Source organism: Pseudanabaena sp. FACHB-2040, assembly GCF_014696715.1.
Taxonomy (GTDB): domain Bacteria; phylum Cyanobacteriota; class Cyanobacteriia; order Phormidesmidales; family Phormidesmidaceae; genus JACVSF01.
In genome coordinates this window covers 1-110,834 of record NZ_JACJQO010000019.1, presented here as the reverse complement: position 1 = coordinate 110,834, position 110,834 = coordinate 1, and the positions used below count along the sequence as shown (strand labels likewise).

General features: G+C 54.3%; 118 protein-coding genes, 2 tRNA genes and 1 pseudogene (1 of these 121 running past the window's edge). 59 read left to right on the top strand and 62 right to left on the bottom strand.

Annotated elements, in window-relative coordinates; genetic code table 11:
- The 4 genes from H6G13_RS20675 to yidD form a co-directional block, all read left to right on the top strand.
- Positions 1-344 carry the 3' portion of a hypothetical protein gene (locus H6G13_RS20675; RefSeq protein WP_190486358.1) on the top strand. Its footprint begins 82 nt before the window's first position, so 344 of the gene's 426 nt are visible here — the last part of the coding sequence; the start codon falls outside the window, past its left edge; it ends in the stop codon at positions 342-344.
- Positions 345-438: 94 nt separating this feature from the next.
- Positions 439-1,746: a cytosine permease gene (gene codB, locus H6G13_RS20670; RefSeq protein WP_190486357.1), complete on the top strand. Its 1,308-nt coding sequence runs from the start codon at positions 439-441 to the stop codon at positions 1,744-1,746.
- 53 nt (positions 1,747-1,799) lie between these two features.
- Positions 1,800-3,008 (top strand): FAD-dependent oxidoreductase, encoded by a 1,209-nt coding sequence (locus H6G13_RS20665; RefSeq protein WP_190486356.1) that lies wholly within the window; start codon positions 1,800-1,802, stop codon positions 3,006-3,008.
- Between the two features lie 77 nt (positions 3,009-3,085).
- Positions 3,086-3,331: a membrane protein insertion efficiency factor YidD gene (gene yidD, locus H6G13_RS20660; RefSeq protein WP_190486355.1), complete on the top strand. Its 246-nt coding sequence runs from the start codon at positions 3,086-3,088 to the stop codon at positions 3,329-3,331.
- Here yidD and H6G13_RS20655 read toward each other — a convergent pair.
- Positions 3,328-4,263, bottom strand: coding sequence for a glycosyltransferase family 2 protein (locus H6G13_RS20655; protein ID WP_190486354.1), 936 nt, complete (start codon positions 4,261-4,263; stop codon positions 3,328-3,330). The two genes, yidD and H6G13_RS20655, sit on opposite strands and share 4 nt — an antisense overlap.
- A 168-nt stretch (positions 4,264-4,431) precedes the next feature.
- On the opposite strand from H6G13_RS20655, the gene H6G13_RS20650 reads away from it, so the two are divergent.
- Positions 4,432-4,833, top strand: coding sequence for a tetratricopeptide repeat protein (locus tag H6G13_RS20650; protein ID WP_190486352.1), 402 nt, complete (start codon positions 4,432-4,434; stop codon positions 4,831-4,833).
- Between the two features lie 58 nt (positions 4,834-4,891).
- On the opposite strand, the gene H6G13_RS20645 is transcribed toward H6G13_RS20650, so the two are convergent.
- The 7 genes from H6G13_RS20645 to H6G13_RS20615 form a co-directional block, all read right to left on the bottom strand.
- A complete protein-coding gene (locus H6G13_RS20645) occupies positions 4,892-8,086 on the bottom strand; it encodes a valine--tRNA ligase (RefSeq protein WP_190486350.1) in 3,195 nt (1,064 codons plus the stop codon).
- 121 nt (positions 8,087-8,207) lie between these two features.
- Positions 8,208-10,157 carry an ATP-binding protein gene (locus H6G13_RS29535; RefSeq protein WP_190486348.1) on the bottom strand — a complete coding sequence of 650 codons (1,950 nt, stop codon included), beginning with the start codon at positions 10,155-10,157 and terminating at the stop codon, positions 8,208-8,210.
- 103 nt (positions 10,158-10,260) lie between these two features.
- Positions 10,261-10,617, bottom strand: a complete 357-nt coding sequence (locus H6G13_RS20635; RefSeq protein ID WP_190486345.1) for a hypothetical protein — start codon at positions 10,615-10,617, stop codon at positions 10,261-10,263.
- Between the two features lie 157 nt (positions 10,618-10,774).
- Entirely contained in the window at positions 10,775-11,689 is a 915-nt protein-coding gene (locus H6G13_RS20630) for an ABC transporter permease (RefSeq protein WP_190486344.1), read from the bottom strand.
- 107 nt (positions 11,690-11,796) lie between these two features.
- Positions 11,797-12,822, bottom strand: a complete 1,026-nt coding sequence (locus tag H6G13_RS20625; protein WP_190486342.1) for an ABC transporter ATP-binding protein — start codon at positions 12,820-12,822, stop codon at positions 11,797-11,799.
- Between the two features lie 249 nt (positions 12,823-13,071).
- The gene (locus tag H6G13_RS20620) at positions 13,072-14,058 is read right to left on the bottom strand and encodes a heme o synthase (protein WP_190486340.1); all 987 of its coding nucleotides are present in this window, start codon (positions 14,056-14,058) and stop codon (positions 13,072-13,074) included.
- A 64-nt stretch (positions 14,059-14,122) separates the two neighbouring features.
- Complete coding sequence (locus H6G13_RS20615; RefSeq protein WP_190486338.1) at positions 14,123-15,097, bottom strand: heme A synthase; 975 nt, start codon at positions 15,095-15,097, stop codon at positions 14,123-14,125.
- Between the two features lie 440 nt (positions 15,098-15,537).
- Here H6G13_RS20615 and H6G13_RS20610 point away from each other — a divergent pair, with 440 nt between their 5' ends.
- Entirely contained in the window at positions 15,538-15,885 is a 348-nt protein-coding gene (locus tag H6G13_RS20610) for a hypothetical protein (RefSeq protein ID WP_190486336.1), read from the top strand.
- Between the two features lie 125 nt (positions 15,886-16,010).
- Positions 16,011-16,403 carry a hypothetical protein gene (locus H6G13_RS20605; RefSeq protein ID WP_190486334.1) on the top strand — a complete coding sequence of 131 codons (393 nt, stop codon included), beginning with the start codon at positions 16,011-16,013 and terminating at the stop codon, positions 16,401-16,403.
- A gap of 40 nt (positions 16,404-16,443) precedes the next feature.
- On the opposite strand, the gene hisA is transcribed toward H6G13_RS20605, so the two are convergent.
- Positions 16,444-17,217, bottom strand: a complete 774-nt coding sequence (gene hisA / locus H6G13_RS20600; protein WP_190486332.1) for a 1-(5-phosphoribosyl)-5-[(5-phosphoribosylamino)methylideneamino]imidazole-4-carboxamide isomerase — start codon at positions 17,215-17,217, stop codon at positions 16,444-16,446.
- Positions 17,218-17,396: 179 nt separating this feature from the next.
- Between hisA and fabI the strand changes: the two genes are divergently transcribed.
- Entirely contained in the window at positions 17,397-18,173 is a 777-nt protein-coding gene (gene fabI, locus H6G13_RS20595) for an enoyl-ACP reductase FabI (protein ID WP_190486330.1), read from the top strand.
- 380 nt (positions 18,174-18,553) lie between these two features.
- A complete protein-coding gene (locus H6G13_RS20590; RefSeq protein WP_190486329.1) occupies positions 18,554-18,751 on the top strand; it encodes a hypothetical protein in 198 nt (65 codons plus the stop codon).
- 14 nt (positions 18,752-18,765) lie between these two features.
- Here H6G13_RS20590 and H6G13_RS20585 read toward each other — a convergent pair whose 3' ends face one another.
- On the bottom strand, positions 18,766-20,853 hold the full coding sequence (locus H6G13_RS20585) for an ATP-binding protein (protein WP_190486327.1): 2,088 nt from the start codon (positions 20,851-20,853) through the stop codon (positions 18,766-18,768).
- A gap of 344 nt (positions 20,854-21,197) precedes the next feature.
- On the opposite strand from H6G13_RS20585, the gene H6G13_RS20580 reads away from it, so the two are divergent.
- From H6G13_RS20580 to H6G13_RS20570, 3 genes are all read left to right on the top strand, one after another.
- On the top strand, positions 21,198-21,860 hold the full coding sequence (locus H6G13_RS20580; RefSeq protein ID WP_242028446.1) for a RibD family protein: 663 nt from the start codon (positions 21,198-21,200) through the stop codon (positions 21,858-21,860).
- Between the two features lie 107 nt (positions 21,861-21,967).
- A complete protein-coding gene (locus H6G13_RS20575; protein ID WP_190486322.1) occupies positions 21,968-23,164 on the top strand; it encodes a GNAT family N-acetyltransferase in 1,197 nt (398 codons plus the stop codon).
- Between the two features lie 112 nt (positions 23,165-23,276).
- Positions 23,277-23,699, top strand: coding sequence for a DUF4346 domain-containing protein (locus tag H6G13_RS20570; RefSeq protein WP_190486320.1), 423 nt, complete (start codon positions 23,277-23,279; stop codon positions 23,697-23,699).
- Positions 23,700-23,805: 106 nt separating this feature from the next.
- On the opposite strand, the gene H6G13_RS20565 is transcribed toward H6G13_RS20570, so the two are convergent.
- Complete coding sequence (locus H6G13_RS20565; protein ID WP_190486318.1) at positions 23,806-24,528, bottom strand: TPM domain-containing protein; 723 nt, start codon at positions 24,526-24,528, stop codon at positions 23,806-23,808.
- 81 nt (positions 24,529-24,609) lie between these two features.
- Positions 24,610-25,572, bottom strand: a complete 963-nt coding sequence (locus H6G13_RS20560) for an NADPH:quinone reductase (RefSeq protein ID WP_190486316.1) — start codon at positions 25,570-25,572, stop codon at positions 24,610-24,612.
- 506 nt (positions 25,573-26,078) lie between these two features.
- On the opposite strand from H6G13_RS20560, the gene H6G13_RS20555 reads away from it, so the two are divergent.
- The 4 genes from H6G13_RS20555 to dprA all read left to right on the top strand — a co-directional run bounded on the left by H6G13_RS20555 (position 26,079) and on the right by dprA (position 31,463).
- On the top strand, positions 26,079-26,957 hold the full coding sequence (locus H6G13_RS20555; RefSeq protein ID WP_190486314.1) for a sugar ABC transporter permease: 879 nt from the start codon (positions 26,079-26,081) through the stop codon (positions 26,955-26,957).
- A 178-nt stretch (positions 26,958-27,135) separates the two neighbouring features.
- Positions 27,136-29,541 carry a GAF domain-containing protein gene (locus H6G13_RS20550; protein WP_242028445.1) on the top strand — a complete coding sequence of 802 codons (2,406 nt, stop codon included), beginning with the start codon at positions 27,136-27,138 and terminating at the stop codon, positions 29,539-29,541.
- 56 nt (positions 29,542-29,597) lie between these two features.
- On the top strand, positions 29,598-30,263 hold the full coding sequence (locus H6G13_RS20545; protein WP_190486312.1) for a DUF2301 domain-containing membrane protein: 666 nt from the start codon (positions 29,598-29,600) through the stop codon (positions 30,261-30,263).
- A 78-nt stretch (positions 30,264-30,341) separates the two neighbouring features.
- A complete protein-coding gene (gene dprA / locus H6G13_RS20540) occupies positions 30,342-31,463 on the top strand; it encodes a DNA-processing protein DprA (RefSeq protein WP_190486310.1) in 1,122 nt (373 codons plus the stop codon).
- A gap of 5 nt (positions 31,464-31,468) precedes the next feature.
- Here dprA and H6G13_RS20535 read toward each other — a convergent pair whose 3' ends face one another.
- Complete coding sequence (locus H6G13_RS20535; protein WP_190486308.1) at positions 31,469-32,032, bottom strand: FHA domain-containing protein; 564 nt, start codon at positions 32,030-32,032, stop codon at positions 31,469-31,471.
- Between the two features lie 408 nt (positions 32,033-32,440).
- Here H6G13_RS20535 and H6G13_RS20530 point away from each other — a divergent pair, with 408 nt between their 5' ends.
- Positions 32,441-33,868 carry a 1-acyl-sn-glycerol-3-phosphate acyltransferase gene (locus H6G13_RS20530; protein WP_190486307.1) on the top strand — a complete coding sequence of 476 codons (1,428 nt, stop codon included), beginning with the start codon at positions 32,441-32,443 and terminating at the stop codon, positions 33,866-33,868.
- Between the two features lie 18 nt (positions 33,869-33,886).
- Here the strand turns inward: H6G13_RS20530 and H6G13_RS20525 are convergent, their stop codons facing one another.
- The 7 genes from H6G13_RS20525 to psbB form a co-directional block, all read right to left on the bottom strand.
- The gene (locus tag H6G13_RS20525; protein WP_190486305.1) at positions 33,887-34,450 is read right to left on the bottom strand and encodes a DUF1802 family protein; all 564 of its coding nucleotides are present in this window, start codon (positions 34,448-34,450) and stop codon (positions 33,887-33,889) included.
- A gap of 18 nt (positions 34,451-34,468) precedes the next feature.
- Positions 34,469-35,734: a methionine adenosyltransferase gene (gene metK / locus H6G13_RS20520; protein ID WP_190486303.1), complete on the bottom strand. Its 1,266-nt coding sequence runs from the start codon at positions 35,732-35,734 to the stop codon at positions 34,469-34,471.
- Between the two features lie 189 nt (positions 35,735-35,923).
- A complete protein-coding gene (locus H6G13_RS20515) occupies positions 35,924-36,664 on the bottom strand; it encodes an HAD family hydrolase (RefSeq protein ID WP_190486301.1) in 741 nt (246 codons plus the stop codon).
- 98 nt (positions 36,665-36,762) lie between these two features.
- On the bottom strand, positions 36,763-37,740 hold the full coding sequence (locus tag H6G13_RS20510; protein ID WP_190486299.1) for a 30S ribosomal protein S1: 978 nt from the start codon (positions 37,738-37,740) through the stop codon (positions 36,763-36,765).
- Between the two features lie 244 nt (positions 37,741-37,984).
- Positions 37,985-38,500, bottom strand: coding sequence for a transcriptional regulator NrdR (gene nrdR / locus H6G13_RS20505; RefSeq protein ID WP_190486297.1), 516 nt, complete (start codon positions 38,498-38,500; stop codon positions 37,985-37,987).
- Between the two features lie 235 nt (positions 38,501-38,735).
- On the bottom strand, positions 38,736-38,834 hold the full coding sequence (locus H6G13_RS20500) for a photosystem II reaction center protein T (RefSeq protein WP_190486295.1): 99 nt from the start codon (positions 38,832-38,834) through the stop codon (positions 38,736-38,738).
- A gap of 124 nt (positions 38,835-38,958) precedes the next feature.
- A complete protein-coding gene (psbB, locus tag H6G13_RS20495) occupies positions 38,959-40,488 on the bottom strand; it encodes a photosystem II chlorophyll-binding protein CP47 (RefSeq protein ID WP_190486294.1) in 1,530 nt (509 codons plus the stop codon).
- A 365-nt stretch (positions 40,489-40,853) separates the two neighbouring features.
- On the opposite strand from psbB, the gene H6G13_RS20490 reads away from it, so the two are divergent.
- From H6G13_RS20490 to H6G13_RS20480, 3 genes are all read left to right on the top strand, one after another.
- Positions 40,854-41,192, top strand: a complete 339-nt coding sequence (locus H6G13_RS20490) for a 2Fe-2S iron-sulfur cluster-binding protein (protein WP_190486292.1) — start codon at positions 40,854-40,856, stop codon at positions 41,190-41,192.
- Positions 41,193-41,292: 100 nt separating this feature from the next.
- Positions 41,293-41,403, top strand: coding sequence for a photosystem II reaction center protein PsbM (gene psbM / locus H6G13_RS20485; protein WP_190486290.1), 111 nt, complete (start codon positions 41,293-41,295; stop codon positions 41,401-41,403).
- 103 nt (positions 41,404-41,506) lie between these two features.
- Entirely contained in the window at positions 41,507-42,283 is a 777-nt protein-coding gene (locus tag H6G13_RS20480; RefSeq protein WP_190486288.1) for a proteasome-type protease, read from the top strand.
- Between the two features lie 56 nt (positions 42,284-42,339).
- Here the strand turns inward: H6G13_RS20480 and H6G13_RS20475 are convergent, their stop codons facing one another.
- Positions 42,340-43,218 (bottom strand): transglutaminase family protein, encoded by an 879-nt coding sequence (locus H6G13_RS20475; protein ID WP_190486287.1) that lies wholly within the window; start codon positions 43,216-43,218, stop codon positions 42,340-42,342.
- 589 nt (positions 43,219-43,807) lie between these two features.
- Between H6G13_RS20475 and H6G13_RS28805 the strand changes: the two genes are divergently transcribed.
- The gene (locus H6G13_RS28805) at positions 43,808-43,987 is read left to right on the top strand and encodes a replication restart DNA helicase PriA (protein ID WP_242028444.1); all 180 of its coding nucleotides are present in this window, start codon (positions 43,808-43,810) and stop codon (positions 43,985-43,987) included.
- A gap of 188 nt (positions 43,988-44,175) precedes the next feature.
- Here H6G13_RS28805 and H6G13_RS20470 read toward each other — a convergent pair whose 3' ends face one another.
- On the bottom strand, positions 44,176-45,339 hold the full coding sequence (locus H6G13_RS20470) for a pentapeptide repeat-containing protein (RefSeq protein WP_190486285.1): 1,164 nt from the start codon (positions 45,337-45,339) through the stop codon (positions 44,176-44,178).
- 238 nt (positions 45,340-45,577) lie between these two features.
- Here H6G13_RS20470 and H6G13_RS20465 point away from each other — a divergent pair, with 238 nt between their 5' ends.
- From H6G13_RS20465 to lgt, 3 genes are all read left to right on the top strand, one after another.
- Complete coding sequence (locus tag H6G13_RS20465) at positions 45,578-46,519, top strand: NAD-dependent epimerase/dehydratase family protein (RefSeq protein WP_190486283.1); 942 nt, start codon at positions 45,578-45,580, stop codon at positions 46,517-46,519.
- Between the two features lie 153 nt (positions 46,520-46,672).
- A complete protein-coding gene (locus H6G13_RS20460) occupies positions 46,673-48,220 on the top strand; it encodes a sulfatase (RefSeq protein ID WP_190486281.1) in 1,548 nt (515 codons plus the stop codon).
- A 2-nt stretch (positions 48,221-48,222) separates the two neighbouring features.
- On the top strand, positions 48,223-49,059 hold the full coding sequence (lgt, locus tag H6G13_RS20455) for a prolipoprotein diacylglyceryl transferase (RefSeq protein WP_190486279.1): 837 nt from the start codon (positions 48,223-48,225) through the stop codon (positions 49,057-49,059).
- A 12-nt stretch (positions 49,060-49,071) separates the two neighbouring features.
- Here lgt and H6G13_RS20450 read toward each other — a convergent pair whose 3' ends face one another.
- Positions 49,072-50,814, bottom strand: a complete 1,743-nt coding sequence (locus tag H6G13_RS20450) for a SpoIID/LytB domain-containing protein (protein WP_190486277.1) — start codon at positions 50,812-50,814, stop codon at positions 49,072-49,074.
- A gap of 171 nt (positions 50,815-50,985) precedes the next feature.
- Here H6G13_RS20450 and H6G13_RS20445 point away from each other — a divergent pair, with 171 nt between their 5' ends.
- Entirely contained in the window at positions 50,986-51,246 is a 261-nt protein-coding gene (locus H6G13_RS20445; RefSeq protein ID WP_190486275.1) for a ParB N-terminal domain-containing protein, read from the top strand.
- Between the two features lie 62 nt (positions 51,247-51,308).
- Positions 51,309-51,983, top strand: coding sequence for a helix-turn-helix transcriptional regulator (locus H6G13_RS20440; protein WP_242028443.1), 675 nt, complete (start codon positions 51,309-51,311; stop codon positions 51,981-51,983).
- Here the strand turns inward: H6G13_RS20440 and H6G13_RS20435 are convergent.
- On the bottom strand, positions 51,949-52,794 hold the full coding sequence (locus H6G13_RS20435; protein WP_190486273.1) for a metallophosphoesterase: 846 nt from the start codon (positions 52,792-52,794) through the stop codon (positions 51,949-51,951). The genes H6G13_RS20440 and H6G13_RS20435 overlap by 35 nt on opposite strands.
- A 331-nt stretch (positions 52,795-53,125) precedes the next feature.
- On the opposite strand from H6G13_RS20435, the gene lepB reads away from it, so the two are divergent.
- A complete protein-coding gene (lepB, locus tag H6G13_RS20430; RefSeq protein ID WP_347277516.1) occupies positions 53,126-53,635 on the top strand; it encodes a signal peptidase I in 510 nt (169 codons plus the stop codon).
- 10 nt (positions 53,636-53,645) lie between these two features.
- Here the strand turns inward: lepB and H6G13_RS20425 are convergent, their stop codons facing one another.
- On the bottom strand, positions 53,646-54,911 hold the full coding sequence (locus H6G13_RS20425; RefSeq protein WP_190486271.1) for a dihydroorotase: 1,266 nt from the start codon (positions 54,909-54,911) through the stop codon (positions 53,646-53,648).
- Positions 54,912-56,270, bottom strand: a complete 1,359-nt coding sequence (locus H6G13_RS20420) for a histidine phosphatase family protein (RefSeq protein ID WP_190486974.1) — start codon at positions 56,268-56,270, stop codon at positions 54,912-54,914.
- A gap of 135 nt (positions 56,271-56,405) precedes the next feature.
- Here H6G13_RS20420 and H6G13_RS20415 point away from each other — a divergent pair, with 135 nt between their 5' ends.
- Together H6G13_RS20415 and H6G13_RS20410 are read left to right on the top strand one after the other, a co-directional pair.
- Entirely contained in the window at positions 56,406-57,959 is a 1,554-nt protein-coding gene (locus H6G13_RS20415; protein ID WP_190486269.1) for a CPBP family glutamic-type intramembrane protease, read from the top strand.
- A gap of 68 nt (positions 57,960-58,027) precedes the next feature.
- Positions 58,028-58,342, top strand: a complete 315-nt coding sequence (locus H6G13_RS20410) for a hypothetical protein (protein ID WP_190486267.1) — start codon at positions 58,028-58,030, stop codon at positions 58,340-58,342.
- Positions 58,343-58,658: 316 nt separating this feature from the next.
- On the opposite strand, the gene rpmF is transcribed toward H6G13_RS20410, so the two are convergent.
- On the bottom strand, positions 58,659-58,835 hold the full coding sequence (gene rpmF, locus H6G13_RS20405) for a 50S ribosomal protein L32 (RefSeq protein ID WP_190486266.1): 177 nt from the start codon (positions 58,833-58,835) through the stop codon (positions 58,659-58,661).
- 237 nt (positions 58,836-59,072) lie between these two features.
- The gene (locus tag H6G13_RS20400; RefSeq protein ID WP_190486264.1) at positions 59,073-59,519 is read right to left on the bottom strand and encodes a hypothetical protein; all 447 of its coding nucleotides are present in this window, start codon (positions 59,517-59,519) and stop codon (positions 59,073-59,075) included.
- A gap of 303 nt (positions 59,520-59,822) precedes the next feature.
- Between H6G13_RS20400 and H6G13_RS20395 the strand changes: the two genes are divergently transcribed.
- Together H6G13_RS20395 and H6G13_RS20390 are read left to right on the top strand one after the other, a co-directional pair.
- Entirely contained in the window at positions 59,823-61,739 is a 1,917-nt protein-coding gene (locus H6G13_RS20395) for a caspase family protein (protein WP_190486262.1), read from the top strand.
- A gap of 44 nt (positions 61,740-61,783) precedes the next feature.
- A complete protein-coding gene (locus H6G13_RS20390) occupies positions 61,784-62,278 on the top strand; it encodes a DUF427 domain-containing protein (protein WP_190486260.1) in 495 nt (164 codons plus the stop codon).
- A gap of 8 nt (positions 62,279-62,286) precedes the next feature.
- Here the strand turns inward: H6G13_RS20390 and H6G13_RS20385 are convergent, their stop codons facing one another.
- The gene (locus tag H6G13_RS20385; protein WP_190486258.1) at positions 62,287-63,057 is read right to left on the bottom strand and encodes a hypothetical protein; all 771 of its coding nucleotides are present in this window, start codon (positions 63,055-63,057) and stop codon (positions 62,287-62,289) included.
- A 242-nt stretch (positions 63,058-63,299) separates the two neighbouring features.
- On the opposite strand from H6G13_RS20385, the gene H6G13_RS20380 reads away from it, so the two are divergent.
- A complete protein-coding gene (locus H6G13_RS20380) occupies positions 63,300-64,397 on the top strand; it encodes a hypothetical protein (RefSeq protein ID WP_190486256.1) in 1,098 nt (365 codons plus the stop codon).
- 46 nt (positions 64,398-64,443) lie between these two features.
- Here H6G13_RS20380 and H6G13_RS20375 read toward each other — a convergent pair whose 3' ends face one another.
- On the bottom strand, positions 64,444-65,871 hold the full coding sequence (locus H6G13_RS20375) for an NADP-dependent isocitrate dehydrogenase (protein ID WP_190486254.1): 1,428 nt from the start codon (positions 65,869-65,871) through the stop codon (positions 64,444-64,446).
- 202 nt (positions 65,872-66,073) lie between these two features.
- Here H6G13_RS20375 and H6G13_RS20370 point away from each other — a divergent pair, with 202 nt between their 5' ends.
- The 5 genes from H6G13_RS20370 (at position 66,074) to H6G13_RS29235 (ending at position 68,992) form a co-directional block, all read left to right on the top strand.
- Positions 66,074-66,745: a response regulator transcription factor gene (locus tag H6G13_RS20370; protein WP_190486251.1), complete on the top strand. Its 672-nt coding sequence runs from the start codon at positions 66,074-66,076 to the stop codon at positions 66,743-66,745.
- A gap of 147 nt (positions 66,746-66,892) precedes the next feature.
- Positions 66,893-67,630 (top strand): GUN4 domain-containing protein, encoded by a 738-nt coding sequence (locus tag H6G13_RS20365; protein WP_190486250.1) that lies wholly within the window; start codon positions 66,893-66,895, stop codon positions 67,628-67,630.
- Between the two features lie 5 nt (positions 67,631-67,635).
- Positions 67,636-67,794, top strand: a complete 159-nt coding sequence (locus tag H6G13_RS20360; protein WP_190486248.1) for a DUF2256 domain-containing protein — start codon at positions 67,636-67,638, stop codon at positions 67,792-67,794.
- Between the two features lie 105 nt (positions 67,795-67,899).
- Positions 67,900-68,850 (top strand): isoaspartyl peptidase/L-asparaginase, encoded by a 951-nt coding sequence (locus H6G13_RS20355; protein ID WP_190486972.1) that lies wholly within the window; start codon positions 67,900-67,902, stop codon positions 68,848-68,850.
- Positions 68,851-68,863: 13 nt separating this feature from the next.
- Positions 68,864-68,992: a hypothetical protein gene (locus H6G13_RS29235; RefSeq protein WP_277882539.1), complete on the top strand. Its 129-nt coding sequence runs from the start codon at positions 68,864-68,866 to the stop codon at positions 68,990-68,992.
- Here the strand turns inward: H6G13_RS29235 and H6G13_RS20350 are convergent.
- The gene (locus tag H6G13_RS20350) at positions 68,984-69,634 is read right to left on the bottom strand and encodes an HAD-IA family hydrolase (RefSeq protein ID WP_190486246.1); all 651 of its coding nucleotides are present in this window, start codon (positions 69,632-69,634) and stop codon (positions 68,984-68,986) included. The genes H6G13_RS29235 and H6G13_RS20350 overlap by 9 nt on opposite strands.
- A gap of 117 nt (positions 69,635-69,751) precedes the next feature.
- On the opposite strand from H6G13_RS20350, the gene H6G13_RS20345 reads away from it, so the two are divergent.
- Both H6G13_RS20345 and H6G13_RS20340 read left to right on the top strand, forming a co-directional pair.
- Positions 69,752-70,435, top strand: a complete 684-nt coding sequence (locus H6G13_RS20345; RefSeq protein ID WP_190486244.1) for a class I SAM-dependent methyltransferase — start codon at positions 69,752-69,754, stop codon at positions 70,433-70,435.
- Positions 70,436-70,813: 378 nt separating this feature from the next.
- On the top strand, positions 70,814-72,121 hold the full coding sequence (locus tag H6G13_RS20340) for a DEAD/DEAH box helicase (RefSeq protein ID WP_190486242.1): 1,308 nt from the start codon (positions 70,814-70,816) through the stop codon (positions 72,119-72,121).
- 66 nt (positions 72,122-72,187) lie between these two features.
- Here the strand turns inward: H6G13_RS20340 and H6G13_RS20335 are convergent, their stop codons facing one another.
- Positions 72,188-72,367, bottom strand: coding sequence for a hypothetical protein (locus H6G13_RS20335; protein WP_190486240.1), 180 nt, complete (start codon positions 72,365-72,367; stop codon positions 72,188-72,190).
- Between the two features lie 428 nt (positions 72,368-72,795).
- On the opposite strand from H6G13_RS20335, the gene H6G13_RS20330 reads away from it, so the two are divergent.
- Complete coding sequence (locus H6G13_RS20330; protein ID WP_190486238.1) at positions 72,796-73,287, top strand: hypothetical protein; 492 nt, start codon at positions 72,796-72,798, stop codon at positions 73,285-73,287.
- Between the two features lie 527 nt (positions 73,288-73,814).
- Here H6G13_RS20330 and H6G13_RS20325 read toward each other — a convergent pair.
- The 10 genes from H6G13_RS20325 to H6G13_RS20280 all read right to left on the bottom strand — a co-directional run bounded on the left by H6G13_RS20325 (position 73,815) and on the right by H6G13_RS20280 (position 80,128).
- Positions 73,815-73,883 (bottom strand) — tRNA-Leu (locus H6G13_RS20325).
- Positions 73,862-74,071 carry a hypothetical protein gene (locus tag H6G13_RS20320; protein WP_190486235.1) on the bottom strand — a complete coding sequence of 70 codons (210 nt, stop codon included), beginning with the start codon at positions 74,069-74,071 and terminating at the stop codon, positions 73,862-73,864. Before H6G13_RS20320 ends, H6G13_RS20325 begins: the two co-directional genes overlap by 22 nt.
- A gap of 4 nt (positions 74,072-74,075) precedes the next feature.
- Complete coding sequence (locus H6G13_RS20315; RefSeq protein ID WP_190486233.1) at positions 74,076-74,426, bottom strand: hypothetical protein; 351 nt, start codon at positions 74,424-74,426, stop codon at positions 74,076-74,078.
- On the bottom strand, positions 74,416-74,766 hold the full coding sequence (locus H6G13_RS20310) for a hypothetical protein (protein WP_190486231.1): 351 nt from the start codon (positions 74,764-74,766) through the stop codon (positions 74,416-74,418). Before H6G13_RS20310 ends, H6G13_RS20315 begins: the two co-directional genes overlap by 11 nt.
- A 213-nt stretch (positions 74,767-74,979) precedes the next feature.
- Positions 74,980-75,261 (bottom strand): hypothetical protein, encoded by a 282-nt coding sequence (locus tag H6G13_RS20305; RefSeq protein WP_190486229.1) that lies wholly within the window; start codon positions 75,259-75,261, stop codon positions 74,980-74,982.
- Positions 75,262-75,273: 12 nt separating this feature from the next.
- On the bottom strand, positions 75,274-75,567 hold the full coding sequence (locus tag H6G13_RS20300) for a hypothetical protein (RefSeq protein ID WP_190486227.1): 294 nt from the start codon (positions 75,565-75,567) through the stop codon (positions 75,274-75,276).
- 15 nt (positions 75,568-75,582) lie between these two features.
- Positions 75,583-76,137, bottom strand: a complete 555-nt coding sequence (locus H6G13_RS20295; protein ID WP_190486225.1) for a hypothetical protein — start codon at positions 76,135-76,137, stop codon at positions 75,583-75,585.
- A gap of 105 nt (positions 76,138-76,242) precedes the next feature.
- On the bottom strand, positions 76,243-77,067 hold the full coding sequence (locus tag H6G13_RS20290) for a hypothetical protein (protein ID WP_190486223.1): 825 nt from the start codon (positions 77,065-77,067) through the stop codon (positions 76,243-76,245).
- Between the two features lie 2 nt (positions 77,068-77,069).
- Positions 77,070-79,778 (bottom strand): hypothetical protein, encoded by a 2,709-nt coding sequence (locus H6G13_RS20285; protein WP_190486221.1) that lies wholly within the window; start codon positions 79,776-79,778, stop codon positions 77,070-77,072.
- Positions 79,779-79,822: 44 nt separating this feature from the next.
- Entirely contained in the window at positions 79,823-80,128 is a 306-nt protein-coding gene (locus tag H6G13_RS20280; protein WP_190486219.1) for a hypothetical protein, read from the bottom strand.
- 124 nt (positions 80,129-80,252) lie between these two features.
- On the opposite strand from H6G13_RS20280, the gene H6G13_RS20275 reads away from it, so the two are divergent.
- Complete coding sequence (locus tag H6G13_RS20275; RefSeq protein ID WP_190486217.1) at positions 80,253-80,582, top strand: hypothetical protein; 330 nt, start codon at positions 80,253-80,255, stop codon at positions 80,580-80,582.
- Between the two features lie 73 nt (positions 80,583-80,655).
- Here the strand turns inward: H6G13_RS20275 and H6G13_RS20270 are convergent, their stop codons facing one another.
- The 7 genes from H6G13_RS20270 to H6G13_RS20240 form a co-directional block, all read right to left on the bottom strand.
- The gene (locus tag H6G13_RS20270) at positions 80,656-81,042 is read right to left on the bottom strand and encodes a hypothetical protein (protein ID WP_190486215.1); all 387 of its coding nucleotides are present in this window, start codon (positions 81,040-81,042) and stop codon (positions 80,656-80,658) included.
- A gap of 25 nt (positions 81,043-81,067) precedes the next feature.
- A complete protein-coding gene (locus tag H6G13_RS20265; protein WP_190486213.1) occupies positions 81,068-81,460 on the bottom strand; it encodes a hypothetical protein in 393 nt (130 codons plus the stop codon).
- Positions 81,460-81,840, bottom strand: coding sequence for a hypothetical protein (locus tag H6G13_RS20260; protein WP_190486211.1), 381 nt, complete (start codon positions 81,838-81,840; stop codon positions 81,460-81,462). Before H6G13_RS20260 ends, H6G13_RS20265 begins: the two co-directional genes overlap by 1 nt.
- Positions 81,837-82,058 carry a hypothetical protein gene (locus tag H6G13_RS20255; protein ID WP_190486210.1) on the bottom strand — a complete coding sequence of 74 codons (222 nt, stop codon included), beginning with the start codon at positions 82,056-82,058 and terminating at the stop codon, positions 81,837-81,839. Before H6G13_RS20255 ends, H6G13_RS20260 begins: the two co-directional genes overlap by 4 nt.
- Positions 82,051-82,617 carry a hypothetical protein gene (locus tag H6G13_RS20250; protein ID WP_190486209.1) on the bottom strand — a complete coding sequence of 189 codons (567 nt, stop codon included), beginning with the start codon at positions 82,615-82,617 and terminating at the stop codon, positions 82,051-82,053. Before H6G13_RS20250 ends, H6G13_RS20255 begins: the two co-directional genes overlap by 8 nt.
- Positions 82,618-82,712: 95 nt before the next feature.
- Positions 82,713-82,982 carry a hypothetical protein gene (locus tag H6G13_RS20245; RefSeq protein ID WP_190486207.1) on the bottom strand — a complete coding sequence of 90 codons (270 nt, stop codon included), beginning with the start codon at positions 82,980-82,982 and terminating at the stop codon, positions 82,713-82,715.
- Between the two features lie 74 nt (positions 82,983-83,056).
- Positions 83,057-83,287, bottom strand: coding sequence for a helix-turn-helix transcriptional regulator (locus H6G13_RS20240; RefSeq protein ID WP_190486205.1), 231 nt, complete (start codon positions 83,285-83,287; stop codon positions 83,057-83,059).
- A gap of 249 nt (positions 83,288-83,536) precedes the next feature.
- Here H6G13_RS20240 and H6G13_RS20235 point away from each other — a divergent pair, with 249 nt between their 5' ends.
- The 7 genes from H6G13_RS20235 (at position 83,537) to H6G13_RS20205 (ending at position 88,572) form a co-directional block, all read left to right on the top strand.
- Positions 83,537-83,848, top strand: a complete 312-nt coding sequence (locus tag H6G13_RS20235) for a hypothetical protein (RefSeq protein WP_190486202.1) — start codon at positions 83,537-83,539, stop codon at positions 83,846-83,848.
- A 68-nt stretch (positions 83,849-83,916) separates the two neighbouring features.
- Positions 83,917-85,338 (top strand): hypothetical protein, encoded by a 1,422-nt coding sequence (locus tag H6G13_RS20230; RefSeq protein ID WP_190486200.1) that lies wholly within the window; start codon positions 83,917-83,919, stop codon positions 85,336-85,338.
- Positions 85,335-85,655 carry a hypothetical protein gene (locus tag H6G13_RS20225; protein ID WP_190486198.1) on the top strand — a complete coding sequence of 107 codons (321 nt, stop codon included), beginning with the start codon at positions 85,335-85,337 and terminating at the stop codon, positions 85,653-85,655. Before H6G13_RS20230 ends, H6G13_RS20225 begins: the two co-directional genes overlap by 4 nt.
- The gene (locus tag H6G13_RS20220) at positions 85,648-86,058 is read left to right on the top strand and encodes a hypothetical protein (protein WP_190486196.1); all 411 of its coding nucleotides are present in this window, start codon (positions 85,648-85,650) and stop codon (positions 86,056-86,058) included. The genes H6G13_RS20225 and H6G13_RS20220 overlap by 8 nt, the downstream gene beginning before the upstream one ends.
- Complete coding sequence (locus H6G13_RS20215) at positions 86,051-86,374, top strand: hypothetical protein (RefSeq protein ID WP_190486194.1); 324 nt, start codon at positions 86,051-86,053, stop codon at positions 86,372-86,374. The genes H6G13_RS20220 and H6G13_RS20215 overlap by 8 nt, the downstream gene beginning before the upstream one ends.
- A gap of 3 nt (positions 86,375-86,377) precedes the next feature.
- The gene (locus tag H6G13_RS20210; protein ID WP_190486192.1) at positions 86,378-87,268 is read left to right on the top strand and encodes a site-specific integrase; all 891 of its coding nucleotides are present in this window, start codon (positions 86,378-86,380) and stop codon (positions 87,266-87,268) included.
- Between the two features lie 200 nt (positions 87,269-87,468).
- Positions 87,469-88,572 carry a hypothetical protein gene (locus tag H6G13_RS20205; RefSeq protein WP_190486191.1) on the top strand — a complete coding sequence of 368 codons (1,104 nt, stop codon included), beginning with the start codon at positions 87,469-87,471 and terminating at the stop codon, positions 88,570-88,572.
- 243 nt (positions 88,573-88,815) lie between these two features.
- Here H6G13_RS20205 and H6G13_RS20200 read toward each other — a convergent pair.
- The 3 genes from H6G13_RS20200 to H6G13_RS20190 all read right to left on the bottom strand — a co-directional run bounded on the left by H6G13_RS20200 (position 88,816) and on the right by H6G13_RS20190 (position 89,811).
- A tRNA-Phe gene (locus H6G13_RS20200) sits at positions 88,816-88,888 on the bottom strand.
- Positions 88,889-89,025: 137 nt separating this feature from the next.
- Positions 89,026-89,469, bottom strand: coding sequence for a PPC domain-containing protein (locus H6G13_RS20195; RefSeq protein WP_190486189.1), 444 nt, complete (start codon positions 89,467-89,469; stop codon positions 89,026-89,028).
- A 120-nt stretch (positions 89,470-89,589) separates the two neighbouring features.
- Entirely contained in the window at positions 89,590-89,811 is a 222-nt protein-coding gene (locus tag H6G13_RS20190) for a hypothetical protein (RefSeq protein ID WP_190486187.1), read from the bottom strand.
- Positions 89,812-89,952: 141 nt separating this feature from the next.
- Between H6G13_RS20190 and H6G13_RS20185 the strand changes: the two genes are divergently transcribed.
- Entirely contained in the window at positions 89,953-90,726 is a 774-nt protein-coding gene (locus tag H6G13_RS20185; protein WP_190486185.1) for a hypothetical protein, read from the top strand.
- Here the strand turns inward: H6G13_RS20185 and H6G13_RS20180 are convergent.
- The 4 genes from H6G13_RS20180 to H6G13_RS20165 all read right to left on the bottom strand — a co-directional run bounded on the left by H6G13_RS20180 (position 90,719) and on the right by H6G13_RS20165 (position 95,027).
- Positions 90,719-91,117 (bottom strand): hypothetical protein, encoded by a 399-nt coding sequence (locus H6G13_RS20180; RefSeq protein ID WP_190486183.1) that lies wholly within the window; start codon positions 91,115-91,117, stop codon positions 90,719-90,721. The genes H6G13_RS20185 and H6G13_RS20180 overlap by 8 nt on opposite strands.
- Positions 91,118-91,481: 364 nt before the next feature.
- Positions 91,482-92,114, bottom strand: a complete 633-nt coding sequence (locus H6G13_RS20175; RefSeq protein ID WP_190486180.1) for an HAD family phosphatase — start codon at positions 92,112-92,114, stop codon at positions 91,482-91,484.
- 163 nt (positions 92,115-92,277) lie between these two features.
- Positions 92,278-93,447 carry an alanine--glyoxylate aminotransferase family protein gene (locus H6G13_RS20170; protein WP_190486178.1) on the bottom strand — a complete coding sequence of 390 codons (1,170 nt, stop codon included), beginning with the start codon at positions 93,445-93,447 and terminating at the stop codon, positions 92,278-92,280.
- A gap of 128 nt (positions 93,448-93,575) precedes the next feature.
- Positions 93,576-95,027, bottom strand: a complete 1,452-nt coding sequence (locus H6G13_RS20165) for an ATP-binding protein (protein ID WP_206756533.1) — start codon at positions 95,025-95,027, stop codon at positions 93,576-93,578.
- A gap of 306 nt (positions 95,028-95,333) precedes the next feature.
- Here H6G13_RS20165 and H6G13_RS20160 point away from each other — a divergent pair, with 306 nt between their 5' ends.
- Complete coding sequence (locus H6G13_RS20160) at positions 95,334-95,654, top strand: DUF3155 domain-containing protein (RefSeq protein ID WP_190486174.1); 321 nt, start codon at positions 95,334-95,336, stop codon at positions 95,652-95,654.
- A 117-nt stretch (positions 95,655-95,771) separates the two neighbouring features.
- Here the strand turns inward: H6G13_RS20160 and H6G13_RS20155 are convergent, their stop codons facing one another.
- From H6G13_RS20155 to ntcA, 4 genes are all read right to left on the bottom strand, one after another.
- On the bottom strand, positions 95,772-96,290 hold the full coding sequence (locus H6G13_RS20155; RefSeq protein ID WP_190486172.1) for a cofactor assembly of complex C subunit B: 519 nt from the start codon (positions 96,288-96,290) through the stop codon (positions 95,772-95,774).
- Positions 96,291-96,445: 155 nt separating this feature from the next.
- A complete protein-coding gene (locus H6G13_RS20150; RefSeq protein WP_190486169.1) occupies positions 96,446-96,832 on the bottom strand; it encodes a PadR family transcriptional regulator in 387 nt (128 codons plus the stop codon).
- 370 nt (positions 96,833-97,202) lie between these two features.
- A complete protein-coding gene (locus tag H6G13_RS20145; RefSeq protein WP_190486168.1) occupies positions 97,203-98,618 on the bottom strand; it encodes a DUF3084 domain-containing protein in 1,416 nt (471 codons plus the stop codon).
- A 48-nt stretch (positions 98,619-98,666) separates the two neighbouring features.
- Entirely contained in the window at positions 98,667-99,338 is a 672-nt protein-coding gene (gene ntcA, locus H6G13_RS20140; RefSeq protein ID WP_190486165.1) for a global nitrogen regulator NtcA, read from the bottom strand.
- 597 nt (positions 99,339-99,935) lie between these two features.
- Here ntcA and thrC point away from each other — a divergent pair.
- Both thrC and H6G13_RS20130 read left to right on the top strand, forming a co-directional pair.
- On the top strand, positions 99,936-101,240 hold the full coding sequence (gene thrC, locus H6G13_RS20135; protein ID WP_190486163.1) for a threonine synthase: 1,305 nt from the start codon (positions 99,936-99,938) through the stop codon (positions 101,238-101,240).
- Positions 101,241-101,318: 78 nt separating this feature from the next.
- Positions 101,319-101,594, top strand: a complete 276-nt coding sequence (locus H6G13_RS20130; protein ID WP_190486160.1) for a MoaD/ThiS family protein — start codon at positions 101,319-101,321, stop codon at positions 101,592-101,594.
- Positions 101,595-101,731: 137 nt separating this feature from the next.
- On the opposite strand, the gene H6G13_RS20125 is transcribed toward H6G13_RS20130, so the two are convergent.
- Together H6G13_RS20125 and psaM are read right to left on the bottom strand one after the other, a co-directional pair.
- A complete protein-coding gene (locus H6G13_RS20125) occupies positions 101,732-102,130 on the bottom strand; it encodes a hypothetical protein (protein WP_190486158.1) in 399 nt (132 codons plus the stop codon).
- A 264-nt stretch (positions 102,131-102,394) separates the two neighbouring features.
- On the bottom strand, positions 102,395-102,490 hold the full coding sequence (gene psaM / locus H6G13_RS20120) for a photosystem I reaction center subunit XII (protein WP_190486155.1): 96 nt from the start codon (positions 102,488-102,490) through the stop codon (positions 102,395-102,397).
- Positions 102,491-102,732: 242 nt separating this feature from the next.
- Here psaM and phoU point away from each other — a divergent pair, with 242 nt between their 5' ends.
- The 7 genes and pseudogenes from phoU to H6G13_RS20085 all read left to right on the top strand — a co-directional run.
- Positions 102,733-103,395, top strand: coding sequence for a phosphate signaling complex protein PhoU (gene phoU, locus H6G13_RS20115; protein WP_190486153.1), 663 nt, complete (start codon positions 102,733-102,735; stop codon positions 103,393-103,395).
- 517 nt (positions 103,396-103,912) lie between these two features.
- On the top strand, positions 103,913-106,312 hold the full coding sequence (locus tag H6G13_RS20110) for a ribonuclease R family protein (RefSeq protein ID WP_190486151.1): 2,400 nt from the start codon (positions 103,913-103,915) through the stop codon (positions 106,310-106,312).
- Between the two features lie 24 nt (positions 106,313-106,336).
- On the top strand, positions 106,337-106,978 hold the full coding sequence (locus H6G13_RS20105; protein WP_190486149.1) for a flavin prenyltransferase UbiX: 642 nt from the start codon (positions 106,337-106,339) through the stop codon (positions 106,976-106,978).
- Between the two features lie 132 nt (positions 106,979-107,110).
- Positions 107,111-108,151 carry a hypothetical protein gene (locus H6G13_RS20100; protein ID WP_190486147.1) on the top strand — a complete coding sequence of 347 codons (1,041 nt, stop codon included), beginning with the start codon at positions 107,111-107,113 and terminating at the stop codon, positions 108,149-108,151.
- Positions 108,152-108,405: 254 nt separating this feature from the next.
- A complete protein-coding gene (locus H6G13_RS20095) occupies positions 108,406-108,972 on the top strand; it encodes a shikimate kinase (protein WP_190486145.1) in 567 nt (188 codons plus the stop codon).
- Between the two features lie 74 nt (positions 108,973-109,046).
- Complete coding sequence (gene argB, locus H6G13_RS20090; protein WP_190486144.1) at positions 109,047-109,955, top strand: acetylglutamate kinase; 909 nt, start codon at positions 109,047-109,049, stop codon at positions 109,953-109,955.
- A gap of 307 nt (positions 109,956-110,262) precedes the next feature.
- Positions 110,263-110,834 (top strand): annotated as a pseudogene (locus H6G13_RS20085) (photosystem II q(b) protein); the annotation flags it as partial.

The window sequence follows — 110,834 nt, the reverse complement described above, 5'->3', positions numbered from 1 at the left end:
TCACCCCCATTGATATCTCGGATCTCTCCTACAAAGTCTGCCCCGCCGAGTATGGAGGAATGGTGACCGCAGGCTCTGTTCAGGAAGCACGCTGCTACCTCATTGTGGGCAAAGCCATTAACCGCTCTGGCAAGCCAGTGACCAATGTTGATATTTTTGGCCGTATTTACGATGCCAACGACAACCCCGTAATGCAAAATCGGACAAGGCTTGGCTCCATAGGTGATCTATCGCCTGGCGAGAGCGACTTTGAGTTGCGCGTTTCGGTCGCTGCCAACCAACCTGAGCCGCTCAAGCTCAAACAGTTTAAAGCTTCAGGCTTCTCTGGACAGGTGCGCCGTTAGAGAGAAGACAGCAACCGTCGTTTGTGATACTGATCACAGACGATTCTCCCCCTTAATCTATGAAGCAATCACGCTTCGTAGAGGAATCTAGGGTATGAGTCTTACCTCCGAGCCACAACCTGCAAATTTAGCCCAGGCTAGCGAAGATTATCCGCTAAGTGCTGTGCCGTTGACTGCCCGTAAGTCCTTTTGGTCGCTGGCTCCACTGCTGATGGGGTTTGCCCTGACCTCCACAACCCTGTTTGCTGGGGGAGCCATTGGGCCCTCCTTCACCTTCCCAGCGCTGCTCACGGTCATCTTGATCGGCAATATTATTTTGGGGGCCTACTGTGCCAGCCTTGGCTTTATTGCTGCCAAGAGTGGGCTAACGACAGTGTTAATGGCTCGGTTTAGCTTTGGTAATATCGGCTCCCGCTGGGTGGACTTTGTCATGGGAGCCACCCAAATTGGCTGGTATGCCTTTACCACTGCTGTGATTGTCCAAGTCCTCATGTCTCTGTTTGGGCTAGAACCGGGCAGCTCTGGCTATGGCGCTTTGTACTTTGTTCTAGTCTTTTTCTTTAACTACATCTTTTGCGCTACAGCCTACATTGGCTACGCCGCGATGGACTGGCTGAGCCGTTTGGCTGTGCCAGCCATGTTGGTTCTAATTGCGATCAGCTTCACTATTGCCTTTGGTGATTTAGGGGCGGCTCAAATTGCTCCGCCCACGGGCGAACTAAGCCTGGGAGCCGCGCTAGCGATTGTAATTGGCACGTTCATTTCGGGCGGTACCCAGGCTACTAACTGGAGCCGATTTGCCAACTCCGGTAAAAACGCCATTCTCAGCACTCTGCTGGCCTTTACCCTGATTAACGGTCTGCTAGTCTTTGCTGGGGCCTTCTGCACAATGGTGTATGGCACCCAGGATTTGATTCAGGCAATGGCGATGCAGGGCATTTTGGCCGGGGCGGTGCTCCTGCTGATTCTCAATGTTTGGACTACCCAAGACAACACAATCTATTCCTTTGCGGTTGCTGGTTCCAACATGTTCCGCACCAACAAGCGCCATGCCTTTGTCTTGGGTGGAGCAACCTTTGCACTGGTGCTGACCCTCTCTGGTATCTACGAGATGCTGCCCAGCTACCTGATTTTTCTGGGCACCGTTATTCCTCCCATCGGCGGCATCATCATGGTGGACTTTTGGGTGAAGCACCGAGGCAGCTTCCCTGACCTCGATGCTCCTCTACCAGCGTTTAACTGGGCTGGCATTATTGCTTATGTCGTGGCCTCTGCAGTGGGCTATTTTACCGGCCAGATGGATTTAGGTATTGGCCCAGTAAACGGCATCGTGACGGCTGCAGTGCTCTATGGCATCTTGTGTCAGGTAATGTCTCAACCTGTCAGCCGGGCTGCTGAATGAGCTAGTCGGGAACCGGAAGACGCGGAGATACGGGGACAGGGGGAGGCAGGGAGATGGATTATGACTACATCGTGGTGGGGCGAGGGCTAACCGGCTCGGCGGCGGCTCGACATCTGGCAACGGCGGGTCTGCAGGTAGCGCTGATTGGGCCGGAGGAGCCGCGCGGTGGGCGAGGACTGGCCCAGGGGCATCGCACTCACCATAGTGGAGTCTTTGCCAGCCACTATGATGAAGGCCGCATTACCCGCATTCTGGACCCAAACCCTTACTGGGCTCGCTTTGCCCAACGCTCAATTGCTCGATATCGACCCCTAGAGGATATCACTGGTATCTCCTTTTACGGGGAGGTGGGTCACCTGGCGGTGGGGCAAGACGAGGGAGCCTCTCGGGACTACCTCAGTGCTCTGCAGCAAGTGGCGGCAGATTTAGCTGTGGAGGTTGAGATACTCGATCAGAGGGCGCTGCAGGCTCGGTTTCCCTACTTCCAGTTCTATGAGAACGCGGTGGGTCTGTGGCAGCGGCAGCAGGCGGGCTACCTCAGTCCCCGACAACATGTGAAGGCCCAGGCCCGTGCTGTAGAGCTGCTAGGTGGCTGCCTAATTAATCAGGAGGCGCTGTCGGTTGGGCCAGTGGCTGACGGGGTGCAGGTGGAGACAGCGGCAGATAGCTATACCGCTCGGGGCGCAATCGTGGCAACGGGCGGCTTTACCCACGCCAGTAACCTGTTGCCCCAGCGGCTGCAGCTAACGGTAAGAGCCCATACGGTGCTGCTCGCTGAGGTCGATGGGGCTGATTTGGAGCGGCTGTGGTCAATGCCGTCTCTAATTAGCAAGCCCTATGATGCTGAGGCCCACTTTTACCTGCTGCCCCCCATTCGCTATCCCGACGGCCATTGGTATATCAAGATTGGCTGCTCGGAAATGCCGCCGATCGCAGACGACCTGGAGTCTTTGCAGAAGTGGTTTAAGGGGCCGGGGGAGAGTGCGATCGCAGATCGGCTCAAAGCCCGCCTGAGCCAGATTTTGCCAGATGTCCAGTTTCCGGCTTACTGGGTGGATACCTGCGTGACCACCCACACGCCCACGGGTTATCCCTACATTGATCGCTTGGGGGAATCTCCCATCGTGACGCTGCTTGGCGGCAACGGTTACGCTGGTAAATCGGCGGACGAGTTGGGTTGGATCGCCGCTAACCTGCTGCAGCAAGGGCAGTGGACTTATGACCTGGAGGCAGCGCATTTCAAGCTACGCTATGCCACCTAGTTAATAGCCCTCTTCTCCTAGGCCTAAAATGAGGTTGAGGCCCTGTTTGATGCGTGGCCAAACGGTATGAAAATGTTATGAAAGCTCTAATCCTGCTGCTAATTCGGGGGTATCGGGCGCTGATCTCACCGCTGCTTCCACCCACCTGCCGCTTTCAGCCCACCTGCTCTCAATACGCCCTGACGGCAGTGGAGCGGTTTGGGCCAATTAAGGGCAGCTGGTTAGCCGCGCGGCGGATTACGCGCTGCCATCCCTTCCATCCGGGTGGTTATGACCCTGTGCCGCCCCAGCCAGAGGACCAGGCACAGCACCAAACGCACTAAAACAGGGCAATTTTGGGAACGGCAGAGGGCGAGCCCTGGTAATTTCTCTGTTTTCGGGCCTGGTAAAGTTGCTTCCAAGCTGGAAAAGAGATCATGGCCGGTAGGGCAACGGCAATGGCTTGACTGAACTGCCGCTGTTTGACGGCAACTAGTCCCCAGTGCAGCTGCAGGTATTTTTGAATGGCGCTCAAGGATGGAATTTGGCTGCGGTAAGTGGGGTGAATACGTTCGTAAATACGGGTTTTGATCAAAAGGTTAGTGTTGAGCCGCTGCTGCAGGTCAATCTTCTGGTCATAGCCGCCCGGCCAGACAGTGCGGTAGCCCAAGCACTCGTTGACAAACAGGGCATCGCCTAGCTCAGCGACCCGAGTCCAGGAGTCGATGTCGTCGCAGCTGGTCATGGTCAAATCCCAACCGCCTGATTGGATTAGGGCTTCTCGCTGCACCGCCACCTGAATTGGGGTGCCAAAGGGTACCTGCTCCAGCAACATCCCGTAATGAATGGCGGCTTGGGGAATGTAAAAAGCCTTACCGGGCCCGGTAATCGGGGTGCGGCTTAGTTCTTGTCCGGCGGTATCGACTTGGGCAGCCTGGCAAGAGCAGATCACGGCTTGGGGGTGCTGTGCGATCGCACCCATCAAAGTCTCAATGCAGTGAGGGGCCAGATAATCGTCGTCGTCTACCAATTTTATCCAGTCTCCTGAGGCTGCTTCTACGCCTGCGTTAACGGCTCCAGCGTGGTTTAGGTTGCTGGGGTTGCGCCGATACTCTACGCGGTCGCCTAGGCTGTGAACATAAGCCTCAGTGCCGTCGGTGGAGGCGTTGTCTGCAATTACAACTTCGCAGGGCACCGTCTGGTTTAAGGCCGACTCGACAGCCCGCTGCAGCAGGCTGAGGCGATTATAGGTCGTGATGACAATACTGAACTTCATGGTGCCCTCCAGGTAGATTGCACAGCTAAATTGCAGGGGCTCTGTCCTTCGTTGGGGTTAGCTGGGCGGGCTAATACCCACACTCTAAGGGGCGGCCCTCCCGGCTGTCTGCCCTCGGCAGAGCGTTCACAATTAAAGCTGTTCCCCTATGAGCGTGAGTTTACCCCGATGCCCCTATTTGATCATGAGCATACTGCAGAAACCTGGAATAGCCACGGTTGCACCCTCTGCGAGAGCGGTCAGTTTACGGCTGCCGTGGAGGCGTTTGATCGTGCGATCGCACTGACCCCTAGCTACTGCACCGCCTGGAATAACCGGGCCAATGCCTTGGGCGGCCTCAATCGCCATGCCGAAGCTCTAGCCGCCTACGACAAAGCAGTGGCTCTCAACCCAACCTATCACCAAGCCTGGTTTAACCGGGGTAAGCTCCTGGCAGAGATGGGGGCCCATGGCAATGCGTTGGCTTCCTATGAGCGTGCGATCGCGCTGCACGCCGATCCGCTCTACCTCCATGCCCGAGAAGACGTCTGGGTAACCGGCAAACTGTTCGCCGACAGCCGAACAGTTTAGATTTACAGCAGCGCCGGTTGGATGGGCAAAGCAAAGTGTGCCCATCCAATTCTCACCCTTACAGCAACGCCAGCCGCTCCTGCAGAATCTCTGCCTGCTTCTGAGCTTCAGCCAGCGCATCGCGAGCGCCCTGGACCACCTCTGCCGGAGCTTTATCGACAAAGCCAGCATTGCTCAGGCGGCCTGAGAGTGCCTTAATTTCCACCTCGACCTTGCCGAGGTCTTTTTCGAGCTTGGCTCGCAGGGCCTCAACGTCAACATAGCCCGTCAGCGGAATCAGCACTTGAACTGTCCCAACTACCCCGGCAAACAGCTGTTGTTGGGGCACTTGTGGTGGCTTCTGCCTACCGTTGCTGGCCTCATTTGCGCCTGCGGGGGGTAGCAAGAGGGTAGGTTCAGCGGCCTTAATCAGCTTAGGCTCAGCAGCTGCGGGTAGCGCTCGGGGCTCGCCCAAAACTTCCCGCCGCCAATGGTCAACGCTGCCCCAAACCCGCTGACGCTTTTCAGCCTTGAGCAGATAGCGGCTAGTAAACCAGAGCGTATAGCCCACGCCCACCAGTCGGAGCAGACTTGCTAGCCCTGGAATAAGCTCAATGCTGCTAAACAGAGAGCTGAGCATAAGGAACACCATCAGCAGACCAAACAGCAGCAGCAAGGTCAGAGCCGGCCGCCGAATACTGCTAAAGAACTTACTTAGATAAGCTAGGGGCTGTAGGGTGGTCCAGAAGTCGCTGACTTCTGCGGCAACTGCTTTGATATCGCTTTCAGGAACCTCTTCTGAGGCTGGCAGTGCGGGTGGAGCCTCCCCCTCAATGGTTAGCTTTTCTACTTTAGCGGTGTCGCGGATGTAGGTTTCGGTGGCCAGCAAGATTCTGCGCTCTTCTGGGTTTTCCGTCTTGAGAATGGTCTCAATGCGCGCACCAGGCTTGATTCCAGCCTCTGCCCGAAGATTGCGGATCGTCCGAATGGTACCGATTAACAGCTCAAACTGCTCTTCTAGCGACGGGTCAATTTGGTCAGCCATAACAGCCGGGTAGAGCTGCACTGCGAGAAATTCATTGTCCCCAGTTTGGGTCAGAGTATGCCAAAGCTCTTCAGTGATGTGGGGCATGAAGGGGTGCAGCAGCTTTAAGATGCCCTCTAGCACAAAGGCCAGGGTTTGCTGGGCGGTCAGTTTGGAGGAACCCTTTGCCTGCAGCCGGGGCTTGACCAGCTCGATATACCAATCACAGAAATCGCCCCAAATAAAGTCATACAGTTCCTTGGCGGCTTCTCCCATACCGTAGTTACCCAGGTAGCCGCGCACCTTTTGCACGACCTGGTTAAAGCGAGAGAGAATCCAGCGGTCGGCTAGCTCCAGGCTACCTGGGTCGGGCTGACCTAGCTGGGCTGGGGTCTTGCCCTCCAGGTTCATCATTACAAAACGAGAGGCGTTCCAGAGCTTATTGGTGAAGTTGCGGGAGGCTTCGACAGCGATCGACTCGTCGGTTTTGCGATCGTACTCCAAACGAATGTCTTGACCCGCGCCGGCCACTTCTCGCACTAGGGTATAGCGCAGGGCATCGGTGCCGTACTTATTGATCAGCAGCAGCGGGTCGATGCCGTTGTTGGCTGACTTCGACATTTTCTTGTTGTTTTCATCCCGCACCAGTCCGTGAATGTAGACCGTCTCAAAGGGCATGGTGTTGGTAAAGTGCCCGGCCATCATAGTCATGCGGGCGACCCAGAAGAAGATGATGTCGAACCCGGTGACCAGGGTAGTGGTGGGGTAATAGGTCTGGAAGTCTTTGCTGGTTTCATCAGGCCAGCCCATCGTCGAAAAGGGCCATAGACCGGAGGAAAACCAAGTGTCGAGCACGTCGGGGTCTTGCTGCAGCACCACCTCTGGCCCAAACTGCTCAACGGCTTTGGCGCGGGCCTCGGACTCACTCTGGGCTACAAAGAAAGGCGTGTTGTCGGTAATGGTGCCCTCGGTTTCGCTGACGGCATACCAGGCCGGGATCTGGTGGCCCCACCAGAGCTGCCGGGAGATGCACCAGTCCTTCAGGCTCACCAGCCAGTCACGATAAACCTTAGTCCAGCGTTCGGGCACAAAGCGGGGTGAGCGCTGGTTATCAAGAAAATCTAAGGCATTTTCAGCCAGCGGGCGAATTTTGACAAACCACTGGGTTGAGAGCAGAGGCTCGATCGCAACTTTGCCGCGATCGCTAAAGGGTACCGTGTGGCGGTAATCTTCTACCCGCACCAGCACGCCGTCTTCCTCCAGCCGCTGCACCACGGCTTTGCGAGCATCGAAGCGATCTAGACCCTGAAAGGGACCAGCGTTTTCATTCATCGACCCATCTTTGTTCATGATGTTGATGAAGGGCAGGTTGTGGCGCTTGCCCATCTCAAAATCGTTGGGGTCGTGGGCTGGGGTTACCTTCACACAGCCCGTTCCAAAGGCGGCATCGACATACTCATCTGCAATGATCGGGATCTCCCGGTCCATGATCGGCAGTCTCAGCGTCTTGCCCACCAGATGGCGGTAGCGCTCATCGTCGGGGTTCACGGCCACCGCTGTATCGCCCAACATGGTCTCAGGGCGAGTGGTAGCAACTTCGACAGAGCCAGAGCCGTCGGTGAGTGGGTAGCGGAAGTGCCAGAGGTTGCCGTCAACCTCTTTGTTTTCTACCTCTAGGTCTGATACAGCAGACTGGCTGGCAGGGCACCAGTTCACCAGGTAGTTGCCCCGGTAGATCAATTCCTCTTCATAAAGCTGATTAAAAGCTTTGGAAACGGCAGCCGATAGGCCCTCGTCCAGCGTGAAGCGCTCGCGGCTCCAGTCTGCAGACACGCCCAGCTTGCGCAGCTGGTTGACAATGGTGCCGCCCGACTCTTCCTTCCAAGCCCAGGCCCGCTCTAGAAACTGCTCGCGGCCCACGTCGTCGCGGGACTTGCCTTGCGATCGCAACTCTCGCTCCAAAATTGTCTGTACGGCAATGCTGGCATGGTCAGTCCCCGGCAGCCAGAGCGTGTTGCGGCCCAGCATGCGGTGGTAGCGCACTAGGGTGTCAATCAGAGCATTTTCAAAGGCGTGGCCCATGTGCAGGCTGCCCGTGACGTTGGGCGGGGGGATAACGACGCAGTAAGGATCGCCGCCCTGGTCAGGGTTAGCCTTGAAAACCTGCTGTTCTTCCCACTTTTGCTGCCACTTGGCTTCTGCAACAGAGGGGTCGTACTGAGTAGAGAGGGTGGGAATAGCTGCCGTCATCGCAAAACCGAATGGGCTAAAACGTCACGTTACTGACAGTGTACCTATCGATTCTGCCATGAGACATTTCGTAAAGGTTGATGAAAGTCCCAAGATTACTCTAGTTCTTCAAAATTGGCGGTTAAAGGCCAGATTGGCTCAATTCTCTGGCGGGGCTAGTTTTCGTTTCTGGGGTGCGGCGAATTGGCAGCTCAAGCGTAAATTCGGTTCCCTGACCTGGAGCAGATTTGCAAGAGAGGTGGCCCCCGTGTTTTTCTTCAATGATTTGGCGGGTAATAGCAAGGCCAAGGCCGGTACCTACCCCGGCAGGCTTGGTGGTGAAAAATGTCTCAAAAATATGAGATAGGTGGACTGGGGAAATCCCGGGCCCATTGTCTAGCACCTGCACCCGCACGGTGCCATCTTCAGTGCAGTCGGTTTTGATGATGATTTCTGGCTTCTGGGGCGGGTGCTCCTCCAACGCATCGAGGGCATTGACAAGCAGGTTCATAAAGACCTGATACAGGCTCCCCGCATAGCCTTCTACCGCCGGAATATCTCCGTAGCTGCGAACGATCGAAACCCCTTTTTTCGTGCGGTTATTGAGGATTAGCAGCGTACTGTCGAGACATTCGTGCAGATCGACTGGGTAGGCCTTGCCCTCATCTAGGTGGGAGAAGTTTTTTAAGCTGAGGACAATTTGACGGGTGCGCTCGGCTCCAACCCTCATAGACTGCAGCAGCTTGGGCAGATCGGTTTCGAGAAAAGGCAGGTCGATGTCCTCGGCTTTTTCCTCCACCGAAAGCGGCAGCGGCGACACCGACGTTTCAAAGGTGTGGATCAGCGCCAGCAGGTCGGTGCTGTAGGTTTCGATGTGGCGCAGATTGCCGTAGATAAAGTTGACCGGATTATTGATTTCGTGGGCAACGCCTGCGACCATCTGACCCAGGCTAGACATCTTCTCGTTCTGCATCAGCCGCTGCTGGGTGGCAACTTCCTGCGCGTCAAGCAGCTGCTTGACGCGCTCAATCAGGTGATTCAGCGCGGTAGCTAGCACAGCGGTTTCATCCTGGGTAGAAACGGCTGCCCGCAGGTTAAAGTCGCCCTCTTCCGTGACTCGACGAGCGACGCTGCTGACTTCATTGATGGGTTGGGCGATCGCACGGCTGATGGCGCGGGCTAGTAGAGATGCGATCGCAGCCGACAGCCCAAGGCTCGCTAGCAGCACCAGCAATAGAGTGACCTGGGCCTGTTTCAGGTCGGCAGTCGCGACGGCCTGTTCTGCCATTGCGACTGCCTGCAGCGCTTCTAGATCTTCCGTGAGTGCTTCTAGCTGCTGGTCGAGCTGGCGGTCTTCAGGGCTGAGTAGAGCCGCCTGCAGTTGTGCCGGGGTGGATGGGTTGGGTAGCGCTGCTTCAATGAGATCGAGTTCCTCCCCAGTTTGCTGGACGTACTGATTTAAGGTGGTGTCGTAGTGCTCTATCAGCTGCTTGAGCAGCCGAGTTTCCTCCTCCGATTCCAGCACGTGCTGATCTAGATAGCTCTCTTTCAGATTGGCCCACACCGCCTTGGCCTCGAATGAGTGCTCCCTCAGTAGCGCCACCGTGTTAGGAAGGTCTTGGGGGCTTAAGCTGGCTCCAGTGAGCTTTTGCCGATGCAGGCGTAGGTGAGAGAGCTGGACCTGAAACTGGCCGATGAGTGAGACTTCTTGCAGCACATCTTCGCGGCGCTGCTCAACTAGCCCATAGGCTTGTCGCCCCAGCAAGAGCCCACCCGTAATTCCTGTTACTGCAATGGCCAGAGCGCATCCATACCCCAGGTAAATTTTTTGGCCGATGCTGCATCGCTGAAACCAGTCCCGGCAGAGTTTCAGAGAGTTCGGCAAGACAGCCTGAGCTGAACGAGCCTTCTGGAAAGGCCAGAGTTTAGACGCTTTAACGATCATGCAGCGGATCTCCGGGCTGGGTAAACCGCAGCCTAGGCTGCGGGAGCAGGAAATAAGCTTGGCTAACCCATAGTGCCCAGTGGGCTCCAGGATTGAGACAGTTGCCCACGACTCTGAGTGCATAAAAAAAGCGAGGTCTTCTTTCACGGTGACCTCGCTTTCTGGTGAGTAATTAAACTGGGAAGATCAGCGGCTAGAAGCTAGATAGCAGCTGGGCCAAAGGGGCTTTAGCCGAGTTAATCTGCTTAGCTTAGTTAGCGGTCTCTTCGGCAGTTGCCGCAGGCTGTCGTCGTAGGGCTTCCTGCTGAAGTTGCCGGAAGCTGCTAGCTTCGTCTGAGATCCGCTGCTGCTGCTGCTGCCGGAATTCGGTCAGGCTCATGTTATTCATCAGAACAGCCCGATGGATTAGCTCCATTGGACCCATTGGATCGGTGAGCAGATCCGCTCCTGCATCGGAGGAAGGAAAGCCCTGGTTGGGGTTGAGCGTGTTGGCGGTGCCAACGTCACTATCTTGGGCGGTTTGGGCGATTGCAGGACTCAGGCTGACAAATCCTGAAACAGCAACTGCTGCCATCAAGGCGACTTTAAGCTTTGATAAGCAGGCCATGGAACACTCCTTGACACTACTGAACTACGGGTACAGGACGCACGCGCAGGCATCTTAGAAGCTTGACGCTTTAGATGCAGAGTACGTTCCCGACTATAACAAACAAATCTTGGAACAGCGATACCGGAGAATACCCGATAGCTCCCCGACTCGTTGTCTAAGCAATGCGGCGGCGCAGTAAAGGCTGGATAGCCAGCAGTGCGATCGCACTGAAGCCGATCAAAACTGCTAAACATACCCCTAAAGAAACGCTCCCCCAGGGTGACAGCAGCACAACACTACCCAAAGACCAGTCTGGGTGGAGATAGAGATACCGAATTGGCTCAATAGCGTAGGTCAAAGGGTTGAGACTAGCAACGACCTGCAGCCAGCCAGGCATAAAGTCTAGGGGAACCAGGGCTGTGCTAGCAAACAGCAGCGGCAGGTTGGTTACAAATATGACCGCAATCAGCTCAATGTGGCCTGGCAGGGCAAAGGTCAGCCCCAAGCTCAGTGCCGTGACTCCTAGAACCAGGGTCAGCACGATCAGCACCACTAGGGCCAGGCCCAGCGGATCAGGCCATCCGGCTCCTAGAAAGGCGCTTAGGGTGATTACCGCTGCCGTTTGGACGATGCTCAAGGCTGCAATAAAAACGGCTGAGGCGACCACAATCGAGTAGCGAGAGGCCAGCGGGGCCACCAAAAAGCGGTTGAGAAAGCCAAATTCCCGGTCAAACATAACCGGCAGACCTGCATTGAGCGCACCGCCAAAGGCCGTAAAGACGATGATGCCCGCCGCCAGAAACTGGCCATAATTGCGGCTTTCACCAAACAGGCCCTGGGGCACATTTTGAAACAGCGCCCCAAAGAGTACTAGCCAAATCAGCGGTTGAATAACGCCTGCGATCAAGGTTGAAGGCCGTCGCTGCAGCTGAATAAACAGCCGCCGCGTCATAGCCAGGGTTTCTTGCAGGAAGGCCCCAGAGATCAGGCCGGGAGGCTGGGAGGTGTCTCCCCCACCGGGCGCTGACTTCCAGGCGCGCAGGTCGGGGCTGTCGATAGGTGAGGATTTGGGGGTTAGGGTTGTACTCATGATCAATTTCCTGGGTAGGGCTTTGCCATAGGGGCGAGGGCTCAAGGGATGTGGTCAGAATTAAGAGCGGTAGTTTTCGAAGCTTAGGGCCAAGATCAAGCTGGGGATCAAGTGCCTTTCATGGCTTCTTTGCGTTCTTTTTTCAGGTTACGGGTGCCCACAGCAGCCAGTTCGGCATCCATCAGGGTGCGCCCGGTAGCCGCCAGGTACACATCGTCCAGGCTCGGTCGCGACTGAGAAATGCCAAAGGTGGGCAGCCCTGCCTCCTTCAAGGTCTGCTGCACTGAGAGCAGCGCGTCAGACTGAGGTTCCACTACCAAGTTGAGAGAGTTGCCCTGGGCGCTGTTGATAATCACTTCCTGCACAAAGGGGAGCTGGGTGAGCATTTCCCGGGCTGAGAGGGCTTCGTCGTCGGGGGTGAATTCGCGGATGCGGAGGGTAATGCGATCGCCGCCAATTCGGTCTTTCAGCTCGTTAGGGGTGCCTGCAGCAATCACAACTCCGTTGTCGATGATGGCAACTCGATCGGCCAGTGCATCGACTTCCTCTAGGTAATGGCTGGTAATGAGGACGGTGGTGCCAGCGGCTTTGAGCTGGCGCAGGAACTGCCAAACGGCGGAGCGGGTTTCAATATCGAGGCCGACGGTGGGTTCATCTAGCACCAGCACTTCGGGCTGATGCAGCAGGCCCAGGGCCAGATCTAGCCGCTTTTTTAGGCCGCCAGAGTAGGTGCCGGTCTTTTTGTCGGCCCAGTCTGTCAGCTCTAGTAGGTTGATCATTTGAGGGATGCGATCGCGCGATACCTTTCTTGGAATGTGATAGATATCAGCCTGGAGCTGCAGCAGTTCTCGGCCTGTCAGCACCTTGTCGAGCGCGACTTCTTGGGCGATGTAGCCGAGGCTCTGGCGGGCAACTTTGGGGTCATCTACAACTGAGATGCCGTTGATTTCGATTTTGCCGCCGTCGGGGCTGGCCAGGGTACACAGGCAGCGGATCGTTGTCGTTTTGCCCGCTCCGTTGGGGCCTAGCAGGCCAAAGATCTCGCCTGGCTGGATCGCTAGGGAGACATCCTTAACCGCTTCTATCGATCCATAGCTTTTCTTGAGCTTTTCAATCAAAACAGCCGGAGGCATACCACTTGACCTGCTAACAGCAAGTTCTGAACGTTACACAACTTTATTCTACAAAACCTGATCCCCAGGTCGGTGGTAGGGGAGAGATTTGTGAGTGGGGAGCAGGGGGTGGGGAAAAGGGAAGCGGCAAAAAGCCCTAGGTTTTGACCACAGGGCTGGGAGGTGAATGGGTGGGGGAGTGGATGAGTGGATGCGGGAAACTGTAAGGGCAGTATCCTGACTTGTCTTTCAATCGAAGGGCAGGTTGCTCTAGCCCAGTTGGGGTAGAGCGCTGGCGAGGGTTTCGAAGGTGCCGGTAAGGGCTGTCATCAGGTCGTGGGTGAGAGGCAGGCTGTCGATCACCATGCCTGCTGAGAGCAGCATCATGTAGAAAATTGAGTACTTGAACAGGTCTTTGGCGAGATCCCGATCAGAGGGGGACTGGAGTAGGGCCCAGGCTTTTTTCAAGAAGAACCAGCCAAGTGCGATCGCAATTCCAGCGTACAAAGCGCCGGTTGCACCCAAGGGGTAGGTCATCATCAGGGTCAGCGGGATCAGCACTAGGGTGTAGTACCAGATCTGCTTGGCAGTGGCCTCATCCCCGACGACGACCGGCATCATAGGCACATTCACTTTGGCGTAGTCATCCTGGATCAGCATGGCCAGACCCCAGAAGTGGGGCGGTGTCCAGATGAAGACAATGGCGAAGAAGAGCCAGGCGGCCCAGCTTAGCTCACCTGTTACCGCTGCCCAACCGACCAGCGGCGGAATGGCTCCGGCGGCTCCACCAATGACGATATTTTGAGGGGATGACCGCTTCAGCCAGTGGGTGTAGACCCCGACGTAAACGGCGATCCCGACCATCGATAGGCTGGCACTGAGCAGGTTGGCAAATACGGTTTGCAGGGTAAAAGAGAGCACTGCCAGAACAGCGGCAAACAGCAGGGCATCTCGAATTTGGATGCGGCCCGAGGGCAAGGGACGGTGCCGGGTGCGCTCCATGTCGAAGTCAATGTCCCGGTCGTAGATGCAGTTGATCGTCTGGGCTGAAGCAGCGGCCAGAGCGCCAGTGAGCAGCGTTACCAGCAGCACCCCAGGGTTGACTCTGCCGTGGGCAGCAACGAGCATGCTGGCCGCAGTTTCAATTAGAAGCAGCGGGATGATGCGGGGCTTGGTCAGCTGCCAGTAACTGCGGATCACCTGCCAGAGGCTGTCGTGGTGGCGAGTGGCTCCATTCCAGGTGGTGGATTGATTCATGCAGGGGTATTTCCTTAAAGCATTGGCTGTGCTGCGCGATCAGCACGGGAAAACGAAGCGAAGGTTATTCAGTGGCGAGGGAGATGGGCTGCTCAGGCAGGGCTCTAACTAGGGCAGCATCTCGTAGCGCCAAGACGGTAAAGCACACCAGCGTGCCCATGAGGGCTGCTCCCAGGGTATGGTGGGCCACGGTCAATGGCTCAACTTGCAGGTGCAGGCGGAACGTAGCGATCCCCAGCACAATCTGAAACACCAGGCAGGCACCAGCCACATTGGCTAACCGTCGCAGGTAAGGATGCAGGGCAGGGGTGCGCCAGCTAATCAGCACTACCGCCAGCGTTGCGATAGTGGGCGGCACGACGCCTACGATATGGCTGTTCATGACGCTGCACAGCTCAGCCGCACCGAAACACTGGTGGGCTGCCCAGCGGGAACCGACCAAGCCCCCCAGCAGACACTGGCCATAAACCAGCAGAGCGGCGACTAAGCCCAGCCAAGGCAGCTTGCCTACAGTGCCGGTGCCGCGGTAGGGCAGCAGGGTGGTGCCAATAATCAGCAGCGTGGTGAAAAACAGGAGCGCGGTACCTAGGTGGGCGGTGACGATATCAAACCGGAGCATTTCTGTAACGGTCAGCCCTCCCAGCACACCTTGAAACACAATCAGAGAAAATGCCCCTACAGCAGCCCAGGGCAACCAGGCTGGAATCTGTTTGCGATGCCACAGGCTAAGACTCACGAGCCAAAGGGTCGAGAGGCCAATGAGCGATGCATCAAGCCGGTGGAACCACTCTAGAAAAACCTGCAGGTTCATCTGCTGCTTGGGCACTAGCTGGCCGTAGCAGAGGGGCCAGTCGGGGCAGGCCAACCCTGCGTTCATGACTCGAGTGGCGCTGCCAACGGCCATGAGGGCTAGGGTTGCGATCGCAATTTTCCAAACGAGCCGACGAATACGATCTACCGGAGTGGACTCGGAAGAGGCTGGGGGCCAGGCAAGACGCCCTAACCAGGGCTTGAGTAGAGATGATGTTTGGGCAGACATGCGGCCTCACAAGGTAGACAAACAGCCCCGCCATTCACAGAACGTTTTACCAAGCGGTTTACAAAACGTTTCGATTTAGCCAGTTCTGCTTTAGCAGACCTCAACACTTCAACCATGACGGGTATCACTGTTGCCTACTACTTTAGAGACGGAGAACCGGCAACTGGCCGAGCTTTAGGATTTTCTTCGGAATCTCAAGCGAACTGAAGCGAGAATTGATGCGAAATTTACGAAATAGTTTGTAGCCGTAGTTAAATACTAGAAATATTTCGTGACTTTGTGGGATTTCTGCCCGATTGAGCCTGCTTGGTGAGCGGGGAGTACGGCTGAGGCGGAGAAGAGGAGACACGGAGACGCAGGGACACAGGGAGAAAGAATTTTGGTGCGGGGTAAAAACCCTGCAGTGGCAGAATGAAAGGCGGCGTTACATCAAGCAAAGCATGGCTTCACAGATCACCTTAAATCTGATTGAAGGGTCTGTTCGATTCAACTTTTCCCCAGAGGCTGCCCAAGCTTTGAAAGCTGAAATCAACACGCTCATGGCGAACCTTAAAGCCGTGGCGGCTCGCTCAGGCGGGGGAAGTGCTCGCAGCCCTGAGTCGGCTATGGAGTATCAACATACGGGCGAAGTGTTTCTAGAAATCTTTTGCAATCCCAATATTTGGCCTAGCCCCTTTGCTGCCAAAGTGCTTGTTACCCTACGCGATGACCGCATTCGTCTGACCACTGAAGCTGAACTCACGCGAGTCATCGAAGATCTCAATACCTATCTAGAACAGTTCGCCTAGCACGACAGAGACGATGCGCTCACGGTAGAATCGAGTCACGGGTTGGGAGTTTAGTGAGTAGCTGTTTCTAGTGTCTCCGTTGAACTGTCAACCCAGCCGTTCTTCAAAGGTGCTACAGCAGTTCTATGAACTCCGATCTCCTGACCGAAACCCTACAAAAAGGCTTTCGCCTGACCCTGGGCGCAACGGCTTCTCTAATCGAGGCCATTCAAGATCCCCAGGGCTCTACCCGCAAATTTTCTGAAATGGGTACAGACGTCAATCGCATCACGGAAGAATTAGAGGCTAAGGGGGCAGTGACCGAGCAGGAAGCCCGTCAATTTGTAGACGGTATGCTAACTCAGATGCCCAACCCGTTTAGCCAGAGCAGCACCTCAACCCAGTCTCGCACGGTCTATACCGTCGCCACGCCGATTAGCGATCCCTCAATTCAGCCCGATCTAGAGGATCTGACCCGTCAACTGGCCGACATCCGCCGGGAAATCGAGGCGCTGAAGCAGCAAAACGGCCAGGGTTAGGCGCTCCCCGACCTTGGCCTGCTTGGTCAACTCGGTCAGCTCAGGCGAAAGTAGAGAAGTCAGAGCTGGGCGGTACGTCTTGCCAGCGACCCGGCCCCACTGCTCGCAGCGCTTCTTTAAGGCTGACATCTCCGGTGTAGAGGGCGCGGCCGACAATCACCCCGGTCACGCCCAGTGGCTCTAGCGCCAGCAGGCTCAGCAAATCGGTAACGGCGCTCACTCCGCCAGAGGCGATCACCGGAATGTCGATAGCCTTGGCCATCTGCCGCAGAGCATCCAAATTGGGGCCTGTGAGCGTACCGTCGCGCTGAATATCAGTGTAAACAATAGCGGCAGCGCCCATCTGAGCCATGCGCTGGGCTAGCTCTATGGCTTCTACTTCTGAAGTTTCTAGCCAGCCTCGCGTCGCGACCTTGCCGTCTCGGGCATCAATGCCGACAATTACCTGGCCCGGAAATTCTCGGCTCAGTTCGTTCACCAAGTCTGGATTCTCGACGGCAGCAGTCCCGAGGATGGCATAGCGCACCCCTAGAGCAAATAGCTCTGCTACACGCTGCCGGTCTCGCAAACCGCCGCCAACTTCGATCGGCACCTCAACAGCCTCAACAATTGACTGAATAGCCTGCCAGTTCTCTGGTCGGCCTGCCTTAGCGCCATCTAGATCAACCAAGTGCAGCCGCGTCGCACCCTGAGCCACCCAATCTCGGGCGACTGCAACCGGGTCTTCGTTAAACACCTCAGACTGGTCATAGTCACCCTGGTACAGGCGCACACAGCGGCCCTCTAGCAGGTCAATCGCGGGGATCACTTCCATGATGAACGGGGAATGCGGGACAAAAGTTTCATTTTACAGCTAGGGTTTGCGATCGCACAGACACTGATCGCACAGACACTCACTTGTCAGTTCGCTCCCTAAGTTCTTCTCCTGCTCTACCCCTACCCACTGGAGCCGATTTCCCGTATGCTCCTAAATGCGCTTGATTAGGGATGGCTATGTTAGACCTGACGGGAAAAAATGCTCTGGTAACGGGAATCGCCAACAACCGCTCCATCGCCTGGGGCATTGCCCAACAGCTACACAAGGCAGGAGCCAATCTAGGCATTACCTACCTGCCGGATGAGAAGGGCAAGATGGAGAAAAAGGTCGAAGACCTGGTATCGCCTCTTAATCCCTCCCTATTCCTGCCCTGCAACGTGCAGAACGATGAGCAGGTCAGTCAGGTTTTTAGCACCATTCAAGACAAGTGGGGCAAGCTGGACATTTTGATCCACTGCCTAGCCTTTGCCAGCCGCGATGACCTCACTGGAGACTTCAGCAACACTTCCCGCGACGGCTTTCAGCTAGCCCTCGACATCAGCGCCTACTCTCTGCTGAGCCTGGCTAAAGGAGCCAAGCCGCTAATGAGCGAAGGCGGCAGCATTGTCACCCTGACCTACCTAGGTGGGGTTCGGGTTGTTCCCAACTACAACGTTATGGGTATTGCCAAGGCAGCCCTAGAGATGAACGTTAAGTACCTAGCTGCAGAGCTAGGGCCTAACAATATTCGAGTAAATGGCATCTCCGCTGGCCCCATTCGTACGCTGGCCTCCTCTGCTGTCGGCGGCATCCTCGATATGATCCACCACGTTGAAGAAGTAGCTCCGCTGCGCCGCACTGTCACCCAAACTGAGGTCGGCAACACGGCGGCCTTTCTCTGCAGCGACTTATCTAGCGGTGTGACCGGGCAGATTCTCTATGTCGATGCTGGCTACGAGATCATGGGTATGTGAGCTAACTCCAACCGTGAGGTGACTCCTGAGGGAGTGAACCACGGCGTTGCTGCAGGGCAGGGCAGGCATGGGTTAGGTCAGTTCCTTAATTTTCCATGGCTAGATGATGGGTTGAATAGTGAAGCTATAAATTCGGTCAGGCTCCTGCAGGTTGCTGTGGGGGTCTAGCGTCGTTCTCTAAAAAGTCCCTTTTGCTGACTAATCTGGTTCTCAAGTCAGGGGATAGCAGGCGTTCTGAAGGCACGGTAGATTTTTGAATCCACACTAAAAGTGGCTGGAGGATCCTAGGTGTCTCTTCATCGGCTTACCTTATGGGTGCCCATGCTTTCTCTCAGCCTGCTGCGAATTAAATCCCTGTCCCCTCATACAGGAGCAGCATTATGTTTTGCCCAGGACTGTCTGATATCAAATGGGAACGCCTTATTCTTGCGGTTACAGTGACCATTCTGTTGGCTGATAGCCTGCCCCACTCTAGCCAGGGTCTTGGCCTCTCGATCCGGGGAGTAGAGCATTTGCAGGAGATATGGACTCAAGTTCGAGATGAGTTTGCTGCTAGCTTGACTGTTGGCCATCGATAGACAAACAGCCTGTCTTAAAGGTCAGACATTTGCGTGTTGGTGCTGGCTGCTAAAGACTTAGGTGAGGTTGAGGCTGTCTTGGAAGGCCCAGCATCTTCATCTAAGCGTCTAGCGCCAACGGTTTCGGGCGCAGGAGCTAGGGGTAGCGCCAACACCACAGTAGTGCCTTTACCAATCCCTTCACTGTGGAGATGAATGCTGCCGCCCATCAAGTCCATGAAATTTTTGGAGATGGCCAGTCCTAGCCCGGTTCCCTCAAACTGACGGGTTGTTGAGCCATCTATCATGACGAAAGGCCGAAAGAGCCGATGCTGATGCTGGGGGTCTATGCCAATCCCCGTATCTGAAATGGTGATTAAGGCCCGAGGTGTAGGAATTTCAACCTTGATTGGACTGACCTTAGCTGCTGGCTCAGCAGTAGATTCTGTGTCTAGCTGCACCAGAATGTCGATGCTAATCTGGCCTTGTTCAGTGAATTTAATTGCGTTGTAGATGATATTTAGCAGCACCTGCTTTAGCTTGGCCCGATCTGCCAAAATCCAAACGGGTGAGCTTAATTCTGAATGCTTGAGGTTCAGATTTTTTTGCTGGAGATGAATGCTCTGCAGATCGACAACTTCTTGAAGGATCTGCCGCAGATCAGAAACTTCGGGTTTTAGGGCCAGGGTGCCAGATTCGATCTTGGCGATATCTAGAATGTCATTGATAATTCGCAGCAGATGCATGGCGGCGTGGTCTGCCCGATCTAGAAACTCTAGTTCCTCTTCCCGAGAGTCGCAGCAGTCGTCTTTGACTAGCCGGATACAGCCGATGATGGCGTTGAGCGGGGTTCTAAGTTCGTGAGAAGTATTGGCTAGAAACTCGCTTTTGAGCTGATTGGCGATTTGGGCATCTTGCCAGGCATGTCTGAGTTCCTGGGCTCGCTCCTCCAGCCGTTTCATCATGTTGGCAAAGATATTAGCCAGGTTTTGCAACTCTCTAACTCGAAAGTCTCGCGGCGCTTCTTTTAAGTGGGATAAATCTTGGACTTGCTGTGCGTAGCTGCTGAGTTTCTCGATTGGCAAAGAGAGGCTACGGGCTACGATCAGGGCCAGAAAAACATTGGCAGCTAGTAGTCCAAGCGTTAAAACAATGAGGCTATTGCGAACATCTTCTAAGCCGTGCAGGGCATAGTCTAGCGGTGTCACTGCTAGGACAGACCAGCGCTCTGTTTCTTGTAGGCTGATGGGAATATCTACGCCGGTATAGCCTGCTAACCACTCTTCGCCTGACGGTAACAGATTGAACAGATGTATAGTGCTGCTGCGGCCTGACTGCACATTTCTGACAATGCTATTGAGCCGGTCAGCGTCTTTGCTGTCGTTGATCGACTTGCCGATTTGTTGCTGGTCGGGGTGGCTCATGATTACCCCGTTGGGGGCAATGATCACCATGTCGCCTGCCAAGAACCCGGGGCCTGTGGTGTCGGTTTGAGAGAGCCTGGCCCGCAAGGTTAGGGTGTAGCGCAGGTTACCCTCAGGGGCATAGACAGGCGCGGCTAGAACTACGTCTAGCCGCGCTGAGCTGTTAGCTAAGGCAGTCCCGGTGACGGCCTGCTCAGCAGCTGATCTGGCGGTGGTGGTAGTTTCTTGACCGGATAGACCGGCGTATAGCAGCCTGAAGTCAGCTTCGTCGGCCTGAGGCGAAGCCGTGCTTTGAAAGATCCAGGCAGGGTTAATGTTGCTGGGAAATAGGGAGTTGCTACAGGTGCTAAATGCGATCGCACCGTTGACGCCATCAGTCAACTGCAGGCAGTCGATAAAGTAAGGAACCTGCTTCACCTGACTGCTTAGAAACTCGCTGACTTCGTCCTGGGGAGCGGTTTGCAGCACGCGAGTTTGAGAGAGCGCCTGCAGACCGGTTTGCAGGAAGCGGATGTCGCGACTGAGGTTGACTCCTTTTTGAACGGCACTACTGGCCAGATTTTGGCGGGCAGTTTCGAGCAGGCTGGTGCGAGCTTTGCGAATAGTAACGTACTGCCCGATCAGCAATATGGGGATGCTGAGCAGCAAAATGCGCAGTACCAGAATTCTACGAAAGGAGGGGGGGCGGGAGCGCGGCATTGGGTAGATTGGGGTGAGGCGGGAGCCAAGCACTGACAGAACCCAGCAATTGCAGAAGAACCTCAGGGGTTGCCGATAACAACCTGGGCAGTTAAGGCGCTTAAAGAAGGGGTTAGTAGCTTAGAATACTCCATCTCTCAAGCCTGAGTCAGCCTCCTTAGGGCCGTTGACCTAGAGCACTGATTCACGATTGTATTGATAGAAACGCTGAGCCCTCAACAATAGGTTTCAGTCAACTGTTAAGGGGCGCTAAAAATCAAGACATATTATCCCCTATCCTATCTCCGAGAATGTTCTCTGCCGACACATATCTTTCGTTACTTCACAGCACCGTAATTCTCGCAATGAGTGCAGACGGAAAAATCGCCGACTTTCGCCGCACTGCCGCCCGATTCTCCTCTAAAGCCGACCTAGCTCATCTAGAGGCCCATATTGCTGAGGCAGACGCGGTGCTAGTCGGTGGGGGTACTCTGCGGGCCTACGGAACGACTTTGCCGGTACGTCAGCCTGCTCTGATCGAACAGCGTCGCCAGCGGGGCCAGAGCGATCAGCCGATTCATATTGTCTGGTCACCCTCGGGCCACCTTGACCCAGACTGCCGATTTTTTCGCCAAGCGGTGCCTAGGGGCTTATTGACGACTGAGTCTGGAGGGGAGCGCTGGCAGCAACAAGCAGGGTTTGATTCGATTTGGGCGTTGCCGGGAACGGCTTCTGACTGGGACTGGTCTTTGGCTTTGGCCCAACTGGTGTCTAGCGGGATTCGTCGCTTGGCTGTGCTCGGGGGCGGGCGACTGGTCGCGGAGCTGATCGCTCAGGGTTTGATAAAAGATCTGGTGTTGACGGTGTGTCCGGTGGTGTTGGGCGGGGCGGCGGCCCCGACTCCGGTAGATGGCCTAGGCTTTGGGGCGGAGGTGGCACCGCGCCTAGAGCTGATCTCCTGCCGCAGCGAAGGGCAGGAGATCTTTTTGCATTACCGCTTTCGGCCCGAATCTCTGCAGCCACAGTAGAATTCATTTACGCTAGAGAATAATGGCCTGCCACTTGCTGGTAGGGCTTTCTGAGCGCATTTCTACTCGCATCATTTTTTGTCATTCAGTATCAGTAGCCCCATCCTATGGTTCAAGCCCCCAAGGCTCGGTATGAGGTTGCCTGGATCCGGCATGTTGAGGAAATTCCGCAGCCTGTCTGGGATGCGCTGGCGCTTCCCCTAAAAACCCCTTTTTTGGAGTGGGCCTGGCTGCACAACATGGAGCGGTCGGGCAGCACCGGAGCTAATGCTGGCTGGTTGCCAACTCATCTCACGGTTTGGCGCGATCGCACTCTCGTGGGAGCTGCCCCCCTGTATCTCAAGGGGCACAGCTACGGCGAATTTGTCTTTGATCACCAGTGGGCCGACTTAGCTGAGCGACTGGGAGTAAGCTACTATCCCAAGCTGCTAGGTATGTCGCCCTTTACTCCAGCTGAGGGCTATCGCTTTCTGATTGCGCCGACAGAAGACGAGGCCGCAATCACGGCGCTAATGGTGCGGGCAATTGATGAGTTTTGCGATCGCAACCGCATCTCTGGCTGCCACTTTCTCTACGTCGATCCCGACTGGCGGCTACAGATGGAGGCTCTAGGTTTTCGCAAGTGGTTACACCACAGCTATATTTGGCAAAGCCAGGGCTTTCAAACGTTTGATGACTACCTCAATGTCTTCAACGCCAACCAGCGGCGCAACATTAAGCGCGAGCGCAAGTCCTTAGAGAAGGGGAACCTGCGGCTGGAGGTGATTACGGGAGAAGCACTGTCTCGCAACCTGTGCAGTCAGATGTACGACTTCTACAGCGACACCTGCGACAAATTTGGTTGGTGGGGCAGCAAATACCTGACCCGAAAGTTTTTTGAGCAGCTATACCCCGACTATCAGCACCGAGTTGTGCTCTTTGCCGCCTATAGCGAAGACAACAATGCCCCTGTTGGCATGTCTATCTGCCTGACTAAAGGCGATCGGCTCTATGGCCGCTACTGGGGCTGCCAAGAAGAGTACAACCACCTACACTTCAATGCTTGCTACTACGCCCCTATTGAGTGGGGTATTGAGCACGGAATCACGATGTTTGATCCGGGGGCTGGCGGGCGGCACAAAAAACGGCGCGGCTTTCCAGCCACACCCAACTACAGCCTCCACCGTTTCTACGAACCCCGTCTGCAAAAGATTCTCGGTGCCTATATAGATGAGGTAAACGAGATGGAGCAGCGAGAGATCGAAGCTATTAATGCCGACCTACCCCTAAAACAGGCCACTCAGAGCATTGAAGAACCAGGCTAGAATGAGGGATCTGCGGTTGATTTACTCCAGGTAACCCGGCAGCTCAGTTAAACTGACTGCCTCAGCTTTACCTGGACAAATTACTCCCCCACCGAACTGGTCTACTGACGCTATGACAGAAAATACAGCGACAAAAGATACGGCACCTCAGCCCGTGAGTGCACATGCCCTAAAAACGCTTGACGACAAGCTCTCTAAACGCTTCATTGAGCTTGATCCCGACGGCTATTTCCTAATTTATCTGGACCGAGAGCAAGGCCTCATTTGCGCCAAGCACTTTACCAATTTTATCAACGACAAAGGATTAGCCTGCGACCCAGCGACCGGCAAGCCTCTGCCCACGCGAGGCAAGGTCGAGCGCGCTGCCAGCCGCCTTTACACCGGGCGAACTGCAAAAGAACTCTGTATTGCCATCTTTGAAAATGCAGACAGCCCCTGCCCCATTCGCTTTCTCGACCACGCCGCTTACCTGGGCCGAGAGTTTGTCCGAGCCGAGATAGCCCTCATCTCCGGAGCAGACTACATCCAGGATTAGCTTCGTTCGGGCTCAATCTCAAGACGGGTCAACCTAGCATGGAGAGGACAGTCAGCCAGAAGCCTTTTCCCTTCTGCTCCCTGCCCTCCCCCTTATGCCTTAATCGCTAGTTGCCAAACCCCACATAAAAGAAATACGTCGCCATCGGAATCACCGTCGCCAGCAGCAGCAGCACGACAACGATTACCGTGTAGTTACTGCGGTTTTCGGTGGTTTCTTGGGCGCTGGCAAAGGTGCTCTCTGCGTCATAGGCATCATCAAAAGCCGGGGGACCAGGATCAGGCTGCCCCGAGAGCACCGCTATCAGTCGGTCTGTGGCCTCTAAAAAAGACTCGTTATACTTGTCTCCCTCCAGCAGCGGTACCAGCACCGTTTCCTGAGCCACGCTAGTGGCAATATCAGGGGTGAGTTGCTCCCCAACGATTGGACCTACTCGAATACCGACGGTCTTGCTGACCTCATCGAGCACCAGCAAAGTTTGATTAGCCTGCGCCTCGGCATTAGGAAACCACTGCTCAAATAGTTGGTCTGTAAAGCTCTGAGCAGTTTCGCCATAGTCAAAATGGTGGATGGTGACTAGGCGAACTTCGCTGCCGGTTTCTTTAGCAAGTTTGCTTAAGCGATCGCTAATCTTGCCCTCGTTCAGGCGGCTGATCAAATTGGCGTCATCCACAATCCAGGTGGTGTCTCCAGCTGCGACCGTAGGCAACTGATAGGTTGCGATCGCGTTAGCGGGCGCTCCAAAAAAGCCAAAGGCGGCTACAAGGGTAACTATAAGAATGAGAACGGGCCGCAGCATAGCAGCAATAGATAAATAGGGAATCTTCATGGCTGGGACTCCAGGGTAATCAGGAAACGACCTGACAGGGCCGAATTTCCCTTCCTTCAATATACGGGACAGACGGGATCGCTAGAGTATTAAGACCAGATTCCCCTGTGCTCCCGGCTGAAGTAACCAGCGGTGCGCCTGATTGGCCTCTGCCAAAGAAAACTCTCGATTGATAACGGGCCTCAAAGTGCCGTCCTGCAAGCCGATTTGGAGGGCTTTCTGAATTTGGGTTAAGTCTTCTGGGCGGGTATTAAACAGGGTCAGCCCCGTCACAATTGACTCCTTGCTCATGACCGCTCTTGGGTTGATTTCGAGGGAGCCTCGGCTGCCGATCACCACAATTCGACCATAGGAGGCGACTAGATTCAGATCTTGCTCCAGGTTGACATTAGCCAGCATCTCTAGAATTACGTCCACCCCTCGGCCTGCAGTGGCAGCTAAAATTTCGGCCGGATAATCTGGACTGTGATGATCAAAAACCTGGCTGGCCCCCTGATCCAAAACCAGGCTGCGACCTTCGGGAGTGCCTCCGGTACCGAGCACCCGCATTCCAGCAGCGACGGCTAGCTGAGTTGCGGCCAGCCCTACGCTGCCCGTGGCTCCATGCACCAAGACGGTCTCTCCCGACTGAGCCTGCCCCTTAGAAAACAGGGCGCGGTGAGCGGTAGAGTAGGGCACAAAGATCCCTGCGCCCTGCTGAAAGGAAATCTGCGGCGGCAGGGGATAGATTTGCTCTGCAGGATAGATCGCCATTTCCGCATAGGTGCCGCTACTGGGCCAACCGCCATAAACCCGCGCTCCGACCTCAATGCCGCTAACCCCTGTGCCTACACCAGCTACCGTTCCAGCGCCGTCGATACCGGGTGTAAACGGCAGCTCTGGCCTGCGGGCATAGCTGCCGGCCCGAATGTAAGTGTCTACAGGATTGACTCCGGCTGCCTCAACTCGAACGAGCACCTGACCCGCTTCTAGTTTGGGAGTGGGAACGTCTTCCAACTCCATCACCTCAGGGCCACCAAACTGATGCACCCGGATTGCTTTCATGGGGTTCTACCTCTTGTATAGCGAAGCCTACTACCCGATCCCTTAAAAGGGAATTGGCTGAAGGCGTTTGTAGATTGTCGCCTGTCTCTGAATGGCTCAAGCTGCCCTTTTGGCTATTCCTTAGTTTGCTTATAGCCGCTCCAAGCCGCTGGGGCTGCATTTCTAGGCCCCTAATGCGAGTTGACTATTTGAGAAGTATTGTCAAATTCAATAGGCTAGTGATTGCCTTGATTCAGTCTAGGAGTTGAAAACTTCAGCTTCTAGTGGGGACTGTCTCCTGTCCCGGAAAATTTTCAAATTCACTATTGCAAATTTATATCAATAAGCTAAACTGAATTTAAGAGAGCATTTCCCAACCTCGATCAGGTGTCGGCTGTTCTCCTCTCAATTACAAGTCCAGAGTCAGGCTCGCACGGCCTGGCTCTTTTTGTTTTTGTCTGCTTACCAATAAGCCAGATCTGCCGCGAGAATTTGTACGAAGATAAAGCAGATGTTTGGGGCTGATTATGGTAGACCGACGCCAGACTGACGTAACGAAGGATGCGCGGGTGGCCTGGCTGCTGCTGGCTCCAGCGCTGTTGCTGCTAGGTATTTTCGTGCTGTGGCCGATTGCCTATCTGGTAGGTTTGAGCTTTACGACAGGTAGCTTTACTCGCTCAGGGCTGCAGTGGGTGGGGCTAAGCAACTATTTGAGGCTGGCGATAGACGCTGACTTTTGGCAGGTAGTTGTCAACACGCTCTACTTCACGCTGGCAACGGTAGTGCCTAGCCTGGTGATTCCCCTAGGATTGGCGGTGCTGCTAAATCAGAGCATGGCCCTGCGGGGGCTGCTGCGAACGGCCTATTTTATTCCGTCGGTTACGTCGCTGGTGGCTGTTGGGCTGGGGTTTCGCTGGCTATTTCAAACCGATGGACCAGTGAACAGTTTGCTGTTGAGCTGGGGCGGGGAACCAGTGCCTTGGCTCAGCAGCACCACTTGGGCCATGCCTGTGATTATCCTTTTGAGTGCCTGGAAGCAGCTAGGGTTTAACCTAGTCGTGTTTTTAGCGGGGCTGCAAACAATTCCAGTGAACCGGTATGAAGCTTCTGAACTAGATGGAGCCGATCCCTGGCAGCAGTTTTGGTTTATTACTCTGCCAGGTTTGCGGCCTACTCTACTGTTTGCAATGGTGACGACGGCTATTTTTACTCTGAGGAGCTTTGAGCAGATTTATGTGATTACCGGTGGTGGGCCGCTCAATACCACTAATATTTTGGTCTACTACATCTATCAGCAGGCGTTTACCCAGTTTGACTTTGGCTACGCAGCGGCGGCTGCAACGCTCCTGCTGGGCTTAGCGTTGATTCTGGTTTACCTACAGTTGAAAGGCTGGCACGAAGACTAGGGGCGAGCATCAATAGCCCCTTTGAAATCTTTCTCGAGGAGACGGATCGTTAGAATTGCCCGTAACTTTCCCGTGACAATGCGTATTGTTTAACAAATCTGGGCATAGTGAGTACGGCAGGATGCGGTCTTTACGTAGACAATCTCCCTGAGCCTGCGGGCATTTCTTAGCCAACCCCATGAACCAACATCAGTCAACGCCTCACCCAGATGCATCTTCTCTGCTGACTGAACCCTTGACGGTGCCTGGGTCGGCCAGCGAAAGTCCTCTCGACCTTGATAATTCCAAATCAACGAGTCAGGCTCTAGATCGAGACGCTGCGGCTGAAATACTGCCTGTGCTGCTGCCGGACCTGAGACCTGACTGTCAGCAGGAGTCTTTGATACTCAACCCCATTCTCAATGCGATCGCAGATCCCCTCTCTGTCAAAGATCAGCAGGGCCGCTGGTGCTTTCTCAATCAGGCTTATTGCGGGCTGATGGGCTATTCCCAGAGTGAGTTGCTGGGTCAGTCAGAGACAGTTATTCTTTCAGCTTCGGAAGCAGAGCCTTTTCTTCAGGCCGATAGACAGGTGCTAGCGACCGGACAGACCTATGAGCAGGAAGTTGGCTTCACTGACGCTGATGGTTATCAGCGTGTCGTGTTGCGGAAAACTTCGCTGATGCGCAGCGCCGACGGGGAACTGCTGCTGCTGAGCACGCTGCAGGATATTACCCAGCGCCAAGAGGCCGAACGCACGCTCCATCGTCAGTCCGAGCGCAACCGACTGCTGGCTGCGATCGCACAGTGCCTGCTGCAGTCCTTTAGCCCAGAGCAGCTGCTGCAGACTACGGTAAATGCGGTGCGCTCCTTTCTACAGGTAGACCGGGTGCTGTTCTACAGCTTTGATGCTGAAACCAAGGGGATTGTGGCTGAGTCACTCGGTGAGGACGTCCCTACCCTGACAAATCTGCCACGCAAAAAGGCATGTTTTATTCCAGAGGATATTACCTACTATCGCCCGGGTCGGTTTCAGGCCATTGCCGATGTTGGGGCGGCTAGTTTGCCCACGCTCCATCTCAATCAGCTCCACCACCACCGCATCCAGGCCTACCTAGTGCTGCCAATTTTTGAGGGAGAAACGCTGCACGGGCTGATTTGCGCCCATCATTGTCAGAGTATTCGCCCCTGGCAAGACTGGGAAGTTGAGACGTTGAACGAGGTGGTGGCCCAGATTGGGAATGCTGTGAAGCAGGCCAAGCTCATTCAGCAGGTGCATCAGCTCAATGCTGTCTTGGAGTGTCAGGTGACGCAACGCACCCAGCAGCTGCAAACGGCTCTGGAGTTTGAAGCAACCCTCAAGCGCATTACCGATCGGGTGCGCGACAGCCTCGATCAAAAGCAGATCATGCTGACGGCGGTTAAAGAGATCACGGAAGCCTTGGGCGTGAAGGGGTCGAATACAGCGCTTTACGACCTAGAGCAGGGCACCTCTACGATCTACTACGAATACAACCGCTCCTTGCCTTCTTACCAGGGCCGAGTGGCCCAGATGGAAGCTTTTCCTGAGGTCTATCGTCAGCTCTTAGAGGGGCAGTATTTTCAGTTTTGCTCAAAAGAGCCCAATCCGGTGCGGGGGCAGGTGACGATGCTGGCCTGTCCCATTTTGGATGATCGGGGAGTGCTGGGCGATCTCTGGCTGATTAAAGACAAAGAGAGCGGCTTTAACGAGCTAGAGATCCGGCTGGTGCAGCAAGTGGCTAACCAGTGTGCGATCGCAATTCGTCAGGCCCGCCTGTACCAGGCAGCTCAGACCCAGGTAGAGGAGCTAGAGCGGCTCAATCGCCTCAAAGATGATTTTCTCAGTACTGTCTCCCACGAACTGCGAACGCCTGTAACCAGCATGCGGGTAGCCCTGCAGCTTCTAGGCGTCACCCTAAACCAGGAGTTTGACCTCAATGCAGAACTACAAAAGCCCAAGCCAGAGCAGACTCGCCTAGCCCGCTACTACCTGATTTTGCAGGAAGAGTGCGAGCGAGAAATCAGCCTGATCAATGACCTGCTGGATCTGCAGCGGCTTGATGTGGGCAACCACCCGATTTACCCCGAAGCAGTGGTGCTGCCGCAGTGGCTACCGGATCTGGTCAATGGGTTTGGAGAAAGGGCCAAGAGCCGTCAGCAGTCCCTTACCCTAGTGCTGTCCGAGGATTTGCCCATGCTCAAGACCGACTTGGCCAGTCTTGAGAGAATTCTGGCCGAATTGCTCAACAATGCCTGTAAATATACGCCGCCCGGTGAGCAGATCTGCCTTGAGGTGATTTCCTTGCCTGAAGTCGATATGGGGCAATTGAGTTTTCGGCTAACGAATACCGGCACCGAAATCCCGGCCGCTGAAATACCGCGAATCTTCGATAAGTTTTACCGAGTGCCCAGCGCCGACCCCTGGAAACAGGGCGGTACGGGCCTAGGTCTGGCCCTAGTCCAAAAGCTGGTGATGTATCTAAGCGGCGAGATCGTAGTCGAAAGCCAAGACCAAAGAACCACATTTACCGTCAATCTACCGACTCAGCTCGGCCCTCATCCAATGAGCGTACTGGGCCACTAGGGGGAACGGCCCCTTAAAGGAAGACGCTAGGATAGACGTAAGTATGGGCAAAAAAAATGGTGACTGGATCTGTAGAAACGGCAGCAAATCAGGTGTCTGACGTGTATGAGGGACAGTTTGGCCCCTTCACGTTGACGGCTGCCGATCGGCGAAGCGTTCTGGTATATCGGGCTGGGCTGGGCGTGGCGGCTCTCGGTTTTGCCGCAGGCGTTGTTCTGACGCTTTTGGGTGGCGATCTTCACGTTGTTAGCTGGCTCTACAGCTTATTTTGGTTAGCCTTGGGCGTGAGCCTAGCGACTATTCACATCTACCTGGCCCCGCTCCACCGGGCTCTGCAGATTTTTTGGGCTATTGGCGGTCTCGCCTCGCTTTGGGTGGCTCACCGATTTGATACGCCTTTTGCCCAAACAGTTTACGACCAGCCGCTGACGATTTTGGGCGTGGGCTTTACCTTTGCTGCTCTGACCGGGATCTTCTTCAAAGAAGGCTTCTGCTTTGGGCGCTTGGAAACCAAGATCCTGACGCCATTGGTGCCGCTGTTGTTGCTGGGCCATCTAACGGGGATGTTGCCGTTGCCTTGGGAGAAGGGGGTGCTGGTAACCTGGGCAGTCTGCTTTGCGGTTTTTGCCCTGCGTAAGGCCATTCAGCCGATCCCACCTGATATTGGAGATAAGTCAGTTTTTGACTACCTAAAGCAGCAGCGAACTGCCGTTCGCGCCTAAGCCATCCTGAATCCTCCACGGTGAACTTTACGCCTGAGTCGGGCACACTGAGCCTGTCAGGCGTGTGTGGGATTGATCTTGGCAAACGAACGAGCCTACTGGCTAGCCTGGTCCCGGCTGAAAGGGGTTGGACCAGTGCTGCAGAAACGAATTTATGAGCATTTTGGTAGCCTTGCGATCGCATGGTCTGCGGCGGCAGAGGCCCTGCAGCAGGTAGATGGGTTAGGGCCAGCTCTGGTCGGCTCGATTGTGCGGCAGCGATCGCACCTCAACCCCGAGGCCCTGCTAGCAACTCACGAAGAACAGAGCCCCGCTTTTTGGACCCCTACCGATCTCGGATATCCCGCCCTGCTGCTGGCGATTCCCGATCCGCCGCCGCTGCTCTACTACCGGGGCCGACCAGAGCTGATGGCTGCCTTAGAAGTGGGAGTGGGGGTAGGCATTGTCGGCACGCGCAACCCATCAGACTACGGCAGGCGCTGGACCCGCAGGCTCACCTGCAACCTGGTTAAAAACGGCGTCATCATCGTCTCAGGGCTGGCGGAGGGCGTGGATCGAGAGGCCCACTTGAGCACTCTAGAGACGGGCGGCAACACAATCGCGGTTCTGGGCACTGGGGTAGACGTGGCCTATCCTTGGTCTAACCGTGCCCTCTACGACCGCATCGAGCAGGAAGGGTTGCTAGTGAGTGAATACCCCAACGGCACTCCTCCCGATCGGCCCCACTTCCCTCGCCGCAACCGCATTATCGCCGGTCTGAGCCGAGCTGTTTTGGTAACAGAAGCGCCCCTACGTTCGGGTGCCCTGATCACAGCGCGGCTGGCTAACGACTATGGCCGAGAAGTATATGCCTTACCGGGCTCGCTGGATAATGCCCGTTGTTTAGGCTGCCTGGGCCTGATTAATGAGGGAGCGCATCTGGTTTTGGAGGATGAAACGCTATTGAAAGGTCTGGGCACGCTACCTGCGACCAACGGGCCAGCCAGTGTGCTAGGGCCGATTTCGCTACCGGCCCCAGATCCGGCCCTAGATCCTTTGCTGCAGCAGGTTCTGCAGGCAGTTACGCTGGAGCCCGTGAAGGTTGATCACTTGGCCCAGCAGGTTCCAATTCCCCCTGGGAGTCTCCTAGGTGCCCTGGTGCAATTGGAACTACTGGGTCTTGTGGTGCAGCTGCCCGGTACTCAGTACCGGCGCTGCTAGCAGGGTTAGAACCGGGTTTCATCTATCCCAGACCCTAGAAAGGGGCTAAAGACTTCTACAAAAAACTCAACTTGCAGTGAGCCCAATTCGAGGAGGTCGCCATCGTAGAGTGTGCGCCGCTGATGAGGCTCTAGCTGGCGGCGATTAATCCAGGTGCCGGTGCTGCTGCCCACATCGGTGATGAAAAAGCCTCGGTCAGGCTGGTATCCAATGGCGGCATGGCAGGCAGAAACTTCGCTATGGGGAATGGTAATAGCACAGCGGGCGCTCTGACCGACTAGCCAACTAGATGTCTTAGTAGTGACGTGGATAGCGTGCTCATCGTTAATATTGGTGCAGAGGAAGGCGCTGCTGCCTGAAATAATTCCCTGAATATAGAGGGAGGTAATTTCGCACCGGGACTGTGCCGTTAAAATTGGGTCGATGGTGTTAGAAACCTGCTCTAAGTCAAAGTCAAAGTTGCAAAAGAGCGTTTCTAACACCTGTGAGTGCGATCGCACTCGCGGCAATGAGGGAACAGTGAGAGTTCCTCTATGAGGATTGCTGCTGGAAAATGGGGAAAGAGTCATGAGAATGCATGTATGTCACTACGGAGCCAATGAATCAGCCCAAGGTTGGGCTGCAAATTTCTATTAGCTAAATACCTAGTGATGAACAACAGTTGGTCTAGATGCACCCTCAGAAAACGCAAATTGCTTACTAGCAACTAGCGGATGACGATTTCCAGCAAGAACTCTTTTCAAGGCTAACTGTCATTAAAACTGAGCTTTGTAACTGATGGCAATCCCGCAGACGGCCATGTTTATTGAAGCTTTATGAACTGTTATTGAAAAGAAGGATTCTCTCCTATTTCTGTGAACTGTCCTGATCTATGCTCGTTTTCCAGCCGCTTTTGCAACAATCCTTGACCTGTAAGGCTTGAGGGTGGTGGGGTGCTATAACATCGAGTAGATTCGGTGATAAGGCAGTAGACAGGCTTGGTCAATTCCCCTACTCGTGCTCAACCTCCTCTAGATTTCATTCCTCCCGCCCTAGATGTCAAGGTATTAACCCTGGCACGCTGGGTGGCCCCAAGATGGATGGGTTGGCGTGAACGCATTACGCAGGTTGAAGCAGTTCATGTGGAGCGTCTTGTCGAACTTTACCAAGACTTCCAACAGGGCAGAGCTCGCTTCTTGATCGCCTTTCGTCACCCCAGTCCGGCAGACTCTTTTGCCCTAGCTCGGCTGCTGTGGGATCAGGTGCCTCACACGGCTAAAAGGATGGGGGTTCGTTTGGTTGAGCCAGTACACAGTCACTTTATCTATGACCGGGGCATTCCACTGTGGGCCGGGCAAGGCGTGGGCTGGCTCTATTCCCGCTTGGGAGGGACGCCGATTCAGCGAGGCAAGGTAGACCGCCAAGGCCTGCGCTCGGCCCGTGATCTATTTGCCAACGGCCAATTCCCTCTGGCAGCCGCTCCTGAGGGCGGCAACAACGGCCACAGTGAAATTGTCAGCCCTCTAGAGCCGGGAATCGCTCAGCTAGGCTTCTGGTGCGTGGAAGATATGCTCAAAGCCCAGCGGACAGAGCAGGTTTTTTTGCTGCCAGTGGGTATTGCTTACCGCTATTTAACGCCCCCTTGGGAGGCAGTAGAGCACCTGCTGACAACCCTAGAGCAGGAGAGCGGTGTGTCAGGCGCTACCTCGGCTCAGCAGGGTGCTGTCGCAAAGCGGCAACGATCACACTCTGTTGCTCTAGAGCCTATGCAGCAACTTTATCCACGCCTGTATCGGCTGGGCGAGCATTTGCTAGCCCTGATGGAGGCTTACTACCGAGATTTCTACGGCTATAGCTTTGAGGGGCAGCCAAAAGCCGCCCCTGAACTTCCTGAAGCTCAGGCCATGCTCACCGCCAGGCTCCAGACCCTACTGAACGCAGCCCTGCAGGTAGCAGAGTCTTACTTTCAGCTCACTGCAAGAGGAACGGTGATCGAGCGATGTCGACGAATTGAGCAGGCTGGCTGGGATCGAATCTACCGGGGTGAGTTAGCAGCGGGTCAGTCATTGTCGGCAGTTGAGCTGGGCCTAGCCGATAGAATTGCTGAGGAAGCCTGCCTACGAATGTGGCATATGCGGCTAGTCGAGAACTTTGTGGCGGTGACCGGCAACTACGTGCGAGAAAAAGCGACCGTTGAACGGTTTGCAGAAACGCTGTTGCTGCTGCGTGACACAATCTTCATGATTGAAGGAAAAAATCCCTTTCCCCGCCCCAGGCTAGCCGACCAGAAGGTGCTGCTGACGGTAGGCACCCCGCTTTTGGTGAGTAATCGCTGGCCTGCCTATCAGACCAGCCGACGTCAGGCCGTTTCTCAGCTTACTCAGGAACTGCAGATCGCGCTACAGTCCCTTATCCCTGCTAGTTGAGCTGTATGAGAGAGGTTGCTAAGCCTCAAGGGCCTTTAGAATCGCCTCTACCTTAACTTGGTAAGCCGCTTCCGACAGAATAGGGGTGCTGCCTGCGGTAGAAACCGTTTCGGCTAAGGAGATCCAGGAGCGGCAGCCGCCGTATTCGGGGCGCTGCGATAGGGAGTAAGGCTCGGGTAGGCGATGCGATCGCAGCAGCAGCAGATACAGGGGGCTACTCGGCTTCCAGGTCCACCGCTCCTGCACAAACCGCTGATTCCAAATGTGAAAGGCATCTAGGGCCAAGACTTGGCCCTCATGCTCTAGAGGCAGGCTATGGGTAATCTCAGCCCAGCCGGAAAGAGGCACCGCTGACAGTGGATCTGAAGCCAGCGGTTGAACCCGCTGCTGATAGGGCGTTTTGACCAAATCAGGCTGCTGGTGCTCGTAGGTGGGAAAGAGCAAAACCTGATCGGCTTTTACCGCAAATCGCCCTTTCTCTTCACGAATGCCTCCTTTGCGCAGCAGCAAAACCTGTTCGCCTGCCAAAAGCGCTTCTACGACTACGGCCCACTCTTTTAGTGCCTGGGAGATCTCCCCCATAGCGCCTCCAGCGATTTACTAAACGCCCGGAACAGCTAACAGAGCTTCGGCTGCCTGCTGCAGTAGTACGGCTTTGTCTGTTTTCTCCCAGGGCAAGTCTAGGTCAGTTCGACCGAGGTGGCCATAGGCTGCTACCTCCTGGTAAAAGCGTCCTCCCCTTTCCTGGGGCAGCTTCTGCAGGTTGAAAGTCGCAATAATGCCCGCAGGCCGCAGCTCAAAGTGATCGGTAATGAGCTGAAGCAAATGCTCGTCGGGAATTTTTCCCGTGCCGAAGGTATCTACATAGATACTGACTGGGCGAGCCACCCCAATGGCGTAGCTGAGCTGCACCTCGCATTTCTCGGCCAGACCTGCTGCCACGATGTTTTTAGCGGCATAACGACAGGCATAGGCAGCACTGCGGTCCACCTTAGTAGGGTCTTTACCAGAAAAAGCCCCGCCCCCGTGGCGAGAGTAGCCGCCGTAGGTATCAACAATGATTTTGCGCCCAGTCAGACCCGAGTCCCCCTGAGGTCCGCCAATCACAAATTTACCCGTGGGGTTTACCAGAAAGCGAGTGCTCTCATCGGGCTTAACACTGAGGTCATCAAAGACTGGCAAGACCACGTGCTGCCAAAGGTCAGCCTTGATTTTGGCCTGCACATCAGCCTCATCAGTAATGTCGCCAATGGAGGCCGTGTGTTGAGTCGATACTAAAACGGTGTCAACCCCAACGGGCTTGCCCCCCTCATAGGCAATGGTCACCTGAGTTTTGCCGTCTGGCCGCAGGTAGGGCAACTGACCCGTTTTACGCACGCTGGCTAGCCGACGAGAAATGCGGTGCGCCAAACTAATGGGTAGGGGCATCAGTTCTGGCGTCTCATTGCAGGCAAAGCCAAACATGATGCCTTGATCCCCAGCCCCAATCGCGTCAAGGGCTTCATCGCTCGACTCTTCACGGGTTTCCTGAGCCTGGTCAACTCCCTGGGCAATGTCCCGAGACTGCTCATCCAGGCAAATCATGACGGCACAACTGTCCGACGAGAAGCCGTTGTTGGTGGGGTCAATATAGCCAATCTCAGCAATTTTGCGCCGGACTAAAGCTGTGTAGTTGACGTGGGCGCGGGTAGAGATTTCTCCGGTAACTAGAACCAACCCGGTGTTCACCACCACTTCTGCTGCAACCCGACTGTTTGGGTCTGCCGTCAAGAGGGCATCTAGAATCGTGTCAGAAATTTGATCACAGATCTTGTCGGGGTGACCTTCCGTGACCGACTCCGAGGTAAACAAAAAGCGACTAGACAATTGGCCGATCCTCTTAACTACAGATTTACAACATTAAAAACTCAGATGCCCAATCAGGCCACAGAAATCGGCCACCGCATGGGGAGAACTTAGGGGCATCCCCTCATGAGTATTTCCCTGAAAAGTGCCAGCTTATAAAAAAGGCTACCTCAAAAGTATCAGTTTTCATTATTCCCTCGCCAGAAGAATTTAGGCTTCAACCTTGAAGGACGACCAAGCCTGCAGCGTTGCATCAGCTTCTTGGGTGAAAGGGGCTGCTCCTGCCCAGTCCATCAAAACAAAGCCTGCAGCCCCAGCATTGCGAGCCAGCTTCAAATCCATTTCACTGTCTCCAACGACTAGGACGTTTGCAGGCGAAACCTCAAGTCCAGCACACATTCGCAGCAGCAGTTCAGGGTTGGGCTTGACTAGATCGGCCTGGTCGGTTCCCTGGGTCAGATCAACGTAATTCTCTAGGTGGTGACAGCTCAAGAAGGCTTCAACATTGGCGGTTGAATCTGAGGAAAGCACGCCAATTTTTACCCCTGCTGCTGAAAGCGCTGCCAGCACGGTCTCGGTGCCGGTATACGGAGGGGTCAGCTGGGCCTTCTGCTTGAGATAGCTATCGGCTTCGGTAAAGGCTGCTCGTACCAGTTCTACTGAGGTGGTCCAACTCCGACCGGTCTCAGCGACGTAGGCAGCAGCGGCAATCTCATTTTCATGACGAGTACCGACAGCCATCAGCCCTTGAGAGTCGAGGGTGCCGCCGTCCACGCCAAAGGCCATCAGTAGAGGTTCTTGAACGCCTGGAATCTGGGCATCTAAGAGGCGAGCTCGCTTTTGAGCTAGGGTTCGCAGAAAATCTTGAGAATCGGCTAGGGTTCCGTCTTTGTCAAAAACAACGGCTGCAATTTGTGGGAATGCCGTCCCTTCGCATTGAATAACCGCCATCCTCGTTCCTCAAAACGCTGAACAAAAAGCAGGAGGGAAAAGGCCTCCCTCCTGCTCGTTTAGAGTGTTTCTGTTGTAAGGGTTACCTTAACTGGGATTTAGCCCACTGCAGAAACGGCTTCATCTTCGTAGACTTCCTCTACTTCTTCAGGCTCGTTAGCGCTTTCTTGCTCAGCAGCTTGCTTGATTAACTGTTCGCGGTATTTGGCTGCCATCTCTTCAGCCTTTTCATAAACCAGGTCAGGGTTTTTCACCATGTCACCCGGTTCGGGCTCAAGCTGCTTGGTAGATAGCGAAATTCGTCCGCGCTCTGCATCGAGGTCGATGATCATGACCTTGATTTCGTCGTTTACATTGAAAACGCTATGAGGCGTATCAATGTGGTCGTGGGAAATCTCGGAAATGTGCAGCAGACCGCTGACACCGCCAATGTCAATAAATGCACCATAGGGCTTCAGGCCGCGCACTGTACCCAGCACCACTTCGCCTACCTGGAGGCCATTCATCTTCCGCTCAACCAGAGCTCGACGATGACTCAGGACCAGACGGTTACGCTCTTCGTCTACCTCTAGGAATTTCAGGGGCAGATCTTCACCCACCAGATCTTCCTTAGGCTTACGGGTGCTGATGTGGGAGCCAGGGATAAACCCACGCAGCCCTTCAATTCGCACTAGTGCTCCACCCCGGTTAGTCGCAAAAACGCCAGAGCGAACGGTTGCGTCCTCTTTTTGCAGCTGACGCACGCGCTCCCAAGCTCGCATATACTCAATGCGGCGGATGGAAAGGGTTAGCTGTCCATCTTCATTCTCATCGGTGAGGATGAAAAACTCGCGGGTTTCGTTGGAGCGAAGTACTTCTTCAGGATCATCGACCCGGTTGATCGACATTTCCTGGATGGGCAGGTAGGCAGCAGTCTTAGCACCTATGTCAATCAGCGCACCCCTAGGCTCAAGACTAAAGACCGTCCCAGAGACGGTGTCTCCTGGGTTGAAGTGATAGTCGTACTTGTCCAGCAGTGCTGCAAAATCGTCGTGGTTAAAACCGATTTCAGTCTCTTTTACTTCCTGATTGACCATGCTAGTGTTTTCCTACGTCTATCTCCGTAATGCTGCTTTGGTATGATACATAGGCAATGCGAGTAAACATCATTGCTACGCGAGCGGCAACTTCGGCCTCTTCGAAAAAAGCCGCTGAAGAAGCCGCTAATTATGTTCGCAGCGAGTCCACAAGAGATTTAATTATAGCGGATGTTGTGCAGCAGGTGCGCTTCCATCCCATTAAATCTCTTGTGGATTGCTATAAAAATAGTTCTGACTATCGTTAAGAAGATACTGTTACCGCAAAAGACTCCTCTACAGTATGCTCTGATGCTCGAGCGCTCTGAGTTCCGTCTCTGAGCTGGTTTAAGGTGTCGGCAAAGTCCCGAATGCCCTGAAACTGACGGTAGACAGACGCAAATCTGACATAGGCAACTTCATTAATGCCCTGAAGACGGTTGAGCACCAGTTCCCCAATTTCGATGCTGGCAATTTCCCGATTGGCCCGCTGCTGAAGCTCTGCCTCAATATCATCAACTAAAGACTCCATTACCTGAGTGGATACACCTGTTTTTTCGCAGGCTCGCACGACACCCCGCAGTAATTTAGAGCGCTCGAACAGTTCTCGTTCTTCACTGCGCTTAATCACTGTGATGGGTACGTACTCAATCCGCTCATAGGTAGTAAAGCGACGGTCGCATCGCAGGCATTCTCGTCGCCGTCGGATGCTACGGCCACCTTCTGCTGACCGAGATTCTAGGACGCGGTTATTGGGATGTTGGCAAAAGGGGCACTGCATCGCATGGCCTCCAAAGGAGGAAAACTATAGGAGTGAAGTCCTGCAGTTTTGAAAACTGCTTTATATCCAGCCAAGGAAAAAGTAGATTGTGCTACAGGATATCTCCATAAAAATAGAGGCAGATCTTCTCTTTATCAAGAGAAGCCTGCCTCCATCTTAAAAACGATTGGAGAAAATAGCCCAAAGTATTTGCTAATTTGGCTAATTTCTTCTCTAAACATGCTTAGAAAGAGCCTTAGTCCTTAGAAATACGGGGGGGCTCACGAAAAGCAATGGCAAAAAAGAGGGTTCCAATGATGCAGGCAAAGATGAAAATGTAAGCGACGCTTTCCATGTCAGTGTTGCTTCCTAATCAATCAATCTTTCTATAGTCTACAGGGGTTTAACGGTAACGTGCCCAGCGACTCAGGTAATTCCCCTCACCACCGGGCACGTCATTGAGTTAAATCCTTTGAGATTTAAACGGTCTCTTTGCGAGTACTGGTATCACCCACCTTGGCAAAGAAGCCCCACTCCACCTGCTCGGGAGACAGGTCGGGGTCGATACCCGCGAACACATCCCGGAACAGGGTACGAGAGCCGTGCCAGATGTGGCCGAAGAAGAACAGCAGTGCAAAAACAGCGTGGGCGTAGGTGAACCAACCCCGAGGGCTGGTGCGGAATACACCGTCGGATCCCAAGGTTTCCCGGTCAAACTCGAACGGTTCACCTAGTTGGGCCTTACGGGCAATGCGCTTCACCTGAGCGGGTTCGGACAGGGTTTGGCCGTCCAGTTCACCGCCATAGAAGGTGACAGTTACGCCCGTCTGCTCAAAGCTGTACTTTGATTCGGCTCGGCGGAAAGGAATGTCGGCGCGAATCACGCCATCCTTATCTACCAGAACGACAGGGAAGGTCTCGAAGAAGTTGGGCAGGCGGCGAACCGACAGTACCCGACCCTCTTTATCCTTGAACTCAGGGTGACCCAGCCAGGTTTGGGCTAGACCATCACCTTGGTTCATCGGACCGACGCGGAACAGACCGCCTTTGGCTGGGCTGTTGCCAACGTAGTCATAGAAAGCCAGCTTCTCGGGAATGCTGCTGTAGGCATCGGTTTGGGATGTGCCATCGGCTAGATCAGCTTGAACCCGCCGCTCGATTTCTTGCTGGAAGTAGCCACTATCCCACTGGTAGCGGGTGGGGCCAAACAGCTCAATGGGGGTAGCGGCAGAGCCGTACCACATGGTGCCTGCGACCACAAAAGCCGCGAAGAAGACTGCTGCAATACTGCTAGACAGTACAGTCTCAATGTTCCCCATCCGCAGAGCCTTGTAGAGCCGCTGAGGGGGACGGACGGTCAGGTGGAATAGACCTGCAATAATGCCGACAATTCCAGCAGCGATGTGGTGAGCCACAATGCCGCCGGGATTAAACGGGTTAAACCCTGCAGATCCCCATTCAGGGGCTACCGCCTGAACATGGCCAGTCAAGCCATAGGGATCGGAAACCCACATGCCAGGTCCCCATAGGCCGGTCAGGTGAAATGCTCCAAAGCCGAAGCAAAGTAGCCCTGACAGAAAGAGGTGAATCCCAAACATCTTGGGCAGATCAAGAGCGGGTTCGCCTGTTCGGGGATCGCGGAACAGGTCGAGGTCCCAGTAGACCCAGTGCCAGCAGGCAGCTAGGAACAACAGACCAGAGAGCACGATGTGTGCAGCGGCAACGCCCTCAAAGGACCAAAAGCCGACATTAGCGGCAGATTCGCCGGTAATGCTCCAGCCGCCCCAAGATTGGGTTACCCCTAAACGTGACATGAACGGCAGCACGTACATGCCCTGCCGCCACATGGGATTTAATACAGGATCGCTCGGGTCAAAAGTGGCTAATTCGAATAGCGCCATCGAGCCAGCCCAGCCAGCTACCAGAGCGGTGTGCATCAGGTGCACAGCAATCAGCCGCCCTGGATCATTCAGAACAACTGTGTGTACGCGGTACCAGGGTAGTCCCATCGACTACGCTCCTCCTCTTGATTTCAACAAAGGTTCTCAAGAACTTATGTAAGGGTGCTAGATACTGATAAGCCTATCAGACTCCGAACCCCTGCGATCCCCGCAGTTCGCCCTTTTCGCAGTTGAACTTGGGCTGCCGATGATGTAGCAAAATGACTCGGCTTCTGCGGGGGCAGTTTTGACAGCCGAAGTGTAAAAATGAAAGTGTTTAAAGAAGTGTAACCATTGCCAATATTCGGCGCAAGCAGATTTGTGTCTTGTCGCGGCCGTTTAATGGGCAGCCTGTAGGGGATTTTAGGGCCAAGCCCTACGCATTCTAGGTAGTTCGGCAGTTGCTGATAGCGATCGCAAGGAGAATATAGTCAATGACTACTGTAAAGTTTCTTAAAGAAGACAAAGAAATTGTTGTGGCCGACGGAGCCAATCTTCGGCTCAAAGCTTTGGAGAACCGCATTGACCTCTATACCCTTAGAGGCAAGATGATGAACTGCGGTGGCTATGGGCAGTGTGGCACTTGTGTGGTCGAGATTACCGAGGGGATGGACAACCTGTCGCCCCGAACGGGGGTAGAAGAGAAAAAGCTCCGCAAATGGCCTGACAACTGCCGATTAGCCTGTCAAACAGCGGTTCAGGGGCCAGTGACGGTGGTGACCAAGCCGAACCGAACTAAGCAGGGGCAGGCTGCTTCGACGACCTCTGCGTGAGCTCAGCTAGTTACTCAAAACGCACACCCAGACTCTGGGGAGTGATATTCTTAAAGACGAAACTTGCCGTTCATCTGGTTGAGAGTAGAGGCGGACGCTAATGGAAGTTAATAAGCTTGGTTTTGTTGCCAGTATTTTATTCGTTTTGGTGCCCACGGTCTTTTTGCTGATTCTGTACATTCAGACCTCTAGCAAGCAGACTAATTCTTAGAACCTTGTTAAGTTAGGTTGCTGAATTATATCGGCTTTGGATTGACCTTTAATGAGGCGCTGGGTTTCTAAAAGATCCAGCGTCTTTTATATGGGTGAAGGATATGACCTACTGTCTGGGTATTTTGGTGCGTCAGGGGTTTGTCTTGGCGGCAGATTCACGCACCAATGCGGGTGTTGACTATATTTCCTCGTACCGCAAACTTTTTGACTTCTCAGTGCCCGGAGAGCGGGTGGTGCTGCTCTGTACGTCAGGCAATCTCTCGATTACTCAGGCGGTGATCCAGGCATTGGAGTGGGACATTAAGGTTAATGCAACCTCTAACCTGCATAATCAGCCGACGCTCTATGCGGTCGCTCGCTACTTAGGCAGTCAAATCCGGTCGTTTCAAGAGAGCGATCGCACCTGGCTGGAAAAAGACAATATTGATTTTCAGTGCAGCTTTTTGCTAGGTGGTCAGATGCCGGGAGAAGCGCCGGAACTCTACCTGGTCTATAGCCAGGGCAACTGTATTCGGGCGACGCCAGAGACGCCGTTTCTGCAAATTGGTGAGGCTAAGTACGGTAAGCCCATTTTGGATCGGACGCTGTCTTTTGAGTCGTCGCTAGATGCGATCGCAAAGTGCGCCCTGCTGTCGATCGACTCCACTATGCGCTCCAACCTGTCGGTAGGGCCGCCGGTGAATATGGTGATGTACGAGGCCAATACCTTTACAGTGCGTCACCGAGCCCAGTTTCAGGCAGGTGATCCCTATCTGATCAAAATGCGCCAGCACTGGGAAAACGCATTGAAGGAGGCCGCAGCCAGCATGCCCGACATTAGCTGGAACCAGGAGTCTCCAACGTTAACCCTCAATATTTCAGATACTTCTCAGCCTTAGCAGAGCCGTTAATGGCTTGGCCCCGCTGCTATTGCCCGTCGCTGGCGATTCAATCTCTAACGCTCCTCCAACACCTGAATCGTGATGTGGTTCTCCAGAGTTGAAGGTACGGTTGCACCTTCGAGCACCTCGCCTGTAACAGGAGCGGCTTGGCTAGGGTGAGCGCTGGCAGCTAGCGCGATATGGCGGTCAGCTACGGCTAGCCCATGAGTAGGATCAAACCCACGCCAGCCCCCTCCAGGGATGTAGACCTCTACCCAGGCATGCAGATCGCCTTCGGTGGTCGTTGAAGCTTCTGTAGCGTAGCCACTGTAGTAGCCGCTGACAAAGCGAGCGGCTAGTCCCAGAGATTGACAGGCTGCCATAAACAGCACGGCGTAGTCTCGGCAGCTGCCCCGCTTTTGGGACCAAGTGATGCCTGCGGGCAAAGGCGGCCCCGATTCTCGCACCGTATATTCGCAGCTCTCGACAATTTTTTGGGTTAGGGCCGTTAAGAAATACCCCAGGTTGCCCTGCACATCATGGAGCAACGCCTGCGCTAGCTGCATGACCCCGGGATCAACTGCAGGAAGTAGAGGGGGACATAAGTAAGGCTGCAGGCTTGTCAGCACAGAGGTGGGATAATCCAGCGGCAAACTGGCGGCCCAAGGCTCAACCAGGTAATCGAAGGGATTGGTGCGGCAGGTCTCAACTTCTGATATAGCCTCGATAGTCAGTTGAGCTGTTTTGTCGGCACTGAACCAAATGCCAAGGGTTGAATTGCCCTCGAGCTCAATGAGCTGACTTGAACTAGCCGGTTCGGGAGTTAGGGTGAGCTGGAACTGTTGGAGCAGCTGCGTTGCATCGCTGCGAGGTCTGAGCCTTAAAACATGAGGCCTTAAAGTGACAGGCTGACGATAGCTGTAGCAGCTGACATGACGAATTTGATAGCGCATAGGGGAAGTTAGGAGCAGCTTACCCAGATTAGTTCAGGGGTTGGTGGCCTAGAGACGAGGAACGGGGAACACTCTTGATAAGGCTGCTGAACCCTTAATCAGTTGGGTTCTAAAGCTTGGATGAAAATCACCCAATATTAGACTTGAAAAGAGCAAAATGCTGTATCAATACCAGCTTGTTAACGGCATCTAACCTGAGATAGATGGAGGAAGCTATAGGCATGTGTGCTCTCCAAGCCAGAAATAACTAAACCGATGCCTCCTAAAGAAAACATTTAATTTGCCAGTAAGATCGCCATTTAATGCTGAGAAAACTCGGGCAGAAACCCAAATATAGGGCCTTTTTGAAGTTTCCGTAAAGCCGGGGATCGCCCATGAGGTAAGTGATCCCCGGTTTAAATCTTTATAACGGTTGATTGCACCCCTCTAGGGAAATTGACATAATATCACTAGATACTAAAGAGCTTTTCTAAAGCAAAATGCTTGTAGCCCCACCTCTTAGCGCCGGCTAGAAGGTGGACTAGAAACAAACATGTATTTTCCTTTCGGAAGAGTTTCGCCAAACATTACTTTCTTGGGGAACAGGATAATGCGCAGTTTTTCTCACCATGTTTGCTGTCCTAACTGTGGAAAGCCAGCGGAGCGATTTCACCTGGAGCAGGAGCAGTTGACCCGCACCCAATGCCCCAGCTGTGACTATTTAATGATCACCTGCACTCAAACAGGAAAGGTGATCGAAGCTTATGCCCCAGGCATTTTTGTTGGCTAGAGATAGCGTTAGTTAGAAAGCTTAAGTCAGAGATTTATCTAGTCGTTAGTCTGGCTAGGTTTTCTGATGCTATTGTCACAACCTTGTGGCATGGCTATAGCCGAGGCTAAGCCTAGATCTAAGCCTGAACCTGAAAGTGAAAAGCGCCCCCTACATAGGAGGCGCTTTTTTAGGAGGTGCAAATGGGGTTAATCGTGAATCGACCCATCAGGCATAATGGCCCCGGTCAGAATGGTGCCTGTGAGCTTTACCATCGTCTTGCCGCCAACGCTGACGCGGGCCCCGCTGAGGTCTGCGCCACTGAGGTCTGCCCCGCTGAGGTCTGCGCCGATGAGATCAGCTTCTCGTAGGTTGGCGTGGCTTAGGTCGGCCTGCAGCAGGTTGGCCCGAAACAGTTTTGCCCGACTGAGATTAGCCTGGTTGAAGTTGACCTTGTGCAGAAAGGCGTCGCTCAAATCAGCACCACTGAGGTCAGCGCTGCTCAAGTTGCGCCCAGAAAAGTCTTTTTCCCGCAGATTGGCTCCCCGAAAGTCTGACCCGCTTAAGTCAGGGTTTTGTCGGCCACGGTGGGCGCTGCTAGATGAGTTGCGGGTATAGGAGTTGTAGCTATTGTAGTTGTTGTAACTACTGCCATTGCTACCGCTAGCCTGGGATCTATCGCTGCTGTAGCCATGACCGTTACTAACGGTGCCACTGCCCTCAGAAGGGGCTTTTCCGGGTACTGGTGGCTGAGCGTTGGCAGCTCTTGAAGCGGTAGGCCCTGAGGGGTTGGTGTAGGGAGGCTGGCTGGAATCACTGGAGGGGCTGCCCGAAGAGGGGGACTGAGATCCAGGTTCGGGCGCGCCATAGCCGGTGCGGCGATAGCGGTTATAGCGATTGTGATAGGCCGCCGACTGAGTGTCTTGGGATGAATTGGAGGATTGATTGGGGCTTTGGCTAGAGCCTTGATCGGAACTGGTAGGGCTGCCGTTGCTGGTGTGGCTGCTGCCTGCAGCATTGCTAGCACTGCTACGGTTGGCGTAGTAGCTGCTGGGGTTGCTGCGGTAGTTTGAGCTAGGGGCGCTAGATCCCGAATAAGTAGACCCGGAGTAGGCTGAGCCAGAGTAGGCAGATCCGGTGTAGGTGCGGGTGCGACCGGGTGAGGAGGAGCGAGGCTGCGATCGCAACACATCCCGCGCATGGTTCAACTGCTTAATTTTTTCCTGAGCCTTGTAAACCAGCCGCTCATTCTCCTTAGGAATGCGGTCGGGATGCCAGATAAAAACCAAGTCCTTATAAGCCTGGTTGACTTCTTCGATAGAAGCACCAGGCTCTAGCTCAAGGACTCGGTAGGCTTGCTCTAGCTCACGCATTCAGGCTTAGTCTCTCTCCTAGTCCGGCTCCGCGCTGATTCTGCATTCATTTTGGGGCCGGTGGCGATCCCTACTATTCTAGGCTTTGGGCGGAAACTGCGTTTGCGGTTAGTCAGGATGCCGGGGGTATCGCACCAGCTTAGGCGATGTAGGGCGATTCTTTCCGGTTCTTAAGACCATATTCCAGGATCACCCCGTTTTAAGATAAGTAAATACTTCAACCTGTTGGGAGGTGGCTATGCGGATTTTGGTCATGGGGGGCACCCGCTTCATTGGCGTTTACCTGACCCGTCTGCTCGTAGAACAGGGCCATGAAGTGGTGCTGTTTAACCGAGGCAGCAAGCCCGCTCCAGTAGCTGGAGTACAGCAAATTCAAGGCGATCGGCGAGATGCTGCTGGGCTAAAAGAAAAACTGGCTGGGGAATCTTTTGACGCCGTTTTTGACAACAACGGGCGAGAACTGAGTGACACCCAGCCCTTGATTGAAATTTTTGACGGCAAGCTGCAGCAATTTGTCTATGTCAGCTCGGCTGGGGTATATCTCAAGTCTGAGCAGATGCCCCATATAGAAGGCGATGCGGTCGATCCCAAGAGCCGCCACAAGGGCAAGTTTGAGACTGAAGCCTACCTAGCGGATCAGAAGGTACCTTTTACCTCAATCCGCCCGGTTTATATCTACGGCCCGCAAAACTACAACGACTTAGAAGCTTGGTTCTTTGATCGAATCGTGCGCGATCGCCCAGTGCCGGTGCCGGGTAATGGCATGCACCTGACTCAGCTAGGCCACGTGCAGGACTTAGCGGTAGCGATGGCGGCGGTTTTGGGTAATGACAAAGCCATCGGCCAGATTTACAACATTTCTGGAGCCAAGGCGGTAACTTTTGACGGGCTGGCCCGTGCTTGTGCTGAAGCAGCTGGAAAGTCTGCTAGCGACCTGAAGATCGTTCACTACGATCCTAAACAGTTTGACTTTGGCAAGCGCAAGGCGTTTCCAATGCGGGTGCAGCATTTCTTTACCGCCATTGATAAAGCCAAAACCGAACTCAACTGGCAACCCCAGTTTGATCTAGTCAGTGGGCTGCGCGATGCCTATGAGCAAGACTACCTGGTGAGCGGGCGCGATCAGGCTGAGGTTGATTTCTCTACAGATGAAGAAATTTTGAGCGCTATCGGCGGTTAGCGGCAATGTCCATCCCCCGAGCGTTGTCTATCCCTGGCAAGATGGGATGTGATAGATAAATCAGTCTTTGGCCTGGTTGATCCCATCCTCCTGCTGCAAAGGGGCCGAAGCAGGCTCATTTTTTCTCGCTGTTAATTGTTCTGATGGCTGCTTATGCCTACCCAACGTCCCGATATTTTATTCCTCGTTCTTGATACTCAGCGGGCGGATCGGCTGTCCTGCTATGGGTATGAGAAAGAGACTTCCCCCAATCTAGATGCGATCGCAGCCGAATCCACCCGCTTTACCCAGGCCATTTCGGCAGCGCAGTGGACGGTGCCTTCTCACGCCTCTATGTTTACGGGTCTGTACCCCTCTGAACATGGACTGCTGCAGTCTTACTCCGTAATGTCTCCCGACCTCACCACCCTGGCAGAACGGCTGCGGGATGGCGGCTACTTTACAGCAGGCTTTTGCAATAACCCCCTGGTAGGCGTGATCAATAACGGCCTGCGGCGAGGCTTTATCAGCTTTCTCAACTACAGCGGTCTGCTCACCTCTCGGCCCAATCAGGCGGGCGCGTCGCCGGGGCTAATCAGCCGCTATCGTCAGTGGTTTAAACGCCAGGTGGCAGGCGTGCTGAACAAAATTCAGAACGCGTTTGCCCGCTCAGATGCGCTGCTGGCCCTGTCTTTTACGCCGCTGATGGTGCCCCTGTGGCAGACGGCCCTCAGCTTTAAAGGCAATACCGCCAAGTCTTTAGAAGATACGGCCCGCCTATTCATCAATCGAACCGAGGTTGAGGCCGACCAGCCTGTGTTTGCCTTCGTCAACCTGATGGGCACTCACATGCCCTATCACGCTCCCCGCGCCTACGTCGAAAAGTTTGCGCCCCACGTGCTGGATGACCGCAAAGCCCAAACTTTTTTGCAGCGCTTTAACGGAGATGTATACGGCTGGCTGGCCCCGCTGACTGGAGCCCTAGACGAGCGCCAGAAGAAGACCCTAGACGGCATGTACGATGCTGAAGTGGCCTATCAAGATGACCAGCTAGGCGTCTTTTTTGACCGCTTGCGCCAATCCGGTCGGCTCGACAATACTCTGGTGATCATCTGTGCTGACCACGGTGAACACCTGGGCGAAAAGCAGTTTATGGGCCACAGCCTGTCGATCTACAACGAGCTGATCCGGGTGCCGCTGATCATTCGCGATCCGGCTGGGCAGTTCCCGAGTGGCGCTGCAGTCGAGCCGGTGGTGTCAACCCGTCGGCTGTTTCAAACGGTGCTCTCGGCAGCGGGGCTGGCGACTGCTGAAGAAGCGGCCCTAAGCCTGACTGAGGCGCTGTCGCAGACGGCCGAACGAGACTATGTCTTTGCCGAGGCGATTCCGCCGCAGAATGTGGTGAATCTAATGCAGCGACGGCAGCCAGAACTGGTCAAAGAGCGGGCCTGCGATCGCATTCGTCGGGCTGTCTGGGTGGGCCGCCATAAACTCATCGAAACCGAAGGCCAAGCCGTCGAGCTCTACGATGTGCTAGAAGATCCGACAGAGGATTTGAACCTGAGCGGCATTTTGCCAGAGAATGTAGAGCTGCTTCAGGAGTGCCTGCAGGCGTTTTCTGGGGGCTCAGAGGAGGGTCTGGCAACGGCAGAACGGGCCACCAATTTTGAAGATCCGGAAGTGCGGCGGCGGCTGCAGGAGTTGGGGTATTTAGAGGATTAGGCATGTATCCACCCGTTAGTCCCATTATTTTTGAGATCGGCCCCTTTGCGCTGCGCTGGTACGGCCTGCTGATGCTGGCTGCAATCTTGACCGCTGCCTTTGTTGCCGGTCGAGAGGTTGCCCGCAAAGGAGAAGACCCCGAAAACCTTTGGGACATGCTGTTCTGGATCTTGATTCCGGGCTTTCTTGGGGCGCGGCTGTACTACGTGTTTATCCAGTCTCCGCGCGGCCCCGAGGGCTTGGGCTACTATCTGGAAAACCCTGGCCGCATTTTGCAAATCTGGGGTGGCGGCATTCACATCTTTGGCGGCTTTATCTTTGGGGCTATTGCCCTATGGATTTTCACCCGCCTACGCAAGCTCAATTCGCTGCCTTATCTGGATGCGATCGCACTAGGCCTACCCCTGGCTCAGGCCATTGGCCGCTGGGGCAACTTCATCAACCAGGAACTCTACGGCCCACCCACGACCCTACCTTGGGGCCTGCGGATTGATCCCGAACACCGCATTGCCCCTTACAACAACCTGGCTCAATACCCCGATAGCACCCGCTTTCAGCCGCTCTTTCTCTATGAGTCGCTGTGGAACTTGGCCGGGTTTCTGGTGCTGTACGGCATCTCTCGCCGCTTCAAGGCCCAACTTAAGCCAGGGGATTTGGCTCTGTGCTACTTGATTTGGTATCCCCTGGGTCGCTTTTTTATTGAGTTTTTGCGCACCGACTCCTGGTTTTTTCCCGGCACGCCCTTCAACGTGGTGCACGTGCTCTCTGCGATCGCAATTATCGCCGCAGCCACTACGCTCTACCTTCGCCACCGTCGGGGAGCGCAGGTGTCTAGCTAAGCAGATTTCCGACTAGCCTCCCTGCTGAACTTCTTCTGGGTCGCGCCATAGCACTAGGTTTGGGTTAATGGGCTGGAGCGTGGTCCCTGGGAAGTAAAACTGCAAAATGCGATCGTTCGTCCAGCCTAGATTGCCCAGTCGGTAAGCGCCCGTTTGGCTCATGCCGACTCCATGCCCAAAGCCGCCGCCAACAAAGCGATAGCCGGTGATGGGCGGAGTTATGGGGGCCGCATTAGGAGCAGGGTTGGGATTGGGCGGTAGCTCCTGGTAAATCGGATCGATGTAAAACAGCAGGCTGCGAGGAGCCGAAAGCACCCGCACAATTTCATCCTTGACGAGGCTGACTGTGCCCGCGTCGGTCTGCACCTCTACTGCCTGCACCCGTCCAGAGGCCGCCCGTTCCGACACCCGCAGTCCGGTAACTTGGTTAAAAGCGGCCTTAGGATCCTGACGCCGCTCTAGGTAGGTGCGAATGTCTTGGTTAACTTGTGGCAAGGGGCTGTCGTACTGCCAGCGGAAGGTGTCCCAAGTATCTTCGTTAAAGCCCTGCTTGAGGTTGATAAAGGCTCGAAAGTTTTGCTCATCGCCGAGGGGACGCAGGGCCAGATCCCAGCTGCCCTGGACAGAATCCACTACGGCCTGGAGGTAGGGCCGATCAGGCCCGTTCCAGACATGGCTGAAGGGAGAGGTAATGCCGCCTGCCGTGGAAGAGTAGAGAGCATCAACCAGCTCATTCTGATAGGTCAACACTAGGCCCTGGGTGGTTGCGATCGCATTATCCGAAGCCGGAGCCGCGCCGCCGACCCCCCAATACACCTGGCATTGGGTATCGGCACAGAGCTGATAGTTGTCGATGGCAAACCGGCGCAGATTTCGCAGAGCATAGGTGCGGGCCAAGATTGCCTGAGCTTCAATGGCCGTTTGGGGCGCACCCAGCCCGATCTCGTGGGGCACCACACCCCGCAGGTACGTCTCGATCGGCACATCGTTAACCAGGGTGTAAGTGCCGTAGGTATTGGGCTGGAGCCGCATTATTCCGCCATAGAGACGAGTCTCCTGCACCCGATCCCCGGCTGCTTCAACCACTCGAATTCGCTGGTTGCCGCTGCGAATGCTCACCTCATCTCGGTTGTAGCGAAAGCCGTTGGCGATAAAGGCAGCTTTGGGTGTTTCTGCCAGCACCTGGCTCTCGAGATAAGAATCGCTCAAGCCTTGGGCCTGAATATTTTTGAGCAGCAGCCGCCGCAGCAATGGGGTGCTGTAAACGTCTCGCTTGGCCCACACCTCCCATGAGCGAGGCTGGGCAATTTCGGTTTCAATGCCGCGCTGCTGCCACTGCTTAGCGCTATCTTCAGCGCTCTCGAAGCTGCGGTGGCTGCTGAGCACGACCCGTTCTTGCAGGGCTGGAGCTGGCAGCGGCTGGGGAGAGACGACTATTTCAACTTGGGTCGTCTGGATTGTTTCGGGCTGGCCTTGAGTGGTGAAGTCCAAAACTAGCTGGTCGCCCGGCAGGGGTTCTAGCTTTAGGGTTTTGGTTGGCTCTTCGCCAAACCGCTGCACCACTCCCACCTGGATTACTGGATTAAGGGGAGCCTGAGTCTGGGCTGGCGTGGGCTGAGCAGCGATCAGCCCTAGGCTGAGCAATCCCAGACCACCCCAGAATGGCCTGAAGCTGATTTTTTGGACTGATCTGACTAATCTGAGCTGGCTAGAGCGCTTTTGGACAGAGGAGGGTGAAACAGTGAGTCGTGGCATCAGCAGGGCAACCCTCGACAAGTCTTTGCACTCTATTTGATAACAGTATTTTTGGCTAAACGACCACCTAAAATTACCCATCAACCGCTAAAAGTTTATTGAAAACCGTAGTCATAATGATTATGATTTATAAAGAAACGCTTTGTAGAGACGCTTTCTAGAAGGGTTGCCGTGAGAATAGAAGATATTCCCATCAAACAAATTCGTCGCCCGCTATACCGCCAGAATGATCAGGTCAAGGTTCGGACGCTGATGGAGTCGATTCAAGAAATTGGCCTGCAAGAGCCGATTGACGTGTTGGAAGTAGATGGCCAGTACTACGGTTTTTCTGGCTGCCACCGCTTCGAGGCCTGCAGTCGTCTCGGCCATGAAACCATCCGCTGCAACGTGCGACGGGCTCCCAAATCAGTCCTGAAAATGCATCTGGCTTAAGCCTCACCGGGTGTCCTACTAGCCTGCTAAGCTCTTGTTCAGGCAATGGGGGACATCGGAATATGGCCAGTATGCCAGTAGACTACACCGGGCCACTGCAGCAGCTCATGGCTCAGGCGGGTATTTCTAGCTTTCGGGCTTTAGCACGGGCGTCAGGGCTGTCTGTAGGGATCATCCTACAGGTGCGTCGGGGACAGCTGGAGCGGCTGCGGCTGGAGGGGGTTCTGCGGCTGAGCCAGGCTCTAGGCGTGTCTGTCGAAGATCTGCTTCGACAGTTTGTGCCTGATCTGAAGCCAGCCCCTGCCTCCCCGCCCACAGCAGATGCCGATCGGGTAGCGGCTGTGCAGGCAGAGTATGACCGCCTTCAGGCCCAATTTACGGAGCAGCGGGAGGTTTTGCAGGCAGCGTTTCAGGCTGAGGCGCTATCGACCCTCGAAGCCTGGCTGCTGCAGTGGCCTACGGCTGCCTATGCGGCCCAGCAGAATGCTCAGGTGCCAGCGGCTAGGCTGGTGCCGCTGATGCAGCCCGTGGAGAAATTGCTGGCAGCTTGGGGAGTACGTGCGATCGCACCTGTGGGCGCTGAAGTGCCCTACGACCCCACCCTGCATCAGCTCATGGAAGGAAGCATCCAACCTGGCGATCTCGTGCGAATTCGCTATACGGGTTATTGGCACGACGACAAATTGCTGTATCGGGCCAAGGTCAGCCCTGCGAAGCCCCCTGGCGCGTCAGGGTAATCTCCGTCAGCTCTGGTGGGCAAAACAGTCGGCCGGGCAGATAAGTGCCTAGGCCCTGGTTGACGTAGAGCCAGCTCTCCCCAACTCGGTGCAGGCCAGAGGCCCATTCCCAGTGCTGCACCACCCGGTCACAGTCTTTTCTGGAGAAGGGAAGGGCCTGCCTCAATCGTCTGAAGCGAGGTTGCTGAGCAATACTCACTAGCGGCCCCAGTCCCGGCAGCACAATCTGACCACCGTGGGTATGGCCAGAAAGCTGCAGATCGACTCGCCACTGCTGTAGGGACATAGACCCAGCCGTGTCAGGATTGTGGGAAAGCACCAGCCGGGGCAGATCGGGGGAAAGATCGCTCAGAGCCTTTCGAGGTGCAAATTCCCCTGACCAATAATCGGCTAGCCCCACCAAGGGAAACTCTGGGCCAAAAGGATAGGCTGTCTCATTCCACAGCACTGTTATGCCGACAGCCGTTAGGGCCTGAATGATAGTTTGGCGACCCCGCAGGCTGAGATTGTCGTGGTTTCCCAAAACGGCAAACGTGCCAAATCGGCTGTTGAGTGCCTTTAGATATTTAGCCAGGGTAAAGATCGGTGCCGGATCCTTGGTGACAAAATCTCCGGTAAGCGCAATTAGATCGGGAGCCAAGGCTTGAGTCTTTTCAATGGCCGCCTGCAAGAGCCAGGGCGAGAGCCGCAGCCCGTCGAAGTGAAAATCTGAGAGCTGGACAATTCGACATCCCTGCAGTCGTTCGGGTAAGTCCCGTATGGGCACCGTTACCCGTTCTACGGTCAAAGGCCCAGTCAGCAGTCGATGCATAGTTTGTTCTACAGTTATATCCCAAGCATAGCAACGGCTTCTGTTCCTTCGATGCGGACAGACCCTTCTAGAAAGTCTCCGGAGGGCTGCAGGCTACGGGATTTCGGATGAATAAGGAAGGTTGAGCCATTTTTCGGATGCGGCTTACTACCCGTCTTCAGCTTAAATTACTATGATCTACAGGTTAGGCCAGTCCAAACCTTGCTCTGATTAACCTTTCCCCAAGGGGTTCCCTGTGACCGACCAGCCCGAAAAAACACCTTTGAATCAAGCTCCCGGCCCAACTCAGTCTTACCCCCCTACGCCAGCTCGCTCACAGCCTAACCCCTGGATTGAAGGGCTGCAAACGATTGGCCTCAGCGTGGTGCTGGCGTTGGGTATTCGGCACTTTGTGGCAGAGGCGCGCTATATTCCCTCTGGTTCCATGGAGCCTACCCTGGAGGTCAACGATCGGCTGGTGATCGAAAAAATCAGCTACCACTTCAATCAGCCAGAACGGGGCGATATCGTTGTTTTTTGGCCTCCTGAAAGCCTATTTCCCCCTGGTCAGCGGCGGGATGCCTTTATTAAGCGGGTGATTGGTCTGCCCGGCGACACCGTTGAGGTCAGGGAAGGCCAAGTCTTTGTTGATGGCACTGCCTTAGAGGAAGACTATATCAAGGCTCCGCCCAACTACGAATGGGGGCCAGAAACGGTGCCTGAAGCGTCTTACCTGGTGTTGGGTGACAACCGCAACAGCAGCTACGACAGCCATGCCTGGGGCTATGTGCCTTACGAAAATATTATTGGTCGGGCGGTGGTTCGCTTCTGGCCGCCAGATCGCCTGGGTGGGCTGGATTAGTTTTTCCTCCCTACCCTGTCCACATTTCAAGAACGCGTCCCTGGAGCGTTTGGCCTAGCCAGGGCGTATTGCTAGAGCGAGAGTGCAGGGTCGTGCTGCTAACCTCCCAAGCTGCCTGCGGATCGAACAGGATCATTTCGGCAGACTGATTGGGCTGCAGTTGCGGCGGCTGTTGCCCTAAGCAGGCAGCAGGACCGCTGCTGAGCCGCTGCACTAGAGTGGTGGCAGACCAGCGATTGGTAGCAACGAAGGTTTGCCAGAGCAGCGGTAGGGCCAGCTCTAAACCGATGACGCCGGGCGGAGCTGAGGGAAAGCCAACGGTTTTTTCTTCATAGGTGTAGGGGCGATGGTCGATTGCGATCGCATTAATCCGCCCATCGCCTACGGCCTCTATCAGCGCTGCCTGATCTGCTGGATTCCCTAGGGGCGGCGCAATTCTCAGGTTGGCGTTATAGGTTTTGAGATCAGCGGCGCTGCACAGCAGGTGCATCCAGGTTGTGCTAGCGGTGACGGGCAACCCTGCAGCTTTGGCCTGGCTGATGAGCGCCACGCCTCGGGCTGTCGATAACCGCATGACATGAACCGGCGTGCCAGCCGCTGCAACACATTCTAAAAGAGTGGCTAAGGCCGTTGTCTCAGACAGGGCCGGATCGCCAGGCAGCCCGTAGATCAGCGAATGGTCTCCCTCACGCGCTACGCCTTGGCCGACTAGGGTGCGATCGCAAGGCCAAAACGCTAACGGCTTGTTTAAAGGCTGAGCATATTCCAACACTCGCCGTAGCAGCAGCGGATTTTGCAGGGGGCGACTATCGGTAAAACCGACGATACCCGCTGCTGCCAGTTCGGCCAGCTCCGTTAGACTTTCTCCTTGAGCTGCATGGGTTAGGGCTCCCCAAATGGAGATCTGCGGCAAGGTCTGGCTGTGGGCTAGCGCATTGCGACGGTACTGCAGGTCGGCCACCATTGCGGCGCTGTCGATTGCAGGAGTGGTCGTCGGCAGCACCCCCAACCGGGTAAAGCCTCCGGCTCGGCCCGCCCGTAGCAAAGACTCTAGCGTCTCGCGAGACTCGTTGCCCGGTTCTCCTGAATGGCTGTAGAGATCAATTAGGCCGGGCAGCAGCACCTTACCCTGCCCGTCGATCAGGGCGTCTTCCTCCTGAGCCGGACTAGAGCCAATGGCCGTAATCTGACCGTCAACGACCCGCACATCGGTGACCTGATCCATTGCGGTCGCCGGATCGATGACCCGCACCTGCTGAATCAGCTGACTAGCCATCTACAGAGCACCCGCTGCGGTCTTGTCGAAAATGCTGCCCGACAGGTGGGTCGTGATATTGGCGGCACTCAGCACCGGAGCACTGTCGATACCGTTGGGATAATCGATGACGCTGACTGCACCGTTGCCCTGCTTAAAGCTCCAGAATGCCTCTGGTCCTAAACCCGCAACATGACAGAGAATCGCTTTGTTGATTGCATCGTGGGCTACGACCATAACGGTCTGTGGCGTTTCAAAGCCGCTGTGGGCGGCAACGATTTGGTTCCAGGCTGCGATCGCACGTTTCCAGACCTGCTGCAGGTTTTCCCCGGCGGGCATTTGCACCGTTTCGGGAGAGTCCTGCCACTGCTGCAGCATACCGGGATAGCCTGCCTCGATTTCGGCCTCAAACTTGCCCTCCCACTCACCGTGGCTAATCTCTTGCAGGGTATCGACCAGCGAGAGAGAAAGGTGCGGGTGGTGCTGCAGGATAATTTCGGCGGTTTCTTTGGGGCGCAGCATAGAGCTGCTGTAGGCAGCATGGATAGCTATAGACTTTAAGAACTCAGCCGCTTTTTGCCCCTGCGCTCGGCCATTATCGTTCAGCGGCACGTCGATCTGGCCCTGGAATCGCTTTTGTCGGTTCCACTCGGTTTCGCCGTGCCGCACCAACAGCAGCCGGGGGCCTTGGTGGCCGTGGCGCATCTGGGGCACAGGTTCACCCATGTGGCTGGTCAGGTTCATCGACTCTAGCTGCACCGCAGAGCCCCAACCATCCGAGAAGTTGAGCACGCTAATGGCGCAGTTGGCCTGATGTAGGCTATTGTGCCCCGCCGGACCCAAGCCAATGGCCGTTGCGATTAAGGCTCGGTTAATAGCGCTGTGGGCTATTACTAGAACGGTCTGCCCGGCGTGGTGGGCTAGCAGGTGCTGCCAGAAACGCTCTGCCTGCTGATGCACTTCTCGCACCGGGTAGAACGCGACAGTTCCAGCTTCACCGGGCACCTGCATGACAAGGTTCAGCGGGTCTTGCCGCCAAGCCCGATATTCTTCGGGGTAGTTGGCCTCAGCATCAGTAAAAGACAAGCCCTCCCAAAGGGGCAGGCTGATTTCTTTGAGGTCGTCTGACTGCTGGGGGGTGGGAATGTCGGCCAGGGTTTGACGAAGCTCACCGACAATCAGCTCAGCGGTTTTACGGGCTCGCTGGAGAGGACTTGACCACACAGCATCAAAGGGGATACCAGCCAGGGCCTGACCCACTCGTACGGCCTGATCTTCGCCTGCTGGAGTGAGGGAAGACTCGTCACAGTGACCCTGGATCAGTTTTAACTGGTTGTAGCTACTCTGCCCGTGTCGGACGATGATTACGCGGGTTTTCAGGGGTTTGTCCTCATTACTGCGCTCAGCCAAGAGCCCATTTTACCCCCTAGGGTAGACCTGCGGCAGCCGTGAAGCTCACCAGGAAGGGTGTGATAATGGAGCGGCAACCCAAGCACAGCTTTTTTAATCTCCCGCATGAATACTGAGACAGACACCGCCAAGCCTTTTTCCCTCAAACGGCTGGTGCTGGTGATGCTGACCATCCTGGTCAGTGTTGTTATGGGCCAATCTTTGATCAGCAGCTGGAACCAGCCCCAGGTCGCCAGCCGCCTGCAGCTATATCAAACGGATCTGCTGCTGCAGGGCAGCGCCTGGCAGGCCGAATTTTTGTCAGAGGAGCAGCGCGCTGCTGTGCGATCGGGGTTGATAGGCAACGACCCGGTGCAGTCAGCTCTGGAGCAATATCAGGAGGTGCGGCAGACGGCAGCAAGTGCGATCGCACGTTCCCAAGCCCAGATTCAGGAACTTGATTTGCCCTCTGCCACCGAAGAAGGCAAACCCCTATCCCGGCGACTACAGGCTTCTGTGTCGCAGCAGCAGGCTTTGCTGAGCGAACTGGATCTGCGCATTGGCCTGCTGAAGGCAAATCAGGGCGAGACTGCTACCGCCGTGAGTCAGTGGCAGCAGGTTCAGGCTCAGTCCCTACCCGCTTCGGACAAGGGGCAAACCGCTGCTGCGCTGATTCAGCTTTGGCAGGATCAGGCTCCAGCTACTACCGCTGAGCAGCAGCTGACCCAAAACTTAGAGGGCTGGTTTCGCTACCGGGCCTTGGAAAAGCTCTATCAGACGGAGGGTGAGCTGGAGCAAGAAGCGACCCTGCTGACCCAGGAGCAGAGTGAAGCTGAGCGTCAGCTCGTGAAACTGGCGCTGGTCGGTACCGTTCCGGCGCTGGGGGCAGTGTTGGGGACAGGGTTACTGATCGGCCTGCTGGTGCAGCGGCTGACCCGAGGCAACGAGTCGTTGCTGCTGCAAAATGCCGGTCGGGGCTGGGATATTACGTGGAATGGGGAGATTATCTGGCAGGTTCTGATAGTAGGCTTCTTCTTTGTCGGGCAGATTGCGTTGCCGCTGCTGCTGGGCAGCTTAGGTCTGGGCTTTGCCACCTTTAGCAGCCGCGCCAGAGCCTTTTACTCAATGGCCTACTACCTGCTGATGGCCGCTAGCGGCATTGGCGTGTTGATCTGGTCTTTGCGGCCTTACCGGCCCCTGCCTGCGGACCTGTTTCGGTTTGAGCTGAAGGGACGCTGGTGGCTCTGGGGTCTGGGCGGGTACCTGGTGGCGCTGCCGCTGATGCTAGGGGTTTCGCTGTTGAACCAGCAGATCTGGCAGGGCCAAGGGGGCAGCAATCCCCTGCTGCAGACGGTACTGGAGGAGCAAGATCCGGTGGCGCTACTGGTGTTTCTGCTGACGGCTGCGATCGCAGCCCCACTGTTTGAGGAGGTCTTGTTTCGCGGGTTTTTGCTGCCCTCGCTGACGCGCTATCTGCCGGTATGGGGCGCGATTGGTCTCAGTGCCCTAATCTTTGCGGCAGCCCACCTGAGCCTGTCGGAAGTGCTGCCGCTGACGCTGCTGGGCGTGATTTTGGGCTTTGTTTACACCCGCTCCCGCAATCTGCTGGCCCCGATCCTGCTACACAGCGCTTGGAACAGCGTCACTATGCTCGGGCTGTTTATTCTAGGCAGCCGCTGAAGAACCCTCAGCAAGGAAACCCCAAGAAATCCGGTAGGATTTAGGCGTCGTTGCAACGGTTGGCCTTTATGGCGCGCAGGGTTACCCTTACTAAAATCGATCCTTTTTCTTTGGGCAAGCTGCAGGCGGCTGTTTTAGCGGCCGCCGGCCTGCTATTTGGTCTGATATTTGGCTTCAGCTTATTTCTGAGCAGTGTGACCGAGGGGCAGGCAGTAGGGGGGCTACTTTTTGCGATCGCAGCTGTCCTGGCCTTTCCCCTGGTCTATGGAGTATTGGGCTTTCTCTCCGGGTATGTCGGTAGCCTGATCTACAACCTAGCTGCCGGCAGCATTGGCGGCATTCGTCTGGCCGTTCAATTCGAGGATGAGCAGCCGTTAGGATAAAGCCTTTTTAGGTAAGAGACGCGGGAACGCGGAGAAGATAGCCAGAGAACCTTTCGTAGGAATGTAGGGCTGCGTCTGGCGCAAAATCCGCAGATTTGATGTGACCCATTACAGCCATTTTCGCTTGTATCACCACCTATCCACCCCCAGCCTGTAGCTTATTGATCCGAAAATCGCTGCAGGTTTATCCGGCTTCGGCAGGCTAGGTCGGCAGAAATGCACGGAGTTTAAGCAGGAATGCGCGGAGTTTAAAGAGCAAAAGCGGGAGAATGAGTTCTCCCGCTAGTCACTGAGCGCTGCAAAGGATGCCAACGCTTTACTCTTCTGTTTCTTCGTCTTCATCAGTGGGGTAAACGAAGCTGCCAGAGCGGCCTGTCAAAACTGATTTGCCTAAAGACAAGGCTTTTTGAGCTTGCAGAGCTGCTGTGCGCTTCCAGGTGGCCCGGCGCTTATCGCGCTTGGACTTGGAGGTTTTCTTCTTAGGAACCGCCATGGTGGTATGAGCTTAAAATTTCACAACCTTTCAATTCTAGGCGAACTGGCCCGATTTTGAAATAATTTTTAGGCTAGGGGTGCATCCAGGCTGAGATTGTGAGCTCCTGCAGAGGGGTTGAGGCTTAGAGAACCCAATAGTTTCAAGGTTTGTTGGGCCTCGCAAGCTCGACACCAACCTCTAAAAAGAGACTAGACACACCCCTAAGCAGATTTTGGAGCTGGTTTTTCTGTCTACCTAGAGGCCCATGAGAGCGTTGGCCGTACTGTAGTATTTGGCCCAGTAGGTGACATCGGGCAGGTTGCGCCATTGGTTGCGGGTTACTTCCACTGTCAAAATAGGAACCGTAATGCCCTGGCTTTCTCCCACAACAACAACAATGGCCTCGGTCACCAGCAGGTCGGCATCAAAGCTGCGCTGCACCCCCGCTCGGGCCGTGATCTGGGCTCGCCGCACTAAGCTGGCGTAGCTTTCATCCTGCTCGCGCACTAAAAACAGGCTGACGCGAGAGGTATAGGCGACTGCGGCTGGGGGCGTTAGCAGCTCTTGCCCAACCCAGGTCAGGCTTGACAGGCCCAAAACCAGGGCCAGTTTGACGGAAAAAGCCCTTAAAATACCTCTATGAGCAGCGGCATTCTTAATAGGATGACGCCAACTTTTTGGCTGAGAAATCTGCTTTGCCATGACGTTGAGATGGGCCTAGATGTTGCTAAAAACAGGGTGTTAAAAACAGGGTGCGGAGTAGTGGCTCTCGCAAAGCACCTAAACTTTAGCTACTGCGGGGAAAATCGTCAATCGTTTTTTACCTTTCTCAGGCATCAAATTTAGCCGATCTGGTAGTAAAAGAGAAGAAACGGTTTTTAAGAATGGAGTTTTGAGACAGTTCCCCCTTTTTCTGAAGCAAATGGGTGGGTAGACGATAGGATGGCAAATGAATTTTGGCGTCGCGCTTAAAGGCATTGACCCATAGAGGTAATAGGGGGCTATATGGCGAAACATTGGGCAATTGTGATTGGCATCAATCAGTATCATTCGCTTCAACCCTTGATGTACGCTCAGTCCGATGCCGTTGAGCTGCGAGACTTCTTGACCCAGGAAGCGGGTCTGCCGAGCGATCAGTGTGCTTTGCTGACAGACGTTTCTCCGATTTTTCAAGACTCTGCTACTTATCCGGCGCGTGAATCGCTAGAGCAAGTCATGCAGGATATCTGCCTAAATCGGGTTGAGGCCGAGGATACGCTCTGGTTTTTCTTCAGCGGCTATGGCGTCAGCTGGGAAGGCCAAGATTTTCTACTGCTCATCGATGCTGACCCTAACCGCATTAAAGAAACGGCAGTGTCTCTAGAGTCGGTTTTGAAGCAGCTCAAAACGGCTCCTACAGATAACCTGGTGGTCGTGCTGGATATGAATCGGAGCCTGTCTGCCCAGCCTAACCAGCAGTTGGGGCTGCAAACCCTGGAGTTGTCTAGAAGCCTGGGTATACCGCTGCTGTTGTCTTGTCAGCCAGACCAGTTCTCCCAAGAGTCGCTATCGATTCGTCATGGCTTATTCACGGCGGCCCTACTAGAGGGGCTGCGCTACCACGGGCGGCTGGTGCTGTTTCATTTAGCGGAGTATCTAGAGGAGCGGCTGCCTGATCTCTGTCAGCTCTATGCTCGACCCGTCCAAAATCCTGTCTTTTCTGTGCCTTCAGAGAAGCGCTTTTTGATGCTGGTGCCGCCCGATGCGGTAACGCGCCTACCCTTGACTGAGCGGGCTCAGGCGACGGCCGCCAGCACGGGTAATTTCGGAGGAAGTGCTGCTGGAATTTCGGTCGCCCCTGTGGCCGCTGGTGCCAATAGGACTGTGCTGGAAGATGCCTCAAGCTGGCCGACAGAGAACGGGCTATCGGTTGTTCCAGCCTCAGAATTTGCCTCAACCCCTCCGTTAGCTGGCGCTCCGAGGGCTAAAGATGCACCGAATTGGCAGCGCTGGGGCTTCCTGGCAGCAGGGCTGCTGCTGCTGGGCGTCTTGGTGCGAAATGCCTCGATCTTTCTTGGTCCCCCAACTCCGACAGGCCCCTCTCCAATAGCCGTTCAAGCGGGCAATGAGGCCCCGGCAGAGCCAGCTTCAGCCCCGCCCGTGGGAACACCCCTTTTCCCGGGTAGCCCAGCTGGAACGGGGGGAGAACTGTCGGCGCTGGAGCGGGGCCGAGTAGCTGTGGCCGAGCAAAGATACGGCGAAGCTTTGACCTGGCTCAATCAGGTGCCCACCGAGCAACGAACTGAAGATTTTCAGACGCTGCTGGATCAGGCTCAGGCGGGGTATGCGCGATCGCAACTCACCAACGAAGATGTTTTAAACTCGGCCCGCGCCATTATTCAACCTGTACCGGCCTCTTTATTTAGCGACGCTATTAAGCGAGCCCGCCAGGTGCCTCTAGGCGATCCCTTTTACGAGCAGGCGCAGCAAGACATCAACCGCTGGAGCCAGGTCATTATCGATTTGGCTGATGGGCGGGCCGCTGCTGGTCAGTTTAATGAAGCGATCTCAGCGGTGCAGCTAGTTCCCGACGATCGCCCTGAACTTTATCAGACCGCTCAAGCGCGGGTTGCTCGCTGGGAGCAGCAAAAAATCAACCGCGATGTTTTAAAGCAGGCTCAGGAGCGGCTGGTGCCCGATCAGGCTAACACCTTTGAAAATGCCATTCGGCTGGTGCGAGACATTCCGGCTGGCTATCCGGAGCGATCCATCGCTGAGGAACGCATTCAACAGTGGAGCCAAGATATCCTAGTAATTGCCCGCGCTAGAGCTGCCGAAGGCCGCTTGGAAGATGCGATCGCAGCCGCCAGCCGCGTTCCTGAAGGCACTCCGGCCTATGAGTCAGCCCAGCAAGAAATTCAAGCCTGGCAGTCTCAGCTCTAGCTGCTCAGGTCTTTTCCCAGTTCTTTGTCGTTCAACCCTTACCTATGCATCCGCAGCGTATCGAACCCGGTCCCGGCCAGGAATCAGTTTGGGACTATCCCCGTCCACCCCGCCTTGAACCCTCTACCCGCCACATTAAAATTGTCTTTAACGGCGAGATAATTGCCGACTCGCAGCAGACTCAAAGGGTGCTTGAGACCAGCCACCCGCCGGTTTACTACATTCCCCCTGCAGACATCCGCATGGAGTATCTGAGCGCTACCCCTCGCTCTACCTTCTGTGAGTGGAAAGGAGCCGCCCGCTACTACACCCTGCGAGTCGGCGACCAGCAGTCAGACAATGTTGCCTGGTCTTACCCCAGCCCTAGTCCCGCGTTCCAAGCCATTCAAGACTATATTGCGTTTTACCCAAGCCGGATGGAGGTCTGCTACGTAGACGGCGAACCCGTGCAGGCCCAAGCCGGAGATTTCTATGGCGGCTGGGTCACCAGTGACATTGTTGGCCCTTTTAAGGGGGCTTTGGGCACCTGGGGCTGGTAAGGCAGGCCCTATTGTGGGTTTGTAGGACCAGAGTTGGGGCTGATATCGAGGTCTTCTCTCGCCTGAGTCAAAACCTCTACAGCCCGTTTTAACCGAGCCTCTAGGTACTGTTTTTGATTGAGATGCTGACGCAGCTTTTGGTGGCGAGCAATGGCGACGCTAACAAAAGGAATCTGATCTGGTGGGCAAATTTGGCACTGTAGCTGCCCATCGGCATCGAGGCTGCACAGACGGTACTGCGGGTCTGGGTGGGGCGCAGTAGGGCTCTGGGCCGTGCCAGACCTAGCTGTTGCCGCTGCCTGGCAGAGCCGATCGACATAACCCGTCAACTCCTGCGGATCGGCATGGCGCAAAATTGATGAGTTCACGCCTTGACCGGCCCCGGGAGGCGACACCATCTCTAGCCAACCTTCGACAATAGGCCCTTCCAGATAAATGGCCTGAATATCTAGCAGTGTTTGCCGGAGCGCCTGGTGCCAGCCCTCCACTGCCCCCTGGATATCCTCTAGCACTTTAGTCGCCAGCGCCGGATTGGCATCATGACGATGGCTGCTAATCAAAGGCCGCTTTTTGCGGGGCAGCATCGGCAGATGAGAAGTTCTGGGCAGGAGCGGAGTCTGCACCGAACGGGGAACTACGCGGGGGCTAGCAGCATCGAGCGACTTGGAGCCAATCTCAAATGAGCATTCTCGCTGCTTAGCGGAAGACTCGGTACTGGCACTCGCCTTCTCAGGCGGTACAAATCTGGGTAGGTTAACCGAACTGGGTGAATTTGTCATGGCGGCCTGACCGAACTATAGCTTCAGCAGAGGACGAACTGAAAGGTGACGGGAGGTGCGATCGCATAAACTCTCCCCATTATTTGCCAATAATAAACACAGGCCGCAAAAGCATAACATTGTGTTATGTAGAGTCCTAGAAAATAGGGTTTGGCCTGAAGCAGAAACACTAAAGCTTGACGAACCTAGATAGAAAGGACAGCTAAAATAGAGTCGTCGTTGCCCAATTGGCTGGATAGATCATGGTGATTCCTACCCGGCTACGTTACTGGCTAGTCCGTCTTAAAGTTTTGAATCGGCCTTTGCTTTGGTGCTCAGGCTTGGCTGTTGTGCTATTGGCAGTCGTGGCTAGAGAATATCAAAAGAATCCTGAGTGGCTAGGGCGCTTTGAGGTTGAGGGCAATGGTCCGAGCACGGCCCTCTCAGACTCTACCTTGAGCCCAGACGAGCAGGCAAGCATTGCCGATATTAATAATCCAAACAGCCTCTACAGCGATCTGGGCTTAGGCTCAATCCTACCTGAACCTTCTCCCAATCAAGGAGAGGCCTTAGCGCCCCAACCCTCTCAAGATTTGCTCTCTATCCTGCAATCAACAGCTCCCGCCTCCCCTACAACGCCAGAGGCTACCCCCGGAACGGCTACTGGGCCTTTCGCCAGCTATCTCGAACAGTACCGCTTCTTAGGCAGCCGCAACCCGCTCAGCTCAGGGACTACTCAATCTTTTCTGCAGGCTCCTCCACCCGGTTCCTCCCTTAGTGCTCAACCGGGACTATCAGCCCCCCCGGTCACGCCTGCCTCTGAAAACGCTGTCATCACGCCTTTACAGCAGGCGGTACGGCAGTATAGCGATGCTAATTCCCCAACGGGAGCTACGTCTCCCCGGCTTGAGCAACCCCTTACTGGCAATGGCGAGGCGGGCTCGCTGCCGACAGGCGGGGCTCAGGTTCCCGGCATCAGTCCGGCTACCCTACCGGGAACGAATCAGACATTTCTGCGAACGACGCCCCAGATGTCGCCGCCCCCCGGCACAACTGGCTATGTCCCCCCAGCGGTGCTGAATCTGCCCGCTCCTGGGAGTGTTTCTAGCCCTACTGCGGCCCCACTGCCCTCGGCGGCAGTCGTCACGCCCAATCTGAGCCCGACGAGCCCAGGTCAACCGCTGCCTGGAAGTACGATGGGGTCTTCGGGGACTACAGTTTTGCCACCCGCTACGGGCAGCGTCTATGATACGCCTGATGTCGTAACGCCACCCCCCTTTTCTGCCCCCCGTCCGCCGGGATCTCATGTGGGAGGTGGCTACATCTACACATTTTCAGATCCCAACGGCCCAGTGCGGTAGCCAGGTTCAGGTGTAGGTGGGCAGCGCCCACCCAACGCAGTTAGCTTTAGTCGTCGAAGTGGTGAATGATGGCTTCGGCAAACTCGGAGCATTTTAACGGTGGATCAATGGGCGGCGTCATCATGCGAGCTAGGTCGTAGGTGACTTCTCCATTAGAGATGGCGGCGGCAATGCCCTGTTTAATCAAATCTGCGGCTTCCTGCCAACCCATGTACTCCAGCATCATGACGCCCGAGAGAATGACAGATCCCGGATTGACCCGATCAAGTCCAGCGTGCTTAGGAGCGGTGCCATGGGTGGCTTCGAAGATGGCGCAGGTATCGCCAATGTTAGCCCCTGGCCCCATCCCCAGCCCCCCTACGATAGCGGCGGCAGCGTCTGAGAGATAGTCGCCATTGAGGTTCATGGTGGCCAGAATGGAGTATTCGTCGGGGCGGGTCTGGATCTGCTGAAAAATGCTGTCGGCAATGCGATCGTTGACCATAATCTTGTCCTTCCACTGGCCGTTGCCGTGGGTCTGCCAGATCGCATCTAAAATGTCTTTAACTTCTTGACAGATGGCTGACTTTTTCTCAGGGGTAAGAGCATCGTAGCCAGGTTCGATCATGCGGGCATTGTCTTCAATGCTGAGATCAGGGTTCTTTTCCCGGTTGCTGAGTACCCAAGACTCGCGTTCGGTGACGCACTCCTGCCGAAATTCAGTTACGGCTAGCTCGTAGCCCCAGTCTCGAAAGGCCCCTTCGGTGTACTTCATGATGTTGCCCTTGTGCACCAGGGTCACCATTTGTTTGGCTTTGGGCAACCGCAGGGCATGGCTCATAGCCCGCCGCACCAGCCGCTGAGAGCCATGCTTACTAATCGGCTTGATGCCAATCCCGGAATCAAGGGGAATCTGCTTTTTGCCGTGCTCAGGGGTGCCGGGAATCATGTCGGTGTTGAGCAGATTGATCAGCCGGTTGGCCATCTCAGAACCTTGCTTCCACTCAATACCCAGGTAGATGTCTTCGGTGTTTTCCCGATAGACAATGACGTCGAGTTTTTCTGGAGTTTTGTGGGGGGAGGGGGTGCCAGGGTAATACTTGCAGGGCCGGACGCAGGCATAGAGATCGTGGATTTGCCGCAGGGCTACGTTGAGGGAGCGGATGCCGCCTCCAATGGGCGTGGTGAGGGGGCCTTTAATAGCAACACCGTATTCTCGGATAGCGGTGAGGGTGTCTTCAGGGAGGTACTGAAAAGTGCCATACTGCTCGCAGGCTTCGTCACCCGCATAGACTTTGAACCAAACGATCTGCCGCTTGCCGTCGTAAGCTTTGGCTACGGCAGCATCAAACACTTTTTGGGCGGCAGGCCAGATGTCAACCCCCGTTCCGTCTCCCCGAATAAAGGGAATGATTGGCATATCAGGGACAATCGGCTCCCCAGCTTTGAAGGTAATGCGTTCACCAGTGGTAGGAGGGTTGATCCGTTCGTACATGGATTAAAGACCTTGCGGGAAAAGTATTTCAAGACCTAACGTTACTTACTCTAAATCCCGGATTTTGGCAATGCTTAGCTAAACTCTTTAGTGTGTTAATTTCACTGAAAATGAAAAGTGCTCGTTGAGGGCTAGTGAATTGAAGGGTTGAGCTACCCCTGAGGCTCGTTCTAGAGCAGGCTTTAAAGAATTAGATTATCGAATGAAAACTATATTAATCGTCGATGATGATTTAACGCTGCAGGCTGCTCTCACCCGTCGCCTACAGCAGCAAGGTTTTGGAGTCGTCAATGCCACCTCCGCAGCAGAGGCGTTGTCGCTTTTTGACAAAGATAGGCCAGATGTCGTGGTTTCTGACGTGCTGATGCCTCAAATGGATGGGTTTGAGTTTTGTCGGCGGCTGCGGGCTAGCCCCTCAGGAGAACTGGTGCCGTTTATTTTCCTCTCTAGTCTGGGAGAGGTAGAAAGTCGTATTCATGCCCACACCATCGGGGCTAATGATTACTTAGTTAAGCCCTTTCACCCTAGAGAATTGATCGCTAAGATAAACGGTCTGATTGAGCGGGCAGAGAAAATTCAGGCTCAGGTAGAGCGGTTAGTGGGGCAGGTGCGATCGCAAGCCGACCCCGCTGCTGCTACTCCCGAGCCATTGCCCCTCACGCCTGCAGAGGCCAAAGTTTTTTGGGAAGTGATTCAGGGCTACACTAATAAGCAAATTGGCGAGCGGCTGTTCATCAGCCCCCGTACAGTGCAGACCCACCTCAGCAACATTCTCAGCAAACTCTCGCTAGAAAACCGCTCCCAGCTAATTCGATTTGCCTTTGAGCATGGCTATCAAACCCCCAGCGAGACAGCCGAAACAGGACAATCTTGAGGCCAGTTAAGGCATTGTTTGCTGCAGAGGTTCCCAATCCCTTTTATGATCAGGAAATAGACCCATTCCCTGTGGGCCTGCGGAGAGGCTGGCTAACGCGTCAGCAAATCCGGTTAGGCATCCAGGATTTTGCCCTACTGGTTTAGCATGAGTAGTTTTACAGCGCATTCGTCATCCCCTGCCGCTTCCAGTGGCGACGCTCTGGAGAACTTGCGGCAGCAGCTGCGGGCAGAGTCCTTGAAAAAACAGCTGTCAGCCATCCATGAGCTCGTGGGAATTGGCGATCAGGGCATTGAGCTGCTCCAGCAGGTTTTGCTGGAACGACAGGAGCAGCCCCCTGAAATTTTAGACGGCAAAATTATTCAGGTTCTCTACGCCACGCAGCGGCCGGAGATACAGAGCTTTTTGCAATCCCACTGGCCCCAGGGCCGAGTGCCCACGCCCTCCGAGCGAGGCATTGACTATGCCTCGCTGCAGGCGCTGCTTGTGGCTCAGTCCTTTGAGGCAGCCGATCGGCTCAACATGCAGAAGCTCTGCGAATTGGCAGGCCCCGACGCAGCCCGCCGCAAATGGCTCTACTTCACTGAGGTCGAACAGTTCCCAGCGGTGGATTTGCAGACGCTTGACACCCTCTGGCGGCTCTACTCCGAGGGCAAGTTTGGCTTCTCCCGGCAGCGCCAGATCTGGCAGGGGCAGGGGCAGAGCTGGGAAAAACTTTGGACTCGCATTGCTTGGAGAAATGAGACCACCTGGACCCGCTACCCCAACGAATTTATCTGGGACTTGAGTGCTCCAGATGGCCACTTGCCGCTGTCGAACCAGCTGCGAGGTGTGCGAGTAATGGCCGCTCTGCTGAGCCATCCGGTTTGGTCTGCTAGCCGTTAACGTCTATGCCTCGCCAACGGACTCGGTCTGATTTGCCCACCAAAATTTGCCCGGTGTGTCAGCGTCCCTTTACCTGGCGCAAGAAGTGGGCCGACTGTTGGGACGACGTGAAATATTGCTCGGATCGCTGCCGTCGCCGCCGCTCTCAGGCTCAGGACAGTTAGCGACAGTCTCGATTGGGAACTTTATTGGGGCAGGAATGTGTTTTGAGACATCCCATTGCGGATTGCTCTCCCCTAGAATGAGGGGCTATGCCACAAGAGAGAGGGATTGGTATGCAAATTCAGCCCAAGGTCATCATTCACGGAGGGGCTGGCAGCTCTCTTCACAGCAAAGGCGGGGTTGAATCCATCCGCAAAGATCTGCGAGATATCGTAGAAGAGATTTACGGCAAGCTGCTGGCTGGAGCCGATGCCAAGATGGCTGTGATCTACGGCTGCCATATGCTAGAAGATAACCCCTGTTTCAATGCAGGTAAGGGATCGGTGCTGCAGTCAGATGGCCAGGTGCGGATGAGCGCTTCTCTAATGGACGGTGCAGCTCAGCGTTTTAGTGGCGTGATCAATGTGTCTCGGGTGCAGCACCCGACGGATTTGGCCGCTTTTTTGCAGGACTGTGATGACCGGGTACTATCGGACTACGGCTCTGCTGAATTGGCGCGGGAGATGTGTCTGCCGGTCTTTGATCCAGCAACGGAGCTGCGACTGAAGGAGTGGCAGCAGGAGCGGGCCAACCATTTCCAAAAAGCAATGGCGGGCGTGGTGGCTGAGAAGGAACTGATCGACACCAGCGCTCGGCGCGGCACTATTGGCGTCGTTGTGCTCGATAGCGAGGGCCGACTGGCTGCAGGCACCTCAACTGGAGGCAAGGGCCTAGAACGCATTGGTCGGGTGAGCGACTCGGCCATGCCTGCCGGCAACTACGCCAACCCCTTTGCTGGCATTAGCTGTACGGGTATTGGTGAAGACATTATCGATGAGTGTTTGGCCCCTCGCATTGTGATCCGCGTGACGGATGGGCTGTCTCTAGGGCAGGCATTTGCCAGATCCTTTACCGAGGCCGAGCAAAATGGGCGCGACTTTGGGGCGATTGGGATAGATCGCACGGGTGCGATCGCATGGGGCAAAACCAGCGACGTGCTGCTAGCGGCCTACCACACTGGCACTGACATCGGCGACACGTTAGAGCAGGGAATCGGTACAATGACGGGCACCTGTTAACCGTACCCCAGCAATGGACAACAAGCCCCCCAAGTCTGCTGACGAAACCGCTGTACTGAAGATCGACCCCGCTACCCTTGTGCTAATCATTGCAGCTCTGATTCTGGTGCCGCTGCTCTTGACTGGGTTTATCTCACAGTAGGCCAAACTGCCGCAGCCGCTCGTCAGTGAAGTCGGGCACGACTAGAGTTGCCCCTACTGCGTAGAGCTTGTCTGGGGCATGGGTTGTGGCGATGCCGATGGTAGTAATTCCGGCCCCGACCGCTGAGCAGATTCCCGAAGTGGAGTCTTCAAAAACAACGGCTTCTTCGGGGTGAAGATTAAGCTGCCGCAGGGCTTCCCGGTAGGGCAGCGGGTCGGGTTTGCCTAAGGGCAACTCTCCTGCCAAAATCACTGGATTAAAAGTGTCGGTTAGGGCCAACGTTTGCAGCATGAACTCGGCATTAGCTCGGGGAGCATTGGTGACGACGGCCATTGCTAGCTGCTGCTGCTGGCCCCACGTGAGCAGCGGCATGAGTCCGGTGACTGGGCGCAGCTGGTGACCTGCCATTTCGCGAAAGCGAGCTTCTTTGTCAGCACTAAACTGCGGCTCTTGGTCAGGGTAAAGTTGGGGCAGCAAATCTTTGACAATATTTTCATTGAGGCGACCGCTGATATGCTGCTGGTAAAATGCCTCATCTACCTCGTACCCATAGGGCTGAAGAACTTCACGCCAAATGACTCTGTGAATGGGGTCTGTATCGGCTAACGTGCCATCTAGGTCGAACAACAAAGCCTTCAGCATGATGAGATGAGAAAAGGTGGATCGAGTAGGCTTTTCTAAAACCTTAATGCAAGTATAGCTGGGATTATCAGTGCGACTGGGCAGGCGGGTTGGGGAATTTAGATTTTGAAAGGGTCTATGAATAACTGGAAGCAATTAAAAGCTGTTCGTTTCTTGCTCTGCTTCACTAGAATCCCGCTAATTTATATTTTCTTGAGGGGGCATATTCGCAAACAAAATGGGTTCTCTGTAGATGCCAGAGGGATTTGTATTCCCTGGTTAACCTATCCAATGATCGATTACTTGGAAAATCTCGATACAGCCAACTGCACCATATTCGAGTTTGGCTCAGGGGCGTCTACACTTTGGTGGGCGAGAAAAGCGAAGAAGGTGGTTGCGGTAGAGATGGAAAAGGATTGGTGTGACCAAGTAAAACAGTTCCTGCCCGACAATGCCAATATCTACCATTGCCCTAACGGCGAAGACTATCTCGGTATTATAAATAGCTTTGATGCCCCTTTTGATGTAATTGTTGTTGATGGTGCAGAGAGATATCGAAGTGCTCAAAATGCTATTTCAAAGTTGTCCAATCAGGGCATTGTTATTCTAGATAACTCAGACTGGTATCCCAATACAGCTAAATTTCTGATCGAAAACGGATTTATCCAAATAGATTTTTACGGCTTTACGCCTAACAACTCTTTTCCCCACTGTTCTTCCCTATTTTTTAGAGATCCTGCTGCGTTATCAAAACGCACTCGAACCTTTAAACCCGTTATTGGAGGCAAGCTGATACCCAGTGGCGCGCTTGATGATGGATAACTGGGTAACCGGAAGAACTCTTGAGGTTTCCCTTGGGCAATATTAATGGGTTGGACTGCTAAGTGAGTAGCCTAAATTTAAGCGAGCAGCCTAAATCAGAGATGCTTGCAATGATAATTTCTGACTACCTACTTAGAAACTTTGTGGGTGCGCTATCAGATAGAGCTTTTGAGAGGTAACTTTTCTATTCCTACAAGAATCCAGCGGAGGATTATTGATAAAGATCTGTTAGCATAGGGACTTGCCAGTACATTCCGGTCTGCTGCTGGCTGCTTGGATTTTTCCCGTTTGGGCTATCCATTGTAAAAAAATAACTGCTCTTAGACTGGGCCCAGGCGTTGGATTTGGGGTAGGGGCACACTAGGAGCAAACTATTTCATGACATTTCAAACTCTCGGCCTTTCAGCCGAACTTCTTCGTGCTGTCGCCGACCAGGGCTATACCCAGCCAACTCCGATTCAGCAGCAGGCGATTCCGGTAGTTCTGCAAGGGCAGGACATTTTGGCGACGGCCCAAACTGGCACGGGTAAGACGGCTAGCTTTACCCTGCCGCTTCTAGAGCGCTTGAGCGCTCCGGTGCCAAAGAAAAATCGCCGCCATCCCCGGGCGCTCATCCTGACGCCGACTCGGGAACTGGCTGCTCAGGTGGGCGATAGCGTGAGCACCTACGGGAAGTACCTGGATCTGCGCTCAACCGTGATTTACGGAGGCGTTAGATTTGGACCTCAGATGCAGTATCTGCAGCGCGGCATCGATGTTTTGGTGGCGACACCCGGGCGGCTGCTGGATCACCTGAACCAAAAAACGCTGGATCTATCCTGCATCGAAATTTTGGTGCTGGATGAATGCGATCGCATGCTCGACATGGGCTTTATCCACGACATCCGCAAAATTTTGGCGGCAGTGCCGGCTGAGCGTCAGACCCTGATGTTCTCAGCTACATTCCCTCAGGAGATCCAAGAGCTGGCTGGCGGCCTGCTAGATCACCCTACTTTCATTGATGTAGCGCCTCGCAATACGGCCTCTGAACAGGTTGAACAGGTGGTACACCCCGTCGATCGCCATCGTAAGCGCGAACTGCTGTCTTACATGATTGGCCATCACAACTGGAAGCAGGTGCTGGTCTTTACCCGCACCAAGCATGGGGCCAACCGTCTGGCCGAGCAGCTTACCCAAGATGGCCTCAAGTCTACCGCTATCCACGGCAACAAGAGCCAGGGCGCTCGCACCCGGGCATTGGCTGACTTTAAGCGCGGTGCTGTGCGGGTTTTGGTTGCTACCGATATTGCCGCTCGGGGTCTGGACATAGACCAATTGCCCCATGTGGTCAACTTTGAGCTGCCTAACGTGCCCGAAGACTACGTACACCGCATTGGTCGTACTGGGCGAGCAGGTAATGAGGGACGGGCAGTTTCTTTGGTATGTGGCGAGGAATATCCGCTGCTAAAGAACATCGAACGGCTGCTCAAGCGCCCCCTGTCTAAGGATGTGATTCCGGGGTATGAGCCTGTTGCACCCATGCAGAGCGAGTCTGCCTCAAGCAACGCGGGTCGCCCCCAGCGTCGTCGAAGCGGGCAAGGTCAATCTCGGGGAAGCAGCTCTCCCAAGAGCGCAACCGCTTCTCAGCCCATCGCTAGGAAGGCTGCCCCTGGTGTTCGCACTCGCAAACGGCTGCACTCGGCCTAGGTTCTTTTCCTAGGTTCTTTTGTTCTTTTCTGAGAGACGCCTTTGAGCGTCTCTCAGGCTAATCTGCTATGGTGCCGATGCAGCATCGAGGGCTTGCAAAGCCTCAGCACTGAGTAGAGGCCGTAATTGGGACTGCACGTCGGCTGACTGGTTATCCCAAACCATTTTGACAAAGCCTGCCTTGCCCTGCTGACTGGCGGTGTTGAGAACGGTTGCTAGCTTTTCACAATTAGTATTCTCAGACATGGGGTACGGCCTCCGGAGGCTGTTGGGTATCTGCCCAACTTACAGGAAAAGGGGCCTACCCCAATGGGCTGCGATTTAGCTAATGAGTGAGTGAGGGCTATCGCTTAGGCGTGAATTTGGCCCTGTGATGGCTTTAAAGGCTGCTGGGTGTCAATGAAATTTTTTGGTTGTCTGCATGCAGATGAAAGGGCTCTAGCGAGAGAACCCGAGAGGTCAAACTGCGCGTAGAGGGAGATGGGGAGACTTGCGATCGCACAGCCCCAAGCCGCTCCCTGCTCCCGATAAACAACAGCTGCTACAGGTTTCCTTACTATCTGAAGAAAGCGGCCAGGTCTACTCTTTCGATTTTCTCATCCTGAATTTGAGAATTGGTCGGGAAGTTTAAAGTATGTGACCTGTTGATGACTCGGCCATCTTTACTGCTGCCCATGACCCCAAAACGCCCTATTGGGCTGGCTGTTGGTGCTTTGGTAGGGTTTAGCGCTGCTGCTGCAATCGCTGGACTTTTCATTGCTTTCAAACCTGCAAGAATTTCGCCCTCCCCATCAACCCAACAGGTAAAGCTCTATGACTTTGCCCCACCCGTCGCAATTCATCAAACGCAGGACGCAATGGCTTCGGTGACCCTTTTTAATGGCTCCCCAGAACCCTTAGAAATTGTTCTGACCAATGGCATGAACGAGCAGGTTTTGCTGCAGTTTCCACCCTGTGATGACTGCCCTACCTATGCCCCTGGGCAAACCCCGCAAACTTGTGACGCAAAGACAACCCAAGGGACTTATGTACTTGATCCCGGAGAATATGAGGTAAAAGCGGTTTTCAAAGGCCAAACCTGGGGCTTTAGAAGCCGCTGGCTGCTCTCTTCTGGCTGGGAGCATCAGCAGTGCATATTTTCGACCTATGACCCGGGAGGGCTCTGAAGTAGCGCGATCGCAAGTAAGCCAACTGACACACTAGCTTTTTTCCTTAGATCTCCGTGTCATAACAGACTTCAAAACCGCCTTCTCTCGTTTGAGTAGTTGCGTCCCTCAGCAATTAACCCCACCCATTTACGTCCCCAGGCAACTACTCCACTCATTTACATCCCCAGCATTCGTTGCGTTTCGCACAACCTCTCTAAAGCTAAGCTTCCGGATGGCAAATAAAGCAGTTTTGGGGAAACTTCATCATGCCTATCCGAAGGGTGTAGTCCTGGAGAAACAGTTCGTATCAGTGGCTTCTATGACCTAGTTGTTATCAACCCAGTTTTTGAGGGTAGAGGTGTAATAGTGCGGTACGGACTTTTCTTCTATAAGGGGGAATCGTTCCCGGCAGAGTCTACACAACTCACTTATAGGCTTAAAGCATAGCTAAGCAACCTCAACGCCCCAGCCAAAGCTGGAAGGTTGAGGTATCGATTTCGAGGATGAAATAAGTTCTTCCTTGAAAGACTGTCAGCTGAAACGTATGCCAGGAGGCGGACTTGAACCGCCGACACGAGGATTTTCAGTCCTCCTAGCCTTGAATCCCTTCAGGCGGCTCAGAGTACATATTGAAATCCAAGCGCGTCTCAGAATCGACATTAACGCTTGCTGCGAGATAATCGCAGCCCGCCAAATCAGCTGCCGACATCTGCTCGCTAATCCACTTGAAGGCTCTCTCAATCGCGTCCTGATCGAATGCAGGGCCTCTGTGAGAGATGTTGATCGTTGTTACTTTGGCCATACTCTCAATGCCGATCCTTTCCGCGTATCGTGAACTCGGTCGTTTTGTCTAAAAAACTTTTGATATCTTCAATATCCTTTACAGTTTCATCCTGAAGCCGCTTGATTTCTTCCTGAAACCTGCGGGTTCTGTGCTCGATTAGTTCCTTGTTGGCATTATACAAATAGCCCAAATGGTCATTGTTTGAAGCTTCTCGGTTGCTAAGGGTTTCAATTTTGCCATTTAGCTTTTCATGGGATATAAAAAGCTGGTTGAATCTCCCATTCAGCCAGTTGGTAATGGCTACCACAGTTCCCGCCACAGTTATTAGGCCACCCAAGAAGCCCCACAATACCGATTGAATATCAGGTGTCATCGTCAATCCATTGGTCTACAGATACAACCCAATTAGCACCCGAGTAGAGCCGAGCATACAAATTTAGCTTTATAGCCATTTGGCGAGAGGTAAAGCCCTCAGCTGCCAGGGCTTCTGAAATAGGGCAGTTTAGAACCCGATCTTCCTTATCAGACCCCACCTTACGGAATCCGTAACGGCCCGCGCCTTCGTACACAAAAGAGATTTGGAGGTAGCCAGTGCCGGGCCAGTCCCCTACCCAATCCTGCCGAATCCTAAAGAGACTGCCCCCATTGGTGAGCGTTCCCAGTGTCTTCCATTCTTTTGTGGGGGAAAACGTTCCCAATGGTTGCCAGCTCATAAAAAAAAGTCAGGGTCTGCCATTCTGGCCAATTCCTCGCACTCTATGTCCCAATAGGGAGCAAACCAGACAGGCACCCACCCACGGCAGCATAATGGAGGCGATTTCAGGGTGGTGCCCGGGGGCACAAGGTAGCCCCCAGGATTAGCAGGGTCAGGCTGGGCCTCAGAGATGCGGCCTATAAAATGCCCTGCTTCATTGAAGTGGTAGAGCTCAGGCCCCAGCCTTCTCTGGCTCAGGCGTATCAGATTTTGAATCCACAGCCGCTTTAGCAGGGGGGGCACTTCTAGCCGTGGTTTTTTTCGCCGGAGCCGGGGAAGAAGAATCGTCTGATGTCTCGGGGCGGGGTTGAGCTGGGTCAATGGTTGCGTCCTCCAAAGCGACATTGCCATTGTGAAGAATGCCAAGCCGAGTCCTTACCTTGCGTTTAGGGTTGAGGCCAGCTCGAATCTCTCTGAACATCTCTTGGTCAAAATCTTGATTGGGGTCAGCCATTAAATTCACCAATTAAAAGGACGAAAGTGGGAGATAAATCCCTTTGTCGTTGCTTGCGAAATGAATACCGGAATCGATGATGAACTCGATATTATTAACCGTTGTATCTACCCAGTCATCAGGTTCAATCCCTTGGTCTGACAAGCAATCTAAAACTTCAGACAGTCTTGTTTGACCGTTGAGAAATCCTTCAATTTTTGTTTCCCGTTCAATTAACTGAGCTAAATCGGCACGTTCATCAGCTCGATTAAAGTCGGGATCTTCACTGCAGAACGTTCTGAAAAGGTCATAAGTATCGAATTGCATCACGGCACCTAACGACTATCTACCAACACCAACAAACTCGCGGCTCAGAGAAACGCGCTTTACTTCACTGTTGGCAAACGTGGTTAGAAGCGCGGCTTTAATGTCAAGAAACGCTTCCATTTCATCGTCAGCGTCTACAGTTGCTCCGAATGGGCAGGAATAAGTATTTCCTGTGTATTTTAGATACTCCATGTTTGTCCGTTCGCTACGGGCTACCGTTGCGATGCGACTAGCATTTTGGAAAAATACAATCCTAGAGGCCCGAAAGGAAGGAAAGGTCACTAGAGATTTGGCACCCAAAGTTTCAGCGATGTCAGCTTTTGTAGTGCCACCTAGAATAGCTGGGCTGATGATCGTGAATGCTTCTGGTTTGACACGGGCCTGCACGATTTCATCAGCATCAATATGGGTAGTAAAGGGAGCAATATAGACTGTCTTGTTCAATCCGCGTGCTCCTCGGGTCCCAATTTTGCTTGGCCTAGTTGCCGCTGCCGCTTCATAAGCTTGAAGATTCGTGAAAGCCTGCTGCAATTTTGCGCCGCGTTTGATGTCAGAATATCGACGGGCCATAGAAATTCCTCAAAAAAGGTTGTCTCTATCTTGCCCAGGCTGGAACGATTGAATTTGTGGCGGAAAGTCATTGACTTTCCTGAAAAATTGAGGCGAAGAAAAAAATTAGGAAGCTAAGGCAGATGGCCATAGCCCAGTGCGATCTACTAGCGGCACTGGGTTGGTTAACCCCCAAACGTGAAGCACAGCAAATTGAAACCTCACATCTGCTATTGGCCGCTTGCGGGGCAGTCTACGCACTTCTCCGTAGACACGTTCGCGATCAGGCAGTGTTGGGTATGCTTCAACTGGTTCAAGGTTTTCCTTGTACTGGGCTTTGCTCCAGTTAGGTGTGTCGGTTTGCAGGTCTAGAACTCGGTCAATTAGCTGCCTGCCGTCACCTTCATTACGGACTAGGAGCTGCAGCTGATAGCCTTTATTTCGGTCGATGTAGCTCATCATGTGTTTGCCCTTCCGCCAGATGTAGCCGCCACCAGTACCAAAATTGACCTGTATGCGGTTGGCCATCTGGTTGGCGATCGCTGGGGTGATCGTCTCGCTGGTGTGGTTCATCAGGCGCACTGAGATCTCGCCCGTGACCGGCGCGTATTCGCTGTAGACATCGGCCTGATCTTCCTGGAAGTAGAGCATGATTTGAGGCCGATACCTTCGACTCTCCTCCACGCTGCCGGTGGGGATGCCCACGACGGGGATTTGGAATTTCTGGAGTCTGATGCGGTCGAATAGCTGCTGCCTCATTTGGGTCATGATCAGCGAGTCGCTATCCAGATGAGTGCAGGCCACTAGGAGTGAACCTCGCGGGGTGGTGATGTCGTCGTCCTGCTCGTCGCCGTCGGCGCTGCGAAACCACTCTCGGACTTCGCGGTTGAGCCACCTTCGATAAACGCTTTGGAGGTGCTCAACGTGATTGAACTCTGGGGGGACTGGCATGGCTAGGAACCTCGCTCAGTATCGGCTGGACTGATGGGGGGGCTTTGGGCACCGGCAGCCGCTAATGCTGCCTCTTCTTGAATTGGTTTGTTATCTGGCCAAGGCTCTTCCTTGAAGTCGATCACCGACTTCTGGAATGCCTGCCAGTTTTCGCCCAGCTCGCCAACCTCCTGGGTCAGCTCCAACACGTTGCTGGTGCCGGTGGCGAAGCTGCTAGCAAAATCCTCTGCCCTTTCTAGGTTCCCGGTGAGCTTGTCAAATCGGGATCTAAACCTGTTGCGGGCCTGGGGGTTTTCGCTCATCCATGGGTAGGCTCGCTCGCCGACTACACCAAATCTTTTCAGCGCGTTGCCTATCTTGCCGGTGTTTTCGGCTATCCACTCAGTCAGGTCGAGGGCGGAGTCCTGAATGCTCCGAATTGTCCAAATGACCATGCTGGCAGTTTGGACAATTCGGTTGGCCTTGAGGTAGGCTGCACGCAGCCCGTTGTAAACGTCCTCACCCAGAATGCCTTTAACAAAGTTTTGGACGGAGCCGCCCACAGCTTCTGTGACACTGATCTGGTTGCCCTGTTCGTCTTTGATAGGCACACCAGCGGCCTGAAGGGCGTTGTCGATGGCGTAGCCCAGGGTTTCGGCGATGTCTCGGCTGAGCATAGAAGCGTTGTGGAGCACGCTAACCAAGGTCAAGAGATTTATAACTTTATCCATTTTTGTTGCCTTCCATGCTGTTTCTGCGAAAGTTTGCATGGTGCCAACAAACGTTCGCATCTCAGCTATTGCCGCCAAAATTGCCGCGTTCCCTCCATTGCCTGCCGTGTTGATGTCGTCGAGCTTTTTATCTAGGGCGTTTTGATTCTGCTGTATGGCTGATTGGCCATTGAGAACAGGGCCGTTGCAGCGGCAGCTTACTTCTGGGGGGACTGGAGGAATCCATGCGGGGGGAGTAGTTGGGGGAGCAGCCGTGAAGCTGCCCGCTTTGGTCGGATTGTCAATTTTTAGCCCAGAAGGTGCCAGCGGTATTACCAGCGGCAGCGGGGGGATTGCAAAGGGGGATTGTTTTAGCGGCAACTGAGGGGGAGTGCTCGGATCGCTCACGATCCGAGTACTGATAGAGCCGTCAGCGTTCACTTTTTGCTCAACCGTGGTTCCGGTGTTGAGCGTGTATTTTTCAATGGGCGCGGGGACGTTCTCGGGGGTAGCCAGTGGCGCGGGGGTTTGGGTTGGAGTGCCATCGGGTGCCACTGGCGGCACTGGCGGCATAACCGGATCGATAGTTGGGGGAGGTGATGAGAGGGGATGCCCTGCCGGTAAAGACTCAGCCGGTAAAGGTTCTGTTTGACGCTCTGGGGTAGGTTCTGGGATTGATTTGATGGGAGATTTTAGCCCAGGCAGATCGATTGTAGGAATGGGAGCTAAACCACTTTGTAGGGCAGTTGGGTTTGCTAGTCGTTGAGTGAGAGTTGGAGGGGCTGAGGGAGCTATGAGCTCCCCTGCCGGATCGCCGCCAATGTCGGCCAAGCCATCTAATCGACTGGTTGAGAGAATTTGAGGTTCTGGATCGATTGATGGATCTGCACCTGGGGGAGTTTTATCAACGCCAAAATTATAAAAAGATTGAGGGGTGCTAGTCCCAAAAAAAATACCTGCAGTTGCCCCAGAAAAACCAATCCTTAAAGGCCCTGTCAAATTCACGACCTTAGGATCGGTTACTCCCCCCGTAAACTTAAATCCGTTGCTGAAAACGATTTCACCGGGACATTTCCAAACAACTCGATAAGGGATTCCAGGTGATTGCCCCCCAGTGAAAGGAGGGGCTGCATTAGTGGCTGCCCCTCCTGCAATTGAACCCGCGTCTATCTGGGAAGCAGCAGCCAGAGATGCGATCGCAGCTGCTGCAGCGGCAGCGGCAGCATAAGGGCCTAACCCAACCTGATTAGGCCCCCCGACCGGATGAGGCGAGAAAGGGGGGAGGTAGGTAATGCTCCCATCGGGATTTTTATAGGCTGGACTCCCCCAAGCTTGCCCTGCGGCCTCCTTATAGCTTTGGGGCAGAGCTGCCCAGTTAGCGTTTTTCGCTTGGGGGGATTGCTGCTGACTGAGAATAGCTGCTCCTGCAGCAGCGGCCACAATTGCGGTAAATGGGGCGGCGAGCGCTCCAACTCCCACAGCAGCAATTCCCCCCGCACCTTTGGAAGCAGCTGCCGTCGCAGCTGCCGTCGCTGCTGCAGCTGCAGCATTGGGAGTAGAGGCGCGGGCTGCATTGACAGCTGACTGAGCACCTCGGTAAGTAGCGCCTGGGGAATAAGCAGTGTTTAACCCGCCAGCGGCATTAGAGTAAGGGGCCTGCACCGAGTAGCCTGGGCCTGCTGCAGAATGCGGTAAGGGTCTGGGGGATGTGGGGGGCCTGCGAAAGCTCGCATTCTGCTGCTGTAATGCCTGTTGTGCTGCCCTGACAGCATTGGGCTTATAGGCTGCACCGGGTTGATAAGCACTGTTTGTTCCACCTGCCGCGTTTCCATAGCCTGCCTGCACTGAGTAACCGGCACCTGGGGCGGCTTGAGATAGGGGTCTGGGACCGGTTGGAGGGCGGCTAAAGCTTGCGTTTTGCTGCTGCAAAATGCGCTGTTGGCCTGCCAGGGAAGTAGCAATTGGGGGAGAGGGAGAAGCCGAGCCATAGGGAGGTTGCCAAGCTCCCCCTCTTCCAGGCAATGGATGATGAAAAGAGGTTGGAGGAGAAAAGGACGTAACTGGCATTAGTTGGATTTAAAGGCTGCTGGGATTGCCACCTCGCCCCAAGGCATCGCGTACGACCACAATTTTCCTCCCCCAGTTACATAAGTAGGATCTAGCCGGAGAGCGCCCCGGAAAATTAAGCGAAACGTATCATCAGCTGCTCTTACAACGCTTGCGTCGATCTCTTTTTCTAGTAAGCCACCTTGCAATTCTTGGTAAGTGTTTTTACCAAAAAGCTGTTGCGAGACTAGGATATTCCACGCCAACGACTTCTCAAGAGTGTTGATTCCGCCTGGAATATCCTGGGCAATAATGAGTGTAGCCATATATAGAGAGATAAAAGACCCTTTTAGTATTACGTCTTAGTGTGGTTTTGACACTTTGATTAAAGAGTGTAAACCGTTCTGACTGGGAACTTTAGCAATGTAGGAAATAGAATTGGGGTCAACGATGGGCGGGAAAATTGTCAACGCAGGGGGGCGTTTCTTTTACCAAAAAGACCCTGTTGACCCGTCAGCTACTCCCCCATCAGATGTTCCGCCACCGATAGCAGCGGTGGCAGCGACGGTGCCACCGCCACCGCCTCGACCTGTGTGGTATGTGGAACCACCACCACCGTTTGAAATACCGGCATCTTTGCTCTACAAGATTGATCGCTACACACACGAGCGAGCCGGGTCTGAGCGCCTGGTGCAGGCAGTGCGAGGGAAGAACCCTGACAAGTCTGGGAAGTGGTGCGCTGAGAAAGCTCTCTGGGATTTGGAGCGCGATCGCAAATAACCCCCTCACCCTCTGCCCAGTAAAAAAGCCCCCTCTAGGCAGGGGGCTTGTGTGTGACGCGGTAGGGGAAGCGTTATTTGAACCCGTTGATCGCTCCCACAGTTTGCAAATTTTCGAGCCGCTTGCCACAGGCCAACGACCACTCTAGACCCATCATTTCACTGAGCTTTCCAATGGTGGTGAGAGTGTAGACAGACGACTGCTGCAGAGTCAGCAAAATCTCATAAAGTTGCCGCTGACCTGGTGACAGCTCCCCGGTGTAGTGCGGATCTACCCAGAGGTAGTAGCAGTCTTCTAGCGCTCCTTCCGTCTCGCCTCCACTCAAGACGATTTTCCCAAGGCTAGCGCTCTCATTGACCTCCTTTAGATGCTCTGCCAGCCCCTCATCCTTCACCACATACCCAGAGTCAACCTCTAGATAGGTTTGCAAATTTTCAAGGTTGTTGTGGCGCGTATACATGCCATTCTCCTTTGATGAGTTGTTGCTACCGCCACCATGGCGATGTGGGCTGCTCGTCGGCTTCGTGGTCGCTGAGGTCTAGCTCTCTATCATGATTGTCCTCGAGATCTTCGCCTGTGTCTTCGTAGTCGCTGAGGTCTAGCTCTCTATCATGATTGTCTTCGAGATCTTCGCCCTCGTTAACGACTCGGGCCGAACGGTAGCGATGCTGGTTGTGGTCACGCCGCTCGTAATCCCTTTCCTTCTCAGCTTGGCTGAACCAAGGGGTACTTTCGTCATAATCAAGTTTACACCCTGCTTCTTTGAGGGCCTTTTCAGCTTTCCTCACGGCACTAGTCGGAATTTCAGCCACCCAATGATCACCTTTGTCGTTGCTGATTTCGATCAGGCTGCGGTCGTCTTTCTTAAACCGGCTCATTACCGTTCCTCCGTGGTGTATCGGGTTGCTGTTTTGCCTGAGTAGTGGATGACCACCCAGATAGAGTCATCGCCCTGGAGGGCGTAGTAGTCAGCGGTTTCGGTGCGGTGGCTAGGAAAGCCAAATGTCCCCTTGACGTCCTCATAGCTCTGGGGCCAGGCCAGCCCCTTGAGAGCGGCAAGTTGCCGGGTTGAGAGGCTACCTTTGACTCCGTACTGCTGGCCACCGGGGGCATAGTCGGCAATCTCGGGCGGGTTGGCGATCGCAACCCCATCGCTGTAGAGCAGGTCATACATTTGCTGCTCGGTGCAGGCCGCAAAAAAGAGCTGTCCCAAAAGGGCGATCGCAAGTCCCCCACCTGATCTGAGTCTTGGGCTCATATGTCACCTTCCTCAAACTTGGGTGAATCCTTCAGAGCGGCAATTAGAGCGTCGGCACAGGCTACAGCCTTCTCTGCGTAATAGTTCTCTTGAACCGTGGAGGCATTTACAGTCAGCGCATGAAGTGCGATCGCAGCAAAAACCTCCCGCTTGGTCAGACCTAGCGTGTAGTACTTCGATATATCAATAGGAAAGGCTGAATCAGATTTATCAGTCATCGCCCGCGCCCCCTGAGAGTTGCCCAGATGAATCGGATAACTTTCCCAGGGTATTGATCTCCTCAGCGAGATCCGCCAGGTCATCGATCTCAGCGTTTTGGATGTGGGCCAGTACATCTGTTTTAATGCGGTACTCATCAGAGCGGCGGTGGAACTGCTCGATGCGCTTTTGGCTCTGGCGCTTGAGATGCCTGACCTGCTGTAGCTCCTGCTCCTGCTGAGCCTCTGCCAGCTCCATGCCCTGCTCGATCTGATCGAGAAAGCCGGTTAGCCCAGCCATGAACTCACGAGGATTGCTTAGAGCTGAGCGAGTGCGGTCAGTTCGGAACTGCTCTAGGCTGGCGGCGGCCTGCCCCACGTGCAGGGTCATATCGCTGCGGTGGTTGCCTTCTTCGACCGTGACCTGGGGAACAGCCTCTTTACCAAACTCCTTGAGTAACCGGGCCTGAGCTTCGTAGTCGAGGCCGTTGGAGGTATCGAGGCCTAAAGTTTTGCAGCGGTCGTAAAGCGTCGAGCGGGGAATGTCGTGCTGTTTAGCGAATGCGTGGATAGATGTCATGGGATGCCTCTAAACGTTGGTGTATAAGGGTTCGGATGCTTTTCGGACGGTTTTTAGTCCGAGAGACGTCCGAGAGACGTCCGAACCCGCGCGAATCAATGGCCGGAGTCGTCCGGGTAAAGTGGCTGAATGCCGTCCCAGCACTGGAACCAGGCCCGCTTAACGATCGCCTGGTCGGTGGGTGACCAAGGAACCGGTTTATAAGCGAGAACGATCGCAGCATCTTGGGCCAGCTCAGGGTCAACGCCGCGTTGGATCAGATGGCGAGCAAACTCCCTCGCTTTGCTCGCTGGGGGTAATTCAGAGGATGTGTTCAGCCAAACGGAAGCGACCCCCGACGCGGGGGGTGTTGATGCGGGTAGCATTGAGGTAACTCCTTTTTTTACGGAAGGGGACTAAGGACCGGGGGGAAATGCTTTGTCAGGGCGTCCTCCCGGTTTTATGTTCCAGCGAAGTTATCAGGCATCTCATCCAGAGACTTGTTCAGCATTTTGCATAAAAGCTTTGTCTGACCAAGCGTTAGACGAGCTTCAATCTTGCCTCTTTCCCAATTGCGGACGGTTTGCTCGGTGACTCCGAGAGCGTCCGCAATTGCTTTCTGTGTCAATCCAGCTTCTAGGCGAAGGGACACGAACTTCGACTCCAAATTGGGCTCATCTTTTTTAGACATCTTACCTCAAAGAAATTCAGCCCACAAAATTTTTGAGGTAAGATCCCTTTAACCTCACAAAATCTTGAGGGTGGACACCCACGCGGGGCCAGCCTCCTACAGCAACCCCGCGTGGGTACTCCCAATTCTCTCAGGGGCTTCACATCCCCTCACATCATCAGCAACCGTGATTAGCAAACAAGCTCAGAGACGGCCTATGTATCAAATCACACATCGAAGTCCCAAACCGGAAGTTGGGGGAGGTAAGCCGTGCCGATCTTAGGAAGCGTTAAAGAAGACTCCCCTTTGTTCGGCATCCTGGGGCGACAAGTTCCTCTGGTTCATCCGCTAGCGATTCGCCCCAGAGATGAAGCAGCACCACTCTGTTACCTAGTGGCTGGCCACCAGCTCGAGCCTGAGCAGGTAGAAGCGCTCGCTCAGCATCTCCATGAGATATGGCAATCAGAACTCACTCTTGAGGAAGCACGGGCCTACATCACAGACCCGACCGGCACGCCGATCAAATGTGAGCACTTTTGTGGCCGGAGCTTCACCGGCAAAGAAGCCATGCTGCTGCTGTAACCAAACAAATAGGCCCCCACCTAACCACAGGTGAGGGCCTTCATTTTTGAACTAGTTTGAGCACCGAAATGGAACCGTTACCGCAATCTTTAATAGGGCAACGTTTTTGCGAGACATTCAGCTATCGCTGGATGTGCATCGAAGGTAGCACAGAAAATGCTGCCAAAACAGACTGGAGAACGATCACCAAATACCCCCTCAAGCCTCGTGTCTTTTGGGCCAAACACCAGGATGCAGGGCAGCAGGTAGGGGTTCGCTTTGATAAAGACACCCGCTATGCGGTCATCGACATCGATGCTGGGTCAGCAATCCTTAACCAGATCCCTCTGCTGCGAGCAGCGCTAGAGACGATCGGCATCGTTCGCACCGTCCCCCTCCGCAGCAGCTGGAGCGGGGGCCTTCACCTCTACATACCCCTGCCAGCGCCGGTGAGCACCTTTGGTTTAGCCTGCGCTCTAAGGCAATGCCTAGAGAGTCAGGGCTTTGAAATCAAAGACGGCCAGCTTGAAATCTTCCCCAATATCAAAGCCTTTGGTGCTTTTTGGGAAGGCAAGTTTACCGAGTACAAGGCTCATCGGCTTCCCCTGCAGCCTGGCTCCGGCAGCTGCCTCCTCACCGAAGACCTGCAGCCGATCGGCGGCGACCTAGAGCGCTTTTTCTATGCGTGGGATGTGGCAGCGCTCTGTCAGGACATGGACGAGCTGCACCAGGCCCTGAGCATCGCCCGAGACAACCGGCGACGGCGGCCACGACGGCGAGCAGTCGGCCCTGTCGAGGAGTGGAAAAACGAGCTTGAGCTTGAGATATCTGAGGGCTGGACAGGCCACGGCCAAACCAACAGCTTGCTTAAGAGCATCGCCTGCTATGGGCACGTCTTCGAGCGCCTGGAGGGAGCATCGCTGCGCGAGTACACCGAGCGCATCGCCACCAGCAGGCCCGGGTTCGAGCGTTGGTGTCAGCACCACCACGACATCACGATGCGCTGCAAAGTCTGGGCAGCTGCCGTTCAGAAATACTACTGGCCCCTGGGAACCGAGCCAAAACGCGATCGCAGCTTAGGGAGGTTTATGAGCGCAATCAACCGACGACGGCAGGAGGATGCGTGCGATCGCATCTCTGCCGCTTACGAGCAATTGAGAGCGGTAGGCCTGCCCGAACAGATCCGGGAGTTGGCCAAACGGCTAACTCAACATGCCAAGTGTAGCATGGCCACCCTTTATAAGCACCTCGACCTTTGGCACCCCGAGCACTCGGTCTGTAACACCCCTCCAACCCCCACCACAAGCGCCACAGACAGCCCTAGCGATCGCCCTATACCCTCACCCATCCAAACGGCTGAAACGCTTGCAAATCAGGGTGTTACACCTCGGGGGGGAAAATATGAAGGGTGTAGCGCTGAAACTTCTCATTTAAAAAATTTATCTCCGGGGGGAAGAGGGAGGGGACGCGGGGAGGGAGAAGGGTTTTCCACAGGAGCAGCACCCACATGAATCCAGACCCACCTATCGACATTTCCCCGATGCTCGCTGAGATTCAGGTGAGCTTCACCCGCCTAGAAAGACTGGCCCCGACAGAAGGCCCCTGGAGCTGGCAACATCCAACCCTTCGCCGGTGGATGGAGCAGAACGGGTTCCAAAGTCACAACCAACTGCTGGACAACCCAGCAGCGACCCATATAGTGCTTCAAAGCCTGCGAGCGAAAATCCGCAAGACTCAAGACCAGGTCGAGCAGCTCGATCTGCCCATCGTCACCAGCCCCCACTGGGGCGCATGGGTAGATCCATCAACGGAGGTAAGTCATGGCTAAGAAATCCCAAATCAAGCTTGACTTGGCTAAAGCTGAAGAAGTTGCACGTCAGGCCATCCTCGACTGGGCTGATCAAGGCTGGCCTATTTGGGAACTGGACGATGACGGCCACCCTATCCCAGAGGATGTGGGCTGTGTCAGACATTGGGCAGGGATTGGCGATGTCGAAGTAGTTAGCTGCTGCCATGAACCTGATGAGGATGAGCGCATTGATGCAGTTCTGTACATGAGCTTTGAAGTAGAAGCCAAAGTTGATCGCTGGGAGAACGGCAATCGGTTTGAAGAAGACGACTACAGCCAAACGTTCTTAGAAACCATCAGAGTTTGGGTTGGCTTTGACGGCGAAGATTACTGGTTTTCTGACTCAGAGACTATAGAGCAGGAGGAGGTGGACAATGAGTAAGCCACCCCAAAACAGCACCAAAGACAGGTTGATGGCCTATCCCAAGGAAGTGCTGATCGACCATTTTCTGGATTGCTCTTTTATGTGGCAGCTCGATTGGAACCGGCTTGATTTTGAAGCCAACCGACACAAAATCAGACGGCTCCTGGACAAGTCTCGCCAACTTCTAGAGGAATCCAAAACTCAAAGAGGTTCTAAGTGGCTAGCGACTCAGGAAAAGCTCGATGCAGTTGATAAGCGCCTAGACAAGCTGCAGGAAGCTAACAACAAACTTCTGGGCTTAGACAGGGAGGTGAGCCAGGGTGTGAACCAATAGGCCGTGAACAGAAAGATCACCCCCCATAAATGCCTTGAGCTGTGGCAGCTCTACGCCACCTTTCGCCGCCCCCAAATTGCTCCCAGCACCTACCAGCGCGACTACATCAAATTCCAACGCCGCTTAGAACGGCTCAAGAAACAAGCCCCCCACCTGTCCAGCTCCATCGAAATCCGAGATTGGCTACTCGCCAACTACAGCGCCGAAACCAGCCGTCGAACAATTGTCCAATTGAAGGCATGTTGCCAGTGGGCCATGGAATCATCACTACTCAAAGACAACCCCTTTCAGGGCCTACAGCGGCACATCCAGCCCGCTAAGCCCACAGAAAATGCTTACGCCAGCTTCACTGCCGAGGAACGCGATCACGTCATTCTCGCCTTTGATTTGCTCAACCCCTACTATTCCGATTGGGTCCGGTTTTTGTTCTGGACTGGCTGCAGGCCAGAAGAGGCCCGCGCCCTCAGGTGGGCTGACCATATCGCTCCTGACTACCGTGAAATCTTATTCACAGAGGCGTGGCCCTGCGACTGCTCAGCTCCCCAAAAGACCAAAAACTATCAAACTACCCGCTTCCCAGTTAACGACCGCCTGCGGCATTTGCTGACCAGCATGGCCCGCACGAGCGACTATGTATTTCCCGGCCAATCAGGAGGGCCATTTGATTACCACAATTTTCAAACCCGCTACTGGAAACCCCTAGTTCACCAGCTCAAAGACGAGGGCCAAATCGCCTTCTACTTGACCCAATACCACTGCCGACATACCTGGATCACCCTAGCGCTGGAGCACCTCACCCCCCAGGACGTCAGCTACCTCGCTCGCGTGTCCGTGCCAGTGCTCTATAAGCACTATGTTGGCCGTGGCCGCCGAATCATCATCCCCGAATTCTGACCGTACTACAAATGGGGGTGGACTACATTTGGACTAAAACCCCGTGATTGGCACACTACTTTTGACCGTAATCTTCGTGTGACAACAGGCTTCAAACCCGCATTCTCTCGTTTGAGTAGTTGCGTTCCTCAGCAACTACTCAGGGCTATACTCATTCCATCCCCAGACAGCAGACTTAATTGAAAAGCTTTTCAGGGAATATGAATTCTAATTTTGATCAAAATACAGCTTATGCAACCCAATTAATGTTTTTTAACGTTCTGGAGCTTTTAGTAGACTTGGTGAATATTCCAGCACTTCATAAGAATTACCGAAAGCATAACCACCCAGCCTATCAGATGTGGAGGGAATATTGGGATATCGTTATTGGTATGGGAAATCTTCCCCAACCCATTAATCCAGAGGAACATGCTCGTCACGCAAAAATTCTTCTTGATGCGAACCTACTATCTCTTTGTAGTGGCGGGAAAGCTTTTGGAAATATAGGAACTAATACCTTGGGAGACTTTGCCAAGTATGGTGATGATAAAGTTCTTAAGAAGATAAAGTCAAGAGTCAACGACTCCAACCAATTTGAAGACTTAATGACTGAGCTTATCCACGCAGCCTGGTATATCTTAAATCAGCACCAAGTCTGCCCGTTTGAGGAGGAAGGCTTTCCAGATTTTAAAGTAACTCTACATGAATCAGGACATTCGTATCTGGTAGATTGCAAGAGAATCAACTCATCCTCTGGGGACAACAGATATAAATCTGTGATTGAGAAAGCCAATAAGCAATTCAAGAAATTCAATAGAGAGACAGGCAGAAATTTGCCTGGAATGATTTTGCTAGACCTCTCAAGTAAAATTGGAGTCTTAAAAAGGAACTTATCAGACGAGCCACCAGAAGAAGTAGATACTGCTTGCAATGCCCTCAACCCGCACATAAGACACTTCAATTCCGCGGTAGGCGGAATTTTAGTTGTGTGGGAAGAAAGCATAGTCTTGGGAGAGGAAAACCTTTACAAGCATGGAACAATGGTTAACTTTAATAGAAGAAGTTTACTGCTTAGGCATCAAAATCCTGAGGTCGAACTACCAAGCGAATTAGATGGGATGGGTTTACATTCTTGGTCTTCTGGTGTTTGGGTTAATAGCCGAATACTAACATCTGAGGAATTGGAGATGAGGAGTTTAATGACTTTTGATAATTACCAGTGGATTGATTCCCAGATTAATTCCCAAATTAATCTCCATGCCATTCCTGCTACTGCGTATAAGGAACACTACCAAAATATCACCCTTCATGTTGAGCCTTACTAGAACTAAATTTTAGTTAAGCTGTAGCTTGCAAAAGGTTCTTAAACAAAGCTCAAGGTGAGAACGTGCTCGCTATGTAATCATGCAGCGCTTCCTGCAAGTGCTCATAATCATGATGCTTCACTCCGCTAAAGAAGTAAGTTGCTCTTATTCAAAGACTATTGAATACCCCTTAAACAGAGATATCTTATGCGACTCAGAAAGAGAGAGTCGCCATTTTACGAGAATGGCGATCTCTGAAACGTATGCCAGGAGGCGGACTTGAACCGCCGACACGAGGATTTTCAGTCCTCTGCTCTACCAACTGAGCTATCCCGGCTTGGCCTGTTTTTGGCGCTTCATTAAGATAGCAATGTGTGGGATCAAATGACAAGAGCACGCCGAAACTTTTTTTCGCTAGGCCAGATGTGGGTTTTCCTTGCCGCACCTGGCCAACATCCCTCAACGCAAGCAGCTCTACTGCACCTCTCTCAACCGAGCCACCTTCAGCTGAAACTGGCCTGTGCCCTGTCCGGCATAGGAGCGCACTCGTACCGTGTACATGCCACTCTCATTGATGCGGGCAAATAGCAGGGAGTTTGTGGTGCCATCGGGGCCATCATCGTTTTCTCCAACGGTGCTGCCGTCCTTGTTCATCAAGGTCACCAGAGTATCAAACTGATCTGATATTAGATCTATGGCAACTTGGTCGCCGCTCTCTAGGTAGACAGTGTAGTCTCGGGCAAAGCCGCCAAAGCCTGTTGGAATATCTTTTTCCGACAACGTGTCTGTAACTTCGCGGCTGTTGGGTAGAGCTATGGGCGAGTAAATCTCAGCTCTAACTGCTACGGATGTCAGAGTGACTGCTGCCAGGGTTGCCGGAAAGATACAGAGGCGACGCAACAATAGGGTTCCTTGCATAAAAGATGACCGATTAAAACTGTCTAAGCATTTGTTTGTGGTCATTATGGCCTAGTTTGCCGAGGCTAAGAGAATAACTCTGGAAGACTGTTAGATTTCTCAGTACGGCTCAGTGTGGATTTAAGAGGAAGGCGCGTCTGGCTTGTAATAATCCTCTGCGCTGGGGGGTTGGGAGGCAGCCTGCCGGTTGATGCATCCTGCCTTATCGACATAGCGGCAAACCCGCGCATAGAGTTTAGATCGGGTGCCGGCTGGCCCGGCGGAGAAGATGACTCGGTCTCCCCCAACGACACCCACCATAATCTTGACGCCGCATACAGGGCAGGTTTGGGTAGCAGGCATAGGCTTTTCTCCAATCAAAACATCGTTAACTCTGAGCTTTGGCCACAGAGAACTTATAGGTAAAATCCTATGATGGCGGGGGATGTTTGCCCAATGTCTCTAGCCCGCTATCTTGGAATCAATGCCTGCTGAGGAGCCGCTATGCAGCCTGATGATTCAGCTTTTTCGGAAAACCCGTCTAGCCCTGAACGTAACCTAGGCCCGAAAAATAACCCGAACCCGGACAATAGACTAGGCCCGAAAAATGAACTGGGCTGTGAGGAAGCACGAAAGCCTGCTGCTGGCAGAGTTCCCTATCGACGGCGAGAGCTGCCTGTGGTGGATCGGGTGCTGCTGTTTTTATCGGATATGGGTGCGCTGTGGCGGCGGGGACTGCGGGGGGTGCGATCGCAACTGCCCCCCAACTGGCAGGCGCAGCTACCCGACGAAATCCTTACGGCCATCTTTTTGGGGGTGCTGTTTCTGCTGCTGGCCCTTTGGAACCCTCTGGGCGGCGCTCAACCCGCGACAGTAACTGAGCCAGCAAGTGAGCCAGCAGCTTCTGATACGGCCTCTGGGGCGGCTTCTGGGGCGACCGAGGAGGCTCTGGAAGTCTCCCCAGAGCAGTCCTTAATTGCCGATATTCAAGAGCAGGTTGCCGACATCACTCAGACCTATGCTGCTGGCCTAATTCAGTCGGTGCAGGCTAACTTTCAGCAAGGGTCATTGCGGGTTGATCTGGGACCAGAGTGGTATGACCTAGTGCGATCGCAGCAAGAACAGCTGGCCCAGGATCTCTATCAGCGAGCCCAAGAACTGACTTTCAGCAAGCTATACCTGTTCGCTGGCGAGGCAACGCTAGTAGCCCGCGATCCGGTTGTGGGATCCCGAATGGTTATTTTGCAGCGATCTCTTAACTCAGGCCTGACTAATTAGAATCTCGGGGTACCAGCCTGCCGCTATCGCTGACTTGGTAAGCCTCGCCGATGTAGCCCGTGTGGTTATAAAGAATTTGGTGAGTTAGCTGATCTAGTCTATTGCTGTCGCCCATTTTAGGCCGGTGGTAGGCTTTGATGGCCGCTTCAATACCCAGTTCTGAGATGCGATTGTGAAGCACTTCATCATTGCTGCCCAGATAGGCATTGCGAGCAATTGGGTCTTGCCAAAACGTCATCAGTACCGAGTAGGGAATGCCGCCCAGAGTAACTAGATTAGTTGCAAATAAAACTGCCCAAACGGCTCCCAAAAACGAAGCTCCCAGCAGGGTCGTCAGGACAACCGGGAGTTTGGGCTTTGGCTGCTTAGGAATAGGGGGAACGTAACCCATCTTTAAAACAGTATTTCCGATCAGTGTTTTCGTTTGGTGTTTCGTGAAGCCAATGACCGCTTTTGAGCCAGGGCAACAGAACCTTTGTGCCAAGAAAAACTGGACACGGGCCTGATACTTTTCCTGGCCATAACTGTATCTTGATTCCGGGTAATTACGCAAAATTTCTAGTGCCCCAGAATCAGGCAGAAAAATCTGCGTAAATTCCCGCTTGCTGGGGCTTTTGTCGATCCTGCTGCTGCCTTGATCTCGTCAGGATTTCATTTCGGTTCATAGAAACTTTAAACAGGCGGCAGCATACCCAGGGTGAGGTTGGCGGTGAGCCACTTCCCTTACCATTGCTGGATAGACTGCCTGAATGGGACTACGAGGTAGGCGTGTAGGGGCCAGTTTTGTCCGCAGCGGCAGAAAACGGCTGCATCACTTGCCAAAGAGCATCGGGAGAATCTACCTGAAAAGCTTGGATGCCGATGCTTCTAGCGACTTCTACGTTGCGCCTGCCGTCGTCGAAAAAGACGATGTTTTCGGGGTCTGTTCCTAAGGCTTTGATGACATGGTGAAAAATCTGCTCGTCAGGCTTCATCAGGCCGATCTGAAAAGAGAGAAACAGTTGATCAAAAGGGTCGAAAAAGCCATACCGGGACTGGAGCTTTTCGTAATGGGCTGGGTTGGTATTGGATAGCAGAGATAGGTGAAAGTCTTGCTTGAGCGCTGCCAAAACAGTCTGACAGTTTGGCATGGGCGCTTGCACAACCTGCAGAAATTCACTCATAAGATGCTCTGCAGAGACTGATAAGTCAAACTCTGCGATGAATGCCTGGGCAAACTCGGCAAAATCGATTTGGCCAGTTTCAAAGGCGAGGGTGCTGGCTGCGGTAACCCACAGGTGGTGCAGTTCATCTAGAGAAATTGGCTGGCCCAGCAGAGCTGCTACCCGCTGCTGCCATTCGATCTGCACTAAAACTCCGCCCATATCCGATACGATGTGGCTCACCATCCGGCCTTGCCTCCAGCGTTGTGGCTCTCTGCACACTCTAACGGGCAGAATCTATTTCGTCTGCTGTATGGCCCTTGAGAAGGCCAGCAACCCAGCTACAGGTGAGCAGACCTACGCCCTTAGAGAGAGTAGGCCTGCCCTGCTCCAGGGGCACAGTGCTGGGTTAGCGCAGCTCAGCGAGAACTTTACCCATTGTCTCTAGCAGCGTGTCTACGTTTTCTGGATTGCTGTTGTAGCCCATCAGGCCAACGCGCCAGACTTTTCCGGCTAGGTCGCCTAGGCCGCCGCCCACTTCGATGTTGTAGTCGTTTAGCAAAGTGCGGCTAACGGCTTTGGCGTCGATGCCGTCGGGCACTCGTACCGTGGTCAGGGTCGGCAGCCGCAGATCTCGATCGACGTGGCAGTTTAGCCCCAAATCTTGCAGGCCATCCCAGAGCTTTTCCGCGGTTTGCTGGTGGCGCTGCCAGCGGGCGGCCAGCCCTTCTTCTGCTACTAGCCTCAAGGCTTCTCGAATGGCGTAGGTCATGTTGACTGGGGCCGTGTGGTGATAGACCCTGTCCGATCCCCAGTATTTCTTCAGCAGTGAGGCATCTAGGTACCAGTTGGCAACGGGGGTTTGGCGACGATCTAGCTTTGCGATCGCACGCTCGTTCATGGTGAACGGCGACATTCCTGGCGGGCAGCTCAACCCTTTTTGGCTGCAGCTATAGGCTAAGTCAACCTTCCAATCGTCTAGATAAATTGGCACCCCGCCCAGGCTGGTCACCGTATCGACAATCAGCAAACAGTCAAACTCCCGGCACAGGTCGCCTATGCCCTCCAGCGGCTGGCGTACCCCAGTTGATGTCTCGGCATGTACCAATGCCAGCACCTGGGGCCGGTGCTGCTCCATCGCCGCTCGCAGCTCGACCAGGGTAAATGCCTCACCCCAAGGCCGGGTAATCGTGCTGACCGCCGCCCCGTAACGACCGGCCATATCGACTAGACGATGGCCAAAATAGCCCTTCACGCCCACCAGTACCCGATCGCCCGGTTCAACAACATTGGCTAGCGTGGCCTCCATCGCTGCCGACCCTGTTCCTGGCACCGGATAGGTCATCTGGTTATCGGTCTGCCAGGCGTAGCGCAACAGCTCCTGTACCTCATCCATCAGCTTCAGATAGGCCGGATCGAGGTGGCCAATGGGCTGACGGTTCATTGCTGCGAGCACGGTGGGATCGGCGTTGGAGGGGCCAGGCCCTAGCAGCAGGCGCTCAGGCACTGTCAGTGGTGCTAGGGGCAGGTGATGGGCTTCATTAACTGCCCGATTGGATACAGAAAAGGCTGTTGTCATAGCTAAAAATAAACTGCAGGTTTAAGGTCAGGTTCCCCCTATTCTCTAACGCCGGGGGGACAGGCTGCTGGCGGCACTGGCAAAACCCCTGGTGGGTGGCGGGTGTAGTCTAACCCTGGCTGTAGCGCCTAGATCTGCTGGGGCAGCCAGACTAAAAAGACTGTGCCTGCCGCTTTGGCTTGGGCTAAGCTCTCTGGCACTAAGCCGCTGGTGCTGGCCGGGCTAAACAGCGTGATGTGGCCGCCCATTTCTTGGATTAAATCGTGTGCGATCGCAAGTCCCAAGCCTGTTCCCGGAGTTGTGCCTGCTGCCTGCACCCCGCGATAGTGCCGCTCAAAGATTCGGGCCTGATCGCTTTGGGGAATGCCCGGCCCAGTGTCGCCAATGGCAATACCTTGATAGGTTCGCTCTGCCTCTTCCTGAAATAAACCAGCCAAAAGCCACACAGCTGCGCCCTTTGGAGAATACTTCAGAGCGTTGTCCAGCAAATTGCTCACAACCTCACGCAAGGCCCCTTTATCGCCCCACACGGCAGGCAAGTTCTCTGGAATTGCCGCGCAGACACGAATTTGCTTGTCTTCGGCAACAGCATTAGCAGAAATTAACAGCGGCTTTAGAACGTCAGCCCACTGCAAGGGAGCCGTTCTCAGAGCTGTGCCCAGAGTCGCGCTGGGCAAACTTCGTGCTGGTTCATCGCCCTCTTCGCCATCTTGGAAGCGGGGATAGCTCTCCTCTGTAGCAGCCCCCTCTAGCGACAGCGGCAGCGGCAGTGGGGCCGCTGCTGGCAGCGCCAAAACAGCATTCTCAGGCGGGTGCTCACTCGCCTCTAGGTCGGCATCCCCTACAGCGACGGCATCATCAAAATTCTGAATCAGGTCCTGCAGCCGCTCACTTTCTCGCACAATCCCCTCAGCGATGGACTGATTGACATCACCTGCCTGGATGCGCTTAAGCAGCAGCTTGCCAAAAGTTCGCATGGCAGTCAGCGGATTGCGAAACTGATGTAGCAGATCGTGAAAGGTTTCTGACTGGTAGCTCTGAGTCAGCTGCTTACGCTGCAGCCGCTGCTCTAGCCACTGCCCACGCTGGTCCATTACTCTAGCTAGAGTCAGCGTATCGGCAATGCGCTCAGCCTGCTGCCGCTCCTCCACCTGCCAGGGATGCCCGTCTCGTGTGCTCACCAACACACCCAAAACTAGACCCTCATGGGCCATAGGGAGCACCAGCTGATGCTCAGAAGCTAGATCCGAGGCCTGCGCCTGAAACTTAGGTTCACTGGCTCCGCAGCTCGTGCTTAGCCTCAAAGTAAAGTTCTCCTGCGACTTCTCAGGTATTGACCCAGCAGGCATCGGCCAACTAGGAGGAGTCTCTATTGGCTCAAGCTGCTCAGGGTCAGGCAACTCTGCTCCCGGCAGCAGTTTTACTCCCGTCGCCTGCTGCCAATCTGCAGCACTCCAGCTTGGGGGCAGCTCTGGGTGGGCAACCACAGGCACCAGTGTAGGGCTGGGGTGGTCTGCCGTTCGCTCGGTCAGATAAATAACGGTCGAGGTCGCTCCCAGGGATTGGGTCAGGAGCGCCACCTGAGATCGGCAAAGGGCAACAAATTCAGAGCTGGCAGGCAAAATCATCAACAGCGATTGACGGACAAGTAACTATAAAAAAATAAATTTTTGTCAAATTTTTAACGTTTTGTTCAAGCAATCCCCCTCAAAATGCCTGCTAAAGTGGCTCAAAACAAGGCTTGTAAAGGGTTATCTCAACATTTTTAAGAGAAGTTGAAATTCTTATTTTGACCCGATATACTTTCCTGGGTTCATAAAATTTGTAACCACCACTACATCTGAAATTAAATATTCTGAGTAGCAACACGAGAGGAGGTAGGCGGTTTGGCACGGAGACGTAAGCGTAAGAGTCGGCGGCGGCTAGAGGGACGTCGAATTTTAGAGGCTGTCCCTCAGTATAGTATCGAGAGTGGCAATGAAAAACCGGTGACTGCCGCGCGTAACTTCATTCATTCCGAGGGTATCGCACCCCCGGCACTGCTTTTAGTTAAGCGCAATGAGCACACCACTGACCGCTATTTTTGGGCAGAGAAAGGCCTGTTTGGCGCGCAGTACGTTGAGGAAAACCACTTCCTTTTTCCTAGCCTGCGCGTTCTTCTAGGAGAAGAAGAAGATCTGCCCATCATGGGAGGCTCTAGCCGTTAATTGACGGTCTGTATGAACCCGCGCAAGGGATGGTTTCTTAGCTGAAACCATCCCTTTGTGTTTTCTAAGGTTAGAGCAACCTCTTGGGTTCTGAGGAGATATGCTTAGCGAGCAAGCCTAAAGAGACAGAGCCTGCTTCAGGGCAGCTAACTCATCCCGGTGGGCAACCACCGTCATTTTGCTATGGCTAGCCGCATCGAGGGCCTCTGGCTCAACCTTCATCAGCACCTGCTCTTCTCGGCCCGCCCGTCGCCAGTAAAAAAGCCCGGCCCCAGGGGCTGCTAGCAGTAAAACGGAAAAAAGAGAGCCGTAGTCGGGCAGGAGAATTGCTAGCACCAGCGCTAAGCAGCTTGCTCCAATTGCCGCCATGCTCGATAGAAAAATGGCCAAAAAGAGGCTGGGTCGAACAAAGCCTTTAAAGGTGATTTGATGGGCTGCTAAATTGCTGTCAGCAACCTGGTAGGCCCGGCTTTCAAAGTAGGTTTGCAGGTCGCTTTGCAGCGTCTCAGGCGTTTTTGCCACTGTTACTTGCAGGGTTTCGGTGCGATCCTTGGTAGCAGCTCGAATAAAGAAAAATAACCCCACCATGAGCAGCAGGGTCAGGAGAAAAGTTGAGGATAGGACGGTATTGGTCACCTGACGTGGCTACCTTGTATCGAGTACATTTCTAGCCTACGCAAGAATGACTGCTTCAGGTAGTTATGGCAAGTAAAGAGGCCGGGAAATGGGCGAGATAAGCCTGATTCATCAGGCTGAAGCCATTACTTCAATTACCCTGCCCCCCCTTACCGCTAGGGTGATGCCAGCACGCGATCAGCCTCAAAGACGACCTCCCGGCACCGCTTCCCCATATATCTCTCCCACAGTTCGGCCAGTTCCTCTGACTGGAGCCGCCAGTCGGGGTTGAGTCGATACATCCGTCTTGGTCGGCCGCGCCCTTCCACCTTCTTCCAATAACCGTCAATTGCTTTCTCGTCCTCCAGGAACTTAAGCGCACCGTAGAGAACCGTATCTGATAGACGGTAGTCAGTATACTTTTGGGCCAGTACTTGAATGAGCTCGGTGCCGTAGGAGTCTTGCTGCAAGAGCACAGCCAAAACATAGCAAACCGCCAGTTCTTTGTTTAAATAAATCGGGGGTGGGTCCTCGAAGAACTGATAAATATCTTCAAATTTCATAGGATTGCTCCAAATGTTTTTTTGCTGTGTCTCGCTATCTGGATCGAGGCAAGATGCCTGCTCCATTGGCGAAAACCGATTATTACCATTTGAAAAAATCAGTTCCTGCTCAATTCCCCTAGGGGTAAGTCATAGAAGACTTACAGCCAGAACAAGTCGCCAATCTCAGCAGAAACCGACAGAGCAAAAGATGCCCTGAGTCCCCCAAAAAACGGAAAGGCAATCAACACTTAAATGTGTGAGTCAATTCTAAACACATCCGATCCGTTTAGCGGATAACTGGGTGTATATGGTAACTATCTGCAAATTTTTTTAGAGTTTGTTAAATTTCTGCCGACAGAGATAATTTAATTCTCCTGAAATTGGCTGCTTAATCTGCATCCAGCAGCCCCGGAAACGACAGAATGGGGCCTGTTTCGAAGATCACAACACCATTACGAGTGGCTAACAGCTCAATTTGAATCGGCCCCGTTGTAAAGATAGGGCTGGCAGCAATGGTCTGAAGTTCCAGCGGTTGCCCGTAGGTTTTGACCGATTCTAGGAAACTCAGTAGGCTTTCTGTGCGATTGTCAGCGATTTGTACAGCGGTGCCGACAATGCCATCTTGGCGAGCTCGAAATTGGGTGGCCGCAATCAACAGGTTCAGCCGTTCTACCAGTTCACGGTCAGTTGCCCCGGCATTTTCTAGCTGGGTGCTGGCTAGGCGCTCTCCGGCTTGATACACCAGTCGGTTAGGCGCTGCATCTACAAAAACTTGAACGCAGGGTGCTTCGTTGCTAGCGACACAGGGTTCTCCAATGACGTAGTTGGCGGCGGAAAGCACCTGGATAACGTACTCCTGCCCATCACTTAAGCGGTCGATTAATCTTTCGACTTCGCGCGTTTCAATTGAGATCACCTGGCGATCGGTGGGGGTGCCGGGGGCGATGCGCTGCAGGGCGGTGCGATTAGCTTCGAAGAGTAGTCGGGTGATGACTTGAGTGGCTTCGTTTGAGTTATCAACTTGAATTACACCACTGACGAGTTCCTGGTTGCGGCCTAGCGCAATATTGCCGCGAAAGAGTCCTTGGTACTGGCGCTCTAGATCGGCGACCTGCTGGCTTAAGAACTGCTGCTGGGTTTCGAGTTGGGCTAGCAGCTGTTCTCGCTGTGCGATCGCAACATCGCGCTCGGCAATCTCCTGGTCGCGCTCCGCAATCTGGGCCTGAATGCTCTCTTGCTGGCGCTGTAGGTTCTCTCGTTCTACGCGTAGGCTCTCAATCTCACTCCGCAGCCCGGTCGCCTGCTGGGAGACAGAGGACAGCTGGCTGCGGGTCTGCTGCAGTTGCCCCTCGGTGGTCTGCTGCTGCTGGCGCGTTTGCTGCAGCTGTTCCTCAGTGGTTTGCTGCTGCTCCCGAGCAGCCTGCAGCGATCGGTTGATTTCCTGTAGTCGTTCCCTGGCCCGTTCTCGCTCTGTCGTTGCTGAGGCAAGCTCATCTTCGACTTCATCCTGCTCACGCTGGGCTCGCTCTAGCTGGTTTTGGGCCTGAGCCAAGTCATCTTGAATCTTGCCTAGCTCAAAAACGCCCGTACGAAGCTGGCTGCTAACGCTAAACAGCAGGGTCAGCGTTGAGGCAGAGATGATGCTGCCGGTCGCGATGCTAACTAGCGTTGCGGTCTGCCGGGGCCGTAGGTTAAACAGGCTGAGCCGGGCTTTGCCTACCTTTGTGCCAATGCGATCGCCCAGGGTAGCGATCACGCCACCCAGCAGCAAAACGGCAACAATAAGCACGTATCCGGAGCCCATTCGCCCGCCCCATGCAGTTCAGATACACTCTACTGCATGGCCTTGACCCTAAGTGAACTGTTGGCTGAGATTCACCGGATCGTGCACAGTAATCTTCTTCTTGTGGATCGAGATCATGCCTTCCTGACGCAGATCCCCCAGCAGCCGGGTGACGGTAACCCGAGTGGAGCCAATGGCTTCAGCGATCGCCTGGTGGGATAGCTTGAGATCAATGGTGATGCCCTCTTGGCTAGGCAGCCCAAAATCGCGGCAGAGAATCAGCAGGAAGCTCACCAAGCGCGAACCCATGTCCCGGTGGGCCAAAGTCTCAATCATCATTTCGGTCTGCAAGATTCGGGAAGACAAGCCCCGCAGCATCAGCAGCGCCAACTCAGGATTTTCCTCCAGCGCCTGCTCAACCTGCTCAATAGGAACAGACAACAGCTCTACAGGGGTAAAGGCAACGGCGTGATAAAACCGATCAGAGCGGTTGCCCGTAATCAGAGAAAGCACACCAAAGACACTGTTTTCCCGCAGCAGCGCTACCGTGATCTCTTCTCCGGCCTCGTAGACCCGGGACAGCTTGACGGCCCCTTTTACCAAAAAATAAACTCTTTCCGCTGGATCACCAGGGAAGAAAATGGTCTTTCCTCGCTCATACGCCTCCACCACAGGAGGAAAGGCTCCTCCAGAGAGTTGCCGAAAGACGTTGGCAAGTGGCCTGTCTTGAGTCACTACCATATAAGCTCGCTACAACTGCCCAAAAAACCAGCCTGAAGAGAACTCAAACTAACCTTCGTCAATTCCGAACGCAAAGCGCCTAGCCCCAGCCGACAGTTTAGGCTTCGACCGCTGACCCCGCCTGCAATGCACTGAAGCTTATCGATAAGCCTAATGCAAGCGTTCTATGACTTTAGAACACTTAACCTTAACTGTGATTTTCACGTTTGTATAACAAATCACTTTATCGACCCAATCTCTCTCAATGATTGAAGTTTTTTCCCATATCTTGGGGCGCGGGGAGGGGGAGACGCGGGATTGGGAGGAAGACGGACGCGGGGAGACGCGAGGACACAGGGAGCAGAGAAGAGAGCTAGAGGAAATATAGAGATGCGTTCTGCGAGTATCTGATTATTGTGGTGGGTCGCGCTGCGCTTATCAACCCACAGGATTCTTGCCCTTACTTACCCATCTACCCATTCACTCCCACATTTCCGCGTCCTTCTCCCAATCCCGACAAAAAAAGTCGGGATTCATTGATCTGATTTGTGCCGCGTGTTACTATTCGCCAAGCTTTGATATAAAACTGCTCCTGTTGTTTAGCTACGGCGTAAATTCATGACCCAGGCAATTGATCGGCTGATTTCTACTGGCCAGACCTTTACTGCTCTGAAGTGTAAAGAGTGTGGTGAGACCTACGAACTAGGAGCCAAGCACGTCTGTGAAGATGTTTGCTTTGGGCCACTCGAGGTGGTCTACGATTACGACGAGATTCGCCGTCGGGTGACTCGCGAAACCATTCAGGCTGGCCCTAACTCTATCTGGCGCTACCGGCACTTTTTGCCTGTGACTTCGGAGCAGCCTATTGATGTCGGTACTGGTATGACGCCATTGGTGCGGGCTAACCGATTGGCTCGCCGCTTGGGCCTGAAGCGTCTCTTTATTAAGAATGACGCAGTGAACATGCCCACCCTAAGCTTCAAGGATCGGGTGGTGTCGGTAGCGCTGACACGGGCGCAAGAGTTGGGCTTCTCCACTGTTTCTTGTGCCAGTACGGGCAACTTGGCGAATTCGACGGCTGCGATCGCAGCCCATGCCGGTCTCGACTGCTGCGTCTTCATCCCGGCTGATCTGGAAGCTGGCAAAGTTCTGGGTACGCTGATCTACGCGCCTACGGTGATGGCGGTCCACGGCAACTATGACCAGGTCAATCGTCTCTGCTCTGAAGTGGCCAACACCCACGGCTGGGGCTTTGTCAACATCAACTTGCGCCCCTACTATTCCGAAGGCTCTAAGACGCTGGGCTATGAAGTGGCTGAGCAGTTAGGCTGGCAGCTGCCTGACCACATCGTTGCGCCTCTAGCCTCTGGCTCTTTGTTCACCAAGATCTACAAAGGCTTCCAGGAATTTGTGAAGGTCGGTTTGGTAGAGGACAAGGCAGTGCGCTTTAGCGGGGCTCAAGCTGAAGGCTGCTCGCCTATTGCTCAAGCCTACAAGGAAGGCCGCGACTTCATCTCTCCTGTCAAGCCCAACACCATTGCCAAGTCTATTGCTATCGGCAACCCAGCAGACGGCGTTTACGCGCTAGAACTCGCTCGCAAGACCAACGGCAGTATCGAGTCTGTGACCGATGCCGAAGTGATAGACGGCATCAAGCTGCTGGCTGAAACCGAGGGCATCTTCACCGAAACCGCTGGCGGTACCACGGTTGCAGTGCTGCAGAAGCTGGTAGAAGCGGGCAAGATTGATCCCGAAGAAACCACTGTGGTCTACATCACCGGAAACGGTCTCAAGACCCAAGAGGCGGTTAATGGCTACATCGGTGAACCTCTGACCATCGAACCTAAGCTAGAGAGCTTCGAGCGCGCGCTAGAGCGGGCTCGTACCCTCGGTCGGCTGGAGTGGCAGCAGGTGACTGTCTAAGGTCTCTAAACCAGACCAAACTAGACCAACCTAAATTCAACCCTGAGCGTATCAATTCCCAATCGTTAAATCACTGCAATGGCCGTTAAAGTTCTGATTCCTACCCCCCTGCAAAAGTTCACTAACAATCAGGCTGCTCTGGACTGTGAGGGCGGCTCTATTGTTGAACTGCTCGACACCCTAGAGCAAAACTGCCCTGGCATCAAAGCCCGGCTCTGTGATGACCAGGGTGAGCTGCGCCGCTTCGTCAATTTCTATGTCAACAGCGAAGACATTCGCTTCCTAGAGGGCAAAGATACACCGCTCAAGGATGGCGATGAAGTGAGCATTGTCCCTGCCGTAGCTGGGGGCTAAGCCACAGGGGGCTTAGTTTAGATCTGGGGTGTTGCTATCTCGGAGCAACTGTAGCTGAGCAATTAGTATCAAAGCAAAAAAGGTGCGTTAGCCCAGGCTGACGCACCTTTTCCTTTAGCGACTCAGGTGATCCCTGGCTAATGGCTGGAACCTGTGGGATCAATCCAAACAATCTGCCGCTGGTTGGGCGACTCCCAACCACTCTGCTCCCGCATGACGTTGCCAGCCTGACGCGGGTCAAAATAGCGGCTAAAGTCTGATCGAAGTTGGGACGCTTCGGCTTCAGCAACGGCAACAGCGGTCTGAACCTTATGCAGTTCCTGCCGCTGGGCCTGGGTGTAGGGAGCAATTCGTACCAGAGATGTCACGGCGGCACAGGCCAGCACTCCGTTGACCAGCAGTTTGGCGCTGAGCTCAAGTAAAAGCCCTTTTTCTGTCTGAGGCGGGCGAGGGCGACGGCGAGGAATCTGTCTGCGGACGCGCACTGGACGACGGCGGGGACGTGCGGTCTCTGGAGGGGAGTAGGGCGTATACATGCCAGCGGTAACAGAAGATTAGGGATGGCCAGGTTTAGAGAGACTTAGCCGCTCTCAAGGTAGCCTTCATTATGGAGGATAACCGTGAAATCGTTACGGTATTTTGACCTCAATATCCCGTATTTTTTGCAACACTGGCCTACCGTATAAAAGCTATTTCATTAAAAAACTCCTGAGCCAAGAAACGACTCAGGAGAGGCTATAGTTGAGACTTTTTACTTTGGCAGAACAGACTCACAAGAGTCTGCTCGCCAAAGTAATGAGCTACTTATAGAGTTCGGTAGACAGGCGGAAAGCGAGAATACCGGGAATCAGAGCGACGACCAGAGCAATATAAACCTGGGTATCGGAAATAGACATAATTAAACCAGTCCCTAAACAACAGTGCACTTAGGCTTGGAACTCATTTTTCACTAAGATCAGGAGCCCCGCAGGCAATAACGGCATATCTGTTACAGAGCTTAATGTCTGCCGAAGACCGCAGTAATGCCCCTACAAGCCTGTTCAAACCCGCTGCAAAGTTTGACCTTAGGACAACCCAGGTTTAATCAATCTGCTTTACCATAACAGTTCAAGCCAAGGAGTTATGTAGGCAGGCAAATTTGGAAACGACTCGCCCTCTCAGAACTCAGTTTGAACGGCAACTGTTGCGGGTTCAGCGGGATTTGTTTCGGATGGGGGCGCTGGTAGAGCATTCTTGTGTACTGGCGCGCGATGCGCTGTGCGATCGCAACCTTGAAGCAGCTCAGCAGCTCGTTTCCCACGACAAGCACATTGATCAGCTCTACCGCCAGATTGAGCTCGACTGCATCAACCTGCTGCTGCTGCAGGCTCCTGTTTCAGAAGATATGCGTCGCATCAGCGCCTTTATGCAAATGGTGCGCGACCTAGAGCGAATCGGCGACTATGCCAAAGACATTGGCGAAGCTAGCGTCAAGATTTTTCCCTACCCAGTGCACCCGGCAATGGGCCGTATCCAAACAATGCTAGATCGCTGCCGCTCAATGGTAGCTATGTGTTTGATGGCGCTCTCTAATATGGATGCCGAGTGCGGGCTAGATATCAAGAGAAAAGACGATGCCGTAGACGATGACTACGAAGAACTCTACGAACTGTTAGCCCATCAGCGAGACATTGAGACGGTCGGCGGCATAGAACCCATTGTGCTGTTGGTGCTAGTCATTCGCTATCTAGAGCGAATTGCTGACCATGCTACCAATGTGGGCAAGCGAGTTGCCTATATTGTCACCGGAGAGCGCAGCTAGGCGTAGCAATTCTTTACAAAATATTGACAGAAAGGTTTGACAGGGCTCATTCCCTGCGAAACTATAGAGTAGGGCAGTTGCCGACCCGAGTTGGAAGGCTGCTGCTGCGGGTGAAGTAGAATCTACTGGGCCTGATGGTTGAATCGGTCAGTATTCTCTAGTGCCTGCGTCCTATAGCGCCTGAAGGCTTGTAGAATTGCGGCATCTCACCTGCTCTGTCGATCAGGCTTGCTAGTGTTGCTCTACTCATCGATTCTTGAGCGGTAAATCCTCTCGGCTCAAGGTGCATTCGATAAGGGGGCTTGGGTCTCTAGCGTCTTCAAGAGCCGCTGCAGCCAGGTCTCCAGGCAGGCTATCACCGCTGGCTCTAGGACGTGCCTTGGGGACTCCCTAGGGTGACTCAACGGGTGCCCGATACCTTAACGACAACTGGGCCACCCATCGCCAGGTTTTCCTAAGCTCTGGCGCTCATCAGATCGAAACATCGGATCGAAACATTGGAAGGACTGATCGCTACATGGAATTCTCGATCGCGGCATTACTGGCTAATTTTTCAGGAGATAAGCTCCTCACTCTCAAAAACCTGGAAAAGAAGCTCAACTGTCAGGATGAAACCAGTCTCCGAGATTTGCAGATTGCTGTTGATGCCCTAGAGCGAATCGGCGTTCTGGTAAAAGAGCGGGGCAAATACCGACGCATTTCAGAAGAGGGCGTCATCGAGGGTAAATTGCGCTGCTCCAGTAAAGGGTTTTGTTTTGCGATTCAGGATGAAGAGGGGGCCGAGGACGTCTATATCCGAGAAAGCCAGCTCAACACAGCCTGGAATGGCGATCGGGTGCTGGTTAAGGTCACTAAAGACGGCAGCCGCCGCCGCAGCCCGGAGGGAGAAGTCAAGCTGATTCTAGAGCGGGCCAACGCTTCAGTTTTGGCTCGTGTAAAAGCTGAGGAAGACGATTACAAGGCTGTACCCCTAGATGACCGACTTCTGTTTGAGCTGTTTCTAGATGCTAATGGCCTAGATCTCAAAGAAGCCGTAGACCAGCTGGCCCATGTCGAGGTGGTGCGCTATCCTCTGGGCCAAAATCCGCCTCGAGGTCGGGTAGCCCAGGTACTCGGTACCGATGCCGAAGCCGCTTCTGATATTGATATCGTTTTCTGCAAACACGACTTGCCCCGAGAGTTTCCAGAACTGGTGGAAATAGCGGCTAAAACGCTGCCCACCCGAGTTCGCAAAGCCGATCTAAAAGACCGTATGGACCTGCGCGATCGGCTGACTGTAACCCTTGATGGCCCCAAGGCCCGCGTGATTGACGATGCCCTTTCCCTAGAAAAAGGGGAAGACGGCAACTGGCGCTTAGGGGTTCACATTTCAGATGTGGCCTACTACATTCCAACTCAATCGCCGATTGATCAAGAGGCCCTCAAGCGGGGCACCTCGGTGTACTTGGGTGATGAGGTGATTCCCATGCTGCCTCAGCCCCTGTCGGGCTCCCTCTGCTCTCTAGTAGAAGGAAAAGAGCGGCTGGCCATTTCCGTACTGGTGACCCTAGATGAGACGGGTCAGGTGCTGGAATATCAGATTCAGCCCACCGTGGTGCAGGTAGATCACCATCTAAACTACCAGCAGGCTCAGGCCGTGTTGGAGCGGGAAAACCCCGATACCCTCGGCCAACTTGGGGTAAAACCCAAAGATCTAAAGGCTCTCGAACCTGCCTTTGAGCTGCTAGAAAACCTGTTTAAGTTGAGCCAGGCGGTCAAGCAGCAGAGGTTTCAGCGCGGATCGTTTGAGCTAAACCTGCCTGAGTCAGACTTTCCTCTAGAGGCGGGAGAACAGACCGCTAAATACGGCTCTCCCAAGTTCCAGTACGATGACGAGGGTCTGCTGGGAGTTATGGTGGTTTCTTCCCTGCTGCCCGCCCGCACGATTGTGACTGAGTTTATGCTGCTGGCCAATCAGCTGGTAGCGGCTCATCTCAAAGCGCTGAGCGTGCCTGCGATCTACCGGCTGCACCGCACCCCCGATGCCGCTGATGTGCAGGAGCTGATCAAGCTGGTAGAAAACATGGACATTATCCTGTCCCTAGAGAACGAAGAGACGATTCAACCCAAGGACTACCAGCGGTTTGTCGAGCAGTTTGCCAGCTCCAACTCTGAGAAAATTCTCACCTACTTGCTGCTGGAAACCTTTAAGCCCGCGTTTTATAGTGCCCATCCTGATATTCACTTTGGTTTGGCGCTGACCGATGGTTATACTCACTTTGCGTCTCCCACCCGGCGCTACCCCGATCTGTTCATCCATCGGGTGCTACACGCCTTGTTTGAGCATGGTCGGGATCGCCGCTCAACCCGTTCAAAGGATCGGGTAAATCTACGGCATAGCTCCTGCCACGGTGAGATTCAGTGGAATGTGCTGCCGCCAGACATTCAGCACGATCTAGAAGACATGATCTCGCGGATTGTGGTGCATCTGACGGAGCGCGAGCGGCTGGCTCAAGAGGCCGAGTCGGATCTAGAGGGGCTGAAGAAAGCTGAGTTTATGCGATCGCACACCGGCGAAGTCTTCCACGGCCTGATCACCGGGGTGCAGTCCTACGGCTTCTTTGTCGAAATTGAAGAGCTGCTGGTAGAAGGACTGGTCCACGTCAGTTCCCTAAAAGACGACTGGTATGAGTACCGCTCCCGCCAGCAAAAGCTGGTAGGCCGCAAGAACCGCAAGCAGTATCGCCTGGGCGACACCGTTGAGGTGCAGGTCAAGAGCGTTGACTACTACCGCCAGCAGATTGATTTAGTGGCTGTGGGCGGCGGCAGCGAGGCCAGCGATGACGACGAGGAAGAGTTTACCAACGGCTTTGCCGAAGACGGCCAAGATGAGGGGAATGGCAACGAAGAGGGCAATGGCTTTGACGAAAGCGAATAAGCTTTTGCCGAGGCAGCCACTTCTATGAATGCCCTCTCAAAGCCCTTGATTGTGGGCATCACTGGAGCCTCTGGGCTGATCTACGCTGTCCACACGATCAAACACCTGCTGACAGCCAGCTATGCCGTAGAGGTGGTTGCCTCTAAGGCGGTGCAGATGGTGTGGCAGGCTGAGCAGGGCATCCGGATGCCGCTGGAGCCGCTGAAGCAGGAGAGCTTTTGGCGGCTCCAGGCAGATGTGCCAACTGCGGGAACGCTGCGCTGCCATCCCTTTGGTGATGTGGGGGCAACCCTGGCTAGCGGCTCCTTTCGCACGGCTGGAATGCTGATCATTCCCTGCAGTATGAGCACGGTTGGCAAGTTGGCGGCGGGGCTAAGCTCTGACTTGCTGGAGCGAGCCGCCGATGTGCAGCTCAAGGAGGGGCGCAAGCTGGTGCTGGTTCCCCGCGAGACGCCTTTTAGCCTGATTCATCTGCGCAACCTGACGGCTTTGGCTGAAGCTGGTGCCCGAATTGTCCCAGCGATTCCGGCCTGGTATCACCAGCCCAAAACTATTGAAGATCTAGTCGATTTTGTTGTTGCCCGCGCCTTGGATCAGTTTGAGATTGATTGCGTTCCTCTGAAGCGATGGCAGGGGCATCTGGGTTCTGATACGCCCGGTCTATAAAACGGGGAGGAGCGCGGAGAAGCCGGGGAGATGCGGGGAAGGAGATAGGGGGATAGAGACATAGGGGTGCAGCTTTAGGTGTGGGTAGTGGGGTTTCGTACAATGGACAGGGCAAGCAAAAGGCAGTGGTCTATGGCAACTCCCCGTCTTCTGACTCTTCTCCTGCTGCTGGTAGCTATAGGGCTGCTGGCCTGGCAGAATCCATCTCCAGCTGTGCCTTTGAGGTTTTTGGGGCTGCAAACTCAGCCCTATCCTTTGGCAGTTTGGCTGGTCGGTGCGATCGCACTGGGGTCGCTCTCCACCGTTTTTCTGTCTAGCCTGATGACAATGAGCAGTGGTGCTGGCCCGAATCGGCGCTCGCCCAATCGCTTTGGTCGCCGCATTCCCTATGATCCCACGGCTGCTACTCCCGGATCTGCTGAAGCCAGAACTGCCTCTGGCCGATCCCCTGAACCGCGCCCGAGCCGTCCTGAGGCAGACGGAGAGTGGGGCGAGTGGACCAACTTGCAATCGCCCGGCCAGTGGGAAGATTGGAGCGATCGACCTGCTTCCTCAGATCGTCCCCCAAACCGCCCATCAGCTCCCTCATCGGCTCAGCCCAATCGTCCCAGCTGGTGGGGTCGCAACCGAGCAGAAGCTCAGACCCAGCAGGTAAACGAGTCCTGGCAGGAGATCTCAGATGGCTGGAATGAGCTAGAGGATGTGCGCTATCGGGCCAGAGGCGTGAGCCCAGTAGAAGATGCGCTAGATGATCTAGACGAAGGCTGGGACGAGGCCGGAAACTCCCCCCGGCGAGATTTTGAGGTGGGCCAGTCCCCTAAACGAGTTTACCGAGACGGCTCTATCTACTCCTATAGCTACCGCGAGCCTGAGCACCCCGACCGGGGCAGAGCCGATGATGTGTATGGCCCCCCCGACGAAGATGCAGAAACCTGGGAACCCCCCCAGGATCGGCGCGGTATGGAATGGGTTGATCCTGGCTATGCCGCTGATGAAGCCGAAGACGATAACCAGAACCCCGACGACCTGAGAGACCCCAAGCTAGGGCCTGATGGCGTCGTCGATGCGGATTTCCGGGTCATTGTTCCGCCCTACCGCCCCTTGGAGATAACTCCAGATAACGGTTCTGATGATGACGATGAGGATTGGGTTGGTGAAATTCCAGAGCGGTAGTTGGTAGTTGGGTGGGTGGCAGGGGGGACGCAGGGACGCAGGGAAAAGAAGATACGGAAGATAGGGGGCAGAAAATCCCCTAGGTTGGTGTCAAGCGCAGCGCGGCCCAACACTCCAACCGTAGATCCTGCAACTCATACATCAAACGTGGATTCTGTAACTCATTAACTTCCCTCATCTTCCTTAACTCCCCCTTCCTCATCCCCTCCTGCTCCCTCACGCGTTTTCTATTTGTTCAAGCAACTCAGCAAACCATGACCAACTCTGACTTTCTCAAAGGAACTAACCTCTACCTGATCGGCATGATGGGTGCGGGCAAGAGCACCACCGGCATGCGGCTGGCGCGCGATCTGGGCTATCGCTTTTTTGATACCGATGCCCTGATCGAGAAGGCAATGGGCCAAAGTGTAGCTGAGATTTTTGAGGCTCAGGGAGAAGCTGATTTTCGGCAGATGGAAACGCAGGTGCTGTCACAGCTGGCGGCCTATACTCGGCTGGTAGTGGCGACCGGGGGCGGTATTGTGACGCAGCAGATGAACTGGAGTTACCTACAGCATGGGGTGGTGATCTGGCTGGATGTGCCTTTGAATCTGCTGGAGCAGCGTCTACAGGGAGATATCGGGCGACCTCTGCTGCAGCGACCAGACTGGCCGCAAACGCTGCAGACCTTGCAAAGCCAGCGAGAACCGCTCTACGCTCAGGCTGATCTGCGGCTGACGGTGGCGGCGGGAGAAGATGAGGCTGCGATCGCAACCCGCCTTTTAACTCTGTTGCAGCAGCGAGTTGAGGAAGATCAGCAGGAGCGGTTGCCCAACGAGTAGCCTGATAAACTACAGGGATGGCTGACGCCAGCCTCACTTCACACGCATTTCTGCACCTCACTTCAGCACACCCTATGGCTCAGTTTACGCCCACCCCGAAAAAAGAATTGACCCAGGCAGAAGCTGCCGACCGCGTTCAGATTCTTAGCGAGGCGCTGCCCTACATTCAGCAGTTTCGGGGTCGCACGGTGGTCGTTAAGTATGGCGGCGCAGCCATGAAAGACGGCAGCCTCAAAGCCGACGTCATCCGCGATATTGTGTTTATGTCTTGTGTGGGTATTCGGCCCGTGGTGGTGCATGGGGGCGGGCCTGAAATCAACACCTGGCTTGCCAAGCTAGGCATTGAACCGCAGTTTAAAGATGGTCTGCGAGTTACCGATGCGCCCACAATGGACGTCGTGGAGATGGTATTGGTAGGCCGGGTTAACAAAGAACTGGTTTCTCTCATTAATCAGTCGGGCGGGCAGGCCATCGGCCTCTGCGGCAAAGACGGCAACCTAATTACTGCTCGGCCCCAAGGCAATGAAGATATTGGCTTTGTCGGTGAGGTGAGCAGCATCGACGCCCAGATCCTCAAGTCTCTAGTCGAAGCGGGCTACATTCCAATTGTCTCTAGCGTTGCCGCCGACGAAAAGGGCCAGGCTTACAACATCAATGCCGACACGGTAGCAGGCGAGATTGCCGCCTCTCTAGGAGCTGAGAAACTGATCTTGCTGACCGATACCCGAGGCATTTTGCGCGACTACAAAGATGCCTCAACCCTGATTCATAAGCTGGATATTCAGCAGGCCCGCGAGCTGATCGATAGCGGTGTCGTCGCTGGCGGCATGATTCCTAAAGTCAACTGCTGTGTGCGGTCCCTGGCTCAAGGGGTAGGAGCGGCTCATATTATTGACGGTCGCGTACCCCACGCCCTGCTGCTAGAGATCTTTAGCGATCTCGGCATTGGCTCTATGCTGGTCGCCTCAGAATTTAGGGCTTAACTGTTTAACAAGAGAACAGCTCTCGTAAGTCGGTGTTCGGCGCAGCGCGCCCCAACCCCTGCAAAGCTGTGGGGCTTTCTTTAGTGAAAACGCTGATCGCGAAGTGGGGATTTGCGATCGCATTTTCGTATCGCTAATGAAACGCAAGCTACGCCATACCAGTAGCCTGGGTCGTTGGGGTGGAGCAATCTGGCTTAAGGGGAAAAGATTTTTCTCAGGCTGTTTACAAAACTTCACTTTGACCTTAACATTGAGACATACATAAGTTACAGCTTTCGTCCTTTACAGAATCCTGCACTTATATCTCATGACTACAACACTTCAACAGCGCTCTAGCGCCAACCTGTGGGAGCAGTTCTGCCAGTGGGTGACCAGCACCGACAACCGCCTCTACATTGGCTGGTTCGGCGTACTAATGATCCCCACTCTGCTAGCTGCAACCGCTTGCTTCGTAATCGCCTTCATCGCTGCTCCTCCTGTTGACATCGACGGTATCCGTGAGCCTGTTGCGGGTTCTCTGATGTACGGCAACAACATCATCTCTGGTGCTGTTGTGCCTTCTTCCAACGCCATCGGCCTGCACTTCTACCCCATCTGGGAAGCAGCTTCTGTCGATGAGTGGCTCTACAACGGTGGCCCTTACCAACTGGTCATCTTCCACTTCTTGATCGGTGTATTCGCATACATGGGTCGTGAATGGGAACTGAGCTACCGCCTCGGCATGCGCCCTTGGATCTGCGTTGCTTACTCTGCCCCTGTAGCAGCGGCTTCTGCAGTCTTCCTGATCTATCCTCTGGGTCAAGGCTCCTTCTCTGACGGCATGCCTCTGGGCATCTCGGGCACCTTCAACTTCATGCTGGTGTTCCAGGCTGAGCACAA

Excerpts from the sequence above, each read along its gene's own strand:
- psbM (WP_190486290.1), top strand. The coding sequence starts at position 41,293 with ATGGAAGTTAATAAGCTTGGTTTTGTTGCCAGTATTTTATTCGTTTTG.
- H6G13_RS20570 (WP_190486320.1), top strand. The coding sequence starts at position 23,277 with ATGACAGAAAATACAGCGACAAAAGATACGGCACCTCAGCCCGTGAGT.
- H6G13_RS20105 (WP_190486149.1), top strand. The coding sequence starts at position 106,337 with ATGAATGCCCTCTCAAAGCCCTTGATTGTGGGCATCACTGGAGCCTCT.
- H6G13_RS20330 (WP_190486238.1), top strand. The coding sequence starts at position 72,796 with ATGACCCCAAAACGCCCTATTGGGCTGGCTGTTGGTGCTTTGGTAGGG.
- H6G13_RS20390 (WP_190486260.1), top strand. The coding sequence starts at position 61,784 with ATGCATCCGCAGCGTATCGAACCCGGTCCCGGCCAGGAATCAGTTTGG.
- yidD (WP_190486355.1), top strand. The coding sequence starts at position 3,086 with ATGAAAGCTCTAATCCTGCTGCTAATTCGGGGGTATCGGGCGCTGATC.
- H6G13_RS20665 (WP_190486356.1), top strand. The coding sequence starts at position 1,800 with ATGGATTATGACTACATCGTGGTGGGGCGAGGGCTAACCGGCTCGGCG.
- H6G13_RS20295 (WP_190486225.1), bottom strand. The coding sequence starts at position 76,137 with ATGGCCCGTCGATATTCTGACATCAAACGCGGCGCAAAATTGCAGCAG.
- H6G13_RS28805 (WP_242028444.1), top strand. The coding sequence starts at position 43,808 with ATGCGCAGTTTTTCTCACCATGTTTGCTGTCCTAACTGTGGAAAGCCA.
- thrC (WP_190486163.1), top strand. The coding sequence starts at position 99,936 with ATGACCCAGGCAATTGATCGGCTGATTTCTACTGGCCAGACCTTTACT.
- H6G13_RS20290 (WP_190486223.1), bottom strand. The coding sequence starts at position 77,067 with ATGCCAGTCCCCCCAGAGTTCAATCACGTTGAGCACCTCCAAAGCGTT.
- fabI (WP_190486330.1), top strand. The coding sequence starts at position 17,397 with ATGTTAGACCTGACGGGAAAAAATGCTCTGGTAACGGGAATCGCCAAC.
- H6G13_RS20305 (WP_190486229.1), bottom strand. The coding sequence starts at position 75,261 with ATGGCTGACCCCAATCAAGATTTTGACCAAGAGATGTTCAGAGAGATT.
- H6G13_RS20610 (WP_190486336.1), top strand. The coding sequence starts at position 15,538 with ATGGCTTCACAGATCACCTTAAATCTGATTGAAGGGTCTGTTCGATTC.
- H6G13_RS20435 (WP_190486273.1), bottom strand. The coding sequence starts at position 52,794 with ATGCATCGACTGCTGACTGGGCCTTTGACCGTAGAACGGGTAACGGTG.
- argB (WP_190486144.1), top strand. The coding sequence starts at position 109,047 with ATGGCTCAGTTTACGCCCACCCCGAAAAAAGAATTGACCCAGGCAGAA.
- H6G13_RS20185 (WP_190486185.1), top strand. The coding sequence starts at position 89,953 with ATGCAGCCTGATGATTCAGCTTTTTCGGAAAACCCGTCTAGCCCTGAA.
- H6G13_RS20110 (WP_190486151.1), top strand. The coding sequence starts at position 103,913 with ATGGAATTCTCGATCGCGGCATTACTGGCTAATTTTTCAGGAGATAAG.
- H6G13_RS20460 (WP_190486281.1), top strand. The coding sequence starts at position 46,673 with ATGCCTACCCAACGTCCCGATATTTTATTCCTCGTTCTTGATACTCAG.
- H6G13_RS20310 (WP_190486231.1), bottom strand. The coding sequence starts at position 74,766 with ATGAGCTGGCAACCATTGGGAACGTTTTCCCCCACAAAAGAATGGAAG.
- H6G13_RS20170 (WP_190486178.1), bottom strand. The coding sequence starts at position 93,447 with ATGACAACAGCCTTTTCTGTATCCAATCGGGCAGTTAATGAAGCCCAT.
- lgt (WP_190486279.1), top strand. The coding sequence starts at position 48,223 with ATGTATCCACCCGTTAGTCCCATTATTTTTGAGATCGGCCCCTTTGCG.
- H6G13_RS20515 (WP_190486301.1), bottom strand. The coding sequence starts at position 36,664 with ATGGCGGTTATTCAATGCGAAGGGACGGCATTCCCACAAATTGCAGCC.
- H6G13_RS20220 (WP_190486196.1), top strand. The coding sequence starts at position 85,648 with ATGGCTAAGAAATCCCAAATCAAGCTTGACTTGGCTAAAGCTGAAGAA.
- H6G13_RS20575 (WP_190486322.1), top strand. The coding sequence starts at position 21,968 with ATGGTTCAAGCCCCCAAGGCTCGGTATGAGGTTGCCTGGATCCGGCAT.
- H6G13_RS20400 (WP_190486264.1), bottom strand. The coding sequence starts at position 59,519 with ATGGCAAAGCAGATTTCTCAGCCAAAAAGTTGGCGTCATCCTATTAAG.
- H6G13_RS20415 (WP_190486269.1), top strand. The coding sequence starts at position 56,406 with ATGAATACTGAGACAGACACCGCCAAGCCTTTTTCCCTCAAACGGCTG.
- H6G13_RS20645 (WP_190486350.1), bottom strand. The coding sequence starts at position 8,086 with ATGACGGCAGCTATTCCCACCCTCTCTACTCAGTACGACCCCTCTGTT.
- H6G13_RS20550 (WP_242028445.1), top strand. The coding sequence starts at position 27,136 with ATGAACCAACATCAGTCAACGCCTCACCCAGATGCATCTTCTCTGCTG.
- H6G13_RS20535 (WP_190486308.1), bottom strand. The coding sequence starts at position 32,032 with ATGACTCTTTCCCCATTTTCCAGCAGCAATCCTCATAGAGGAACTCTC.
- H6G13_RS20510 (WP_190486299.1), bottom strand. The coding sequence starts at position 37,740 with ATGGTCAATCAGGAAGTAAAAGAGACTGAAATCGGTTTTAACCACGAC.
- H6G13_RS20245 (WP_190486207.1), bottom strand. The coding sequence starts at position 82,982 with ATGCTACCCGCATCAACACCCCCCGCGTCGGGGGTCGCTTCCGTTTGG.
- H6G13_RS20385 (WP_190486258.1), bottom strand. The coding sequence starts at position 63,057 with ATGACAAATTCACCCAGTTCGGTTAACCTACCCAGATTTGTACCGCCT.
- H6G13_RS20480 (WP_190486288.1), top strand. The coding sequence starts at position 41,507 with ATGACCTACTGTCTGGGTATTTTGGTGCGTCAGGGGTTTGTCTTGGCG.
- H6G13_RS20360 (WP_190486248.1), top strand. The coding sequence starts at position 67,636 with ATGCCTCGCCAACGGACTCGGTCTGATTTGCCCACCAAAATTTGCCCG.
- H6G13_RS20425 (WP_190486271.1), bottom strand. The coding sequence starts at position 54,911 with ATGGCTAGTCAGCTGATTCAGCAGGTGCGGGTCATCGATCCGGCGACC.
- H6G13_RS20635 (WP_190486345.1), bottom strand. The coding sequence starts at position 10,617 with ATGGCCTGCTTATCAAAGCTTAAAGTCGCCTTGATGGCAGCAGTTGCT.
- H6G13_RS29235 (WP_277882539.1), top strand. The coding sequence starts at position 68,864 with ATGGACAACAAGCCCCCCAAGTCTGCTGACGAAACCGCTGTACTGAAG.
- H6G13_RS20215 (WP_190486194.1), top strand. The coding sequence starts at position 86,051 with ATGAGTAAGCCACCCCAAAACAGCACCAAAGACAGGTTGATGGCCTAT.
- H6G13_RS20370 (WP_190486251.1), top strand. The coding sequence starts at position 66,074 with ATGAAAACTATATTAATCGTCGATGATGATTTAACGCTGCAGGCTGCT.
- H6G13_RS20395 (WP_190486262.1), top strand. The coding sequence starts at position 59,823 with ATGGCGAAACATTGGGCAATTGTGATTGGCATCAATCAGTATCATTCG.
- H6G13_RS20275 (WP_190486217.1), top strand. The coding sequence starts at position 80,253 with ATGGGCGGGAAAATTGTCAACGCAGGGGGGCGTTTCTTTTACCAAAAA.
- H6G13_RS20625 (WP_190486342.1), bottom strand. The coding sequence starts at position 12,822 with ATGCCTCCGGCTGTTTTGATTGAAAAGCTCAAGAAAAGCTATGGATCG.
- H6G13_RS20320 (WP_190486235.1), bottom strand. The coding sequence starts at position 74,071 with ATGGCCAAAGTAACAACGATCAACATCTCTCACAGAGGCCCTGCATTC.
- H6G13_RS20615 (WP_190486338.1), bottom strand. The coding sequence starts at position 15,097 with ATGTCTGCCCAAACATCATCTCTACTCAAGCCCTGGTTAGGGCGTCTT.
- H6G13_RS20125 (WP_190486158.1), bottom strand. The coding sequence starts at position 102,130 with ATGTATACGCCCTACTCCCCTCCAGAGACCGCACGTCCCCGCCGTCGT.
- H6G13_RS20450 (WP_190486277.1), bottom strand. The coding sequence starts at position 50,814 with ATGCCACGACTCACTGTTTCACCCTCCTCTGTCCAAAAGCGCTCTAGC.
- ntcA (WP_190486165.1), bottom strand. The coding sequence starts at position 99,338 with ATGGTAGTGACTCAAGACAGGCCACTTGCCAACGTCTTTCGGCAACTC.
- H6G13_RS20250 (WP_190486209.1), bottom strand. The coding sequence starts at position 82,617 with ATGACATCTATCCACGCATTCGCTAAACAGCACGACATTCCCCGCTCG.
- H6G13_RS20270 (WP_190486215.1), bottom strand. The coding sequence starts at position 81,042 with ATGTATACGCGCCACAACAACCTTGAAAATTTGCAAACCTATCTAGAG.
- H6G13_RS20335 (WP_190486240.1), bottom strand. The coding sequence starts at position 72,367 with ATGTCTGAGAATACTAATTGTGAAAAGCTAGCAACCGTTCTCAACACC.
- H6G13_RS20440 (WP_242028443.1), top strand. The coding sequence starts at position 51,309 with ATGGCCAGTATGCCAGTAGACTACACCGGGCCACTGCAGCAGCTCATG.
- H6G13_RS20265 (WP_190486213.1), bottom strand. The coding sequence starts at position 81,460 with ATGAGCCGGTTTAAGAAAGACGACCGCAGCCTGATCGAAATCAGCAAC.
- H6G13_RS20150 (WP_190486169.1), bottom strand. The coding sequence starts at position 96,832 with ATGAAATTTGAAGATATTTATCAGTTCTTCGAGGACCCACCCCCGATT.
- H6G13_RS20345 (WP_190486244.1), top strand. The coding sequence starts at position 69,752 with ATGAATAACTGGAAGCAATTAAAAGCTGTTCGTTTCTTGCTCTGCTTC.
- H6G13_RS20490 (WP_190486292.1), top strand. The coding sequence starts at position 40,854 with ATGACTACTGTAAAGTTTCTTAAAGAAGACAAAGAAATTGTTGTGGCC.
- H6G13_RS20410 (WP_190486267.1), top strand. The coding sequence starts at position 58,028 with ATGGCGCGCAGGGTTACCCTTACTAAAATCGATCCTTTTTCTTTGGGC.
- H6G13_RS20555 (WP_190486314.1), top strand. The coding sequence starts at position 26,079 with ATGGTAGACCGACGCCAGACTGACGTAACGAAGGATGCGCGGGTGGCC.
- H6G13_RS20180 (WP_190486183.1), bottom strand. The coding sequence starts at position 91,117 with ATGGGTTACGTTCCCCCTATTCCTAAGCAGCCAAAGCCCAAACTCCCG.
- H6G13_RS20175 (WP_190486180.1), bottom strand. The coding sequence starts at position 92,114 with ATGGTGAGCCACATCGTATCGGATATGGGCGGAGTTTTAGTGCAGATC.
- H6G13_RS20350 (WP_190486246.1), bottom strand. The coding sequence starts at position 69,634 with ATGCTGAAGGCTTTGTTGTTCGACCTAGATGGCACGTTAGCCGATACA.
- H6G13_RS20565 (WP_190486318.1), bottom strand. The coding sequence starts at position 24,528 with ATGAAGATTCCCTATTTATCTATTGCTGCTATGCTGCGGCCCGTTCTC.
- nrdR (WP_190486297.1), bottom strand. The coding sequence starts at position 38,500 with ATGCAGTGCCCCTTTTGCCAACATCCCAATAACCGCGTCCTAGAATCT.
- H6G13_RS20260 (WP_190486211.1), bottom strand. The coding sequence starts at position 81,840 with ATGAGCCCAAGACTCAGATCAGGTGGGGGACTTGCGATCGCCCTTTTG.
- H6G13_RS20380 (WP_190486256.1), top strand. The coding sequence starts at position 63,300 with ATGGTGATTCCTACCCGGCTACGTTACTGGCTAGTCCGTCTTAAAGTT.
- H6G13_RS20130 (WP_190486160.1), top strand. The coding sequence starts at position 101,319 with ATGGCCGTTAAAGTTCTGATTCCTACCCCCCTGCAAAAGTTCACTAAC.
- H6G13_RS20225 (WP_190486198.1), top strand. The coding sequence starts at position 85,335 with ATGAATCCAGACCCACCTATCGACATTTCCCCGATGCTCGCTGAGATT.
- H6G13_RS20145 (WP_190486168.1), bottom strand. The coding sequence starts at position 98,618 with ATGGGCTCCGGATACGTGCTTATTGTTGCCGTTTTGCTGCTGGGTGGC.
- H6G13_RS20475 (WP_190486287.1), bottom strand. The coding sequence starts at position 43,218 with ATGCGCTATCAAATTCGTCATGTCAGCTGCTACAGCTATCGTCAGCCT.
- H6G13_RS20340 (WP_190486242.1), top strand. The coding sequence starts at position 70,814 with ATGACATTTCAAACTCTCGGCCTTTCAGCCGAACTTCTTCGTGCTGTC.
- psbB (WP_190486294.1), bottom strand. The coding sequence starts at position 40,488 with ATGGGACTACCCTGGTACCGCGTACACACAGTTGTTCTGAATGATCCA.
- H6G13_RS20585 (WP_190486327.1), bottom strand. The coding sequence starts at position 20,853 with ATGCCGCGCTCCCGCCCCCCCTCCTTTCGTAGAATTCTGGTACTGCGC.
- H6G13_RS20620 (WP_190486340.1), bottom strand. The coding sequence starts at position 14,058 with ATGAATCAATCCACCACCTGGAATGGAGCCACTCGCCACCACGACAGC.
- H6G13_RS20095 (WP_190486145.1), top strand. The coding sequence starts at position 108,406 with ATGACCAACTCTGACTTTCTCAAAGGAACTAACCTCTACCTGATCGGC.
- H6G13_RS20240 (WP_190486205.1), bottom strand. The coding sequence starts at position 83,287 with ATGTCTAAAAAAGATGAGCCCAATTTGGAGTCGAAGTTCGTGTCCCTT.
- H6G13_RS20655 (WP_190486354.1), bottom strand. The coding sequence starts at position 4,263 with ATGAAGTTCAGTATTGTCATCACGACCTATAATCGCCTCAGCCTGCTG.
- H6G13_RS20195 (WP_190486189.1), bottom strand. The coding sequence starts at position 89,469 with ATGCAAGGAACCCTATTGTTGCGTCGCCTCTGTATCTTTCCGGCAACC.
- H6G13_RS20470 (WP_190486285.1), bottom strand. The coding sequence starts at position 45,339 with ATGCGTGAGCTAGAGCAAGCCTACCGAGTCCTTGAGCTAGAGCCTGGT.
- H6G13_RS20375 (WP_190486254.1), bottom strand. The coding sequence starts at position 65,871 with ATGTACGAACGGATCAACCCTCCTACCACTGGTGAACGCATTACCTTC.
- hisA (WP_190486332.1), bottom strand. The coding sequence starts at position 17,217 with ATGGAAGTGATCCCCGCGATTGACCTGCTAGAGGGCCGCTGTGTGCGC.
- H6G13_RS20580 (WP_242028446.1), top strand. The coding sequence starts at position 21,198 with ATGAGTGCAGACGGAAAAATCGCCGACTTTCGCCGCACTGCCGCCCGA.
- H6G13_RS20545 (WP_190486312.1), top strand. The coding sequence starts at position 29,598 with ATGGTGACTGGATCTGTAGAAACGGCAGCAAATCAGGTGTCTGACGTG.
- H6G13_RS20315 (WP_190486233.1), bottom strand. The coding sequence starts at position 74,426 with ATGACACCTGATATTCAATCGGTATTGTGGGGCTTCTTGGGTGGCCTA.
- H6G13_RS20230 (WP_190486200.1), top strand. The coding sequence starts at position 83,917 with ATGGAACCGTTACCGCAATCTTTAATAGGGCAACGTTTTTGCGAGACA.
- H6G13_RS20650 (WP_190486352.1), top strand. The coding sequence starts at position 4,432 with ATGCCCCTATTTGATCATGAGCATACTGCAGAAACCTGGAATAGCCAC.
- H6G13_RS20465 (WP_190486283.1), top strand. The coding sequence starts at position 45,578 with ATGCGGATTTTGGTCATGGGGGGCACCCGCTTCATTGGCGTTTACCTG.
- H6G13_RS20560 (WP_190486316.1), bottom strand. The coding sequence starts at position 25,572 with ATGAAAGCAATCCGGGTGCATCAGTTTGGTGGCCCTGAGGTGATGGAG.
- H6G13_RS20100 (WP_190486147.1), top strand. The coding sequence starts at position 107,111 with ATGGCAACTCCCCGTCTTCTGACTCTTCTCCTGCTGCTGGTAGCTATA.
- H6G13_RS20590 (WP_190486329.1), top strand. The coding sequence starts at position 18,554 with ATGTTTTGCCCAGGACTGTCTGATATCAAATGGGAACGCCTTATTCTT.
- psaM (WP_190486155.1), bottom strand. The coding sequence starts at position 102,490 with ATGTCTATTTCCGATACCCAGGTTTATATTGCTCTGGTCGTCGCTCTG.
- codB (WP_190486357.1), top strand. The coding sequence starts at position 439 with ATGAGTCTTACCTCCGAGCCACAACCTGCAAATTTAGCCCAGGCTAGC.
- H6G13_RS20255 (WP_190486210.1), bottom strand. The coding sequence starts at position 82,058 with ATGACTGATAAATCTGATTCAGCCTTTCCTATTGATATATCGAAGTAC.
- rpmF (WP_190486266.1), bottom strand. The coding sequence starts at position 58,835 with ATGGCGGTTCCTAAGAAGAAAACCTCCAAGTCCAAGCGCGATAAGCGC.
- H6G13_RS20500 (WP_190486295.1), bottom strand. The coding sequence starts at position 38,834 with ATGGAAAGCGTCGCTTACATTTTCATCTTTGCCTGCATCATTGGAACC.
- H6G13_RS20525 (WP_190486305.1), bottom strand. The coding sequence starts at position 34,450 with ATGGGGGAGATCTCCCAGGCACTAAAAGAGTGGGCCGTAGTCGTAGAA.
- H6G13_RS20190 (WP_190486187.1), bottom strand. The coding sequence starts at position 89,811 with ATGCCTGCTACCCAAACCTGCCCTGTATGCGGCGTCAAGATTATGGTG.
- H6G13_RS20280 (WP_190486219.1), bottom strand. The coding sequence starts at position 80,128 with ATGGCTACACTCATTATTGCCCAGGATATTCCAGGCGGAATCAACACT.
- H6G13_RS20630 (WP_190486344.1), bottom strand. The coding sequence starts at position 11,689 with ATGAGTACAACCCTAACCCCCAAATCCTCACCTATCGACAGCCCCGAC.
- H6G13_RS20365 (WP_190486250.1), top strand. The coding sequence starts at position 66,893 with ATGAGTAGTTTTACAGCGCATTCGTCATCCCCTGCCGCTTCCAGTGGC.
- H6G13_RS20605 (WP_190486334.1), top strand. The coding sequence starts at position 16,011 with ATGAACTCCGATCTCCTGACCGAAACCCTACAAAAAGGCTTTCGCCTG.
- H6G13_RS20300 (WP_190486227.1), bottom strand. The coding sequence starts at position 75,567 with ATGCAATTCGATACTTATGACCTTTTCAGAACGTTCTGCAGTGAAGAT.
- H6G13_RS20205 (WP_190486191.1), top strand. The coding sequence starts at position 87,469 with ATGAATTCTAATTTTGATCAAAATACAGCTTATGCAACCCAATTAATG.